General features: G+C 69.3%; 99 protein-coding genes (1 of these 99 running past the window's edge). 51 read left to right on the top strand and 48 right to left on the bottom strand.

Annotated elements, in window-relative coordinates; all coding sequences use genetic code 11:
• From AVR91_RS12170 to AVR91_RS12145, 6 genes are all read right to left on the bottom strand, one after another.
• Nucleotides 1-61: the 5' end (the start) of a bifunctional riboflavin kinase/FAD synthetase gene (locus AVR91_RS12170; protein ID WP_076153369.1), read on the bottom strand. Its footprint begins 902 nt before the window's first position; only the first 61 of its 963 coding nucleotides appear in the window; the start codon lies at nt 59-61; the stop codon falls past the left edge of the window.
• A gap of 39 nt (nt 62-100) precedes the next feature.
• The gene (gene truB / locus AVR91_RS12165; protein ID WP_076153370.1) at nt 101-1,024 is read right to left on the bottom strand and encodes a tRNA pseudouridine(55) synthase TruB; all 924 of its coding nucleotides are present in this window, start codon (nt 1,022-1,024) and stop codon (nt 101-103) included.
• Nucleotides 1,025-1,053: 29 nt separating this feature from the next.
• Entirely contained in the window at nt 1,054-2,364 is a 1,311-nt protein-coding gene (locus tag AVR91_RS12160) for an MFS transporter (RefSeq protein ID WP_063275671.1), read from the bottom strand.
• A 276-nt stretch (nt 2,365-2,640) separates the two neighbouring features.
• Complete coding sequence (locus AVR91_RS12155; protein WP_063275672.1) at nt 2,641-3,966, bottom strand: MATE family efflux transporter; 1,326 nt, start codon at nt 3,964-3,966, stop codon at nt 2,641-2,643.
• A 6-nt stretch (nt 3,967-3,972) separates the two neighbouring features.
• The gene (locus AVR91_RS12150; protein ID WP_063275673.1) at nt 3,973-4,653 is read right to left on the bottom strand and encodes a M15 family metallopeptidase; all 681 of its coding nucleotides are present in this window, start codon (nt 4,651-4,653) and stop codon (nt 3,973-3,975) included.
• Between the two features lie 439 nt (nt 4,654-5,092).
• Nucleotides 5,093-8,104, bottom strand: coding sequence for an AfsR/SARP family transcriptional regulator (locus AVR91_RS12145; protein WP_063275674.1), 3,012 nt, complete (start codon nt 8,102-8,104; stop codon nt 5,093-5,095).
• A gap of 186 nt (nt 8,105-8,290) precedes the next feature.
• Between AVR91_RS12145 and AVR91_RS12140 the strand changes: the two genes are divergently transcribed.
• Both AVR91_RS12140 and AVR91_RS12135 read left to right on the top strand, forming a co-directional pair.
• Nucleotides 8,291-9,535, top strand: a complete 1,245-nt coding sequence (locus AVR91_RS12140; RefSeq protein WP_158077402.1) for an FG-GAP repeat domain-containing protein — start codon at nt 8,291-8,293, stop codon at nt 9,533-9,535.
• Nucleotides 9,536-9,573: 38 nt separating this feature from the next.
• The gene (locus AVR91_RS12135; RefSeq protein WP_076857323.1) at nt 9,574-10,911 is read left to right on the top strand and encodes an FG-GAP repeat domain-containing protein; all 1,338 of its coding nucleotides are present in this window, start codon (nt 9,574-9,576) and stop codon (nt 10,909-10,911) included.
• A gap of 11 nt (nt 10,912-10,922) precedes the next feature.
• Here the strand turns inward: AVR91_RS12135 and AVR91_RS12130 are convergent, their stop codons facing one another.
• Together AVR91_RS12130 and AVR91_RS12125 are read right to left on the bottom strand one after the other, a co-directional pair.
• On the bottom strand, nt 10,923-12,071 hold the full coding sequence (locus tag AVR91_RS12130) for a preprotein translocase subunit SecY (RefSeq protein ID WP_063275678.1): 1,149 nt from the start codon (nt 12,069-12,071) through the stop codon (nt 10,923-10,925).
• A gap of 48 nt (nt 12,072-12,119) precedes the next feature.
• Nucleotides 12,120-13,115 carry a DHH family phosphoesterase gene (locus AVR91_RS12125; protein WP_083737520.1) on the bottom strand — a complete coding sequence of 332 codons (996 nt, stop codon included), beginning with the start codon at nt 13,113-13,115 and terminating at the stop codon, nt 12,120-12,122.
• Nucleotides 13,116-13,155: 40 nt separating this feature from the next.
• On the opposite strand from AVR91_RS12125, the gene AVR91_RS12120 reads away from it, so the two are divergent.
• A complete protein-coding gene (locus AVR91_RS12120; RefSeq protein WP_063275680.1) occupies nt 13,156-14,199 on the top strand; it encodes a TRM11 family SAM-dependent methyltransferase in 1,044 nt (347 codons plus the stop codon).
• An 83-nt stretch (nt 14,200-14,282) separates the two neighbouring features.
• Here AVR91_RS12120 and AVR91_RS12115 read toward each other — a convergent pair whose 3' ends face one another.
• The 7 genes from AVR91_RS12115 to rimP all read right to left on the bottom strand — a co-directional run bounded on the left by AVR91_RS12115 (nt 14,283) and on the right by rimP (nt 21,065).
• Complete coding sequence (locus tag AVR91_RS12115; RefSeq protein ID WP_143253981.1) at nt 14,283-15,113, bottom strand: alpha/beta hydrolase; 831 nt, start codon at nt 15,111-15,113, stop codon at nt 14,283-14,285.
• Nucleotides 15,114-15,129: 16 nt separating this feature from the next.
• Entirely contained in the window at nt 15,130-15,606 is a 477-nt protein-coding gene (gene rbfA / locus AVR91_RS12110) for a 30S ribosome-binding factor RbfA (RefSeq protein ID WP_007029396.1), read from the bottom strand.
• 26 nt (nt 15,607-15,632) lie between these two features.
• A complete protein-coding gene (locus AVR91_RS12105; RefSeq protein WP_016332602.1) occupies nt 15,633-15,926 on the bottom strand; it encodes a DUF503 domain-containing protein in 294 nt (97 codons plus the stop codon).
• Between the two features lie 73 nt (nt 15,927-15,999).
• Nucleotides 16,000-19,017: a translation initiation factor IF-2 gene (gene infB / locus AVR91_RS12100; protein ID WP_063275682.1), complete on the bottom strand. Its 3,018-nt coding sequence runs from the start codon at nt 19,015-19,017 to the stop codon at nt 16,000-16,002.
• 145 nt (nt 19,018-19,162) lie between these two features.
• Nucleotides 19,163-19,378 carry a YlxR family protein gene (locus AVR91_RS12095; RefSeq protein WP_016332600.1) on the bottom strand — a complete coding sequence of 72 codons (216 nt, stop codon included), beginning with the start codon at nt 19,376-19,378 and terminating at the stop codon, nt 19,163-19,165.
• A gap of 110 nt (nt 19,379-19,488) precedes the next feature.
• The gene (gene nusA / locus AVR91_RS12090) at nt 19,489-20,529 is read right to left on the bottom strand and encodes a transcription termination factor NusA (RefSeq protein WP_016332599.1); all 1,041 of its coding nucleotides are present in this window, start codon (nt 20,527-20,529) and stop codon (nt 19,489-19,491) included.
• The gene (gene rimP, locus AVR91_RS12085; RefSeq protein ID WP_016332598.1) at nt 20,526-21,065 is read right to left on the bottom strand and encodes a ribosome maturation factor RimP; all 540 of its coding nucleotides are present in this window, start codon (nt 21,063-21,065) and stop codon (nt 20,526-20,528) included. The genes nusA and rimP overlap by 4 nt, the downstream gene beginning before the upstream one ends.
• 135 nt (nt 21,066-21,200) lie before the next feature.
• Between rimP and AVR91_RS12080 the strand changes: the two genes are divergently transcribed.
• The gene (locus AVR91_RS12080; protein ID WP_063275684.1) at nt 21,201-22,130 is read left to right on the top strand and encodes a ferritin-like domain-containing protein; all 930 of its coding nucleotides are present in this window, start codon (nt 21,201-21,203) and stop codon (nt 22,128-22,130) included.
• 81 nt (nt 22,131-22,211) lie between these two features.
• Here AVR91_RS12080 and AVR91_RS12075 read toward each other — a convergent pair whose 3' ends face one another.
• From AVR91_RS12075 to AVR91_RS12055, 5 genes are all read right to left on the bottom strand, one after another.
• Nucleotides 22,212-22,832 (bottom strand): hypothetical protein, encoded by a 621-nt coding sequence (locus AVR91_RS12075; protein WP_063275685.1) that lies wholly within the window; start codon nt 22,830-22,832, stop codon nt 22,212-22,214.
• 88 nt (nt 22,833-22,920) lie between these two features.
• Nucleotides 22,921-23,940 (bottom strand): aminotransferase class V-fold PLP-dependent enzyme, encoded by a 1,020-nt coding sequence (locus AVR91_RS12070; RefSeq protein ID WP_063275686.1) that lies wholly within the window; start codon nt 23,938-23,940, stop codon nt 22,921-22,923.
• A 10-nt stretch (nt 23,941-23,950) separates the two neighbouring features.
• On the bottom strand, nt 23,951-24,712 hold the full coding sequence (locus AVR91_RS12065) for an isocitrate lyase/PEP mutase family protein (RefSeq protein ID WP_063275687.1): 762 nt from the start codon (nt 24,710-24,712) through the stop codon (nt 23,951-23,953).
• Between the two features lie 188 nt (nt 24,713-24,900).
• A complete protein-coding gene (locus AVR91_RS12060) occupies nt 24,901-26,406 on the bottom strand; it encodes a PH domain-containing protein (RefSeq protein WP_063275688.1) in 1,506 nt (501 codons plus the stop codon).
• Nucleotides 26,403-26,915, bottom strand: a complete 513-nt coding sequence (locus AVR91_RS12055) for a PH domain-containing protein (RefSeq protein WP_063275689.1) — start codon at nt 26,913-26,915, stop codon at nt 26,403-26,405. Before AVR91_RS12055 ends, AVR91_RS12060 begins: the two co-directional genes overlap by 4 nt.
• Before the next feature lie 84 nt (nt 26,916-26,999).
• On the opposite strand from AVR91_RS12055, the gene AVR91_RS12050 reads away from it, so the two are divergent.
• Nucleotides 27,000-27,617, top strand: a complete 618-nt coding sequence (locus AVR91_RS12050) for a TetR/AcrR family transcriptional regulator (protein WP_016332591.1) — start codon at nt 27,000-27,002, stop codon at nt 27,615-27,617.
• Here the strand turns inward: AVR91_RS12050 and AVR91_RS12045 are convergent.
• The 5 genes from AVR91_RS12045 to AVR91_RS12025 are packed head-to-tail and all read right to left on the bottom strand — an operon-like array spanning nt 27,602 to nt 31,577.
• On the bottom strand, nt 27,602-27,964 hold the full coding sequence (locus AVR91_RS12045) for a winged helix-turn-helix transcriptional regulator (RefSeq protein WP_016332590.1): 363 nt from the start codon (nt 27,962-27,964) through the stop codon (nt 27,602-27,604). The genes AVR91_RS12050 and AVR91_RS12045 overlap by 16 nt on opposite strands.
• A 35-nt stretch (nt 27,965-27,999) precedes the next feature.
• The gene (locus AVR91_RS12040; RefSeq protein WP_016332589.1) at nt 28,000-28,581 is read right to left on the bottom strand and encodes a TetR/AcrR family transcriptional regulator; all 582 of its coding nucleotides are present in this window, start codon (nt 28,579-28,581) and stop codon (nt 28,000-28,002) included.
• A gap of 51 nt (nt 28,582-28,632) precedes the next feature.
• Nucleotides 28,633-29,070 carry an SRPBCC family protein gene (locus tag AVR91_RS12035; protein WP_063275690.1) on the bottom strand — a complete coding sequence of 146 codons (438 nt, stop codon included), beginning with the start codon at nt 29,068-29,070 and terminating at the stop codon, nt 28,633-28,635.
• Nucleotides 29,071-29,080: 10 nt separating this feature from the next.
• On the bottom strand, nt 29,081-29,737 hold the full coding sequence (locus AVR91_RS12030; protein WP_063275691.1) for a hypothetical protein: 657 nt from the start codon (nt 29,735-29,737) through the stop codon (nt 29,081-29,083).
• Nucleotides 29,738-29,786: 49 nt separating this feature from the next.
• Nucleotides 29,787-31,577, bottom strand: a complete 1,791-nt coding sequence (locus AVR91_RS12025; RefSeq protein WP_063275692.1) for a CocE/NonD family hydrolase — start codon at nt 31,575-31,577, stop codon at nt 29,787-29,789.
• A 73-nt stretch (nt 31,578-31,650) separates the two neighbouring features.
• On the opposite strand from AVR91_RS12025, the gene AVR91_RS12020 reads away from it, so the two are divergent.
• The 10 genes from AVR91_RS12020 (at nt 31,651) to AVR91_RS11980 (ending at nt 40,029) form a co-directional block, all read left to right on the top strand.
• Nucleotides 31,651-32,019 (top strand): hypothetical protein, encoded by a 369-nt coding sequence (locus AVR91_RS12020; protein ID WP_063275693.1) that lies wholly within the window; start codon nt 31,651-31,653, stop codon nt 32,017-32,019.
• On the top strand, nt 32,016-32,180 hold the full coding sequence (locus tag AVR91_RS43335; RefSeq protein WP_167337766.1) for a hypothetical protein: 165 nt from the start codon (nt 32,016-32,018) through the stop codon (nt 32,178-32,180). The genes AVR91_RS12020 and AVR91_RS43335 overlap by 4 nt, the downstream gene beginning before the upstream one ends.
• Nucleotides 32,181-32,192: 12 nt before the next feature.
• Nucleotides 32,193-32,882, top strand: a complete 690-nt coding sequence (locus AVR91_RS12015) for a response regulator transcription factor (RefSeq protein WP_063275694.1) — start codon at nt 32,193-32,195, stop codon at nt 32,880-32,882.
• A complete protein-coding gene (locus AVR91_RS12010; protein WP_063275695.1) occupies nt 32,879-34,228 on the top strand; it encodes a HAMP domain-containing sensor histidine kinase in 1,350 nt (449 codons plus the stop codon). Before AVR91_RS12015 ends, AVR91_RS12010 begins: the two co-directional genes overlap by 4 nt.
• Before the next feature lie 4 nt (nt 34,229-34,232).
• Nucleotides 34,233-35,141: a LysR family transcriptional regulator gene (locus AVR91_RS12005; protein ID WP_063275696.1), complete on the top strand. Its 909-nt coding sequence runs from the start codon at nt 34,233-34,235 to the stop codon at nt 35,139-35,141.
• Between the two features lie 111 nt (nt 35,142-35,252).
• Nucleotides 35,253-36,410 (top strand): CaiB/BaiF CoA transferase family protein, encoded by a 1,158-nt coding sequence (locus AVR91_RS12000; RefSeq protein WP_063275697.1) that lies wholly within the window; start codon nt 35,253-35,255, stop codon nt 36,408-36,410.
• A 9-nt stretch (nt 36,411-36,419) separates the two neighbouring features.
• Nucleotides 36,420-37,184 (top strand): crotonase/enoyl-CoA hydratase family protein, encoded by a 765-nt coding sequence (locus AVR91_RS11995; protein ID WP_063275698.1) that lies wholly within the window; start codon nt 36,420-36,422, stop codon nt 37,182-37,184.
• Between the two features lies 1 nt (nt 37,185).
• Nucleotides 37,186-37,932 carry an acetoacetate decarboxylase gene (locus AVR91_RS11990; RefSeq protein WP_063275699.1) on the top strand — a complete coding sequence of 249 codons (747 nt, stop codon included), beginning with the start codon at nt 37,186-37,188 and terminating at the stop codon, nt 37,930-37,932.
• Complete coding sequence (locus AVR91_RS11985; RefSeq protein ID WP_063275700.1) at nt 37,929-38,858, top strand: 3-hydroxyacyl-CoA dehydrogenase NAD-binding domain-containing protein; 930 nt, start codon at nt 37,929-37,931, stop codon at nt 38,856-38,858. Before AVR91_RS11990 ends, AVR91_RS11985 begins: the two co-directional genes overlap by 4 nt.
• A 1-nt stretch (nt 38,859) precedes the next feature.
• Nucleotides 38,860-40,029 carry an acyl-CoA dehydrogenase family protein gene (locus tag AVR91_RS11980; protein ID WP_063275701.1) on the top strand — a complete coding sequence of 390 codons (1,170 nt, stop codon included), beginning with the start codon at nt 38,860-38,862 and terminating at the stop codon, nt 40,027-40,029.
• An 8-nt stretch (nt 40,030-40,037) separates the two neighbouring features.
• Here AVR91_RS11980 and AVR91_RS11975 read toward each other — a convergent pair whose 3' ends face one another.
• On the bottom strand, nt 40,038-41,345 hold the full coding sequence (locus tag AVR91_RS11975; protein WP_228709191.1) for a neutral zinc metallopeptidase: 1,308 nt from the start codon (nt 41,343-41,345) through the stop codon (nt 40,038-40,040).
• Between the two features lie 278 nt (nt 41,346-41,623).
• Between AVR91_RS11975 and AVR91_RS11970 the strand changes: the two genes are divergently transcribed.
• Nucleotides 41,624-42,877, top strand: a complete 1,254-nt coding sequence (locus AVR91_RS11970; protein WP_076857321.1) for an HNH endonuclease signature motif containing protein — start codon at nt 41,624-41,626, stop codon at nt 42,875-42,877.
• A 155-nt stretch (nt 42,878-43,032) separates the two neighbouring features.
• On the opposite strand, the gene AVR91_RS11965 is transcribed toward AVR91_RS11970, so the two are convergent.
• Together AVR91_RS11965 and AVR91_RS11960 are read right to left on the bottom strand one after the other, a co-directional pair.
• The gene (locus AVR91_RS11965; RefSeq protein WP_063276070.1) at nt 43,033-44,232 is read right to left on the bottom strand and encodes an LCP family protein; all 1,200 of its coding nucleotides are present in this window, start codon (nt 44,230-44,232) and stop codon (nt 43,033-43,035) included.
• Nucleotides 44,233-44,407: 175 nt separating this feature from the next.
• Complete coding sequence (locus tag AVR91_RS11960) at nt 44,408-45,151, bottom strand: SDR family NAD(P)-dependent oxidoreductase (RefSeq protein ID WP_063276071.1); 744 nt, start codon at nt 45,149-45,151, stop codon at nt 44,408-44,410.
• Nucleotides 45,152-45,251: 100 nt separating this feature from the next.
• Here AVR91_RS11960 and AVR91_RS11955 point away from each other — a divergent pair, with 100 nt between their 5' ends.
• Together AVR91_RS11955 and AVR91_RS11950 are read left to right on the top strand one after the other, a co-directional pair.
• The gene (locus AVR91_RS11955; protein ID WP_063276072.1) at nt 45,252-45,878 is read left to right on the top strand and encodes a TetR/AcrR family transcriptional regulator; all 627 of its coding nucleotides are present in this window, start codon (nt 45,252-45,254) and stop codon (nt 45,876-45,878) included.
• 37 nt (nt 45,879-45,915) lie between these two features.
• Nucleotides 45,916-47,481: an MDR family MFS transporter gene (locus AVR91_RS11950; protein WP_143253980.1), complete on the top strand. Its 1,566-nt coding sequence runs from the start codon at nt 45,916-45,918 to the stop codon at nt 47,479-47,481.
• A gap of 96 nt (nt 47,482-47,577) precedes the next feature.
• Here AVR91_RS11950 and AVR91_RS11945 read toward each other — a convergent pair whose 3' ends face one another.
• The gene (locus tag AVR91_RS11945) at nt 47,578-47,829 is read right to left on the bottom strand and encodes a WhiB family transcriptional regulator (RefSeq protein ID WP_016332571.1); all 252 of its coding nucleotides are present in this window, start codon (nt 47,827-47,829) and stop codon (nt 47,578-47,580) included.
• 177 nt (nt 47,830-48,006) lie between these two features.
• Here AVR91_RS11945 and shbA point away from each other — a divergent pair, with 177 nt between their 5' ends.
• Nucleotides 48,007-49,182, top strand: a complete 1,176-nt coding sequence (gene shbA / locus AVR91_RS44410) for an RNA polymerase sigma factor ShbA (RefSeq protein WP_282449148.1) — start codon at nt 48,007-48,009, stop codon at nt 49,180-49,182.
• A 14-nt stretch (nt 49,183-49,196) separates the two neighbouring features.
• Here the strand turns inward: shbA and AVR91_RS11935 are convergent, their stop codons facing one another.
• Entirely contained in the window at nt 49,197-49,745 is a 549-nt protein-coding gene (locus tag AVR91_RS11935; RefSeq protein WP_063276074.1) for a hypothetical protein, read from the bottom strand.
• Nucleotides 49,746-49,962: 217 nt separating this feature from the next.
• On the opposite strand from AVR91_RS11935, the gene AVR91_RS11930 reads away from it, so the two are divergent.
• The 8 genes from AVR91_RS11930 to AVR91_RS11895 all read left to right on the top strand — a co-directional run bounded on the left by AVR91_RS11930 (nt 49,963) and on the right by AVR91_RS11895 (nt 60,635).
• A complete protein-coding gene (locus tag AVR91_RS11930) occupies nt 49,963-50,241 on the top strand; it encodes a DUF3892 domain-containing protein (protein WP_038516826.1) in 279 nt (92 codons plus the stop codon).
• Nucleotides 50,242-50,558: 317 nt separating this feature from the next.
• Nucleotides 50,559-52,172: a TROVE domain-containing protein gene (locus AVR91_RS11925; protein WP_063276075.1), complete on the top strand. Its 1,614-nt coding sequence runs from the start codon at nt 50,559-50,561 to the stop codon at nt 52,170-52,172.
• A gap of 712 nt (nt 52,173-52,884) precedes the next feature.
• Nucleotides 52,885-55,308, top strand: coding sequence for a helix-turn-helix domain-containing protein (locus tag AVR91_RS11920; protein ID WP_083737518.1), 2,424 nt, complete (start codon nt 52,885-52,887; stop codon nt 55,306-55,308).
• 285 nt (nt 55,309-55,593) lie between these two features.
• Nucleotides 55,594-56,946, top strand: a complete 1,353-nt coding sequence (locus AVR91_RS11915; RefSeq protein WP_063276077.1) for a YcaO-like family protein — start codon at nt 55,594-55,596, stop codon at nt 56,944-56,946.
• 8 nt (nt 56,947-56,954) lie between these two features.
• The gene (locus tag AVR91_RS43170) at nt 56,955-58,295 is read left to right on the top strand and encodes a hypothetical protein (RefSeq protein WP_158077401.1); all 1,341 of its coding nucleotides are present in this window, start codon (nt 56,955-56,957) and stop codon (nt 58,293-58,295) included.
• Nucleotides 58,292-58,810: a hypothetical protein gene (locus tag AVR91_RS43165; protein ID WP_063276079.1), complete on the top strand. Its 519-nt coding sequence runs from the start codon at nt 58,292-58,294 to the stop codon at nt 58,808-58,810. The genes AVR91_RS43170 and AVR91_RS43165 overlap by 4 nt, the downstream gene beginning before the upstream one ends.
• Nucleotides 58,807-59,640, top strand: coding sequence for a lantibiotic dehydratase C-terminal domain-containing protein (locus tag AVR91_RS43160; RefSeq protein ID WP_158077400.1), 834 nt, complete (start codon nt 58,807-58,809; stop codon nt 59,638-59,640). Before AVR91_RS43165 ends, AVR91_RS43160 begins: the two co-directional genes overlap by 4 nt.
• On the top strand, nt 59,637-60,635 hold the full coding sequence (locus AVR91_RS11895; RefSeq protein WP_063276081.1) for a helix-turn-helix domain-containing protein: 999 nt from the start codon (nt 59,637-59,639) through the stop codon (nt 60,633-60,635). Before AVR91_RS43160 ends, AVR91_RS11895 begins: the two co-directional genes overlap by 4 nt.
• Before the next feature lie 5 nt (nt 60,636-60,640).
• Here AVR91_RS11895 and AVR91_RS11890 read toward each other — a convergent pair whose 3' ends face one another.
• Nucleotides 60,641-61,411, bottom strand: a complete 771-nt coding sequence (locus AVR91_RS11890; protein ID WP_063276082.1) for an alpha/beta fold hydrolase — start codon at nt 61,409-61,411, stop codon at nt 60,641-60,643.
• Between the two features lie 303 nt (nt 61,412-61,714).
• Between AVR91_RS11890 and AVR91_RS11885 the strand changes: the two genes are divergently transcribed.
• From AVR91_RS11885 to AVR91_RS11865, 5 genes are all read left to right on the top strand, one after another.
• The gene (locus tag AVR91_RS11885; RefSeq protein ID WP_063276083.1) at nt 61,715-62,803 is read left to right on the top strand and encodes a nucleotide disphospho-sugar-binding domain-containing protein; all 1,089 of its coding nucleotides are present in this window, start codon (nt 61,715-61,717) and stop codon (nt 62,801-62,803) included.
• A 60-nt stretch (nt 62,804-62,863) separates the two neighbouring features.
• Nucleotides 62,864-67,813, top strand: a complete 4,950-nt coding sequence (locus AVR91_RS11880; RefSeq protein ID WP_228709190.1) for a type I polyketide synthase — start codon at nt 62,864-62,866, stop codon at nt 67,811-67,813.
• The gene (locus tag AVR91_RS11875) at nt 67,804-68,838 is read left to right on the top strand and encodes a ketoacyl-ACP synthase III family protein (RefSeq protein WP_063276084.1); all 1,035 of its coding nucleotides are present in this window, start codon (nt 67,804-67,806) and stop codon (nt 68,836-68,838) included. Before AVR91_RS11880 ends, AVR91_RS11875 begins: the two co-directional genes overlap by 10 nt.
• Nucleotides 68,839-68,935: 97 nt before the next feature.
• Nucleotides 68,936-70,426: an FAD-binding oxidoreductase gene (locus AVR91_RS11870; protein WP_063823192.1), complete on the top strand. Its 1,491-nt coding sequence runs from the start codon at nt 68,936-68,938 to the stop codon at nt 70,424-70,426.
• A gap of 26 nt (nt 70,427-70,452) precedes the next feature.
• Nucleotides 70,453-71,460: an aldose 1-epimerase family protein gene (locus tag AVR91_RS11865; protein ID WP_063276086.1), complete on the top strand. Its 1,008-nt coding sequence runs from the start codon at nt 70,453-70,455 to the stop codon at nt 71,458-71,460.
• Between the two features lie 202 nt (nt 71,461-71,662).
• On the opposite strand, the gene AVR91_RS11860 is transcribed toward AVR91_RS11865, so the two are convergent.
• Both AVR91_RS11860 and AVR91_RS11855 read right to left on the bottom strand, forming a co-directional pair.
• On the bottom strand, nt 71,663-72,010 hold the full coding sequence (locus AVR91_RS11860; RefSeq protein ID WP_143253979.1) for a hypothetical protein: 348 nt from the start codon (nt 72,008-72,010) through the stop codon (nt 71,663-71,665).
• A gap of 232 nt (nt 72,011-72,242) precedes the next feature.
• On the bottom strand, nt 72,243-72,620 hold the full coding sequence (locus AVR91_RS11855) for a hypothetical protein (protein ID WP_063276088.1): 378 nt from the start codon (nt 72,618-72,620) through the stop codon (nt 72,243-72,245).
• Between the two features lie 163 nt (nt 72,621-72,783).
• On the opposite strand from AVR91_RS11855, the gene AVR91_RS11850 reads away from it, so the two are divergent.
• The 4 genes from AVR91_RS11850 (at nt 72,784) to AVR91_RS11835 (ending at nt 78,168) form a co-directional block, all read left to right on the top strand.
• Nucleotides 72,784-73,407, top strand: coding sequence for an RNA polymerase sigma factor (locus AVR91_RS11850; RefSeq protein ID WP_083737514.1), 624 nt, complete (start codon nt 72,784-72,786; stop codon nt 73,405-73,407).
• A gap of 257 nt (nt 73,408-73,664) precedes the next feature.
• A complete protein-coding gene (locus tag AVR91_RS11845; RefSeq protein WP_063823194.1) occupies nt 73,665-75,035 on the top strand; it encodes a YcaO-like family protein in 1,371 nt (456 codons plus the stop codon).
• A gap of 35 nt (nt 75,036-75,070) precedes the next feature.
• Nucleotides 75,071-75,745: a hypothetical protein gene (locus AVR91_RS11840; RefSeq protein WP_143253978.1), complete on the top strand. Its 675-nt coding sequence runs from the start codon at nt 75,071-75,073 to the stop codon at nt 75,743-75,745.
• On the top strand, nt 75,742-78,168 hold the full coding sequence (locus tag AVR91_RS11835; RefSeq protein WP_063276091.1) for a nitroreductase family protein: 2,427 nt from the start codon (nt 75,742-75,744) through the stop codon (nt 78,166-78,168). The genes AVR91_RS11840 and AVR91_RS11835 overlap by 4 nt, the downstream gene beginning before the upstream one ends.
• Before the next feature lie 26 nt (nt 78,169-78,194).
• Here AVR91_RS11835 and AVR91_RS43155 read toward each other — a convergent pair whose 3' ends face one another.
• On the bottom strand, nt 78,195-78,722 hold the full coding sequence (locus AVR91_RS43155) for a hypothetical protein (protein WP_158077399.1): 528 nt from the start codon (nt 78,720-78,722) through the stop codon (nt 78,195-78,197).
• A 77-nt stretch (nt 78,723-78,799) separates the two neighbouring features.
• On the opposite strand from AVR91_RS43155, the gene AVR91_RS43150 reads away from it, so the two are divergent.
• The 12 genes from AVR91_RS43150 (at nt 78,800) to AVR91_RS11775 (ending at nt 91,861) form a co-directional block, all read left to right on the top strand.
• The gene (locus AVR91_RS43150) at nt 78,800-78,988 is read left to right on the top strand and encodes a thiocillin family RiPP (RefSeq protein WP_063276092.1); all 189 of its coding nucleotides are present in this window, start codon (nt 78,800-78,802) and stop codon (nt 78,986-78,988) included.
• A 67-nt stretch (nt 78,989-79,055) separates the two neighbouring features.
• Nucleotides 79,056-79,247 carry a hypothetical protein gene (locus AVR91_RS11825; protein WP_063276093.1) on the top strand — a complete coding sequence of 64 codons (192 nt, stop codon included), beginning with the start codon at nt 79,056-79,058 and terminating at the stop codon, nt 79,245-79,247.
• Between the two features lie 114 nt (nt 79,248-79,361).
• Nucleotides 79,362-80,525: a zinc metalloprotease gene (locus tag AVR91_RS11820; protein ID WP_063276094.1), complete on the top strand. Its 1,164-nt coding sequence runs from the start codon at nt 79,362-79,364 to the stop codon at nt 80,523-80,525.
• Nucleotides 80,526-80,596: 71 nt separating this feature from the next.
• Nucleotides 80,597-81,304 (top strand): DsbA family protein, encoded by a 708-nt coding sequence (locus tag AVR91_RS11815; protein WP_063276095.1) that lies wholly within the window; start codon nt 80,597-80,599, stop codon nt 81,302-81,304.
• Nucleotides 81,301-82,632, top strand: a complete 1,332-nt coding sequence (locus tag AVR91_RS11810) for a YcaO-like family protein (RefSeq protein WP_063276096.1) — start codon at nt 81,301-81,303, stop codon at nt 82,630-82,632. The genes AVR91_RS11815 and AVR91_RS11810 overlap by 4 nt, the downstream gene beginning before the upstream one ends.
• A 25-nt stretch (nt 82,633-82,657) precedes the next feature.
• Nucleotides 82,658-83,290 (top strand): hypothetical protein, encoded by a 633-nt coding sequence (locus AVR91_RS11805; RefSeq protein ID WP_063276097.1) that lies wholly within the window; start codon nt 82,658-82,660, stop codon nt 83,288-83,290.
• On the top strand, nt 83,287-84,717 hold the full coding sequence (locus tag AVR91_RS11800) for a hypothetical protein (RefSeq protein WP_063276098.1): 1,431 nt from the start codon (nt 83,287-83,289) through the stop codon (nt 84,715-84,717). The genes AVR91_RS11805 and AVR91_RS11800 overlap by 4 nt, the downstream gene beginning before the upstream one ends.
• A complete protein-coding gene (locus AVR91_RS11795; RefSeq protein WP_063276099.1) occupies nt 84,714-85,253 on the top strand; it encodes a hypothetical protein in 540 nt (179 codons plus the stop codon). Before AVR91_RS11800 ends, AVR91_RS11795 begins: the two co-directional genes overlap by 4 nt.
• Nucleotides 85,250-85,840, top strand: coding sequence for a TOMM precursor leader peptide-binding protein (locus AVR91_RS11790; protein WP_063276100.1), 591 nt, complete (start codon nt 85,250-85,252; stop codon nt 85,838-85,840). The genes AVR91_RS11795 and AVR91_RS11790 overlap by 4 nt, the downstream gene beginning before the upstream one ends.
• Nucleotides 85,837-88,260: a hypothetical protein gene (locus AVR91_RS11785; RefSeq protein WP_063276101.1), complete on the top strand. Its 2,424-nt coding sequence runs from the start codon at nt 85,837-85,839 to the stop codon at nt 88,258-88,260. The genes AVR91_RS11790 and AVR91_RS11785 overlap by 4 nt, the downstream gene beginning before the upstream one ends.
• A gap of 117 nt (nt 88,261-88,377) precedes the next feature.
• Nucleotides 88,378-89,760, top strand: coding sequence for an amino acid permease (locus AVR91_RS11780; RefSeq protein WP_063276102.1), 1,383 nt, complete (start codon nt 88,378-88,380; stop codon nt 89,758-89,760).
• Between the two features lie 250 nt (nt 89,761-90,010).
• Complete coding sequence (locus tag AVR91_RS11775; protein WP_063276103.1) at nt 90,011-91,861, top strand: AfsR/SARP family transcriptional regulator; 1,851 nt, start codon at nt 90,011-90,013, stop codon at nt 91,859-91,861.
• On the opposite strand, the gene AVR91_RS11770 is transcribed toward AVR91_RS11775, so the two are convergent.
• Both AVR91_RS11770 and AVR91_RS42785 read right to left on the bottom strand, forming a co-directional pair.
• Nucleotides 91,858-93,447, bottom strand: a complete 1,590-nt coding sequence (locus tag AVR91_RS11770; protein WP_083737534.1) for a PucR family transcriptional regulator — start codon at nt 93,445-93,447, stop codon at nt 91,858-91,860. The two genes, AVR91_RS11775 and AVR91_RS11770, sit on opposite strands and share 4 nt — an antisense overlap.
• 204 nt (nt 93,448-93,651) lie before the next feature.
• Nucleotides 93,652-94,026 (bottom strand): hypothetical protein, encoded by a 375-nt coding sequence (locus tag AVR91_RS42785; RefSeq protein ID WP_143253976.1) that lies wholly within the window; start codon nt 94,024-94,026, stop codon nt 93,652-93,654.
• Between the two features lie 224 nt (nt 94,027-94,250).
• Here AVR91_RS42785 and AVR91_RS11760 point away from each other — a divergent pair, with 224 nt between their 5' ends.
• Nucleotides 94,251-95,441: an acyltransferase family protein gene (locus AVR91_RS11760; protein WP_063276106.1), complete on the top strand. Its 1,191-nt coding sequence runs from the start codon at nt 94,251-94,253 to the stop codon at nt 95,439-95,441.
• Nucleotides 95,442-95,456: 15 nt separating this feature from the next.
• On the opposite strand, the gene AVR91_RS11755 is transcribed toward AVR91_RS11760, so the two are convergent.
• The 3 genes from AVR91_RS11755 to AVR91_RS11745 are packed head-to-tail and all read right to left on the bottom strand — an operon-like array spanning nt 95,457 to nt 98,022.
• Nucleotides 95,457-95,939, bottom strand: coding sequence for a hypothetical protein (locus tag AVR91_RS11755; RefSeq protein WP_143253975.1), 483 nt, complete (start codon nt 95,937-95,939; stop codon nt 95,457-95,459).
• On the bottom strand, nt 95,936-97,321 hold the full coding sequence (locus tag AVR91_RS11750) for a sensor histidine kinase (RefSeq protein ID WP_228709189.1): 1,386 nt from the start codon (nt 97,319-97,321) through the stop codon (nt 95,936-95,938). The genes AVR91_RS11755 and AVR91_RS11750 overlap by 4 nt, the downstream gene beginning before the upstream one ends.
• Nucleotides 97,322-97,347: 26 nt before the next feature.
• On the bottom strand, nt 97,348-98,022 hold the full coding sequence (locus tag AVR91_RS11745; protein WP_063276108.1) for a response regulator transcription factor: 675 nt from the start codon (nt 98,020-98,022) through the stop codon (nt 97,348-97,350).
• A gap of 112 nt (nt 98,023-98,134) precedes the next feature.
• Here AVR91_RS11745 and AVR91_RS11740 point away from each other — a divergent pair, with 112 nt between their 5' ends.
• Nucleotides 98,135-98,881, top strand: a complete 747-nt coding sequence (locus AVR91_RS11740) for an SGNH/GDSL hydrolase family protein (RefSeq protein WP_143253974.1) — start codon at nt 98,135-98,137, stop codon at nt 98,879-98,881.
• A 113-nt stretch (nt 98,882-98,994) separates the two neighbouring features.
• On the opposite strand, the gene AVR91_RS11735 is transcribed toward AVR91_RS11740, so the two are convergent.
• From AVR91_RS11735 to AVR91_RS43765, 7 genes are all read right to left on the bottom strand, one after another.
• Nucleotides 98,995-99,699, bottom strand: coding sequence for a DUF3558 family protein (locus AVR91_RS11735; RefSeq protein ID WP_211282702.1), 705 nt, complete (start codon nt 99,697-99,699; stop codon nt 98,995-98,997).
• 428 nt (nt 99,700-100,127) lie between these two features.
• A complete protein-coding gene (locus AVR91_RS11730; RefSeq protein ID WP_228709188.1) occupies nt 100,128-100,673 on the bottom strand; it encodes a hypothetical protein in 546 nt (181 codons plus the stop codon).
• Between the two features lie 319 nt (nt 100,674-100,992).
• Complete coding sequence (locus tag AVR91_RS11725; protein ID WP_143253973.1) at nt 100,993-101,835, bottom strand: hypothetical protein; 843 nt, start codon at nt 101,833-101,835, stop codon at nt 100,993-100,995.
• A 379-nt stretch (nt 101,836-102,214) separates the two neighbouring features.
• Nucleotides 102,215-102,634, bottom strand: coding sequence for a hypothetical protein (locus tag AVR91_RS11720; RefSeq protein ID WP_076857329.1), 420 nt, complete (start codon nt 102,632-102,634; stop codon nt 102,215-102,217).
• A gap of 487 nt (nt 102,635-103,121) precedes the next feature.
• Complete coding sequence (locus AVR91_RS11715) at nt 103,122-103,673, bottom strand: SMI1/KNR4 family protein (protein ID WP_158077398.1); 552 nt, start codon at nt 103,671-103,673, stop codon at nt 103,122-103,124.
• A 107-nt stretch (nt 103,674-103,780) separates the two neighbouring features.
• Nucleotides 103,781-108,037, bottom strand: coding sequence for a DNA/RNA non-specific endonuclease (locus tag AVR91_RS11710; RefSeq protein ID WP_143253971.1), 4,257 nt, complete (start codon nt 108,035-108,037; stop codon nt 103,781-103,783).
• A gap of 154 nt (nt 108,038-108,191) precedes the next feature.
• On the bottom strand, nt 108,192-108,779 hold the full coding sequence (locus AVR91_RS43765; protein WP_228709187.1) for a hypothetical protein: 588 nt from the start codon (nt 108,777-108,779) through the stop codon (nt 108,192-108,194).
• Between the two features lie 828 nt (nt 108,780-109,607).
• Between AVR91_RS43765 and AVR91_RS11700 the strand changes: the two genes are divergently transcribed.
• A complete protein-coding gene (locus AVR91_RS11700; RefSeq protein ID WP_158077397.1) occupies nt 109,608-112,640 on the top strand; it encodes an RICIN domain-containing protein in 3,033 nt (1,010 codons plus the stop codon).
• A 368-nt stretch (nt 112,641-113,008) separates the two neighbouring features.
• On the opposite strand, the gene AVR91_RS11695 is transcribed toward AVR91_RS11700, so the two are convergent.
• Nucleotides 113,009-113,269: a hypothetical protein gene (locus AVR91_RS11695; RefSeq protein ID WP_063276116.1), complete on the bottom strand. Its 261-nt coding sequence runs from the start codon at nt 113,267-113,269 to the stop codon at nt 113,009-113,011.
• Between the two features lie 764 nt (nt 113,270-114,033).
• The coding region (locus tag AVR91_RS11690) for a tetratricopeptide repeat protein (RefSeq protein WP_211282700.1) at nt 114,034-115,343 on the bottom strand (1,310 nt) is incomplete at its 5' end.

Below are 115,343 nucleotides of genomic sequence, written 5' to 3'. Positions count from 1 at the left end.
TCGTCACCACGCACCGTCCCCAGCTCCCGGGGAGGTCACCCAAACCACGCCAACGCTGCACTTCTAGCCCCGTCTCCTCAGGCCCGCTCCGCGCACCAGCCTAGGCGGGCAGCAACACGACGACCGACCGGGCCAGTTCGCCTTCGTCCGCCGCGAGGGCGAGCACCCGGCCGTCCGGCCCGAACATCCCGTACGTGCCCTTCATCCCGGCCGCGGGCACCCTCTGTCCATATCGGACCGCCTGCGCCGTGCGAGCGTCCAGATCGCGGCGCGGGAACGCGGCGGCGACGGCGGCGTCGAGGTCCAGCGACAGCTCCGGCTTGTCTTCGAGCTGGTCGAGGGTGCGGGCCTTGGCGAGGGTGAACGGGCCGACCGTGGTGCGCCGCAACGCGAGCAGATGTCCACCGGCACCGAGCCCGGCGCCGAGGTCACGGGCCAGCGCCCGGACGTAGGTCCCCGACGAACATTCGACTATCGCGTCGAGTTCGATCCGGCCGGCCTCGCGGCGGGTGGCGAGCAGATCGAACCGGTGCACGGTGACCGGACGCGCCGGGATCACGACCTCTTCGCCCGCACGGACGCGGGCGTACGCGCGTTTGCCGTCGATCTTGACCGCGCTGACCGCGCTCGGCACCTGCTGGATGTCGCCGGTCAGCGCGGCGATCCCGGCGGCGATCGCTTCGTCGGTGATCTTCTCGACGACGTCCGGGGCGGCTTCGGCGATCGGTTCGCCTTCGGCGTCGTCGGTCGTGGTGGACAGTCCCAAGGAGAGGGTCGCGAGATAGGTCTTGCGGTCCAGGGCCAAGTGGCCGAGGAGTTTCGTCGCGCGTTCGATGCCGAGCACGAGGACGCCGGTGGCCATCGGGTCGAGGGTGCCGGCGTGCCCGACCTTGCGGGTGCCCATGAAACGGCGCGCCCTGGCGACGACGTCGTGGGAGGTCATTCCGGACGGTTTGTCGACGATGACGAGACCGGGCGGCGGGGCTGGACGTTTCTTGGCAGGAGCCTGATTGGGGCGCGACACGGGCCGAACCCTATCTTTCGGGCCTTCGCCTAGGACGAGACGGGCAGCGGCGCTTCGGCGTCCCAGCGGCGGCGCCGGATCTGCACCGGGATCGCCTCGCCACGGGCTTCGGCCTCGAACAGCAGAGCGCGGGTGCGCCGCCACCACACGAGCATCCGGAAGGTGCCGAACCCGAGCACCGCGATGACCGACAGCAGCGCCAGGCGGAACGTGCCGCCCGTCCACTCCAGCAGCACACCGACCGCGAGCGCCGAGATCGTCGTGGCCACGAAGCCGCCGACGTTCACCACCCCGGTCGCGGTGCCGACACGCGCGAGCGGGTTGTAGTCCCGTGCCAGCGCGAAACCGATCATCGACGCCGGGCCGCCGAGGGAAAGGAAGGCGAACACGGGGACCAGGACCGCGACGGGGATCGTGCCACCCCAGCCGAGCAGGACCGCCCACATCACCGCGGCGCCGCCGATGTACCCGCCGACGAGCGGCATCCGCAGCGAAGGGCGCCGTCCGATCAGCCCGCCGATCACCGGGCCGCCGAGCATCGAGCCGAACACGAACACGATCAGCAGCGAACTCGCGGTGGCCTTCGGATAGCCCTGCCCCTGCACCAGGAACGGGACACCCCACAGCATGGTCAGCACGTTGGGGGCGAACATCGTGCTGAAGTGGACCCAGAAACCCAGCCGGGTACCCGGGGTGCGCCACGCGGCGGCGACCTGGCGGCCCAGCAGCTTCGGGTGCACCCGTTCGCGCACGGGCGCCGGCCGGCCGGGCGGGGAGTCCTTGACGCGAAGGGCGACGACGGCGGCGTACAGCGCGGTCACCAGGCCGACGGCGAGGAACGTCGGGGTCCAGCCGGGACCGTCGAGCAGCAGGCCGAGCGGGACCGTCGCGGCGAGGTTGCCGACGTACCCGATGGCCCCGGTCAGTGCGGCGAGCAGGGCGTACTGGCGGCCGGGGAAATGCGCGGCGATCAGCCGCATGATGCTCACGAAGGTCAGGGCGTCGCCGAAGCCGACGACGGCGCGGGCGATCAGGCCGAGCGGGTAGGAGCCGGCGACCGCGAGCAGGATCTGGCCGAGGCCGAGGAAGAACACGGCGGCGGTGAGCACGCGGCGGGGGCCGTAGCGGTCGACGAGGACGCCGGTGGGGATCTGCATCGCGGCGTAGACGCCGACCTGCAGGACGGTGAACGTGCCGAGCGCGGCCGCCCCGACCCCGAACCGGTCGGCGGCCTGGAGCCCGGCGACGCCGAACGAGGTGCGGTGGAAGACGGCGAGGAGATAGACGGTGACGGCGGCGAACCAGATGAACCAGGACCGGCGGGTGGCTCGGCCTGTCACGGTGTTTCCTCCTCGGAACGGTTTCGGTCGGAAGACGCCCGCGCTGCCGCCTCATATAGTTGTAGCTCCTAAGCAACGGTGAAACATAGCCGTTACCCGGGTGCTTTTCGCCACAACGCCGCAGATCACCCGGCTGCCGGTATGGGGTTCACCGGGCCGCGTGGATGTCATGAAAGGGTCGTNNNGACCCTTTCATGACACTTGGACGAGACCGCCACCACCGCGTTTCGTCCTCTGGATGCGGTAGTTGCACGCGCAAGGACCGCATCCAGAGGACTAAACGCGGACGGCGCCTTCCACGGCCCACCGGCCCGAGCGCCACCGCACCAGCAGGGTCGCCAGCCGCAGCAGCATGAACAGCGAGAGCCCGGTCCAGATCCCGGCCAGCCCCCAGCCGAAGGCGAGCGAAAGCCAGATCAGCGGCAGGAACCCCACCGCCGCGCTCAGCAGGGTCGCGTTGCGCAGGAAGGCGGCGTCGCCCGCGCCGAGCAGGACACCGTCGAGCGCGAACACCACCCCGGCGATCGGTTGCAGCGCGACGAAGAACCACCAGGCGTGGGGGATCTGGCCGAGGACGGCCGCGTCCGAAGTGAACACTCGCGGCAGCACGCCTGCCACCGACGCGAACACGACGCCGAGGAAGCACCCGAACACCAGGCCGTAGCCGGTGATCTGGTTCGACACGCCGCGTGCCCGTTTGCTCGCCCCGGCGCCGAGCGCGGCGCCCACGAGCGACTGCGCGGCGATGGCGAGCGAGTCCAGCACCAGCGCGAGGAACGTCCAGAGCTGCAGTACGACCTGGTGCGCGCCGACGGCCTCGGTCGACGTCCGCGCGGCGACCGCGGCGGCGGACACGAAGCACGCCTGGAACGCGAGACTGCGCAGCACCAGATCGCGGCCGAGGCCGAGCTGGGCACGCATCACCTTCGGCTCCGGGCGCAGCGGGACCCGCTCCCGCACCAGGGCCGCGATGAACAGCGACGCCGAGATCACCTGCGCGACGACGTTCGCGATCGCCGAACCTTCCAGCCCCCAGTCCGCGCCGTACACCAGCACCGGGCACAGCACGGCCGAGATCCCGTTGCCCGCCAGCACATAGCGCAACGGTTTCGCGGAGTCCTGCACGCCGCGCATCCAGCCGTTGCCCGCCATCGTGATCAGGATGAACGGCGTGCCGAACAGCGCGATCCGCAGCCAGGAGACGGCGGCGTCGGTGATCGCGGCGTCCCCCGACAGGACGCGGGCGATCGGGGCGGCCAGCAACTGCCCGGCGACGATCACCACCAGCCCGACGATCACCGCCAGCCAGGTCGCCTGGACGCCTTCGCGCACGGCGTCGCCCCGGCGTCCGGCGCCATGCAGCCGCGCCGTCCGGGAAGTGGTGCCGTACGACAGGAACGTCAGCTGGCTCGAAACCTGCGACAGCACGACACCGCCGACGGCGAGGCCCGCCAGCGGCAGCGCGCCGAGATGCCCGACGACGGCCGTGTCCACCAGGACGTACAGCGGCTCGGCGGCGAGGACGCCGAGCGCGGGCACGGCGAGGCCTAGGACGCGTTTCGGCGGGACGCGCTCGTCGGGTTCGGAAGCTTCAGGCACCACCGCAGACTAGACGTCTGGTACGACAGTCCCAGTCGCCGGGAAACCCGCCGGGCCGAAGCGGGCGTGCTTCACCCCGGTGGTGAACGCCCAGTACCGGTCCCCGTAGGACCAGTGCCACCATTCGCTCGGGTAGTTGACGAATCCGGTCGCGGTCATCGCGTCGATGAGAGTTTCCCGGTTGGCCCGCGCTTCGGGATCGATCAGCGCGGACCCGGTGAAGCATTCCGTCCCGTACTCCGGCGGTGTCGCGTTCACGTCGGTCCCCATCGGCAGTTCGACGCCGTCGACGGTGCACAGCGTGAGGTCCACCGCTCCCCCGGCGACATGCGGCGCGACTTCCGGCGGCGAGACGTAGGTGGCGGCTTCGGCGGCCACCTGTGCGGACGGCCATTCCGGGTTGGCGCGCGCGATCCGGGCCATGCTGTCCTCGAAGTACCGCTCCTGCACCTCCCTCGGCCGGAAGCCCTCGACGACGAGCAGCCGGAGCCCGCGCGGGAGCTGGCATTGCGCCGCGACGAGCCGGTCGGCGACGCTGAGCCGCACGTGTGCGAAGGCACCCCGATCGTCGGCGAGCCTGGGGTCGATCCGGATGGCGCCGGTTTCCCGCAGGTCCACCAGGGGTTCCGCGCACTCCCGGACGGGCACGGCGGCGATGCGGGGATCCGACAACGACACGAACGAAGACATGGGCCCCACTGTCCACGAGCGTCCTTCAGGAACGCTGTAACCCAGTTACAGCGGAGGTAAGGCAAAGGTTGGAGCGCTGCCCCTCGGCTGGTGCTTCGCGAGGCTTTGCGAGGGAGTCGCGGGTGGCGATTCGGGTTATCGAGGGGTGAGGCATGGGTGTCATACCTCGCCCGTCGGCGTGCCGGCTCCGGATGTTGTGAAAGCCACTTTCGCAACACCTCCCGGGACTCCGCCACTCACAAGGACCGCAAGACCGGGGTGAAGGGGACTTTCCGCTCGTGCAATGAGGGAAAAGTCGCCTTCACCCTGCTGATCGCCACCGAGAGCCGGTCCGTGAAGGCCTCCTTGAGGGACTCTGGGTCCCTCAAGGAGGCCTTCACGGACTTGCCACCCGACAAGACACCTTTGCCTTACCCCTCAATAGAACGACCCAAATCACTCACGACTCGGTTACAGCGGAGAGTTCCCGATACTCGCGGGCACCGTAGGTCCGGAAGATCTCGCACGCCTCCGCGGTCATCCGCTCCCCCGCCCGCACGTCGCCGAGCGCGTCGTGGACCTCCGCGAGCGTGCGCAGGGTCCGCGCCCGGAACAGTTCGGCGCGCAGATCGGTCCACCGCCGGAGCGAGTCCTCCAAGCAGTCCTTCGCTTGGTACAACCGGCCTTCCGCGAGATACACCTCCCCGACGACGCGCAGGGTGCACGCATGGCCGAAAGCGTCGCCGAGTTCACGGCAGACCTCCAGCGCGTTCTCCGCCAGCCGCCGCGCCGCGACCGAATCCCCGCGCCGCAGCAACGCCTTGGCCAGCGCGCGTTCGGAATACGCGGCCAGCATCCGGTCCTCGGTGCCCTCGAACACCGCGAGCGCGGCACGTGCGCACTCTTCGGCTTCGGCCCACTCGCCGCGGGCGCGGTGATACAGCGAGAGGCTGCGCAGGGTCAGCCCTTCACCGCGCCGGGACCCGGCCGCCGCGAACGACGCCCGCGCCTCGGTCAGCGCGGTCAGCGCTCCCGGGTATTCGCCCAGCTCCAGCCGCACCGTGCCGGCCAGCCGGTGGACGTGGCCCATCGCCCCCGGATCGTCCAGCCCGGACCACATCCGCCCGGCCCGGTCCAGGAAGTGCACCGCTTCGGGCAGGTAGCCCTGCTCACGGCAGGCGGCGCCGAGCGCGGCGAGGGTGGCGGCCTCGCCGCGGACGTCACCGGCGGCGCGGAACATCGACAGCGCCTGGCTCAGATGCGCGCGGGACCGCGGGAAGTCGTCGTGCTCGTAGTACAGCTGCCCGAGCCCGGCCAGCAATGTCGCCTCGCCCAAGGCGTTTTCGGTGCGGCGGGCCGCGGTGAGCGCCGCGTCGTGGGTACGGCGCCAGGAGCCGAGCGAATCGTCGAGTACCCGGTTGTGCCCGCCGAACGCGGTGCCGCACAGGGCCGACGAGAGCCCGACCGCGATGTCGACCAGATCCAGTGCCGCCGCCAGCTCGACGGCGGTGGTCATCGCCTCCTCCTCGGTGCGGAACCATTCGTACGGCCTGGCCACGACCCGCCGGGCGATCTCCTCCCCGACCGGACGGCCCAGCCGGGAGGTGCCCTGGATCGACGGCACGACCGGCGGCAGGGTCTCGTTGATCCGTTCCACCAGCCAGATCCAGCCACCGAGCACCCGCTCGACGGCGGCGGCCCGGTCCGCGGCGGACTCCTCCTCGACGGCACGTTCGAGCGCGAACAGGCGGACGAGGTCGTGCAGCCGGTAACGCATGAGCCCCAAGGGATCCACGCCGTCGACTTCGAGCAGCGACACGTCGACGAGGTCTTCGAGAACCTGCTCCGCGTCGTCCGGATCGGACTCCAGCGCCGCCGCGGCGACCCACGCCGGGAACTGCGCGAGACCGAGCAAACCCAGCCGTCGCAACGCGGTCCGCGCCGCCTTGGGCAGGAGCGTGTAACTCAGGTTGATGCTGGCCCGCACCTCCTGGTCGCCGACCACCAGTTCGTCGAGGCGGCGCTGCTCCTGGGCCAGGCGGTTCGCCAGCCGGGACAGCGACCATTGCCGCCGGGACACCAGCCGTGCGCCGGCGACGCGGATCGCGAGCGGCAACTGCCCGCACAGCTCGGTGATCTCGGCGGCCGAAGCGGGCTCGGTGCTCGCCCGCTCGGCCCCGACGATGCGGGTGAGCAGGTCGAGGGCGGCGTCCGCGGGCAGCACCCCCAGCTCGCAGAAGGTCGCGCCCGCCAGCGCGGGAAGCCGGTTGCGCGAAGTGACGATCACCGCGCACCCCGGCCCGCCGGGCAGCAACGGGCGGACCTGTGCCTCGTTCGCGGCGTCGTCGAGCACGACGAGCGTGCGGGTGCCGGCGAGCACCGTCCGGTAGCGGGCGACGCGTTCGTCGAGCGAGCCGGGCGGCGTCGTCGCGGGATCGAAGTCGCGCAGGACGCGGCCGAGCACTTCTTCGGCGGTCGCGGGGCTGCCGGTGGAGCCGTGGAGTTCCAGATGCAGCTGCCCGCCGGGGAAGTGCTCGGCGATCTCGTGCGCGATCCGGTGCACCAAAGTGGACTTGCCCACGCCTCCCGCGCCGGACACGACCGCGACCGGCATCTCGCCGGGCCGCACCAGGGTCGCGCGCAGCGCCGCGAGTTCGGGCGCGCGGCCGGTGAAATCGGGTGGCGGCGACGGCAGCTGACGCGGGGTGCGGGAGGTGACCGCCGGGAGCAGCGCGGTGTCGGACCGCAGGATCGACTCGTGTACCTGGCGCAGCTCCGGGCCGGGATCGATACCCAGCTCGTCGGCCAGCACCTTCCGGCCGCGTTCGTAGGCCTCCAGCGCTTCGGCCTGCCGTCCGGACCGGTACAGCGCGACCATGAGGCCGCCGCGCAACCGCTCCCGCGTGGGATGCAGGGCGACCAGTTCGGTGAGTTCCGCGAGCAGCCGAGGCCCTTGCCCCGCCGCCAGATCCGCGTCGACCCGCTCCTCGGTGACGGTCAGCCGGAGCTCGTCCAGCCTGGTCGCTTCGGCACGCAGGAACGACTCCCCGATCCCGCCGAGCGCGGGGCCCCGCCACAGGGCGAGGCCGGAGCGGAAGAGGTCCGCGGCCTCGGTGTGGTCACCGCCCTGCGCGGCCTGCCGTCCCCGTTCCACCAGCCGCTCGAACATCCGCACGTCGAGGGCGTCCTCGGCGACGTCGGCGCGGTAGCCGTTCCGATCGGACACGATGACCTGCGGCAATCCCGCCGCGTCGAACGCACGGCGCAGCGTCGCGACATACGTCTGCACCACCGCGCGGGCGGTCGTGGGCGGCTCCTCGCCCCAGACCACGCCGATCAGCCGTTCGGCGGGCACCGTCCGGCCGTAGCCGAGCAGCAGCGCGGCGAGCAGCGTGCGCGGTTTGACCCCCGGGAGCGCGATCGGCCCCGACGGGCCCGCCACCTCCATCGGCCCGAGCAGAGAAAACCTCATCCGTCCCTCCCCCAGAGCGGATCCACCTACAGCGCGCCGCCTCGCTGTAGCCCGCGTTGAAGCGTGGCTACAGCGGCCTCCCGCAGCCTCTGTGTCGTCCACTCCACATCATGCTCAGGAAAGGTCGTCATGAACAGCTCCGGTTCTCCCAGAGCGGTCCGGTTCGCCGCCGCCCTCATGGCCCTCGTGACAGTCGTCGCAGGCTTGCTCACGTTCGGCACGCGAAACGAGGCGAGCGCGGCGTCCACGGTGGGAGGCGCGATCACCCGCGCCGAGATCATCGCCCGTGCCAAGTACTGGTACGACCGGGGTGACACCTGGTACAGCCAGGACCAGGCGGACGCGATCTCCGACGGCACCGGCGGGAAGTACCGGCCGGACTGCTCCGGCCTCGTCGCGATGGCCTGGCACCTGCCCAAGAAATCCGACGGCTGGGATCTCAATACCGGCGACTTCGAGTCCTATTCGCACAAGTCCTGGCTGCCGAGCCTGCACGACCTGCTGCCCGGTGACGCGCTGCTCAAGAACGGTCACATCGAGTTGTTCGAGAAGTGGGTCGACCCCAAGGACCACTCGGCGGGCGCCTGGGTCTACTCGGAGAACACCTACGGCCAGAAGACCAACCACAACACCAACTCCTGGTCGGAGATGACCACCTACCGCGGCATCCGCTACGACAAGGTCATCGAGAAGTCCCTCGACGGCGGGGACTTCGACGGCAACGGCGCGGGCGACATCTACGCGACCGGGACCGGCACGCTGACGATCTGGAACGGCAAGGGCAACAACAACTTCGGCACCGCGGATCCCGTGGGTGGCGGCTGGGAAGGCTTCACCCGGCCCGCGGCCGGTGACTTCAACAAGGACGGCAAAACCGACCTCGCCGCGGTGAAGAACGGCACGCTCTACGTCTGGAACGGCAAGGGCGGCAACAAGTTCGGCGCCGCCGACGCCGTCGGAAGCGGATGGGAACCCTTCACCGCACCCGTCGCGGGCGACTTCAACAACGACGGCATCAGCGACCTCTCCGCGGTCAAGGACGGCACGCTCTACATCTGGAACGGCAAGGGCGGCAACCACTTCACCCCCGCCGACCCCGTCGGTGGCGGCTGGGAACCCTTCACCGCCCCCATCGCCGGCGACTTCAACAACGACGGGAAAACCGACCTCGCCGCCGTCCGCGACGGCAACACCCTCCACATCTGGAACGGCAAGGGAAGCAACAAATTCGGCGCCGCCGACGCCATCGGAAGCGGCTGGGGTGACTACCACACCACCCTGATGTCCCTCGGCGACGTCAACAAGGACGGCCACTCCGACATCGCCGCCGTCAACAAGAACACCGGCACCCTTTACCTGTGGAACGGCAAGGGCGGCAACAAGTTCGGCCCCGCCGACGCCCTCGGTGGCGGCTGGCTCCCCCACTTCTGATCGGTTCCGTCCCCACCACGACCTTGGAGGGTCGACCAGTGTCGAAGAACTTCACCCGCCGGGTGACCACCGCAGCCCTGACCGTCTTCGCGATCACCGCCCTGTCCCCCGCCGCGCACGCCGAAGAAGAACCGGCAGGCTTGGTGACCGCCGCCTACGCGACCGCCCCGTGCGACCGCGCGGGCACGACCAGCGGGGACGCCGCCCTGGCCACGCAGCTGAACGGCACCCTGACCGCGAAGATGCGGGGATACCTGACCGCGTACCGGATGTCGTGCGCCCGCATGGTCGTCGAAGCCGTCCGCGATCGCGGGCTGAGCCAGAGAGCCGCGGCCATCGCCATCGCCACGGTGATCGTGGAGACGAGTCTCCAGAACATCAGCGAGGAGGTCGATCACGACAGCCTCGGCCTGTTCCAGCAGCGCGCGTCCTGGGGCAGCGCGACGAACCGGCTCAACCCCGTCTGGGCCACCAACGCCTTCCTCGACAAGATGGTGCGCGTGTACCCGAACGGGTCCTGGAGCTCGGCGCCGATCGGCGAGGTGTGCCAGGCGGTGCAGGTCTCGGCCTATCCGGACCGCTACCAGACCGAGGCCGGGGACGCGCAGAAGATCGTCAGCGCGCTGTGGCAGCGGTCGACCGCGGACGGCGGGGACTTCGACGGCAACGGTGTCGGTGACATCTACGCGACCGGCACGGGCACGCTGACGATCTGGAACGGCAAGGGCAACAACAACTTCGGCACCGCGGATCCCGTGGGTGGCGGCTGGGAAGGCTTCACCCGGCCCGCGGCCGGTGACTTCAACAAGGACGGCAAAACCGACCTCGCCGCGGTGAAGAACGGCACGCTCTACGTCTGGAACGGCAAGGGCGGCAACAAGTTCGGCGCCGCCGACGCCGTCGGAAGCGGATGGGAACCCTTCACCGCACCCGTCGCGGGCGACTTCAACAACGACGGCATCAGCGACCTCTCCGCGGTCAAGGACGGCACGCTCTACATCTGGAACGGCAAGGGAAGCAACCACTTCACCCCCGCCGACCCCGTCGGTGGCGGCTGGGAACCCTTCACCGCCCCCATCGCCGGCGACTTCGACAATGACGGGAAGACCGATCTGGCCGCGGTGCGCGACGGCAACACTCTCTACATCTGGAACGGCAAGGGAAGCAACAAGTTCGGCGCCGCCGACGCGATCGGAAGCGGCTGGGGTAACTATCACGCCACCCTGATGTCCCTCGGTGATGTCGACAAGGACGGCCACAGCGACATCGGTGCCATCGACAAGAACACCGGCACGCTGTACCTGTGGAACGGTAAGGGAGGCAACAAGTTCAGTCCTGCCGACGCCCTAGGCGGCGGGTGGCTCCCGCACTTCTGAAGCGGTCACGGTCAGCGGAGGAACGGTTCGTAGCGTCGCTGCTGCCGCAGTGACTCGATCTGCCGCGTGGTGTCGAGCGAGACACCGACCAGGAAGACGAGCACCACCTGCAGGGTCACCCCGGCGACGAACAGTGTCGCCGGGGTGACGCCGAGCAGGGCCAGACCGGCGACCGGGATCAGCGCCACCACTCCCAAGCCGAACGCTCCGAAGGCGATGATCCGGCGGTTCACGTATTCGAGGTACTCGGCGGTCCAGTTCCCCGGCCGGATCCCGGGGACGAAACCGCCCACCCGCACCAGCTCGTCCGCCACCTTGTCCATGTTCCGCGCCACAGCGGCCCTGGCGAAGGCGAAAAGGCAGACCAGTACGAAGTAGACCGCGATCCACCAGGGACCCAGACCGAAGGGAAGCACCCACAGCAGGACCGCGGCGAGGACGGCCGGGGTGTTCGCTTGGGGGAAGCGAAGGGGAATGTAGGTGGGTGTCCCACCGAAAGCGCGTCTGCCGATCATCCGCTTGGCGTACTGCACCGGGACGCGGCGCTGTCCCTGCGCGACGACGATCGTGATCACGATGACCGACAGCGTCACCACGGCCATGACCACGACGGCGGCCCAGCCCGTCCTTTCGTACAGGCGCAGGAACTCCGGCGGCAGCACCGCAAGGACCTGCGCGAGCAGCAGGATCCGGACACCGTCGCCGAAACCCCGCTCGGTGATCAGCTCGGTCAGCCACAGCACCACCGCGGTGCCCGCGGTCAGGCACGCCACCGTGACGGCTCCGTCCAGGACGTCCTGCCCTCGGGACACGGCCAAGCCGACGGCACCGAGCAGGCCGAGCACGACGACGATCCGTCGCCGGTACCGCGTCAGCACCCGGGCTCCGGCTTCACCTTCCGCCCGGAGCGCCGCCAGCCGCGGGATCAGGACGATCAGCGCGCGCAGGACGAACGGGGCGACCAGGCAGGGAAGGACACCGAACCCGAACACCGTGGCCAGGCGACCACCGGTGAGGAGGTCGACGATCCAACGCCACGAATGATCGCTCAGCGGCAGGCGGCCCGTCTGGGGCGTGGGCAGGCTCTGGCCCAGCCGGAACAGCACGATCACGCCCAGCGTGACCAGGATCCGGCGGCGGAGGGGGTTTCGTTCGTTCATCGTGGCTCACGTTAGGAACCGCCGATGAAATTACGATGACACCGTTCGTCAGAGCAGCGGCGCCCTCGAGAGGGCCTCCCGGATCTTGCCGAGTACCTCGTCGGCCGTGCCCTCGGCGGTGCACCCGGCCGCCTGGCGATGTCCTCCGCCGCCCAGCTCGCCGGCCGCGGCCGAGACGTCGACACCGCCCGCCGAACGGAGCGAGACCGTCCACCGTCGGCGCGGCCCGATCGGCGCGGCTTCCTTGAGCACCACGGCGACCCCGGCCTCGCGAACGGAGCGGACGACGTCGACGACCGCTTCGACCTCCTCGGCACGGACGGACCGCGCGGCGTCGAGCGTCACGACCGCGTGCGCGAGGCCGAAGCCGCGGGCCTCGTCCGGCTCGAGCCGGGCCCCCACGAGGACGTCCGAAAGCATCGGCAGCCATGCGAACGGGTGGTCGTCGACGATCTCGCGGACCACCTTGTCCGGGTCGACCCCGGCTTCGAGCAGCTTCGCGGCCATCTGATGGGTGGAGGGCCGGGCCCGGCGGAACCCGCTCGTGTCGGTGACCAGTCCCGCGTACAGGCAGCGCGCGATCGGCTCGTCGATCTCGGTGCCGAGTTCCTCCAGCAACGCGAAGACGAGGACCGCGGTGGCTTCGGCGGTGTCGTCGACCACGTGGTGTGTGCCGTAGAAGACGTTCGACGCGTGGTGGTCGATCACCAGGACGTCTCGGCCCGCCGCGCGGACGGCGTCCACCCGCGGTGCGAGTTTCCCGAGCCTGCCCGGGGTGGGCGTGTCGAGCGCGACCAGCAGCCCTTCGCTCTCCGGCAGCTCGCTCGCGGGGACGTAGAGCCCGCCGACGTCCAGGCTCCGCAGCGTTTCGGGCATCTCTTCGGGCTCGCCCACGGAGACGCGGACCTCGGCGCCGCGCAGCCGCAGTGCCCGGCCCAGCGCCAGCGCGCTGCCGAGCGCGTCGGCGTCCGGGCGGACATGGCCGAGCAAGGTCACGTCGGTGGCGCGCGCCAGGAGGGCGGCGGCTTCCTTCAGGTTCGGCACTGGAGTGGCTGTCACAATCAGTCAAGCTACGCTCTACCGGATGTCCGAGTACGCGATCCTGGTCTACCCGTCCGCCAACCGGGTCTACACCGACTCCACCCCGGCCCTTCTGCGCGCGGAACTGGCGGTGTTCGGTCTGTCCGCTCTTGCGACCGAGATCTCCGAAATCGGCGAGACGGAACTCGGCGGCGTCAGCTACCTCACCTTCACCACGCCCGCCCCGCTGAGCGAACGCGATCTCGCGCTCCTCTCGAACCTTTCGGCGCTGTACGCGCTGTTCGAACGCGGCGACGGCGTCCTGAAGCCGGTGACGATCAGCCCGCTCGCGAACTTCGACTCGGATCTGCTGACCATCCAGAAGTACCCGGGCAAGACGAACGAGCTGTTCACCAAACTCCTCGTCAACGTCACCTTGCTGTCGATGGCGGACCCGGCGGCGATGCTGGACAAGCCGCTGCACCTGCTCGACCCGCTCTGCGGCCGAGGCACCACGCTGAACCAGGCGATGATGTACGGCTTCGACGCCACCGGTCTCGACGTCGACGGCAAGGATTTCGATTCCTACGAGATGTTCATCAAGACCTGGCTGAAGCAGAAGCGGATCAAGCACAGCGCCGAATCCGGTCAGGTGCGCCGCAACAAGGTCCGGCTCGGCAGGCGGCTCGACATCGGTTTCGGGATCACCAAGGAGCGGTACAAGGCGGGCGAGGTGCGCCGGCTGAGCTACCTCAACTGCGACACGCTCACCACCGACGAACTGCTGCGGCCGAACTCGGTGGACCTCATCGTCACCGACGCCCCGTACGGCGTGCAGCACGGCAGCCACCGTACCCAGGACGCGTCGCTCGCGCGCAGCCCGCGCGACCTGCTCGCGGCCGCCGTTCCCGTGTGGACGAGGGTGCTGCGCCCGGGTGGGGCGCTCGGCATCTCGTGGAACACCAACGTCGCGCCGCGCGAGGAACTCGCCGCGATCCTGGACAAGGCGGGCCTTGTTGTCCGCGAGGACGGCCCGTACGCCGGTTTCGCCCACCGGGTGGACCAGGCGATCGTGCGGGACCTGATCGTCGCCGCGAAACCCGCCTGACGCCCCCTCCTCCCGCGTTTCGTCCTCTGAATGCGATGGTTCGCGATGCCAACTACCGCATTCAGAGGACGAAATGCGGGGGGTCAGGCGATGCGGTCCCCCACGAACTTCAGCACGTCGGGCATGATCTCGCGCCAGTAGTCGTCGTTGTGCGCGCCCGGCGTCATCTTCGCGACGGCGGGGTCCAGTGCCTTGATGAGTTTGCGGTCGGCGCGGGCGAAGGGATCCGAATTCCCGCACCACACCCCCGTCACCGCGGCGGAAAGGTCGCCGGTGTGCAGCAGCGGCTCGTGCGATTCCCACTGCGCGCGATCCGCGAACACCTTGCGGGACTTGGCATCGGGCCAGCTCACGAACAATGCCGCGCTGGCGACGGCGACCGCCTTGAGGTCCTTGTGGTCACGGGCGTAGCGCAGGGCGCCGAACCCGCCCATCGAGATCCCGAACATCGCCGACGGCGGCCGCAGCTGCCGCTGGGCGAGCCAGCCGGGCAGTTCGTCTGACAGCATCCGCTGCGGGTCGTCGGCCTTGCCGACGTCCACCCAGTAGTTGTCCCCGTCGACGGCGGCCACCGCGAATCCGGGCAGCCCGGCCGCGACGGCCCGGTTCAGCGCGTCCTGCACACCCAGGTTCAGGAACGTGCGGGCGTCCGCGCCGCGTCCGTGCAGGGCGACGCAGACCGGCATCCCGACCCGGGACACACCGTCCGGCGCGATGATGACGAGGTTGACGTCGCGATTCCGCGCCGCCGACCGCATCTTCTGCACCGTGACCGCCTCGGTGAGCGGGGTCGGCGTGGACGGTGGGGCCACCGGCGGCGGCCCCACCAGGGGTGGTTTCTCGGCGCCGCAAGCGGAAAGCAGCGCCGAGCCGCCGAGAGCCGCGGCCCCCAGCAGGAGACCACGCCTGCTCACGGCGTGGTCCGGTCGCTCAGCGACGGGTCTCCTCGTCGGCGAACTCATCGTCTTCGGCCTCTTCCCGCGGCGGCTTGTACGGGTCGGCTTCGCCGGCGTGCTGCGCCCCAGTGGCCCGCCGGGCCACCTCCGCATCGGCTTCCCGCGCCTTCGCGAGAAGGTCTTCGATGCGCTTGGCGTCCTCAGGAATACTGTCGGCCACGAAGGCCAGCGTCGGAGTGTAGCGGACTCCGGTGCCCTGGCCGACCTTCGTGCGCAGCACACCGCGGGCGGATTCGAGCGCCGCCGCGGCACCGGCGTGGTCGGGCGTGGACTCCAGGTTCTCGCCGAGCACCGTGTAGTAGACCGTGGCGTCGTGCAGATCCGCCGTGATCTTCGTGTCGGTGATCGTCACGTGGTTGAGCCGCGGATCCTTGATGTCGTGCTCGATCGCGTGCGCGACGATCTGTGAGATCCGCTTGGCGAGCTTACGAGCCCGAGCGGGGTCGGCCATGGGGATTCGTCTCCTCGAAAGATTCTTTAGTCATCCGGGCCGAGCAGCCGGCGGTGGCTGGAGAGCAGTTCGAACTCCGGCCTCCCGGCCACGAGGCGCTCACACGAGTCGAGCACGTCACGAACGTGCTCGCCACTCGCCGCGACCACGGCCACACCGATCAGCGCGCGCCGGTGCAGATCTTGATGGCCCGCTTCGGCGACGGAGACGTCGAAACGCCTGCGCACCTCGGCCAGCACCGGCTTGATCACGGATCGCTTCTGCTTGAGCGAGTGGACGTCGCCCAGCAGGATGTCGAGCTCAAGAGCTCCTACGAACATGTGGGGTTCTGGGTTGATTCGAAGGTGAAGCGGCGCTCCCCCGCCCAGATGCGGAGGAGCGCCGCTTTGTCACTTACGCACGCGGCTTTTCGCGCTGCTCGTAGGTCTCGATGATGTCGCCGACCTTGAGGTCGCTGTACGACCCCAGCGTCAGACCACACTCGTAACCGTCGCGGACCTCGACCACGTCGTCCTTGAACCGCCGCAGCGAGCTGATCGGCAGGTTCTCGGCGACCACGGTCGCGTCGCGGAGCAGGCGGGCCCGCGCGTTGCGGCGGATCTCGCCCGAGGTGACGAGGCAACCGGCGATGGTGCCGATCTTCGAGGACTTGAAGACCTCGCGGACCTCGGCCTTGCCGAGCTCCACCTCTTCGTACTCCGGCTTGAGCATGCCCTTCAGAGCCTGCTCGATCTCCTCGATCGCCTGGTAGATGACCGTGTAGTACCGGACGTCGACGCCTTCGCGGGTGGCCCGCTCGGTCGCCTTGCCCTGCGCACGGACGTTGAAGCCCAGGACGATCGCGTCCGACGCGGTCGCCAGGTCGATGTCGGACTCCGTGACGCCACCGACACCGCGGTGCACGACGTTGAGTTCGACGTCGTCGCCGACCTCGAGCTGCACCAGCGAGGCTTCGAGCGCCTCGACGGTACCGGAGTTGTCACCCTTGATGATCAGGTTGAGGCTGTTCGTCTCCTTCAAGGCGGAGTCGAGGTCCTCGAGGCTGACCCGCTTGCGACGCGACGCGTTGAGGGCGTTGCGCGTCCGGGCGGAGCGGCGCTCGGCGATCTGCCGGGCGACGCGGTCCTCGTCGACCACCAGGAAGGTATCGCCCGCACCCGGCACCGAGGTGAACCCGATGACCTGGACGGGACGCGACGGGTACGCCTCGGTGACGTCGACGTTGTGCTCGTCGACCATCCGGCGGACGCGGCCGTAGGCGTCACCCGCCACGACCGAGTCACCGACGCGCAGCGTGCCTCGCTGGACCAGCACCGTGGCCACCGGACCGCGGCCGCGGTCGAGGTGGGCCTCGATCGCGACACCCTGGGCCTCCATGTCCGGGTTGGCCCGGAGGTCCAGCGCGGCGTCGGCGGTCAGCAGGATCGCCTCGAGCAGGCCGTCGATGTTGATGTTCTGCCGCGCGGAGATCTCGACGAACATCGTGTCGCCGCCGTACTCCTCGGCGACCAGGCCGTACTCGGTCAGCTGCTGCCGGATCTTGTCCGGGTTCGCGCCTTCCTTGTCGATCTTGTTGATCGCGACCACGATCGGCGCCTTGGCGGCCTGCGCGTGGTTGATCGCCTCGACCGTCTGCGGCATCACACCGTCGTCGGCCGCCACCACGATCACCGCGATGTCGGTCGAGTTGGCACCACGGGCACGCATGGCGGTGAACGCCTCGTGACCCGGGGTGTCGATGAAGGTGATCAGGCGCGGGGTGCCTTCGAGCTCGGTCTCGATCTGGTAGGCGCCGATGTGCTGGGTGATGCCACCGGCTTCACCTTCGCGCACCTTCGTCTTGCGGATCGTGTCGAGCAGGCGGGTCTTACCGTGGTCGACGTGACCCATGATGGTCACGACCGGCGGGCGGACCTGCAGATCCTCTTCCTCACCCGCGTCTTCGCCGTAGGTGATGTCGAAGGTCTCGAGCAGCTCCCGGTCCTCTTCCTCGGGACTGACGACCTGAACGTTGTAGTTCATTTCGCCGCCGAGCAGTTCCAGGATGTCGTCGGACACCGACTGCGTCGCCGTGACCATCTCGCCGAGGTGGAAGAGCACCTGCACCAGCGAAGCCGGGTTGGCGTCGATCTTCTCGGCGAAGTCGGTCAGCGAGGCACCGCGCGGCAGCCGGATCGTCTCGCCACTGCCCTTGGGCAGGCGGACGCCGCCGACGCTGGGCGCCTGCATGTTGTCCATGTACTCCTGGCGCTTCTGCCGCTTCGACTTGCGGCCCTTGCGCGAGGGACCACCGGGACGCCCGAAGGCACCCGCGGTACCGCCACGGCCACCGGGGCCGCCACGACCGCCGCCGCCACCGCGGAAGCCGCCGCCACCGGCCGGGGCGCCGCCCCCACCGGGACCGCCGCCACCGGGACGGAAACCGCCGCCACCGCCGCCGGGACGGAAACCGCCACCGCCGCCGCCACCGGGACCGCCGCGGAAACCTCCGCCGCCGCCACCGGGACCGCCACGAGCGCCGCCGCCAGGGCCACCACGGGCCCCGCCGCCGGGACCACCACGGCCGCCACCGGGACCACCGGCCGGACGGGCCGGGCGGCCCGGCATCATGCCGGGGTTCGGGCGCGGGGGCATGTTGCCCGGGCTCGGCCGGTTACCACCGGGCGCGCCGCCACCGGGACGGGGAGCCGGACGGTCGCCGCCGCCCTGGCCGCCACCGGGACGCGGCGGACGGTTGTCGCCGCCCTGCTGGCCGCCTCCGGGACGGGGGCCGGACGGACGCGGGGCCGGGGCACCGGAACCCACACCGAACGGGTTGTTGCCGACACGCGGGGTGCGCGGGCCGGGCTTCGGACCGCCGGGCTTGGGGCCCTGCGGCTTCGGCGGCACGACCGAACCCTGCGACGGCGTCTGGGACGACGGCGGGGTGGCCGGTGCTGCCGGGGTCTCCTTCTTCGGCTCGGCCGGAGCGGCCTTCGCCGCCGGAGCGACCTCTTCCTTGGGCGCCGGCGGCCGGGGGCCGGGGCGCGGACCCGGGCGGGCGCCCGGGGTGGGACGGGACGGCTGCTGGGCCGGGGCCGACGGTGCGGACGCCGCCGGAGCGGGCGCCGCGGGGGCGGCCGGGGCCTCGGACTTCGCCGCGGGCGCGGGCTGAGCGGGCTTCGCGGCCGGAGCCGGGGCAGCGGGCTTCGCGGGAGGCGCGGGCGAAGGGCGCGGGCCGGGGGTCGGAACCGGCTTCTTCTTGCCGTCCTTGGACGGGTACGCGTCACGGAGACGGCGGGCGACCGGCGCCTCGACGGTGGACGACGCGGACTTCACGAACTCGCCCTGTTCCTTCAACTTGGCGAGAACTTCCTTGCTGGTGATGCCGAGCTCTTTCGCGAGCTCATGTACTCGGGCCTTGCCTGGCACAGCTCTCCTCATCTGGGGAGGCCGGCGGCAGACCCGCAGACCTCGTCCTATTGTCGCGCGTTCATTGATTCAGCTTCACGGCTGACTCATGACGGGTCGACCTGCTTCCTGATTCCATCCGGCACCGGGGATGTCCCGGCGCCCTTTAGCCTTCGGCGTGCCGCTCCAGGCGTTCGTGGACACCCTGGGCGTCGAGCGACCCGGGAACACGAAGTGCTCGGGGGAACGCCCTGCGCCGCTCGGCCTTGGCCAGACAGTCCGGCACGGGGTGCAACCAGGCACCCCGGCCCGGCAGCCGCCGACGTTCGTCGACGACCAACCGACCGTCCGCCGCGACCACTCGCAGCAACTCGCCGATCAAGGCCCGCTTACGGCAACCGACACAAGTGCGAACCGGGGTTTCCCGGTCATGCTGGAGGTCGGTTCCCGGCGGCGGACTCTGAACCACTCGTAAGTCTAGCGCTTCGACCTTCACTCAGCCGAACCGGTTGCCGCGGCGGGCCGCGCCTGCCCGGCGTGTGCTTCGTCACCCTGCTCGGGAGCGGCGTCGCTGCGGATGTCGATCCGCCAGCCGGTGAGCCGGGCGGCGAGACGGGCGTTCTGCCCCTCCTTGCCGATCGCGAGCGAAAGCTGGAAGTCCGGGACGACGACGCGAGCGGTCTTGGCCCGCTCGTCGACGACCTTCACCGACACAACCTTCGCGGGCGACAGCGCATTCCCGACGAACTTCGCCGGGTCGTCGGAGTAGTCGATGATGTCGATCTTCTCGCCGGCCAGCTCGCTCATCACGTTGCGCACACGCGCGCCGACCGGGCCGATGCAGGCGCCCTTGGCGTTGACGCCGGGCACCGTCGAGCGGACCGCGATCTTGGTCCGGTGTCCCGGTTCCCGTGCGACGGCGGCGATCTCGACCGTGCCGTCGGCGATCTCGGGGACTTCCAGGGCGAACAGCTTGTGGACCAGCTTCGGGTGTGAACGCGACAGCGTGATCTGCGGGCCGCGATTGCCGCGCGAGACGGTGACGACGTAGGCCTTGATCCGGTCGCCGTGCTCGTAGGTCTCGCCGGGCACCTGCTCGATCGCGGGCAGCACGCCTTCGATGTCGCCGACCTGGATGACGACCATGCCGCGGGCGTTGGCGCGGGCGTCGCGCTGCACCACGCCGGCGACGAGCTCGTTCTCCTTGGCGGAGAACTCGCCGAAGGTCTTCTCGTGCTCGGCGTCGCGCAGGCGCTGCAGGATGACCTGCCGCGCGGTGGTCGCGGCGATCCGCCCGAAGCCTTCGGGGGTGTCGTCCCATTCCTCGTCGGTCTGGCCGTCCGGGGTGAGGGTGTGCGCGAGGACGCGGACCAGCCCGCTCTTGCGATCGATGTCGATCCTGGCGTGCGGCTGGTGGCCCTCGGTGTGCTTGTACGCGGTGAGCAGCGCGGTTTCGATCGCTTCGATCACCGTCTCGAAGGGGATGTCCTTGTCCCGTTCGATCGCGCGCAGCGCGGCGATGTCGACGTTCACTTCGGCTCCTCCTTCGGCTCCGTGGTGGCGGCGTTCAGGGCCGACGCATCGGTTTCCAACAGTTTCAGGTCCTCGGCAGGTGGTTGCTTGAACTCGATCTCGATGACCGCCTTGGCCACCGAGGCGTACGGGACGTCCCGGATCTCGCCGTCCACGAGCACGCGCGCGGACTTCTCCCCCGCGTGCCCGACCCGGCCGATGAACGCCGCGCCTTCGGCCGGGGTGACCTTGACGAGACGGAACTTCGCGCGCCGCCAGTGCCGCCGCACGGTCAGTGGCCGGTCGAGACCCGGCGAGGTGACTTCGAGCGTGTACGCGCTCGCGATCACGTGCTCGTTCTCGTCGAGCGCGGCGGAGACCGCGCGGCTGACGCCCGCCACCTCGTCCAGCCCGACGCCGTCGTCCCCGTCGACGACGACCTTGACCAGCTGACGGCGGCCTGCCTGCTGGACCTCGAAGGAATCGAGGTCGAAACCCGCGGCCTTGACGGCTTCGGCCACGATGGGCTCCAGCCTGCTGGCGAGGTCGTTGGGCACGGTGGAGCGCTCCTGTTCGGCTGTGGGCGACCCGGCGGCGTGGATCCGGGTTCGGTAGTGGACCAGCTTATCCGGTCACCCCCGCGTGACGCGCGAGCGGCGGCCCCGCACGGGGTACTGGCAGGATGGGGCGGCGTGACCGGAAGATCGACAGAGCCGAGCCGTCGCACTTTCCTGCGGATGGGGGCGCTGGCCGCGCTGGCCGTGCCGCTGGCGTCCGCCTGCTCCCCCGGCTTCGACGAAAGCCCCGACCCGCTGGGCCCGTTGCTGCGCGCGGCGGAGACCGACGCGGCCGGGGCGAAGGCGCTGGGCGCCGAGGGCGAAGCGGTCGCCACCGCGCGGACCGCGCACGCGGCGGCGCTCAAGACCGAGGTGGACCGGCTCAACCGGCCGAAGCCGGATCAGCCGGGCCCGGCGGCGACTCCGCCTCCGTCGTCGCTGGACGGCCTCAAGGAACGGCTCGCCGCAGCCCGTGAACAGGCCGAAGGCCTCGTGCCGACACTGCCCCGCTATCGCGCCGGGATGGTCGCCTCGGTGGCGGCGGGCTGCGCGGCGCTGCAGCAGAGTTCGGAGAAGCTGGGCCGCGGCGACGAAGCCGGGGCCGTCGAGGTGCCCGCCGGGGTCCAGCTCGGCGGGGAGGCGGCGGAGGCCGTCCAGCAGGCGCTGGCCGCCGAACACGCGGCGATCTGGGTGTACGGGCTGGTCAGCGCATACCTGCCGGCGGCGTTCGGCGGCGCGGTGTCGCGGGGTACGGCCGAGCACGTGAAACGACGGGACGTCTGCGAACGGATGCTGTCCGCGGCGGGCCAGACGCCCACCGGACCGGAGGCCGCGTACGTGCCGCCGAGGCCGGTGACCGAGGCGAACTCGGCGATGGAACTGGTGGCGACCGCGGAGTCGGACGCGTCGGCGGCCTGGCTCGGCGTGGTCGACCGGACCGACGACGCGGCTTTGCGGACGACCGCGCTGAACGCGCTGATCGGGTCGGCGCGGCGGGGGACGGCTTGGCGGGCGGAGTTCGGCGCGAAGCCGGTGGCGATCGCGATGCCGGGCCAGTCGGTCTGACCTCATGTCATGAAAGGGTCGTTCAGGACATCTTTTGTCCTGAACGACCCTTTCATGACACTTCGGAGGCGGGGATTCCGGTCAGCGGCGCAGGTCGCCCGAGAGCCGCAGCGCGTCGGTCGCGATCCGCTCCAGCACCGGCTTGTCCTTCTGTTTGTCGTAGAAGCCCGCCAGCACGATGGCCACCTCGGCCCCGCTGACGTGGGAGTCGTAGGCCGCGTCCTGCCCCGAGATCTTCGGCGCCCCCTGCGCCTTGAAGGTCCCGTCGCGCACCAGGTCGGACACGTTGCCCGTGCCGTCCTTGTCGGTCAGAGTCTTGAGCTGGGTCGCGGTGACCTCGCCGGGCATGGTGACCAGGACGACCGACACCAGCGCCTTCTTGCCACCGGTCTCCGTCGTGTACAGCGCCCGCGACAGGCGCGTGCACGGCGTGTCGGTGAAGAACTTCTTGGTGTCGCCGTAGGCCTTGCTCGCGCAGTCGGTGGTGACCTGCGGCCCTTCGACCAGCGTGAACTGGAACTGGCCGCTCTTCGACGGCGTGTCCGCGACCGGCGTCGGCTCCGGTTCGTGCCGGATCAGCCACCAGAGCAGCGCCGAGACGACCGCGATGGCGACCAGCGCGCCGCCTTTGAGCGCCAGTGCCTTGGTGTCCCTCGGCGGCTTCGGCGCGGGCGGCGGCCCGCCCGGCCCTGCCGGTCGCACCGGCTGAAGCCGGGCCGTTTCCGTCGCTCCCGGGGTAAATTGCGCACCAACCACGGGAACATACGGTAGTTCACGCCCGTCCGGCGGTTCACCTGAACGTGCTTATCACCCGTTCGACGTCGTCAGCCGTGTTGTAGAGGTGGAAGCCGAATCGCTGCCTCCCGGCCCGAGTACCGGCCACGATGCCCGCGTCCGCCAGCCGGCCGGCGTCGGCGTCGAGCGAGACGATCGCGCTCCCCTGACCGGGTGAACCGACCGCTTCGAGGAGCGAGTCGGCGAGGCCCACGCAGTGCGCTCGGACGGCTTCGAGGTCCAACGACGCGAGGTAGTCGAGCGAGGCGGCGGCGCCGACGAACGCGAGCCACGCCGGGGACAGGTCGAGCGACCGGGCGCCCTCCGCCAGGCGCAGCGGGAGCCCGTAGACGGTCTGCCAGCGGTCTTCGCCCGCGTACCAGTTCGCGGCGACCGGCACGGCCCGCTCCAGCACCCGCGGATGCGCGGCCAGCCACGCCGCCCCACGCGGCGCGAGCAGCCATTTGTAACCCGCGGCGACCACCCAGTCGGCCCAGCCGAGGTCCAGCGGCCGCCACCCGGCGGCCTGGGTGGCGTCGAGCAGGACCGCCGCGCCCGCCGCCTCGGACGCGGCCCGGAGCGCGGCGAGGTCGACCTGGGCGCCATCCGCCGACTGGACGACGCTGACCGCGACGAGGTCGTGCCCTTCGACACGCTCGGTCAGCTCGGCAAGCGGGACTTCGGTGACCTTCACCCCGCGATGCGCCTGGGCGGCGAACGGGAAGGTGACGCTCGTGAAGTCGTTCGCGGCGACCAGGACACTGGCGCCGTCGGGCAGCCCGGCGGCCACGTTCGCGATCAGCTGCGAGACGGACGCCCCGATCGCGACGCGCTCGGCGGGGGCGCCGATCAGCGCGCCGAAGCCCGCCCTGGTCCGCGCGACGGGCTCGTCGAAGTCGGCAGGCCGGGCCTCGCCGCGCCGCCACCGCTCGACCGCCTCCGCCACCGCGTCGGCCACGTGCGACGGCGGGATGCCGATGCTGGGGGTGTTCAGATATCCGGGCGGGACGGCGAATTCGGCTCCGAAGGTCTGCATGCCCCCGAGGTTAATGAGATTCCGGCAGCAGGGCCGCGACGTCGGCGTAGGACGGCGGGGTCAGCGGGAGTTCCCCGCCGTCGCGCACCGCCTCCACCGTGCGCAGCGTGGCGGCGAGCGCCATCCGGTACGGCAGCGACCCGAGGCTGATCCGGGCGACGCCGAGCCCGGCGAGCCCCGCGACGGTGACCTTGCCGGGCAGGAAAAGCAGGTTCACCGGCACCCCGACGGCCTTCACCAGCTTTTCGACGTCCGCGGCTTCGGCGAGCCCCGGCACGAACACGCCGTCGGCACCCGCGTCCACATAGGACAGAGAGCGGCCGATCGCGGCGCCGATGTCGGGGTTTCCGAGCCAATGCGTGTCCGTGCGGGCGTTGACGAACAGATCGGGGGCACGGTCCTTCACGGCCGCGATCTTGGCCGCGTGCCGCACGGGGTCGCCGAGGGCGTCTTCGAGATTGATGCCCGCGACACCGGCTTCGGCGAGCTCCGCCGCCAGCGCGCCGACCTCACCCGGGTCTTCGCTGAACCCGTCGGCGAGGTCGACGCTGATCAGCGCGTCGAGCCCGGTGAGCCGCCGCGCCAGCCGGACGGTGGCGTCCTTCGAGGAAGGGGCACCGTCCGGCTCGCCCTCGGCGGCCGAGACCCCGAGGCTGGTCGTGCCGAGCGCCGGGAAGCCTTGCGCGGTCAGGAAGGCGGCGGTGCCGAACTCCCAGACGTTCGGCAGGAGCAGCGGGGAACCGGGGACGTGCAAAGCGGCGAATGCGGTCATGCCACGACGGTAGTCAGCGGACGTTTCGGTGACGGCCGAAGCGTCGGTCCAGTGGGTCGTTAGTGGCGGTTCGGGTTAGGGCGAAGGGTTCCGCGGCTGATCGCGGGTCGGGTCCGTGAAGGCCTCCTTGCCTACCCTGAAGGTAGTGAAGGAGGCCTTCACGTACTTCAGGGACCCAAACCGTGTGGTCAGGCCCGTTCGAGGAAGGGCGTCAGCAGCTCCGGCACCGACTCCTCCGCGAACAGCAGCCCCTGCTCCTCCCCCGCGTCGTACACCGAATACGCCCCGGCCCCGGCGGCCGTGGTCGCCACGACGGTCAGCAAACCCTTGCGCCGCTGGAAGATCGACTGCTTCACCGTCCAGCCGATCACGCCGTCGCGCTCCAGGGCGAACGTGCTCCGCCGCACGGTCCCGTGCCGCCCGACGAGGTATCGCCCGGTGATCCCGTGTCCGAGGTTGCGATAGGCGTCCAGCGCCAGCAGCACCGACGCGGGCAGCAACACGATGCCGAGCGCGGCGCCGATCACCAGCAGGACGTCGGTCAGCAGGAAGCCGAGGAGCGCGAAGATCGCCAGCAGCACCACCACCGAGCCGATCCACCAGCGCAGCAGCCGTCCCCGCGCGGCGCGCGGATGCCCGGTGAGCCGCACGGCCTCGGTCGGCGAGACCGGTTCGCGCAGCACCGCCGCGGCGACGCGGTTGGCCGTCGCGACCGGCGCGGCCGGCAGCAGCGTGTGGTAGTCGGTCTTGTCCTTGTCGTCGCTTTGGCGCATGCCGGTGGCGATCGCGTCCACCCGCGCCGCGCCGGAGATCCGGTTCCCGAGCGGCTCGACGAGGTCGATCCCGCGCATCCGGCGTTCCTCGATCGAGATCGAGCGCGTGGTGAACAGGCCCCGGCGCACCCGGAGCGTCCCGCCCGCCTCACGGTCGAGCCGGTAGTTCCACCACATCTCGACCCACAGGCCCAGCGCGCCGACCAGGCCGACGAGCATCGCGATCGCCAGCAGGATCAGGATCGCCACCACCAGCGGGATACCGCGGAACAGGCCGATCACCCAATCGATCAGCCCCTTCTGCAGCCCCGCCCATTCCGAGACCTGCATGAGCCCGCCGCCCGCGGCGAGCCCCAGTGCCGGTGTGAGGAACGACATCGGCGCGTAGCGGATCCAGCCCCGGTCGAGTTCGGCGAGCGGCGCGTCCTCGTCGGTCTCCGCGATTTCCGTGCGGCGCAACAATTCCGCGCGAAGCCGCTCGGCTTCGGGGCGCGAGACCGGGTTGAGCTTGATCCGGCCCTGCCCGCCCGACTCGTGCGAGCCGGTGCCGATGGTCACCACCGCCACGCCGAACAGCCGGTGCAGTGGGTTCGCCGTCAGGTCGACGTTGCGGATCCGCTCGCGCTGCAGGGATTTCCGCGAACGGAAGACCAGCGTGAACGCCGTCTCCAGGCGTTCCGGCGTGACCCGGTAGCGCACCCCCTTCCAGTAGAAGAGGTCCGCCAGCACAGCGCCGGCGACGAGGACCACCCCGCCGGCCACGACCCAGGCGAGCGCGACCCAGAATCTCGCGCCGCCGCCCACGATCGCGGCCGTGGTCGGGATCGCGGCACCGACGGCCGCGCCGGTCATCATCACCGCGGTGACGGCGAGCGTCCGCTTGTCGAGCGTGTTCCAGCCCTCGAATTCGCCCGAGGTCATGTCGCGTCCCCTGGCGTCGCCTGCGTCGTTTCGGTGAGCTGCTCCGCCAGGCTCGCGGCCAGTTCGTGGTCGAGGCCGCGGATCTTGACCGCGCCGCGCGCCGACGCCGTGGTGACCGTGACGGTCGCGAGCTTGAACACCTGCTGCAGCGGCCCGCGCAGGGTGTCCACGGTCTGGATCCGTGACATCGGCGCGACGCGCCACTCCTGCCAGAAGAACCCGGAGCGCGCGTACACCGCCGTCTCCGTCACCTCCCAGCGATGCACCTTGAACCACCACAGCGGCATCGCGATCACCCAGACGAGGCCCAGCACCGCGAACACCACCGCCGGCGTCAGCAGCCAGAACCTCGCGGGCGTGATGAGCAGCCCGAGCAACACCAGCACCAGCACCGGAGCGCCCCAGAAAAGCGTTCCCTGCAGCCGCCACCAGCCGACGACCCGCTGATCCAGCGCGTTCCGCGGCGGCCGCAGCCGCACCTTCCCCCGTTCGGCTTCCACCGAGTTCACCCCCGAATGCGTTTACAATGCGATCGCATCGTAATAGCGTGGGACAGTAGTGGCAATGCGATCGCATTGCAAACGGCGGAACGGATGGTGAAGGTGCCGAAACAGGTGGATCACGCCGCGAGACGCGCGGAGATCGCCGAGGCGCTGACGCGGCTGACGGCCACGAGAGGCCTCGAAGGAGTCAGCCTCCGGCATGTCGCCGCCGAAGCGGGCATGTCGATGGGCTTGGTACAGCACTACTTCAAGACCAAGGACGAGATGCTGCTGTTCGCCGTCGAACGCCGCTCGCAGGTGTACGAAGAGCGAATCAAGGCCCAGCTGGAGGCCGGCGAACTGCCGTCGACACCCAAGGCCATCATCCGCGCGATCATGGTCGAGATCCTGCCGCTCGACGAGCGCCGCCGCGGCGACTGGCTGATGGGCGTCGCGTTTTTCATCCGCGCGATCTCCGACCCGTCCTTCGCGGCCGCGTTCACCGACGGCGTGCCCCAGCTGTTCGAACTGTTCGCCCTCCTGATCCGCCAGAGCCAGGAAGCGGGCGATGTCGACAAATCGGCCGACCCGATGCACGAGTCCGCGATCCTCTGGGCGCTCGCGGATTCCCAGGGCACCAACATCGTGATGAAGCACCGCACGCCGGAGGAGGCACTGTCCACAGTGGACTATCACCTCGACCGGCTGTTCGGTCAGGCGGTGAGCTGACCGTCGTAGTTCTTGCGCGCGTCGAGCACTTCGCCCATGTGGACACGGGCCCATTTGTCGAGCATCTCGAGCGGTTCGGCGAGGTTGCGGCCGAGCGCGGTCAGCTCGTACTCCACGTGCGGGGGGATCTCCGGATACGCCGTGCGCGTCAGGATCCCGTCGCGGACGAGGCTGCGCAGCGTCTGGGTGAGGACCTTCTGCGAGATGCCGCGCACGCGTTTGCCGATCTCGGTGAACCGGAGCGGGCCGTCGCCGAGCACGCCGACGATCAGCACGGTCCACTGGTCGCCGATGCGGTCGAGCAGCGCGCGGGTCGGACAGTCGGGGTCGTACGGGTTTCCGAGCACGTGACCTCCTCACTCTCCCGGGGAGAGTAACACGCCTAGCGGGAGGGAGCGGGCTGCATCAACGCCTCGAACAGGAGGATCAGATGACGACGGCCGCGCTCCCAGCGCGCCTCCAGTTCGGTCTGGTCGCGAGTCGCCCAGCTGGCGATGAGGATGCCGCGGACGACGTCCATCGCCGTGTACACCGCGTGCAGGAATTCCGGATGCGCCGAATGGTCCGGCAGCAGGGCCTTGCCGAACTCGACCAGGCTGCTCGTCGCGATCGGCTCGACCACCGCCATCTGGGCGCGCAGCTCCGCGTCGGTCCGCGACGCCACCCACAGCTCGACGGTCGCCGAGAAGACCGGCCCCTGGTGCATCTCCCACAGCAGCTGCAACGCGTCCCCGACCGGGTCGGCCGAGGCCTTGAGCCGGTCGATCTCCGCCATCGCGACCTCCGTGCGCTTGGCCGCGAGATGCCGGATCGCCGAGGTGACGAGGTCGGTCTTGGTCGGGAAGTGGTGCACCTGCGCGCCGCGGGTCACCCCGGCGCGGTCCGCGACGCGGGTGGTCGTGGTGCCCGCGTAGCCGTACTCGACGAGACAGTCGATCGTGGCGTCGAGCAGCCTGACGCGCATCGCGGCGCTGCGTTCCTCCTGCGTGCGTCGTGGGGCTGCCATGCGCCTACTTTATGGTGCGCCGCGCGAGGCGCGCGCCACGAGGCTCTCGACCATGCGCCCGATGAAGTGGCCGAGGAAGCGGCGATACACCCAGCCGGTGCCCGGGATCTTGGCGGTGAACGTGGAATGCCAGTGGATCGCGGTGCCGCCCCGCTCGGGGGTGAGGTCGACGTAAGCGCGGTAGTCCCGCACCGGGAGCCCCTTCTTCAGCGAGTAGCCGAAGCGTTTGCCGGGTTCGAGCGCGATGACCTCTTCGCAGCTGTTGACGCCGTTGGTGCTGAAGACGCCGATGGCGCCGAGACCGTTGTCGTCCCCCTTGTCGAGCAGGCGGAACGCGCCCATGGGCGACCAGTCGGGCCAATGCTCGCGGTCCACGAGGAGCGCGTAGACGTCTTCGGGGCTCGCGCTCGTGTGGCCGTGGACGGAAATGCGCTGGATCTTCGCCATACGTTCTCCTTCACCGGGGTTCGTGCCAGGGGAAGCCGTCCGGGGCCGCGGCCGCTCTGGCGAACAGTTCCGCGTCGTCGTGGCCGTGGACGTCGTGCAGGAAGGGGAAGTCCTCCGGCCCGACGGTGAGTTTGGCGACCGGCCGGACCGGTACCGGGCTGGCGGCCTGGGCCGGCCGGATGTCCCCGTCCGCCGGTTCCAGGCCGAAGGTCGCGGATGGCAGCAGGTACACCGTGCCCGGCCGCCAGGGCCGTCGCGCCAAGGCTGGCGCGCTGATCGAGAAGTGATAGCGGGCCTCGCCACCGGCCCGCACGCACGCGTTGCACATCGACACCGGCGCGCTGTCGCGGTCGAGGATCGCGTAGAACATCGGCCAGATGCCGTCGGCCGCCGCGAACACCGCGTGCCTGCTGCCGAACTCGGTGATGTCCGGCGGACGGCGCGGGACGAATTCGGTGATGTCCGGATCACCCGAGCCGTGCAGGACGAAGTCCGCGCGGTCGGCGACGTGGCACAGGAACTGCCATTTCGGCGCGTCGACGTGATAGCCGACGGGCCTGCCGGGGCCGACCGCGATCGCTTCGGCCAGCATCGCGTCGAACCGCTCGCGCAGCGCGGCCGACGTCGGAAGGGCGGGACGGCGCAGCCAATAGCCGGGCAGGCTCATGGTTCCGACCTTAGCCAGGCGACGCCCCTCCCCTCTCGCATTCAGAGGACTAAACGCGGGCGATGGGCACCGAGAGCGAAGTCCCGCCCAGCTCGAACGTCACCCGCGAGCCGAGCGCGGGCAGCGCCGGATCGAACATGTCCCCATCGGTCCCGCCCAGGACGAGCGCCAGCCGGTGCCCCGCCGGGACGACGTGGTCGAGGCTGCTCAGCCGGAACGTCATCGTGTACGCCTTGCCCGGAACGAGCGGCTCACCCCGCCACAGTGACCGGTGGTGGCCGAGATCCGCCCAGCCGGTCGCCACGATCCGTTTGTCCACAGTGGTCAGATCGGCGACGGTGTCGAGGAAACAACCGGTGTCCGCGGCGGTTCCCGCGCCCCAGCAGGAACGGGTCGTCAGGTTCTTCGTGCCCAGCGCCGGCCACGTCGTGTTCCGCACGGTCGCGGGCCCGTAGTCGACCAGCACCGCCCCGAGCCGAGCGCTCGGCTTGTCCGAACGGGCGGTCACCGTCACGGTGGCGGTCCCGGCCACGCGCGTGTCCTCCCGCACGGGTTCACCGGCGAAGACGACCCGATCCGGGCTGGGCTGCGCCGGGTTCTCCACCCACCGCGACGCCCCGCGCGCCGGGTCGTCGGTCACCGAAGCCGTCCCCTGCGATGGGCGATTCCCCAGCCCGCCCGACACCGACGGCCACATCACGCGCGTCCCCGTGACAGGCGGCCAGCGGCGTTCGTCGGTCCAGCGGTCCGGTGTGTGCTCGACGCGGATCGCGGGTTCGGTCTCGACGCCGTTGCGGACGCCGAGCAGCCAGCGGTCGAACCACCGGTGCAGTGTCCGCACGAACAGCGACCGGTCGAGGTCGAACGGATCGACGTGTGCCGCTTGGTGCAGCCACGCCTTGCGCGGCACACCGTGGGCGTTCAACGCCTCCCACCACGGCCCGAACTGGATCGGGTTGACGTTGAGATCGTGGAAGCCCATGGACGCGAAAACGCTCGCGCGCACCTTGCCGGTCTTCGCGACGTAGTCGAGGCCGCGCCAGTACTCGCTGAAGTTCCCGTCCGTCCCCGCGCGCCGCGCGTTGTCCTCCTCGAACGGACGGCACAGTTTCTCGGCGCGCTCGTTGTAGAACCCGGGCCCGCCCGCCCAGCCGAAGTAGGCGCCGTGGGAATTGTGGACCTCGTAGTACGAACTGACCCCCGCGATCGGCACGATCGTCTTCAAACCCTCGATCCCGGACGCCGCCATGCCGATCGCCGTCGCCCCGTCCTGCGACTTCCCGATCGCGCCGACCGACCCGTTCGCCCAGCCCGCGCGGACCCGCTCGGGCCCGAACGGCGTGCGGAAGGCCTGAGCGCGCCCGTTGAGCCAGTTCACGACGCCGTTGCCGGACGCGACGTCGTCGAAGCAGCCGGACGAGCGATTGGTGCCGCCGACGTCGACCAGCACCACCGCGTACCCGCGCGGGACGAAGTAGTTGTCGTAGAAGAGCGGGAATTGCGACGGCGTGCCGTCGGGAAGGTACGTCTTCGGCTGCCGCTCGTTGCCGCGCCCGACCTTCTCGTAGTACGGGCTGACATCCATGATCACCGGAACGCGCTGCCCGCGGGCCGCCGGTTCCGCCGGGCGGATGATGTCGGCGGCGACGCGGTCGACCTGACCGTCGCGGTCGAGGTCCTGGCCGGTCTCCACCCAGGCGGTCTCCCGGATGGCCTTCTCGTAGGAGAACACCGGCGCGGTGACGCCGTCACGCAGGACGAGCCCTGGTGACGCGACGGCGGGCGCGGCGGTGAACAGCAGTGTCGCCACGACGGTGGCGGTCAAGCTCTTGAGCCCCATCGTCCGAGTATCGCTTACAAAACCCGAACATTTCCCCCACATTCCTCGTATCCGGCCGCGCCACGCTCTTCGCATGCTGAAACACACCATCGCCGTCTGCCTCACCGCCGCCGGCCTCGTCGCCCTCGCCCCCGCCGCCTCGGCCCAGGCACCGATCACCCTGAGCCCCGAAGAGTCCCAGACACTGTGCGCCGAATGGCTGCCCAAACTCACCCAGCGCACCGCGAAGCTCACCGAACGCATCAACGGCGGCGCCGAGGTCCGCGGCTCGGTCGCGAACCTCAAGGCCCGGGCCGAGGGCCAGCGCAAGAAGGGCCACAACGACACCGCCGACAGGCTCCAGAAGCGTGCCGACAAGCGCAGCGGACGGCTTCCCGAACTCACCGCGGCGAAGCAGAAGCTCGACGCGTTCGCCGGCGCGCACTGCAAGGCGGGCAAGTGAAACGCCTCCTGGCCGCGGGGTTGACCGCGCTCGCGCTATTCGGCACGGCCGCGTGCGGCGACGACGAGCCCGCGTCGAGCCCGGCGCCGGGCGAGCTGAGCGACGTCCAGCACACCCTCGACTCGATCGAGCAGGACATGGCCGGCGATCCGGCCCCGTGACAGGATCGGCCGGTGACGACACAACCGGGACGCGGGCTGGTGCTGGTCGTCGAGGACGACCCCGCGATCGCCGAACTCGCCTCGCTGTACCTGCGGCGGGACGGGTTCGGCGTGCACGTGGAGGCGGACGGCGGCGCGGCACTGGCCACGATCCGGCGGATGCGCCCGGTCGCGATCGTGCTCGACATCGGACTGTCCGGAATGGACGGTATCGAGATCTGCCGGACCCTGCGCGCGGACGGCGACTGGACGCCCGTGCTGTTCGTGACCGCGCGCGACGACGAACTGGACCGCTTACTGGGCTTGGAGATCGGCGCGGACGACTACCTGACGAAACCGTTCAGCCCGCGTGAACTCGCGGCGCGGGTCCGGACCGTGCTGCGCCGGGCCGCCGGGGCGCCGTCGCCCTCCGAGACCTACACCGCGGGCGCCGTCCGGGTCGACGTCACCCAGCGTCGGGTCTGGACGGGCGGCACCGAGATCGCGCTGACGTCGACCGAGTTCGATCTGCTGACCCATCTGGCGCGACGGCCCGGCCAGGTGTTCAGCCGCGAACAGCTGCTCAGTTCCGTCTGGGGGTACGCGGCTTCGGCTGGCACGCGGACCGTCGACGTCCACATCGCCCAGCTGCGCGGGAAACTGGGCGAGCACAGTCCGATCAGGACGGTCCGCGGCATCGGTTACGCGGCGGACGCCGGATGAACCGGACGTCGCTCGCGCTGCGGATCACCGTGGTGTGCCTCGCGATCGCCGCGGTCGCGGTGGTGGTCGCCGGGCTGGTCGCGGCCCGGCTCATCCGCACCACCGGCACCGACGTGCTCCGGCAGTCGCTTTCGGCGCAGGCCGACGTGGTCGCGAGCCAGCTCGACGAGACCGGCATCGGGAACCGGCTCAGCGTCGGCAAGGTCGCCGAAGTCGTGCGCGGGCAAGGGATCGACGTCGTCGTCCGTCGTCCGAACGGGACACTCGGCGGCGCCGGGACGGAGGCGGCGATCGCCGCCGCCCGAACGGGATTCACGCGCTCGGGCACGGTGTCGGTGGAGGGCGAGCAGTACCTCGTCGAAGTCCGCGCCGTGGGCACCAAGGGGGCCGCGTTCGCGCTCGTCCAAGCGACGGAGATCGGCGAGGCACGCGGCCGGACCTTGGTGCGCAACACCGTGCTCGCGCTCGGCGCCGGGCTGGCGGTCGCCGCGATCGCCGGGCTGGTGCTGAGCCGGATGCTGTCGCGGCCGCTGCGCCGGGTCGCGTCGGTGGCGAGCGGGATGCGCGCCGGGCGGCGTGACCTGCGCGTTCCGGTGGAAGGTCCGTCCGAGGTCGCGGACGTGGCGAAATCGGTCAACGAACTGGCCGACGCCCTGCAGTACAGCGAGGCGCGGCAGCGCGAGTTCCTGCTTTCGGTGTCGCACGAACTGCGGACGCCGCTGACCGCCGTCACCGGATTCGCCGAGGCGATCGGGGACGGCGTGGCCGAAGGCGAGGACGCGCGCCGCGCCGGGCAGACCATCCATCGTGAGGCGGAACGGCTGGAACGCCTGGTCAGCGATCTGCTGGAGCTGGCACGGCTGGGCGCGGACGAATTCCGCCTCGACCCGGCCCGGCTCGATCTCGCCGCGCTGGTGGACGAATGCGCGGACGTCTGGCGGCTGCGGTGCACGCGGCAGGACGTCACGCTGGTGGTCGAGCGGCCGCCCGGCGAGGTGCCGGTGATCGCCGATCCGCGGCGGCTCCGCCAGGTCGTCGACGGACTGGCCGAGAACGCTCTGCGCGTGACTCCGGCGGGCGCGCCGATGGTGTTCTCCCTGGTCGCGGCCGACGGCCAAGCCCGGCTGGCGGTACGCGACGGCGGGCCCGGCCTGGCGCCGGAGGACTACCCGGTCGCGTTCGAACGCGGAGTGCTGAACCGGCGCTACCGCGACAGCCGCCCGGTCGGTTCGGGTATCGGGCTCGCGCTGGCACACGGCCTGGTCACCCGGATGGGCGGCACGCTGACGGCGGGCCCGGCGCCGGAAGGCGGAGCCGCCTTCACGGTGGCGCTCCGGTTAGGGTGATCGGGTGGAGATGTTGCACCTGCGGTATTTCGTGGCCGTCGCCGAGGAACTGAACTTCTCCCAGGCGGCCCGCAAACTGCATATGGCCGCCTCCCCGCTGAGCCAGCGCATCAAGGACCTCGAACACGAACTGGGCCACAAGCTGTTCGACCGCAGCACGCACCACGTCACGCTCACCGCGGCGGGTTCCGCGCTGCTGCCCATCGCGCGGGACGTCCTCGAACAGGTCAACGCGATCCCCTGGCGGTTGCAGGAAGCAGTGAAACCCCGGCGGAGCACGGTGTTCGTCGGCATCCCCGCCGGTGTGCACCCGGCCCTGCGCGAGCGGGTCAAACGGCTCGAAGAACGCTGTCACGACCGCTTCGAGCTCAAGCGCTGGCCGGGGACGACTCCGGACCTGGTCGCCGCGGTGCACGAAGGCAAGCTGGCGTTGTCACTGGTCCGGATGCCGGTCGTCGATCCCGCACTGGAGATCGTCCCGGTGCAGGTGGAGCGGCTCGGCGCGGTCGTCCCGGCCGCCCGGTTCGCCGGACGGGAAACGGTGGACCTCGCCGAATTGCGTGATCTGTCCTATATCCCGTCGGCGTCGGAGAGCATTCCGGCCTATTCGGACGATATGGACCACACCCTGTCGAAAGCGGGTATCAAGAAACGGCTCAAGGTCGGCGGAACCGAATATTCGGGCATTTCCGAATTGGTGGCGAACGGTTCGTCGTTCTCGATCACGATGCTCGATCCGGCGAGCCCGATGCATCTGTTCCTTGTCGACGGCGCGACCATCCTGCCGTTCGCCGATTTCCGGCCCCAGCTGGAGACCGCACTGGTCTGGCGGCGCGACCGCGGCGAGGAGGGCGACCTCGCCGGACTCGTCGCCGGGGTACGCGAGATCTTCGCCGAACCGCTTTCGACCTGAAGAATGGTATGACCGCCGCGGTCATACCATTCTGCTTTTCTTGATCATTCCCTTTCCCGCAATTCGCGCCTAACTTCGGCGGTAGAGCGAACAACGGCGAAGGGAAGCAAAATGACTCACACCGCCACCGGACCACTGGACGGCGTTCGCGTGATCGACCTCTCGACGGTCGTCATGGGCCCGTACGCCGCACAGATCCTCGGCGACCTGGGCGCCGACGTGATCAAGATCGAGTCCCCCGCCGACACCGTGCGAGTGGGCAAGTTCCGTACGACGCCGGGCATGACCGCGCTCAATCTGAACGTGAACCGCAACAAGCGCAGCGTCGCCCTCAACCTCAAGGACGAAGAGGAACGCGAGCAGGCGCTCAAGCTGATCGACACCGCCGACGTGCTGATCACCAACATGCGCCCCGGCGCGCTGAGCAGGCTCGGCATGGACTACGCCGACCTCGCCGCGCGCAACCCCGGCCTGGTCTACGCCCACGCGCAGGGCTTCCGCGGCGACTCCGGCCGTGCGGGTCACGCCGCCTACGACGAGACGGTGCAGGCGTCGTCCGGGCTGGTCGACGTCGCGAACCGCGCGCTGGGCAAGCCGGTCTACCTGCCGACGATCATCGGCGACAAGGTCTCCTCCCTGACCATCGCCTACACCGTGCTCGCCGCACTGGTGCACCGCGACCGGACCGGCGAGGGCCAGCGGGTCGAGATCCCGATGACGGACACGCTGATCGCGTTCAACCTCGTCGAGCATCTCGCCGGGCACGTCTTCGAGCCGGCCGAGGGGCCGACCGGTTTCGGTCCGTCGATGAACCCCGGCCACCAGGCGGTGCACACCAAGGACGGCATGGCCTGCGTGATCCCGTACAACCCGCAGAACTTCCGCGACTTCTTCCACGCCGCCGGGCGGCCGGAACTGGCCGAGGACCCGCGGGTCAACGGCGACGCGATCGACGGCGCCGACCACGAGGCACTGGCCGCGATGATCGCCGAATGCGCCCCGGCGCTGACCACCGCGGAATGGACCGAGGTCTGCGCGAAGCACAGCATCCCGATGGCACCCGTCCTCGAACTCGACCACGCGCAGGACGACGAGTACGTCCGCGACGGCCACCTGCTCGACGTCGTCGAGCACCCGAGCGAGGGCTCGATCCGCACCATCGGCATCCCGGTGAAGTTCTCCGCGACCCCCGGTTCGGTCCGGCGCCTGGCTCCCCTGCCGGGCCAGGACACCGAAGAGGTCCTGCGTGAACTCGCCACCACTCGCTGAGGAATGACCATGAGCAACGAAGTACGCACGGAACGGGTCGGCGGCACGCTGCTGATCACGATCGACCGGCCCCAGGCCCGCAACGCGGTGAACGCCGCCGTCGCGGCCGGTCTGGCCGAAGCACTGGACCTGCTGGAATCCGATCCCGCGTTGCGGGCCGGGGTCCTGACCGGCGCGGACGGCTCGTTCAGCGCCGGGATGGACCTCAAGGCGGCGCTGAAGGGCGAATCGCCCGAGATCCCCGGCCGCGGATTCGGCGGGTTGACCGAGGCCGAACTGTCGAAGCCCCTGATCGCGGCCGTCGAAGGCTGGGCGATGGGCGGCGGATTCGAACTGGCGCTGGGCTGCGACCTGATCGTCGCCGCCGAGGACGCGAAGTTCGGGCTCCCCGAGGTGAAACGCGGGTTGATCGCCGCCGGGGGCGGCGTGATCCGGCTGCCGAAACGGATCCCGCATCACCTGGCGATGGAGTTCCTGCTCACCGGCGAACCGATCGACGCGGCACGCGCCGGAAGCCTTGGCCTGGTGAACCGGGTCGTCCCGAGCGGTGAGGCCGCCGCGGTCGCCCTGCAACTGGCCGAGCGGATCGCCGCGAACGCTCCCCTCGCGCTGGCACTGGTCAAGAAGATCGTCCGCGCGGCGGACGGCGTCCCCGACGCGCAAGCGTTTGCCACCCAGCGTTCGGAGCTTCCGGCGCTGATGAAATCGGCCGACGTCCGCGAAGGCATGCAGGCCTTCGCCGAGCGCCGCGCTCCACAGTGGACTGGAGAGTGAGATGAACCAGCAAGACGTTCTCCGGCATGTGACCACGCCGCTCACGAACCCCGCGTACGCACCGGTGGTGCCCCGGTTCACGAACCGCGAGTACCTGAACATCGTCTACCGCACCGACGCCGACGCCCTGCGCGCCGTCGTGCCGGAGCCACTGGAGATCGACGAACCGCTGGTGCGGTTCGAAGTGATGAAGATGGGCGACGTCAGCGGTTACGGGCCGTACACCGAGTCCGGGCAAGCGATCCCCGTGAGCTTCGAGGGCGAGCGCGGCGAGTACCTGCACGCGATGTACCTCGACAACTTCCCGGCCACCGCGTCCGGCCGCGAGATCAGCGCCTACCCGAAGACCGTCGGCTCGCCGAAGCTGTTCGCCGAGAACGGCGCGCTCGTCGGCACCCTCGACTACGGCAGCCAACGCGTCGCGACCGCGACGATGGGCTACAAGCACCACCGGCTGGACGTGGCCGAGGCCGAAGCGCAGATCACCGTGCCGACGTTCATGCTCAAGACCATCCCGGACTACGACGGTTCGCCCCGGGTGTTCGAGCTGGTCCGCACCGAGATCACCGACGTGGTGGTCATCCAAGCCTGGACCGGGCCGGCGCGGCTGCAACTGTTCCAGCACGTGCTGGCCCCGCTCGCCGATCTCCCGGTGCTGGAGGTCGTTTCCGCGAGCCACATCCTCACCGACCTGACGCTCGCCCCGGTCAAGCCGGTCTTCGACTACTTGAAGGGAGCACGGTCATGACTTTCCGTACCGCCGCGGTGATCGGCGCCGGCACCATCGGCCTGTCGTGGACGGCGTTGTTCGCCGCGCACGACATGGAGGTCCACGTCTCGGATCCGCGTCCCGACCTCGCCGAGGCCGTCGCGGACGCGCTGGAGGCGTTCGCCCCGCATCTCGGCCGGACCGCCGCGGACCTCGCCCCTCGCGTCCACCTCGCCGCCGACGTCGCGGAGGCCGTCCGCGACGCGGACGTGGTGCAGGAGAACGGACCCGAGAACGTCGAGTTCAAGAAGGACCTGTTCGCGAGGTTGGTCCGCGAAGCACCGGCGCACGCGCTGTTGCTCAGCTCGTCGTCCGCGATCCCCTCGACGGCGTTCGCCGCGGAGCTGGACGACGCGTCGCGAGTCCTCATTGGACATCCATTCAACCCGCCGCATCTGATCCCGCTGGTCGAGGTCGTCCCCGGTGAGCGCACCAGTGCCGAGTCGGTCGAGCGGGCCGTGGAGTTCTACCGGTTCGTCGGCCGCACTCCGGTGGTGGAACGCAAGGAGATCCCGGGCTTCGTCGGCAACCGGCTGCAGAACGCGCTGAGCCGCGAGGCGATCTACCTGGTGGAACAGGGTGTGGTGTCACCGTCCGAACTGGACACGGTGATGACGAACTCGCTCGGTATCCGCTGGTCGACCGTCGGGCCGTTCCTCGGCTCGCATCTGGGCGGCGGTCCCGGCGGCTACCGGCACATGGCCGAGCACATCGGCAAGTCGATGAAGAAGATGTGGGCGGGCCTCGGCACGCCCTCCCAGGACCCCGAAGAACAGGAACGGCTGATCGAAGCCGTGGAATCCGCTTACGGCTCATCCACGTACTCGGAACTCGCCGAGACGCGCGACCGCAAGCAGCTCGCCGTGCTGTCCGCTTTGGACAGTGCCGCCAGGGAGGAGAACTGAAATGACCGCCGACTTCTACGCCTACGAGGACCTGCTGTCCGAGGAAGAGCGCAAGCTGCTGCTCAAGACGCGTGACTTCATGCGTACCGAGGTCAAGCCGCTGGTGAACGAGTACTGGGCCAAGGGCGAGTTCCCGCACGAACTCGTCGGCAAGTTCCGCGAACTCGGCCTCGCCGGGCTGCCCTACGAGGGCTACGGCGAACACCTTCCGGCCACCAGTCACCTGCTCAGCGGCATGATGGCGATGGAGATGACCCGCACGGACCCGTCGGTGGCGACGTTCTTCGGTGTCCACAACGGACTCGCGATGTACAGCATCTACTCGGGCGGCGACCAGGAACAGCGCGATCGCTGGCTCCCGTCGATGGCCGCGATGGACAAGATCGGCGCCTTCGCGATGACCGAGCCGCTCGGTGGTTCCGATGTCGCGGGCGGCATGCGCACCACGGCGCGACGCGAGGGCGACACCTGGATCCTCAACGGCGCCAAGAAATGGATCGGCAACGCGACCTTCGCCGATCTGGTCGTCGTGTGGGCCCGGGACGAGGAAGACAACCACGTCAAGGGTTTCGTGGTCGAGAAGGATTCGCCGGGATTCGTACCGGTCAAGATCGAGAACAAATTCGCGTTCCGGATCGTGGAGAACGCCGAGATCACCTTGACCGACGTCCGGGTGCCGGAGGCGAACCGGTTGCAGGGCATCGACTCGTTCCGCGACGTCGCCGAGATCCTGCGCGCGACGCGGGGCGGGGTGGCCTGGCAGGCGCTGGGCGTGATGATCGGCGCGTACGAACTCGCGCTGGACTACGCCAAGGAGCGCGAGCAGTTCGGCCGCCCGATCGCGCGGTTCCAGCTGGTGCAGGACCTGCTGGTGAAGAGCCTCGGCAACATCACCGCGTCGTGGGGCATGCTGGTGCAATTGGCGAGGCTGCAGGACGCCGGGATCTTCAAGGACGAACACTCGTCGCTGGCGAAGGCGTTCGTGACCTCGCGGATGCGGGAGGTCGTCGCCTGGGGCCGTGAGATCTTCGGCGGCAACGGGATCGTGCTGGACAACGACATCATGCGGTTCTTCACCGACGCCGAGGCGATCTACTCGTTCGAAGGCACCCGGGAGATGAACACGCTGATCGTCGGGAAGGCGATCACCGGCCAGAGCGCCTTCGTGTAAGCGCGAAGTCACCGGTACTTCTTGCCGCAGATGTCCTGGGCGCCGGAGGAGAAACCGTCACGGAAGGCGGCGACTCTCGCGAAACCCGCCGGAAGCGTCCGGCCCCGGACATCCGCGGCGATCAGGCTGTTCCGGGTCAGCATCTCGGCGATCGCCTCGTCGAGGTCCCCCGGCGACAACGTGAGCGCGCCGCCGTCCGTGAGGGTCGACGCCCAGAAGCCGGTGAGGCACGCGGTGCGCTGCGCGGCCACCGGACCGTCGAGCCGGAACCCGCCTTCCTGCTGGACCGCGAGCGTGTAGCGCGACGCGACCTCGGCGAACGCGGCGAAGTCACCGATGCCGCCCTGCCGCCCCCTGCGCGGCGGAGTCCCGATGCGGACGAGACCGTCGAGGTCGAGGTTGATCTGGTTGGACTCCGAGCAGTACGACGCGAGCGCGTCCTCCGCCGTCACACCGCAAGCCGCTCCGGTGGTGAGCGTCGGCGGGGTGGCCGCGAGCCGGAAGGCCTGCCGCAGGCTGGTGGTGAGGTCGGCCAGGGCCTGCCGGTCGTCGAGGCGGACGTTCGCCGCCGCCGAACCGAATCCGCCTTGTGTGCTCCGGCCCTCGATTTCGCGCTCGTCGATCTTCGCGCACCGCGCGGGCCCGTCGGTGAAGCCGAACTGGAACGCGGAAACCCGGTCGAACGCGTTGCCGTGCGCCCCGTCGTCGTCGAAGGCGACCCCCGCCGAGTCCCGGATCTGGAACAGGGCGGTGAGCACCTCGTTGAGCCCGCGGCCGGTGGAAACCTGGAACATGGGCGACCTGCCCTCGGCGACCCAGCGGAGGTACGCCCCGGTGTAGCAGTCGGCCTGCTGCTCCTTGACGATCGACGGTGCCGTGCCCGGCAGGCCCAGCCGGAACTGGACGGCGTGGCCGATCTCGTGGGCGAGCACGGTCATCACCGCCGCCGGGCCGAGGGAATCGTTGAGCATCGGCAACAACTCCCCGCGGTCCCAGGCGACGACGTCTTCTCCCGAGCAATAGAAGGCGTTCACCAGCCCCGCGGTCGAGGCGCCGCAGACCTCGCGGCCGCGGCCACCCGAGTCGTAGGAGACGAGGGTGGCCAGCGGCCGGAAGTCTCTCTTGAAGGTCGCGGGCAGATGCTCGCGCCAATACCGCTGGACGTCGGCGACGGCGTTGGCCGCGAGCCGGTCGATCTCACCGCCGTCACCGCCGACGACCGGGAGACCGGCGTCGAGCACGCCGGGTTTGAGACCGCTGGGGCCGTCGGTGATCTCGAGCCCCGCTACGCGGGTCGGGTCCACCGGTTGTGCCACACCCCCGACGGTCGCGGCGCACCCGGTGAGGCAGAGGGAAAGGCTCACCAGAATCGTCCAGCGCTTCATCACACCATCCCGTGTCCGTGACTTCCCCGGCTCCAGGGACACGGACGGCGGCGCGATGCGGTTCAAAAGAATCTTGGCTTGTTACCCGGCCGGCTGCTTCAGGTAGTCGCCATTCTGCGACCGATTCACTCTTCAGCGTTGTTCGCGCATTTCGTTTGTCGCTTAAAATTACGAACACGTGTTCGACGGATTTGCGGTATTATCGAGGGGTGTCCGAGACCTTCCTCCCCGAACTGCCGCAAGAGTTGTGGCGCGCCGGCAAGCTGGAGCTTGCCCATGGCGTGCAGCAGTTCTTGCAGGTGATTCGCATGGCCACTGCCGGGTTGGGGCAGTTTCTGGCGGAGATCGAGAATCGGGGCGTCAAAGACCTGTACGGGCATGGCAGCACGGCGAGCTGGTTCGCGGAGATGGCCGGGTTGTCGCGCAGCGAAGCGGGCGCGGTGGTGAAGCGGGCTCTTGCCCTGAATCCCACCCGGGCCTTGGACGGAACCGAGGTTCCGCCTGTCGCCCCCGCCACTGCGGCTGTCGCCGCTCAGGGGTTGGTCGGAGATGAGCGGATCGATCAGATCCTGGAGATCTTGAAGAACCTCCCCGCCGACACCACCGCTGAGGATCGGGCGGTCGCGGAGAAGATCCTGGCCGAGCTTGCCCCGAACGCCGGGCCGCGGCAACTCGTCGAGGCTGAGGCGAAACTGCTGGGCTGGCTCGACCCCGACGGCAACGAACCCAAAGACCCTGAACCCAAAGAGCCGCGCCGCGAGATCACGCTGGAGCGCCGGAAAGACGGGTTCTGGAAACTGACCGGCCTCCTCGACGATGAGACCGGCGCCCGCACCGCCGCCGCGTTGGAAGCACACGCCAATCCACGGCCGGTCGACGAGTTCGGCCAGGCGGACTTGCGGATGAAGTGCGAACGCATGGGGGACGCCTGGGCTGAGCTTCTGGACCTGGCGATCGCCTGCCCGGATCAGCCGGGCACCAGCGGCTACCGGACCTTGGTGCACGTCACCATCGGGCTTGAGGAACTGAAGTCCGGCCTCGGGACCGCCTGCCTGGACTTCGTGGGCACGATGACCGCGCGGGAAGCGCGGCTCGCCGCCTGCGACTGCCTCATGCTGCCGGTCGTCATGGGCACCTCGGGCGAGCCCCTGGACATGGGACGCCTCCGAAGATTCGTCACCCCGGGCCAACGCCGGGCGTTGAACATCCGCGACGGCGGCTGCGCCTTCCCGGGCTGCCACCGGAAACCCAAGAACTGCCACGCCCACCATATTGAGCACTGGGCAGATGGCGGGCCCACCGACCTCCGGAACCTGGTGCTGCTCTGCGGTTTTCATCACCGGCTGATCCACCACGGTGACTGGGAAGTACGGATGGCAGCCGACGGGTTACCGGAGTTCATTCCACCTCAATACCGGGATCCGCTCCGACATCCCCGGCGTAACACTCTGCATCACGTCTAGGCCCGAGGAGCCCGTTAGCCACCCGGCGACGGGCCCCTCGGCATGCCCGGCCCCGGTGACCGTGTGGATTTCGGGACATCCAACGCCCCAAAAGCCACACAGTCCATCGCCACCGGACCGATCATGATCGAGGGCCGAGCCGAGATCCGCCGAGCTCAGTTCACGCAGCCGGCCATCGCGGGCGGCGTGGCAGCACCGGACGACGAAGGCGGAGCGGCGATCGAAGAAGTGGCCGCCACCGGCTTGATCCCGACCCCGTCGGCCGGGTCCCCCACCGCGGCGACGGTCGTCGCGTTCAGCGCGGTTTTCACGAACGCCTTCACCTCGGCCGGATCGACCTTCACCGCGTCGCCGTCGGACGGCGTCGGCAGGGAGAGGCTCTGCACCGGGATCGTCTGGAACTTCAGCGCTCCCGAGCTCATCCCCCGCAGCTGCTGCGCGAAGCCGAGCACGTCCCAGCCGCGGTCGAGTACGACCGAGCCCTGGATCGCGCCGATCAGGGAGCTCAGCCTGGTGGGGTCGGTGAAGGTCCCGGCGTCGAGAACGGTTTTGGCCATGCTCGACAGGAAAGCCTGCTGCCGCGCGATGCGGTCCAGGTCGCTGGGCAGGCCGTGCCGCTGCCGCACGAAGGCCAGCGCCTGCGGGCCCGAAAGCAACTGCTTGCCCGCCGGGAACGACGCACCGGAGAACTTGTCTTGCACGGGGTTGTTGAGACAGACCTCGACACCGCCGACGGCTTCGCTCAGCGCGGAGAACCCGGCGAGGTTGACGGCTGCGTAGTGGTTGATGGACAGGCCGGTGAACTGCTCGATCGTCTGGATCGTGAGTTTGGCGCCCGCCTCGTTGGCCTTGACCTCGAGCTGCGGACCGGACAGCCCCTGGGCGCGCAGCGTGTTCATCGCGGCGTTCTTGCCGCGGCTGTACGCCGAATTGATCTTGTGCTTGCCGAATCCGCCCGCGATGTCCACATAGGAATCGCGCGGGATGGAGATGGCCGTCGCGCCCGTGCCGCCCGCCGGGATGTGGACCACGATCATGGTGTCGGTGGTGTCGCCACCGTCGTCGCCGCTTCCGGCGTGCAACGCGTCGAGGACGTTCTGCGGCAACGGGTTCCCGTTGGTGTCGGTCCGGGAGTCGATTCCGACGAGCAGGATGTTCTGCGCCACCTTCAGCGGTTCGCCCGCCGGGCCGTCGGGCACCTGCGCGGAGGGCGCGATCACGTCGGCGGTGACGATCGCTTCGTCCAAACGGCTCAACTGGGTCCACGCGAAACCCGTGACCCCCAGTACGGCCGTCGACACCAGGCCCAGTGCGACGCGGCCGCCGATCCGCCGTCCTCGCGACGTGAGCAGCACGACCTTCTCCCCGCTTCCGTGAATGATCCCCCTTATTCGAGGATCACCGCGTTAGCTGGGAATTACCTGAGAAACGTGTCATAACCGGGTCTTAAAGCCCGTTCGGACCATTCGAAGTGATCAAGCAGACAGCCGGTCGCGACACCGAGTGCCGGACCGACCGCGCAGCGCTTCCCTAGCGGGGCATCCGGCGCCAGATCGCGCGTGGCACCACGCGCATCACCGCGAACATCGGCCTCAGGAGTCCCGGCACCCACACCGTTCCCCGGCCCTTCCGGAGCGCGGCGACCGTCGCGTCGGCGACCTGATCGGGAGTGCTCGAGAACGGGGCCGGCGACATGCCCTCGGTCATCCGGCCGATCACGAACCCGGGCCGGACGAGCAGCAGCCGCACCCCGGTGCCGTGCAGGGCGTCGGCCAGCCCGCTCGCGAAACCGTCGAGGCCCGCCTTCGCCGATCCATAGACGTAGTTCGCCCGCCGGACCCGCACCCCGGCGACCGAGGAGAAGACGACGAGGCTGCCGTTTCCTTGCTCACGAAGCACATTGGCCACATGCGTCAGCACACTCACATGTGCCACATAGTCGGTGTGGACGATCGCGACGGCGTGTCCGGCGTCCGCTTCCGCCCGCGCTTGGTCACCGAGAATCCCGAAAGCGGTGACGACGACGTCGAGCGGCCCGTGTTCCGCGACGACCTTCTCCAGGAGCGGACCGTGCCCGGCGAGGTCGTCGGCGTCGAACTCGACGGCGTCGACGGTCTCCGCGCCCGCGGCCAGCAGCCGCTCGGACTCCGCGCCGAGGTCCGCGCTCCGTCGCGCGGCCAGCACGATCCGGCGCGCCCCGCCCTTGGCGAGCCGTTCCGCGACCGCGAGGCCGATCTCGCTGCGTCCGCCCAGTACCAGCACCGTCCCGCTCACGCGCCGCAGTCTGCCATCCGGCCCGGCGCCACCCGGCAGTGGCACGGTTCACAAACTGCAATTTTGCAGTATCTGCATCTTTGCGCGTATCGTGGTGGTCATGCCCGAACCCGTCAAAGGTCTCCGCGAGCGCAAACGGCTGGAAACCCACCGCGCGCTGGCGACCACCGCCGTCCGGCTCGTCGCCGAACGCGGCCTGGACCAGGTGACGGTCGAGGACATCAGCGCGGCGGCGGGGGTTTCCCCGCGCACCTTCTTCAACTACTTCGCGTCCAAAGAGGACGCTGTCGTCATCGCGTACGCCGACACTGCCGAGCGAACCCAGCGCACCATCGAGAAGTTCCTTGCCACGCCGAAGGAAGTCAGCACGCCCCGCGCTTTCGTGGACGCGCTGAAGGAAGACTTCGCCCAGGTCGACGAGAACCGCGAAGAGTGGCTCGGCCGGATGAAGGCCATCCAGGAGAACGCCACCCTGCATTCGCGCGCGGTGGCCATGAACCACGACACCATCGCGCCGATGATCGAGGCGATCGCCCGCCGCACGGGTGTGGATCCGAAGGCCGATCTGTATCCGACGCTGCTGCTGTCCACGCTCGGCGGCGCGGTCAACGCCGTGCTGATGCTCTGGTACCAGCACGACGGCCGGATCTCCGCGCTCGACCTGCTGGACGACGCCGTCGAACTGCTTCTCGCCGGGCTCCCGGAGCCCGGCGGCCGCGCGCGCTGACGCGCCCGGCACCACAGGAACACGAAGGGGGACCACCATGTCCGTATCCATGACCGAACCACGAGAACCGGAGGCCCCGGCGGGCTCGATGGGCCGCAAACAGGTCCTCGAAGCGATGTCGGGGCTGATGATGGGCATGTTCGTCGCCATCCTCGCCTCGACGGTGGTCGCGAACGCGTTGCCCCGTATCGTCTCCGAGCTCGGCGGCTCGCAGGCCTCCTACACCTGGGTGGTCACCACCGAACTGCTCGCGATGACCGCGACGGTGCCGCTCTGGGGCAAGCTTTCCGATCTGTACAACAAGAAGCTGCTGATCCAGCTCTCGCTCGGGTTGTTCGTGGTCGGTTCGCTGGTCGCCGGGTTCGCCGGCAACATCGAGCTCCTGATCGGCAGCCGGGTCGCCCAGGGCATCGGCGCGGGCGGGCTCACCGCGCTCGCGCAGGTGATCATGGCGGCCATCGTCTCGCCGCGTGAACTCGGGAAGTACTCGGGGATCTTCGGTGCCGTGTTCGCCGTCGGGACCATCGCGGGCCCGCTGATCGGCGGGGTCATGGTGGACACGTCGTGGCTCGGCTGGCGCTGGTGCTTCTTCCTCGGGGTCCCGTTCGCGATCGCGGCGATCCTGCTGCTGCAGCGCACGCTGAACCTGCCGACGATCCGGCGTGACGTGAAGGTCGACTACCTCGGCGCGTTCCTGATCATGGCCGGTGTCTCGACACTGCTGGTCTGGTCGTCGCTGGCCGGGCACCAGTTCGCGTGGGGCTCATGGTGGACGGTCGGCCTGGTGACCGCGGGCGTGGTCATCCTCGCCCTCGCCGTCTACGTCGAGTCGAAGGTGGCCGAGCCGATCCTGCCGCTGACCCTGTTCCGCAACCACACGGTCACCCTGACCACTCTCGCGAGCTTCCTCGTCGGTGTCGCGATGTTCGGCGGGACGGTATTCCTGTCGCAGTACTTCCAGCTGTCGCTCGGCAAGTCGCCGACGGTGGCCGGATTGCTGAGCCTGCCGATGATCTTCGGCATCCTCGTGTCGTCCACGGTCTCGGGTCAGCTGATCAGCCGCACCGGCAAGTGGAAGAGCCACCTGCTGCTCGGCGCGGCGCTGATGACCGCGGGCCTGGCACTGCTGGGCACCATCGACGCGAAGACGAACTTGGTCGTCCTGGGCGCGTACATGGTGCTGCTGGGGGTCGGCGTCGGCATGCTGATGCAGAACCTGGTCCTGGTGTCGCAGAACGACGTCGAGGCACACGACCTCGGCACGGCGACGTCGACGCTGTCGTTCTTCCGCAGCCTCGGCGGCTCGATCGGCGTGAGCGCGCTGGGCGCGGTGCTCGCGAACCGGGTCCTCGCGCTGATGAGCGAAAAGCTCGGGCCGCTGCCCGGCGGTGGCGAAGGCGGTGCGGTGCCGAACATCGCCACGCTGCCCGAGCCGGTCGCGAACGTCGTCCGCGAGGCCTACGGGGAGGCGACCAGCGAGTTGTTCCTGATCAGCGCGCCGATCGCGCTGCTGGTGATCGTCGCCGTCGCCTTCCTCAAGCACAAGCCGCTCAAGACCCAGTCGGGCAACGAGCGGCTGGCCGAGGAGACCGCCGCCGCCTGATCGCCACGACGGAGGGGCCCGGTTCGCGGAACCGGGCCCCTCTTTTCGCGCGCACGAAGAACACGGTGGAAATTCGATGAACGCGAGCACGTGGTTTCAGGCAGCGTTGCCGACGCGAATCAAGTGGCGTCGTTCGCTACCGGTCAGCCCGCCGAAAACGCCGTGGGCCAATCCGTTGTCCACGGCGTAGGCCAGACAGGCCGATACGACCGGGCACCGCGCGCAAACGGCCTTCGCCCTGGCCGCTTGACGTGCGCCGGGGCCGGTTTCGGTGACCGGGAAGAACAGTTCGGGATCCTCACCGCGGCAAGCGGCCTCGCTCAGGTCACCCGCCATCCTCATTTCCATTTTCCTATCACCTCCTTTTTCCGATTTTCCCTTCCCCGTCAAACGACTTCCGGGTATCCGTCCTCGTACGCACCGCAAACATCACCTTGACCGAATCGTTACACTCAGCGGCCCGCTCACTGCACCTGTCCTGTGAGGGCATTCGCGTCAGGCGGCTGAGAGCGGTGAGTGCGGGTGATGGGCCACGAAGGGTTCGACGAGTTCTTCCACGCCGAATTTCCGCTGCTCACCGGCTTTCTGTGCAAGGCGGGCTTCGCGCTGGACCCGGCGCGCGACGCGGCCGCGGAGGCGATGCTCAACGCCTACGAAGACTGGCGGGGCATCACCCAGCCGGAGGCGTGGGTCCGCCGCGTCGGGCTTCGACGGGCGAAGGAGCAGACCGCGGTCCGGGCCGATTGGGCGTCCGCCGACGCCGGCCGGGAGGACAAGCTCACGGCTCTCGCCGAAGAGGCGTCGGCCGTGGTGACGATCCTGGGGAGCCTGCCGAAACGCCAGCAACTGGCCATGGCCTGGACGATGGACGGCTACTCGGCGCGAGAGATCGCCGGGGTGCTCGGGATCGCCGGTGAGGCGGTCGGCGCGACCCTGCGCCACGCGCGGGGACGGCTGGCGGAGCACGACCCCGGGTTCGCCGACCGGCTGGACGGCGCCAACGACGCCTTCCTCGACGCCCTGCGGATGGGACTCGACACCGAAGACATCCTCGCCCGGATCAAGAACCGCGCGATGGTCAGGGAACTCGCCCTGGTCGCGCCCGGAACCCCGGCGGAGTCGGAACCCGAACAGGTGACGCCGTCGCAGTGGTACACCCTCGACGAACCCGTCGCGGCCGCCGGGAAAGGTGACCCGCGCGCGCTGAACCAGCTGCTGACCACCGTGCGGCCGCTCGTGATCCGGTACTGCCGGTCACGGATCGGCAGACAGGAACGGACGTACGCCTCGGCGGACGACGTCGCGCAGGAGGTCTGCGTGGCGATCCTCCGCGCGCTGCCGACCTATCGCGAACGGGGACGCCCGTTCCTCGCTTTCGTCTACGGGATCGCCCAGCACAAGGTCGCCGACGCCCGCCGTGCCGCCGCCCGCAACCGCACCGAGCCCGTCGCCGAAGTCCCCGACGGGATCTCGGAATCCGTGGGCCCGGAACAACGGGCGCTGCACAACGAATTGAGCGACCGGATGGGCGAACTGCTGCGGATCCTGCCGGACAAGCAGCGGGAGATCGTCGTGTTGCGGATCGTCGTGGGCTTGTCCGCCGAGGAGACCGCCGCCGTGGTCGGCTCGACGGCCGGTGCCGTGCGGGTGGCGCAGCACCGCGCTTTGACCCGCCTGCGGAAGATCCTCGCCGATGAGTGAGGTGGCAGCCCGAGTCAGGGGCGGCAGCGTTCCGCGGTCGCCGCCGCCGTCTTCAGCTCCGGTGCGCCCAGGACGGCCGCGACCGGGTCGAGCGCGCCATGCGTGTCCTTCTGAGCGGCGAGGAGTCCTTCCACGGCACGGCTCTGCGCCGCGGTGTCGTTCGTCCCCGCCGCGTCCAGACCCGCCTTCGCTTTCACCGTCTTGTCGCGCGCCGAGGTGTACTTCGCGAGGAACTCCCGCTTCGCCGCGTCTCCGGCCGGAACCGGAGCGGCCGGCAGCGCGCCGAGGCCGTCGACCGTCTTGGCCAGAATCGCCGCGTAATGCCCGAGCTGGTCGCTCGTGCTCTTCTTGACGGCCTCCAGGGTCTCGCCACTCGCCGACGACATCTTGTTGTTGCCGTCGATGAAGTCCTTGACCGCGCCGCAGAAGCCGTTCATCCAGGCCACCGCCGCGGACGGCGAAGGCGCCGCTTCCTGGGCCGCCGGTGCCGGCGTGCAGCCGGCCGAGACCGCCGCCGCCAGTGCGACTCCCGCCAGGGCCGATGTCTTGTGGGCAGCGCACATGTCCGTTCCCCTTTCCGCCGTCCGGTGTTCCCGGCGGCGTGAGGACGGTGACATGGCGGAACGCGCGCGGTCTGCGTCATCTGACTCAGAACGACACCCCGCGCTCGAACTCGTAACGTTCGAGGCACGGCGACCGGACGGCGTAACGGGGTGCGGGCAGGTGGCGAGTACCGCTTTACCCCTCGCGTCGAGGGCACCCAGCCGAAGAGGTAGCACCATGGCCATCAAGATCATCGCAGCACGGCTAGAAGGCGGGAAGTTCCACGAAAGCATCACGAAGCTGCGCTGGATCAACCCCGGCAGCGGCGAGACCGGCGAGAGTTTCGTTTCGGCGATCGTGGCGTGGCTCGAGGACGACGACGGGAAGGCCTACGTCGACGAGGGGATCCACCGGGTGGCCGTGGAGATCATCAAGCCGACCTTCGGCCCGAAATTCCTCCGCACGCGCGCGGACGGGATCTGGAAGAACAACCTGCTGGAGCTTCCCCGCTTCTGAGGCGGCGGGCCGGTAAATCCGGAGACGGGCACACGAGCGCTCTGTTAGGTTGAGCGAGCACTCCCGGTGCGCGGGTGACGGTTACTTCCTCTTTCACAGGCACCGTTACCGACTTTTCTCGGGAGCCACGATTCCGGATGTGCCCGGTGCGCAGGCGACGGTTACTTCCATTATCCAAGGGTGGCGGGTTCGAGCCCCGCCCGGCGGTCGACCCGCCGGTAGCTCAGTCGGTAGAGCATTGGACCATCACCGTCACCGAATTTTTCTCGGGCCACCTCCGGAATCGCGGCTTCCCTCGAACGAAACGAGAGTCGAGGGTGTCGAAGTTCAACACCACCGGTACACGGCAGGCGACGAGCTCACCGATCGTCGGTGAGCGACGCCCCGGCGGCGTCACCCACCAAGGCGGAGACGGCTACGCGCGGGACGCCAAGTCCGAGCTGTTCCTGCTCGCCGTCACCAACATGGTCGGCGAGAACACCTTCTACGAGACCGGCGACCAGCGCGACACGCGGTATGCGGACCGCGTCCGGGAGACGGCGCTGGCCGACCCCGAGTGGACCGCGCGGTTCCTGCGCTGGCTCCGCACGGAGGCGAACATGCGGACCGCCGCGATCGTCGGCGCCGCCGAATACGTCCGCGCCCGGCTCGCCGGTGACCCGTCGTATGTCGCCCCCATCGCCAACCGTGCCGTCGTCGGCTCGGTGCTCCAGCGCGCCGACGAACCCGGCGAACTGCTCGCGTACTGGACCTCCCTGTACGGCAAGAGGATCCCGAAGCCGCTCAAGCGTGGCATCGCCGACGCGGCCGTCCGGCTCTTCACCGAGAAGTCGTTCCTCAAGTGGGACTCCGGCGCGCGCGCCTTCCGGTTCGCGGACGTCCTCGGTCTGGCCCACCCGGATCCCAAGGACCCGGTGCAGGACGCGCTGTTCGAGCACATCGTCGACGTCCGGTTCAACCCCGGCCGCGAGATCCCCGCCGAACTGGAAGTCCTCGGCGCCCGCGCGGAGCTCATGGCGTGGGACACGGAGAAGCGGCGCGCGCTCTTCAGCCGCCCCGAACTCGACACCGCGCGGTCCGTCCTCCGGCAGGCGGGGATGACGTGGGAGTCCCTGGCCGGCTGGCTGCGGGGTCCGATGGACGCGCGCGCTTGGGAAGCCGTGATCCCTTCCATGGGCTACATGGCGCTGCTTCGGAACCTCCGGAACTTCGACGAGGCCGGTGTGTCCGACGAGGTCGCCGAGGGGGTCGCGGCGCGATTGGCCGATCCGGAGCAGGTCGCGAAGTCGCGGCAGTTCCCGATGAGGTTCCTCTCCGCGTACCGGGCGGCGCCGTCGCTTCGCTGGTCGTACGCGCTGGAAAAGGCGATCGCCCAGTCGCTGGCGAACGTGCCGCGGCTCGCCGGGAGGACACTGATCCTGGTCGACACCTCGGGTTCGATGAACGCGGGTTTCAGCAAGGACGGCACGCTGATGCGCTGGGACGCGGCCGCGATCTTCGGGATCGCGCTCGGCGCCCGCTGCGAGACGGCGGACATCGTGTCGTTCTCGAACGGCTACTACGGCGGCACCGGCTCGAAGGCGTTCGACGTGCCCGCCGGTGAGTCGCTGCTGCGCGGGCTCGACCGGTGGAAGAACGGCGGCTACTTCATCGGCGCGGGCACCGACACCGTCGGCGCGATCCAGCGTCACCTGCGTCCCGGCTACCACGACCGGGTCGTGATCCTGACCGACGAACAGCACTCGGCGGGCAACGTCGGCCAGGCCGTGCCGAAGGACACGGCGCTGTACACGTGGAACCTCGCGGGCTACGAGCGCGGCCACTCGACGTCCGGGCGGGGTAACCGGCACACCTTCGGCGGCCTCACGGACGCGGCTTTCACGATGATCCCGCTCCTCGAAGCGGGACGGAGCGCGGACTGGCCGTTCTGACGAGGCGGGGGGCTCGAAAGCCGCACTGATTCGACGTAACTGTGCCCGGGCTCGATCGGGTCCTCCGCCGCCGCCTCGCCACCCACGAACAGAAAACCGGCCATGACCGCGAGCACGGAGACCGTCCTGTACCACTTCACCGCCATCACGAGATGCTCCTTCGGTCGATGCGCACTCTCCACTGTGGACCTCACAACCCTTACTTGGCCGCACGACGGGACAGCGTTACACGCGACCTGGCCGATGACGCTGTGATACGCGATTTCGACATCGGCATTTCGGCCGTTTCGAAGGGCACGGTTTCGGACAGCTCCGATACGTGAATACCATTCCGGAGTTCTCACTGAGCGGGAAGGTGAGGGCAGCCGGCCGGGCAGACCACCAACCTTGCCCGCGACCCCGCGATCGCGACCTCGAAGTGCGATCATCAAGACATGCGGCCAAGATTCGACGTATTCGAAGAACACGATACAAGCACGTCAGCCGCGGCGATCCTCGCGGAATCCCAGATCGTGAAACCTGAATTTTATTCAACCTCCATTGTGACGTAACGTAACCCGACGGCAAGCCCGAAGAACCGAATTTACATCCGATAGGGTCCATTGATCGCCCTTACGGGTATCACGAAACCCTTGCCAAGGGATCATGCGAACGTGGACCTTATAGCGTCGATGCCACTCTTCGAGGCATGACAGTGGAGGAGTGTGGTCGCGTGGGCACGAGGGCGTTCGGTGAGTTCCTGCGGCTCTACCGGCTGCGTTCGTCGATGACACAGGAAGAACTCGCCGAGCGGACCGGGATCAGCGTCCGGGCGATCAGCTACATGGAACGCGGCCGGGTCCGCACGCCGCAGCGCCGGACCGTGGAACTCCTGTCCGAAGGCCTCGGGCTGACGCACGACGAACACCGGGAGTTCGCGGACGCCGGTCGCGCCGGGCGGCGCACATCGGCCGATACGGACAACCCCGACCTCGCCGGCCCGCTGACGAGCAGCTGCGCGCTGCCACCGGAGCTGACCGAGCTGACCGGCCGGGACGCCGACCTGGAGGCCTTGGAGCGGTACGCGCTCGAAAGCGTCGCGTCCTGCCGCCTGCAACTCGCGGTCGTTCACGGGCTCCCTGGCTCCGGCAAGACCGCGCTGGTCGTGAAGGCGGCGCACCGCTTGAAGGAAAGCTTCGCCGACGGCTGCCTCTACCTGGACCTTCGCGGCACGGACCGCGTCCCGCTCACCACCGATCGGGCGGTCCGGCAACTGCTGCACGCGTTCGGTCTGGACGAGCGCGTGGTCCCCAACGATCCCGACAACCGGCTGTCTCTCTACCGCTCGCTGCTCCGCGACCGCACAGTGCTGCTGGTGCTCGACAACGCCGCCGACGAGGCACAGGTGCGGCCGTTGCTGGCGACCAGCAACGGCACGCTCGTCCTGGTCAGCAGCCGCAACACGCTGACCGGGCTGGACGTCCGGCACCGGATCGGCCTGGACCGCCTCACCCCGGACGACGCGGTCGAACTGCTGGGCCTGGTCGCCGGGCAATACCGCGTCGCCGCCGAACCGGAGGAAGCGAGACGGGTCGCCGCCCTGTGCGGCGGCATCCCGCTCGCGCTCATCATCGCGGGCAACCGGCTGGCCAGCCGCACCCAGTGGCCGATCTCCTACCTCGCCGACCGGCTGGAGGACGAGAGGCGACGGCTGTCCGTGCTCACCGCCGGGGATCTACAGGTGCGCACTGCCTTCGAAATCTCCTACCACCACCTCGATCCCGATGCCGCGAGCATGTTCCGGCGCCTCGCCCTGGTACCCGGCTCCGAGGTCTCGATCGAGCTGGCCGCGGTCGTCTCGGGACAGCCGGAGGAAACGGCCGAGCTCAGCCTGGAGAAACTCGCGGACGCCAGCCTGCTCACCGCCAGCGGGACCTGCGGGCGGTACACCTGCCACGACCTGTTGCGCGTCTTCGCGCGAGAGCGCCTGGAACGCGAAGAAAACGTCGAGGCGACACAGGACGCCCTGGTCCGGACAAGGCACTGGCTCCTCGATGTCGCCACCAAGGCCGCCCTGTACTTCGACCACGACCGGACGGGCGTCGGCGCCGTCGACGGGCCGGACCCCGTCTACGACCGCCAGTCCGCGACCGGCTGGCTGGAAGCGGAACGGTCCAGTTGGCGCTGCTCGCTGCGCACCGCCGCCGCACAGGGGGAACATCGCCGGGTCTTGGACCTGGCGGCCGCCATGCACTGGTACTCCGACCTGCGCGGAGACGGGGAGCTTTGGTGCGAGGTGTTCGGCGCGGGGGCGACGGCGGCGCGCGCGCTGGGTGACCGCCGGGCCGAAGCGGAACAGTCCAACTTCCTGTGCTGGGCTCTCAGCGTCCTGTGCGGTAAGCCTTACGAAGCGCTGGAAGTGCACGATCGCGCGGTCGCCGCCGCGACCGAGGTCGGGGATCTCGTCCTGGAGGCATGGGCCTACTACTACCGCTCGGCGATCGACTCACGCCTGACCTTGCCCGCGGACGCCGTCCGTCACAACCGGCGCGCCGTCGCCTTGTTCGAGCAGGCCGACTACCCGACCGGGCAGTATCTGTCGATGTCGTGGCTGGGCAAACAGCTGCACATGACCGGCGAATTCGACGAAGCCGTGACGCTGCACCGCCGGTGTGTCGCCCACTATCGAGATCAGGCCAGCACTCCTGGCAACGACGAACTGCTGTCCATGGTGCTGACGCGATACGCCGAGACCCTCGCCGCCCTCGGTGACCTGTCCGCTGCCCTGCCGGTTCTCGACGAGGCCGAAGCGTTGTTCAGGAAGCATGGGGCGGTGGTCGGTGTCGCCCGCGTGCAGCACCGGCGTGGCCAGGCCCTGCTTCATTCTCGCCGCCTCGCCGAAGCGACGGATCAGCTGCTGTCCGCTTTCCGGCTCCTGGCCGACAACCGCTGGTCCGACGACCGGGTCCGCATCCTGGAACAGCTTTCGGAAATCTACGAACAGCGGGACGAGCCCGGCCTCGCCAGAGAATACCGCATCCAGGCACTGACCGAATGCACCCGCTATGAGACGCCCGCGAACCGGGAGACCGCGCGTAAACTCGCCGGACTGCTCGGTGTCGGCGAAGCCGAGCAGCAGGTCGCGGGCACCGGCTGAGGCCGTCCGGGCATTTACTTCCGGTCAAACGCGATACTCATTCATATTATTGACACCGCAAAAGTACCGGCAAAACCCCGAATTCCAGGTTTTGCCGGTACTTCTTCATGACGAAACCCGGCGGCGCGATGTTCAATCGGCCCAAAGCGGTGACAGCGAGTAAAAACGAATGGTCTTCACGTCCGTCGAGAAAGCGCTTACTGATCGTCTGCAGACTTTTCACAGACGTACCGGCGACAGTCGACGGACATGGTGTGACGCCGGAACGGAGCCGGAGGACGGGCGATGACCCCACGGACGGGAAACCACACCGACGCGACGGCAAGGCGGCCGGATTCGCTGGCCGCCATGCGCGCCTTGGTCTCGCCGTACGGTCTGGTCGGCAGGACGGGGAGCACGCTCGGAGAGCCGCGGATCCCGATCGGGGTGAGCTTCCTCGGCGAGCTCGGCGAGGTCTTCCCCCGGCTGAGTGGCTGGCGCCGATCGGTGGCCACGGACGGGAATTTCGACGGTGCGGGCGGCGACCTCGATCCCGAGCGGGCCGAACTCCTGAGTGCCGCGGAGTCGCTCGAGCGTTATGCGGCGCTCGCCGTCCGGGAAGACCTCCTGATCACGGCGAGCGCCGACGAACTCGGCCCGGACGCCGTGGCCCCGAGCGAGTGGCCCCGGCCCTCGGCGGCCGAGTTCGCCACGCCGCGCTTCCCGTTGACCCGGCCGGACGACCGGGGACGGCTCCAGTGGGTCAGGGCCTGGTCGCTCACCAGGGAGCGACCGCGATACGTACCCGCCAGGATGGTGTGGCTGCGCCTGGCCCCCGGCGGTCCCGCCGAATCCTTCACCCTCGGAAACTCCAGCGGCAGCGCGGCCCACGTCGACTACCCGCGCGCGGTACTCGGCGGCCTGCTCGAGGTCATCGAACGTGACGCCCTCATGCTGACCTGGCTGCACCGCCTCCGTCTGCCCAGGCTCGCGGCCCCGGCCCGCGATCTCCCGCCTTCCCTGCGCCCTTATGCCGAGCGGAGCCACGAGGCCGGACTGGAGACCTTGATCTTCGACGCCACCACGGACTTCGGCGTTCCCGCGTTCTTCGGCCTGCAACTCGCGGACGACGACCGGCTGCTCGCCCAGGTGGTCGCCACCACCGCGGGGCTGGATCCGGCGGCCGCCACCGCCAAGATCCACCGGGAGCTGGCCATGCTGAGGACGGCGTTGCGTGCCGGCGCGCCGCCGGACGGCGCGGACCCGATCCTCGATGGTGCCTGCGGCGGCGCGCTCGTCAACGGCGCACCGGCCGCCAGGAAGAACTTCGACTTCTTGCTGGAGGGACCGCGCCCGATCCGGTCCTTCGCCGACCTCCCCGGCCCCGGCACCGACGACCCGGTCCGGCAGCTGGAGTGGGTGGTCTCCCGGCTCCGCGACGCCGGCGCGGAGGTCCTCGCCGTCGACATCACCCCGGTCGAGGCCCGCGCGACGGGCACGGTCGTGGTGAAGGTGCTGGTGCCCCAAGCCATGCCGATCACCTTCGGCACCACGGTGCGCATGCTCGGCACGCCGAGGCTGGCCACGGCGCCGGCCGCGATGAACCACCCCGTGCGGCCGGAACACCGGCTCAACCCCCTCCCCCAACCCATGGCATGAGGAACACCATGAACCCCGCATCCCCCAGCCCGCCGCCACGTCTTCTCCGCCGCCGCCGCGGCCTGCGCTCCGTCGTGGTCGGCGACACGCTCGTGCTCGGCGGTTCGGTGGCACCGGTGCGGCTGTCCGGCAAGTCGGCCACGACCTGCCTGCCCGCTCTGCTCGGAGCCCTCGACGGCAGCCGTGGCGTCCGCGAACTCTCCGAAGCGATCGGTGTGCTGGAACACGACGTCGAACTCATGCTGTCCTTGCTCGGCAGGCACGGCGCGGTGGAATCCGTCGCGACCGCGTCGGCGCCGGACTTCACCGAGGGCGGCTTCTTCGCTTCCGTGGCCGGGCATCGCGCGGATTCACGCAGCGGGGACGAGCTACGAGACGGCTTCGCGGCGATCACCGTCGAAGTGGCGGGCGAGGACGCGTTCGCGGCGAAGGTGCGCGAGGCGGCGGCCACCCGTGGACCGCGGCGGCCGTCGAGCGGGACTCTCGTGGTAGGCGGCAGCACCGCCGAACTGGCCGCCCGGCGGCTTGCCGGTAGCGCCGTCCTCCCGGTCCGGGCGGCGGGCGACGACCTGGTGATCGGGCCTGTCGTCCGGCCCGGCGCGACCCCTTGCCCGCACTGCGTCACCGAAGACACCGATGAGCCCTCCGCGCTTCCGGACAGGTACCGGGAGCTCGCCGCGGCGTTCGTCGCCGCACGGATCCCGGTACTGGCCGTCGCCCGTCACGACGACGTCGCCTGGTCGGAGCACATCGATTTCGCCTCCGGCCGGACCCGGCTCGTGGCCAGGGTCTCCCGCCCCGGCTGCCCGGACTGCTCCGTACTGCGCGGGATCGCTCCCCGGCCCGCGAGCGCGGCCGTCCGGTACGAGGCCACCCTCGGCCGGGTCGCGCCGTCGCCGGGACCGAAGGCCCATGCGGTCGAATGGCCGCTCGCCCGTCGCGTCCCGGCCGTGGGCGTCGGCGCGCCGGTGCAACGGGTGTGGGCGGGAAACCCGGTCACGTCCCTGCGCTGCCATGTGCTGGCCCCGGGCGAAGCCGGCGCCCCCCGGGCGGTGTTCGGCGTCGTCCGGGACGCTCCCGAACTGGCGTTACTGTCCACCGTCACCTCGTCCGCCCCCGCGATGGTCGTGCTGACCGGAACGGTCGAAGCCGCGATGCGGTGGTCCGGGAACGCGGCGCTGCATGAACTCCTCGTCGAAGCGGGCTGGGCGATCGAAGTGCTCCGGGAAGCACTCGGTGACCGGGCGGCGGTGCTCGACGGCTGGTCCGGCGATCAGGTCGCCTGGCTGCCCGCCGTCCCGGAACGCGAGCCGGTGCTCGCCGTACTGGAAATCGAGGAGGTCCGATGATCATCCCACCGGAGATGGCCGAAGTGCTCGTCTCGTTCGGGACGGCGAACCGGGCGACCGCGCCGGTGTCACGTCTGCCCATGCCACCCGGCGCACCCGTGTCACCGCCGCCGGTGCTGCGCGACGTCGTCGCCCGGCGCGGCCGGGGCATCGAGCTGGTGATCTCCACCAATTCGATCCCGGGAATGCCCGACGGCGTGACCGTGGCGCACGAGGACGGTACGTTCGGCCACCTCGGCCCCGGACATCACGACCTCCTGCCCGGGACGGCGGTCCTCTCCCTGCTGGGCGACGTCGAAACCGCCGTCGCCGTCCACGGTGGGCATGGCTACCGGCTGCTGCTTTCCGCGGCGGGGAGGCATTGTGCCGCGATGGCAGGCGCCGCCAGAAGAGCCGGCCTGAGTGCCGAGCGCTGCCGCCCGATTTCGTTCGGAGAGCTGAGTACGCTGGTCCCGGCCGACGGCGCCGGGCGGGCGATCCTTTGTGGACTGTCACTGCGGTGGGCCGCGGCGTGAACGGAGACGAATGGTGGTACGCCCGGCTGTATCCGGGCGCGGCCTCCGGGATGGACACCGTCGCGGCGGGAGCGAGCCGCTGGGCGAAGCGGACCGCCGGAGAGATCGACGCGAGGTGCTGGTATTTCATCCGCTACGTCGACGCGACCGGTGTCCACATCAGACTCCGCGTACGGGCGGCCCCGGACGCGCTGGACACGCTGGACGGGCGATGCGGCCCGCTGCGTGAGCTCGTCGCCGCGACCGGCGGCTCGCGATCCCCCGCGCACCGGCGGCTCATTCCCGAAGCGGGCACGCTCGACACCCCGGGACCGCCCGGTGTCCGGCTCGGCGCCTACGAGCCGGAAGTCGACAAGTACGGCCGTGACCACCTGCGCGACGCCGAAGCCGCCTTCCAGGACTCGAGCGAACTGATGCTCGACCTCGACGCGACGGGCAAACCACAGCCCGGTGCCCGCGCCGGACTCGCCGCCCACCTGATGCGCGAGGCCGCGACCGCTGTGCTCACCGAAGCGGAGTGCCGCGAATTCTGGCCGTTCCACCGCGGCTACTGGGGCGAGCATCTGCGTCTGCTCAGGCTGTCCAAGACGACCCTGCAGAAACGGCTCGACACCGTGGTCGCCACCATCGCGGGCCACCCGCCCACCGAGGCCGAGCTCGACCTCTTGCGCGGTTGGAGCGACCGGCTGGCGCGCCGTCTGCACACGACCGAGCCGTCGCGGCGGCCACGGCTGTTCTTCCACCACCTGCACATGAGCATGAACCGGCTCGGCTATCTGCCCGCCGAGGAGGCCATGATCGGGCTGGCCATGATCGGAGGCGGAAAGTGACCACCGAAGTCGAACCGACGGCATCCCTCGCCGGGGCATCGGGGTTGAGCCCCGAAGCGATCCGGCTCTACCACCGGATCGTGCTCAACCCCGGCATTCTCGGGGCCGACACGACGGGCGGCCGGGATGAGGACATGAGCGAGGCCATCACCCAGCTCGCCGAAACCGGGCTGGTCCGGCCCGCCCCCGGAAACGGCTGGGAGGCGGTGGATCCGGGTATCGCCGTGGACGCGCTCGCCCGCCGGGCCCAGCATGTCTTCGTCGACCAGCTGCTCCGGATCTCCGCGCTCGGGCGGAACTTCACCCTTCTGCACGGTGCCGGCGCGCACCGCGGGAACGGTCAGGCCGCCTTGTTCGAACCGGTCGCCACCGAACACGAGGCCCACGCGTTCCTCGCCGAGTGTCTCCGGACAGATCCTCAGGACGTCGTGGCGTGTTCGGGAGGTCCGGGTCCGGCCTTCGCCGATTGCTGGGTGGGCGGCTTGCTCAGTCCGGCGCTGATCCCGCCCGGCCGCCGGACGCGTCTGGTGATACCGCACGGGAGCACCCTTCGCCCGCCGTTCGCCGAACACGGGGCCATCCAGGTCCGGAGCTGCCCTCAGATCCCCCTCACGGCCGTAGCGGTGGGCTCTTCGGCCGGCGCGCTGGCGCTGCCCTCCACCGCCCCGTCCTCCCCCACACGGCGGTTCTTCGTCTATCGGCATCCGGCCGCCCACACGGTGGTCAAAACGCTGTTGGACTCCCTGTGGTCGTTTTCGGTGCCTCTGCGTGCGCGGATTCCACCGCCCGCCGGGGTACACCGGCAAATCGTCGGTTTGCTCGCGATGGGCAAGAAGGACGAGAACATCGCCCGCCATCTCGGTCTCGGGCTCCGCACCACGCGTAAGCACATCGCCGACATCCTCAAGACGCTGGGCGCGCGCAGCCGTCTCGAGGCCGGTGTGCTGGCCGAGCGGAACGGCTGGCTGGACCCGTGCGCCGAAACTCCTCGCTGAGCCCTTCAGCCGGGCAAGGCGAGGACGTCCAGCAGACACGCGGCGAACTCCTCGGGCATTCCCAGCATCCCGCCGTGATCACCGGGAAACACCACGGGCCGCAGGCCAAGGCGTCCGGCGAGCGAGAGCGCGGTCCGGTACGCGAATTGGCCTTCCGACGTGGTGCCGACGCCGACCACCACCCGGCCCTGTACGGCGCGCAGCGCGTCCAGATCCGGGACGTAGCCTGCCAGCGGGCGCCACATGGGGCCGAAGAAGACCTTGAGGTTCGCCGGGGTGAAGAACTCCTCCAGATGGTCCCGCATCGCCACGATCGCGACGAGTTCGTCCGGATCCGGGGACTCCGGCACGTCGAAACCCGCGGAGGGCAGGAATTTGCCCAAGGCCGCGCTCACCCCGGCGGTTCCGGCGGTCTCGTAGATGTCGGCGTTGTGCGCTCGGCGCTCCTCGTGACCGGGCAGCAGTTCGGCGATCGACGGTTCGTGCGCGATCAGGGTCCGCACCCGTTCCGGATCCGTCGCGGTCAATTCGAGCGCGGTGGCGCAGCCACCACTGGTGGCGAACACGAAAGCGGGCTGGTGGGTGACCGCGCGCAGCAGCCGGCGCGCGTCGTCGGCCTGGGTCTCGACCGTGATGTCCCGGTCCGGATCGTCCACTGTGGACTCGGACAGACCGCGTGGGTCATAGGTGATCACGGTGTGGTGTTTCGCGAGCAGCGGCGCGATGTCGTCGTACATCGACGCGCCGGCCGGTCCGCCGGGAATCAGAAGCAGCACCGGCCCGCTTCCGCGCACCTGATAACTCAACCGAGCCCCGGGAACGTCCATCGTGCCCGCGCGCTCCGTATCCCACGGCTCTTCCACTTCGACGGCTCCCTTCCGCGTCCCGAACTCGTCGTGGTGCGAATAAACGGTAAACCCTCGCACGCCGACAATGGGAAAGAATAGTTTGCACGGGCACCATCCACGTGGTGCATGATGCTGCACGATCGAGGCGGCAATTCGCGGACGATTCGCTGATATGGTCGTTTCATGCGCGTTTTGATCAGTACCTGGGGATGGCGATCCCATTATTTTCCGATGGTCCCGTTCGCGTGGGGTCTCCGCGCGGCCGGACACGAGGTCCGCGTCGCCGGTCATCCGTCGCTGGCGCCCGCCATCACCGGTTCCGGCCTCACCGCGGTCGAGGTCGGCGACGACCCGGATTTCGTCGATCTCTTCACCGTCGGAATCAACAGAAAAGCCGCATCGGCGGACGAATCCGTCACCGTCGACGGCGCGATCGCGGGCTGCGCGGACATGATGGTCGACGACCTCGTCACGTTCGCCCGCGACTGGCGCCCGCAGATACTGGTGCACGATCCGCTGAACCTGGCAGCCCCGATCGCGGCGCGGGTTCTGGGCATCCCCGCCGTCAAACACCTGTGGGGCCCCGACTTCTCGGCGACCATGCCGGTCGCCGAGGAGGTCGCCACCGGAGATCTGGTACGCCGGTTCGGGATCGACCGGCTTCCTGACATCCCGGACCTGATCATCGACCCTTGCCCGGCGGCGATGCAGGTTCCCGCACCGGGCGACGTCCCCCGTCAGCCGATCCGTTTCGTCCCCTACAACGGCCCCGCGGATCATCCGGGGTGGCTGTGGCCGCGATTGCCGCGGCCACGGGTCTGTGTCACCTGGGGGACCCTGATGTCCGAAGTGGACGGTGACGGACTCTTCCGCGCACCGCGGGTCGCGAAGGCGCTGGCCGCGTCCGGTTTCGAGGTCGTGGTCGCCATCGATCCCAAGACCCGCCCGCGATTCGGGACCCTGCCCGACCATGTCCGGCTGGCCGACAGCCATATCGCCCTGCACGTGGTGCTGGCGAGCTGTCAGGCCATCGTCCATCAGGGCGGGGCGGGCTCGACGATGACCGCGCTCGCCGCCGGAGTGCCACAGGTGATCCTGCCCGCCGTCGTCGATCAGCGGTTCAACGCCACTCAGCTCGCGCTGACCGGCGCCGGCGTCACCGGGGATCTCGAGACGGTGGCCGATCAGGTACACGCGCTGCTGACCGAACCGCACTGGCGGGAAGCGGCCGCAACGCTCGCCGAGGAGAACGCCGGTCGCCCCAGCCCCGCGGAGGCGGCGATCGGGCTGGCCCGGCGACTCGAGATGCAGTCCGTTTGAGCCGACACAGTCCTTTACCGGAAATCGCCGTCATACAATGCTGCCCGAAGGGACCGTTTAGTGAGCGTCGACGCACGAGGAACCGAACCGGTCGCCGTGATCGGGATCGGCTGCCGATTCCCGGGGGAAGCGGAAAGCCCGGACGCTTTTTGGGATTTGCTGCTGGCGGGGGCCGAGACCAGTTCCGACGTCCCCGCCGATCGGTGGCGGCCCTACGCGGAATTGGGTCATCGGCACGCCTCGGTACTGCGCGGCACCGTCGGACGGGGGAACTTCCTGTCCCGGATCGACGGGTTCGACGCCGATTTCTTCGGGATCACCCCGCGCGAGGCGGAGCTGATGGATCCGCAGCAGCGGATCCTGCTCGAAGTGGCCTGGCAGGCACTGGAGCACGCGGGGATCCCGCCGTATTCCCTCGCCGGCGGTGAGACCGGCGTGTTCGTCGGTTCGTGCACCGACGACTATCGGCGGCATCTGCTCGAAGACATCGTGCACATGGACGCGTGGAGCGGCATCGGAGCGGCCCGGTGCGCGGTGGCGAACCGGCTGTCGCACGTGCTGGACCTCCGGGGGCCGAGCCTCGTCGTCGACACGGCTTGCTCGGCGTCCTTGGTCGCGTTGCACCTGGCCTGCCGGAGTCTGCGTTCGGCCGAAAGCGACCTTGCGCTCGTGGCGGGGGTGAACCTCCTGGTCTCGCCGGGCGAAACGGTGACGCTCGACCTCGCGGGCGCGCTGGCGGCCGACGGCCGGTCGAAGGCGTTCGACGCGACCGCCGACGGGTACGGACGCGGAGAAGGCTGCGGTGTCCTGGTCCTCAAACGTCTCTCCGACGCCCGGCGCGACGGAGATCGGGTGCTGGCACTCGTCCGCGGCAGCGCGGTGAGCCAGGACGGCTACACCAGCGGGATCATGGCGCCCAATCCGGTCGCTCAGGAGCACGTCATGGTGCGGGCCTGCCGGGACGCCGGTGTCGACCCGCGGACGGTCGGATTCGTCGAGGCGCACGGAACGGGCACCCTGCTGGGCGATCCGCTGGAGGCCGAGGCGATCAGCGCGGTGTACGGCGTGGACCGCGCGGACGACGGCTGCTTCATCGGTTCGGTGAAGGCCAACATCGGCCATCTGGAAGGCGCCGCCGGCGTCGCGGGCGTGATCAAGGCCGTGCTCGCGCTCGGCAAGGCGGAGATCCCCGCCACGCCGATGGCGTCCGGTCCGAATCCGGCCGTCCCGTGGCACGACAACGGTCTGCGGCTCGTGACCGAACGCGTGCCGTGGCCGTCGGCGGACCGGCCGCGGCGAGCGGGTGTGTCCGGGTTCGGTTACGGCGGCACGGTCGCGCACGTCGTGCTGGAGGAAGCGCCGGGCAAACCGGCGGACCACCAGGACAACGGCCCGCGCGAACGGTTGTTCGCGCTGTCCGCCGCGTCGGAGGAGGCGCTCGGCCGCCGGGCGGGCGACCTCGCGGACTGGCTGTCGAAACAGGGCGACGAGGTCTCGCTCGACTCGCTCGCGCACACGCTGACACTGCGGCGGTCTCACCTCGGGCACCGCGCGACCGTCACCGCTTCGAACCGTAGTGAGCTGATCGGGCGGCTGCGCGATCTGGTCCAGGACGAACCGGTGGACGCCGTCGTCACCGGTAGCCCACTCGCCGACCGCGGGACCGGCCTGGTGTGGGTGTTCTCCGGGCACGGTTCGCAGTGGGCCGGTATGGGCCGCGAACTGCTGGCGACCTCTCCGGCCTTCGCCGCCGTGCTCGACGAGCTGGCGCCGGTGTTCGCCGACGAGCTCGGGTTCACCCCGCGGCAGGTTCTGGAGGACGGCACCCTCGACGACGTTTGCCGCATCCAGTCGATGATCTTCGCCATGCAGGTCGGCTTGGCCGCGGTGTGGCGTGATCGCGGGCTCGTCCCGGCCGCGGTGATCGGGCATTCGGTCGGCGAGATCGCCGCCGCCGTCTGCGCGGGCGCACTGGACCTCGAGGCAGGCGCCAAGCTGAGCTGCCGTCGTTCGAGCTTGCTGCGCCAGGAGGCGGGCAAGGGCGCGATGGCCATGGTCGGCCTCCCGTTCGCCGAGGTGGAGCGACGGCTCGCCGGTCGTCCCGGGATCGTCGCGGGTATCCAGTCCTCGCCGGTGTCCACTGTGGTCTCCGGTGAACCCGGCGCGGTCGAGGCCGCGATCCAGGAGTTCCAGGAGGCGGGGCTGGTCGTCCGGCGGGTCGCCTCGGACGTGGCGTTCCACAGCCCCAGAATGGACCCGCTCGCGACGGAACTGGCCGGTGCCGTCGCCGACCTGCGTCCGGCGCCGGCGGAGATTCCGCTTTACAGCACCGCTTTGGCCGATCCGCGCGCGCTCCCCACCTTCGACGGGACCTACTGGTCCGTCAACCTGCGCGAGCCGGTGCGGCTCGCCGGTGCCGTCGCCGCGGCGGCCGAGGACGGCCATCGGGCGTTCCTGGAGATCTCGCCGCATCCGGTGGTGACGCACTCGATCAGCGAAACCCTTTCCCACCACGGGATCGAAGAGGCCTTCGTCGGCGGGACCCTGCGCCGCGGCCAGTCCGAGGAACGCAGCCTCCTGACCGCGCTCGGCTCGCTGTACTGCCACGGCCTCGATGTCGACTGGTCCCGACTGTATCCGGAGGGCGAGCTGGTGGCGGCCCCCGCGAACCCGTGGCGGCACCGGTCGCTCTGGTGGCGGCCTCGGCTCGGTGGCGAGGGTTCCGCCCCCACGCACGACCCGGACGACCAGACCCTGCTCGGCGCGGAGACACCGGTCGCGGGCAGCGCCGTCCGGATCTGGCAGAGCGATCTCGACGACGGGAACCGGCCCTATCCGGGGAGCCACAGCATCAACGGCGTCGAGATCGTTCCCGCCGCGGTGTTCCTCACGACGTTCTTCGCGGCCGCCGCACCGGGGTCCCCACCGCCGACGCTGCGGAAGATCGTCATGCGCAGCCCGCTGATGACCGCCGAGCTCAGGAAGATCCAGGTCGTCCTGGACGGCGACACCCTCCGGATCGCCTCCCGCGCCGCGGGCTCCGGGTCCGGACAGGGATGGGACGTCCACACCTACGCGACCGTCGGCGGCCCGGGCGAGCTTTCCGGCCCGCCCACACCGGACGTTCCCCTCGAACCGGTGTCCCCCACCCTCGTCCACGACCGGCTCAGCGCCGTGGGAGTGCCGTCCACGGGTTTCGACTGGACGGTGCGGGAACTCCTGCGCGGCAGCGGCGCGCTACGCGGAACTGTCGCGTTAGGACAGTCCGCCACCTGGGCACCGTTGCTGGACGCGGTCATGACGCTCGCACCGGTCGCCTATCCCGGGGATCCCGTGCTGCGGATGGCCGTCGGGGTGGACGAGGTCACGGTCCAGGGCGATCCGCCCGGATCGGCGGTGATCGACATCGCCGTGCGCTCGGACGCTCCGGACGCGGTGGACGTCACGGTCACGACACCCGAGGGTCTGGTGATCGCCCGGTTGAGCGGCCTGCGGTACGCGACCATCGGTGCCGAGGACGCCGTCTCCGCCGATCCCCGCGCACTGGTGCACGAGATCGTCTGGCGACCGTACGAGCAGGTGGTGGCCCCGGACCGAGCCCTCGTGATCGTCGGCCCGCACGACGAACTGGCCGGGCGGCTGGTCGCGCAGGCCCGCGCGGCGGGACGCGATTGCCGGCTGCTCGACGACCTCGCGGAGGGGGGCGACCTCTCCGGCGTCGATGTCTGCCTGGTCCTGCCGACGGCCACTTCGGACGAGGCCGAGGACTTCCTCCGGTCGTTCGCCACGATCACCTCGGGCCGGGTCGGCAGACTGTGGTGCCTCACGACGGGCGCGGTGCGGACGGGAACGGGCGTCGAGCCGCCCCGACGTCCGGCCGCCGCGGCCGTCACCGGTTTCGGCCGCACCCTGGTGGGAACCCGGCCGGAAGCGTGGGGCGCGGTCATCGATCTGGACGATCCCGGCGCGGAGGGAACCGCGAAGACCGTGCTCGGCCTGATCGGGGCGGCGCCGGAGGAGGCCGTGATCGCGGTGCGGGATGGCCGCCCGTTCGTGGCCAGGGCGTCCCGGGTGGCGGCTCAGCCGGGCCGTCCGGGGACGCCGTGCCGTCCGGAAGGCACCTATCTCATCAGCGGTGGTCTCGGTGAACTCGGCTTCGCGGCCGCGGATCGTCTGGTGGATCTGGGCGCGAAACGCCTTCTTTTCCTTACGCCGGAGGAGTTCCCTCCGCGATCCCGGTGGGAGTCCACCCCGGACGCCGATGCTCTGCTGGCGTTGGAAGGGCGGGGTGTCACGGTGCGTGTCGTCACCGCCGGGCTGACCGATCCGGACAGCTCCGGGCTCCCTCCCGTCCGGGGCGTGCTCAGCATCACCGAACCCGGTGTTCCGGGCGGGAGGACGCGGATCGGCGGCACGCAGGCACTTCACGACCTCTTCCCGCCGGGCACCCTGGACTTCTTCACCGTCTTCTCCTCCGGCGACCAGCTGCTGAACCAGCCCGGATCGGAGCTGGACGGAGCGGCCTGCGCCCTGCTGGACGCGGTGGTGCTCCAGCGCGCGGAGGCCGGGGAACACGCGGTGTGTCTCGATGTCGTGTCCGGGCACGACTTCCCCGCGTCCGTGGTCGTCGCGGCCTGGGATGTGGCGGATCGTCGCGGGCCCGGGGTCTACCCGGTGTTCCGGGACGACCGGCCGGAACTCACGGCCGACGTCGGCGAACCTGACGATCCTCAGGAGACGCCCGCCACCCTTCCCGAGGAAATCCGGTCACTGATCGCGAAAGAGATGAAACTCGCCCCCGAGGATCTCGCGCCCACACGCTCCCTCGCGGATCAGGGCATGGACTCGATCCTGACCGTCATGGTCCGGCGGCGCCTGGAGAAGCGGTTCGGCTGCAAACTCCCGTCCACCCTGCTGTGGCAGACGCCGACGGTGTCCGCGATCGCGGACCACATCGCGGAACTGTCGGCGACGCCCGCGGTCCCGAGGGGAGAAACGTCATGCGCGTGAGGGACGTGCACCTGAGCGGGATCGGCTCGGTCGTCCCTCCGGTGTTCCCGGTGGAGCGCGCCGTCGCGGAAGGGTTGTACCCGGCGCTGGAAGCCGAGGCGCACGAATTCCTCGGGGTGGCCGTCGCGGGTGAACGCCCCGCGCCGGACATGGCGCTGGAGGCCGCCCAGTCGGCGGTCAAACGCGCCCTCGTCGAGCCGACCGAGCTCTCCCTGCTGCTCTACACCAACACCTGGCATCAGGGACCCGACGGCTGGCCGCCGCAGGCATACCTGCAACGCCACCTCGTCGGCGGTCGCGTGCCCGCGATGTCGGTCCGGCAAGGGTGCAACGGCATGTTCGACGCGCTGGAGCTCGCGACCTGCTACCTGCGCGCGGTGCCGGACCGGGAAAGCGCGCTTCTGGTGACGGCCGACAACTACGGCACACCGATGATCGACCGGTGGCGGGTCTCCTCGGGCATGATCGGCGGTGACGCCGCCGTGGCCGTGGTGCTGACGAAGAACCCCGGCTTCGCCCGGCTGCTGTCGGTCACCTCGATCTGCCTGCCCGAGGGCGAGGAACTGCATCGCAGCGGGGAACCGCTTTTCCCGCCGACCGTGACCACCCGCCGTCCCCAGGACTTCCCCGCGCGCTACGAGCACTACCGCACCAACCCTCCCGGCGGGGCCGGCGTTCTCAGCCGGATCCCGGCGGTCATGCTCGAACTCGTCGAGACCGCGGTGTCGGAAGCGGGCATCGGGATCAAGGACGTGGCCAAAGTCGCTTTCGAAACGCATTCCCGGGAAGTCGTCGAGCAGCGGGTGATGGCCCCGCTCGGTTTGGACATGACGAAATCGACCTGGGAGTTCGGACGGCGCATCGGCCATTGCGGTGCCGCCGACCAGTTCCTTGCCCTCGAACACCTTCTCACGACAGGCGGGCTGAATCCGGGCGACCACATGCTTCTCCTCGGCCAGGCACCGGGCCTGGTCCTGTCCGCCGCGGTGGTGCGGGTCCTGGAAATTCCCGAGTGGACAGTGTGACCGCGCAGAATCACCGGCAAAAGTGAATTGTGCGTGGAAAAGGTTTCCGCCCGGCTGAATACTGATCCAGCCAGACCCCGGCGACGGAAGGAGAACCGTGACGGACGCGGGATTCAGCAGGCGCAGATTTCTGACCACGACCGCTGCTTTGACCGGCACCGCGTTGCTCGCCGGCGCGGGCGGCAGCGCGTTCGCGACCGGTGGCCGTGAACGCGCGGGCGGCATCGACCTCGACGGGCTCGGCAAGGCGATGTCCGGACGGCTGCTGCGGCCAGGCGACGCGGGATACGAACTCGCCGCGCGGCCGTGGAACCAGGCGCTGTCCGCACGCAGACCGGCCGCGATCGCCCTGGCCGGAGACCGCGACGACGTCGCCGAGTGCGTACGGCGGGCGGGTGGCCGAGGGGTTCCGCTCGCGGCGCGCTCGGGCGGGCACAATTACGCCGGATTCTCGACGCCCGATTCCGGTGTCGTCGTCGACGTCACGGCACTCGACAAGATCTCCGTGCACGACGACGGCACCGCGGTGGTCGGGTCGGGCGCGCGCTTGATGGACGTGTACACCGCGCTGGCCGCCCGTGGCCGGGCGCTGCCGGGCGGGACCTGCGCGTCGGTCGGCATCGCCGGTCTCACCCTCGGCGGCGGGATCGGACCGCTCACCCGCGCCTACGGCCTGACCTGCGACAGGCTGAAGGCCGCGACGGTCGTGCTGGCCGACGGCTCGGTGCACAAAGTGAACTCCCGCCGGGACGCGGATTTGTTCTGGGCGTTGCGCGGCGGCGGCGGTGGCCACGCGGGCATCGTCACCGAGTTCACCTTCAGCACCGTTCCGGCGCCGTCCCCGGTGATCTTCACCCTGGAGTTCCCGGCCGAGCACACCGCGAAGGTCCTCACCTCATGGTCGGCCTGGCAAGCCGCCGCTCCCAAGGAACTCACGTCGACCTGTGCGGTCGAAGCCCGCAAGCGGCCGACCGCGTCGATCGAAGGCGCCTGGCTCGGCGGCGACGCCGCGTTGGACGCCCAGCTGGCCTCGCTGATCGCGGAAGTGGGTGTCGCGCCCACCGAACGCACCGCGAGCCGCAAGTCCTACCTCGACGCCATGCTGCACTACGCCGGCTGCGACGACGCCAAGACCTGCCGTCTCGACACCGAACCCGGCGGGACGGTGGAGCGCGAGAGCTTCCACGCCGCGTCCCGGATGCTGCCGCACAGGCTGAACGCCGCCGACGCGGACCGCGTCGTCGAGATCTTGAGCGGCTTCGGCGACATGGTGCTCCTGTTCGACGGGGTCGGTGGCGAGGTCGACAGCATCGGCGCCCGCGACACCGCGTACCCGCATCGCGGCGCCACCGCGTCGATGCAGATCTACGGCTGGAGCGAGACCGACCAGGGCGAAGTCGTCACCCAGGCGCAACAGGCGCTGACCCGGGTCATCGGGACCGGTTCGTACGTCAACTACATCAACCCGATGCAGCCCGACTGGGCGGCTTCGTACTGGGGCGCCAACAGAACACGGTTGCGCCGCATCGTCTCGGCCTACGACCCGGGCAAGGTGTTCGACTTCCCTCAATCAGTGCTTCGCGGCTGACCCCAAGAAATCGGAGCGACAGAACCATGGGTACCTTCTCTCGCCGCGCGGCGCTCACCGCCGCGGCCGGAACCACCGCCGCGCTGGCGCTCGGCGGCCCGGCCGCCGCGACGGAAACCGGAACGCTCCTGCCCACCGGACGGCAATACCGCGTCACCTCCGGGAAGCAGACCCTGGTGGTGGCCGAGGTGGGCGCCGAACTGCGGTCGTGGACCGTGGACGGTCACGCCGTCCTGGCCGGTCACCCGGACACCGGCATGGGCGACAGCCATATGGGCAAGATCCTGCTGCCCTGGTCCGACCGGATCGCCGGCGGCAAGTACAGATTCGACGGGACCGACTACGAAACCCCGATCACCGAACACTGGAGCGGCTGCGCCATCCACGGGCTCGCGGCCTTCCTGCCGTGGACCCCGGTCAAGCAGGGCGGTAACCGCCTGCGGCTCGGTGCCGTGCTGTACCCGCAATACGGCTACCCGTTCCTGCTCGAGTTCCAGACCGAGTACGTGCTCGAAAAGGCCGGGCTCCGGGTCACGCTCACCGCCACCAACGCAGGTGACAGACCGGCCCCGTTCGGCAGCGGATACCACCCGTACTTCAAGACCGCACCGCGGATCGAAGACGCCAAACTGACCGTGGCCGCGTCGACGTACCTGATCAACGACGACAACGGCATCCCGGTCGGCCGCGCGGCCGTCACCGGCACCGTGAACGACTTCCGCACCCCCGCCCTCATCGGCCCGGCGAAGCTCGACCTCGCCTACACCGACCTCATCCGCACCTCGGCCGAAAGCACGCTGGCCGAACTCGAAACACCCGACGGGCACAAGATCCAGCTCTGGGCCGACGCCAAGCACAAGTACCTGCTGGTGTATTCCGACGACTACGCCGAAGGCAGGCCCGCCCGTCAGGCCATCGCCATCGAACCCGTCACCGGCCCCGGGAACTCCTTCAACAGCGGCGAGAACCTGATCGTCCTCAATCCCGGTGAGACCTTCCGAAGCAGCTGGGGAGTGCGGACGAACTCGCTCTGACCTCGACACGCGTGTCGTCGTCATCGGCGGCGCTCCGGCGCTCCGATGCGCCCAATGTGGCATTGGGGACCCTCACCGTCCCCAATGCCACATTGGGCGCACACAACTCGCCAACACGGCGCCACCAGCAAGACGCGAAGGGGCCTTTCCCCGCATCAGATGCGAGGAAAGGCCCCTTCAGCCTAGCGGCTCGCCCGGCGCGCTACTGTTTCCAGTCGCTGCAAGCGATGTTGCAAATGCGGAACTGCACGGTCCGCTTCTGCCGGTAGACGTGCCCGACCCGCGGGTCGAACATGTCGGGCTTTCCGTCAAGGCTGACCCAGAACGAGGGCCTCCCGGTGTAGGACGCGACGATGTAGCGGCCGTCGAAGGTGCCGTCGCCCTTGCCGGAATCCTGCCAGCTCCAGCAGATCTTCGCGGTGTTGTCGCGGTATCGGTGGTCTCCGCACTGATAGTTGTCCGCCTCGGTCGCGGCGTTCGCCACGCCGGTGCCGCCGAATACGAGCGCGGCGGCCACGCCCAAGGCAACCCGGGCAGTCCTGTTGATCACCGTTTTCCATCCTCCGTTCAATGGTTTCCCCGACCGCACCAGCAAACTGGATTCGATTCGTCGCCACCAGGAAAAACCGGCGGCAGATTCGCCGGACGAAAAGTGCGGGTCCGGCCTTTCCCCTGCTCCGCCACGATTCCCTTCAACTCCGTCAGAAGCCGCAGTTCGAATTCGGTCAGCGGCCGCGGGTCCGTCCGAGCGCGGAAACGACGAGCCCACCGGGGCCCGCGCATCAGTTCCAGCTGCCACAGGCTTCGTTGAAGCAGGCGCGGTGCTTCACACTCTTGCGCGCGACTTGGTGTCCTTCCCAGACGTTGTCGACGAGCTTGCCGTCGATCTGGGTCTGGATCCGGGTGACGTTGTGCAGCCGTTCCGCTTTCCAGCGGTACTCGTCGCTGCCGAGATAGTCGTGCGACCAGACACTCACCACCCTGACGACCTCTCCCTGGCCGGGGACCGTGAGGGTGAAGTCGTAGGTTTGGGCGGTGCCAGACGCCGGCCTGGTGAGCGTGACGGCTTCGGCGGTGGCAGTACCGCCGAACACCGACGCGAGAACCATGGCGGCGACGGCCAGTACGGACGCGGGCTTACCCTTCGAGACAGCGGACATGGTCTTCTCCTCATCTCCTGAACTTGACACCCACACTTGGCCACGGCACACGATGGCGTTACATCGACTTCGGGAGACGGCGAACGACCCGCAAGAGATCCGGCGTGATTCTGCGGGTCGTTCCGCATGGCGACGACGAGGTCACCTGTGTTGTCCTGCAGCAATGCATCAATGCGGGCGACGAAGCCACGCCGGGCGGGGCCGGGACACGGGAGCCTTCGGGACGGATCCGGTGGCCTTCGAAGCCTTTTACCGGGCGCATTTGGACATGGTTCACGGATTCGTGGCGCGACGAGTGCCCGATCCCTGGCTCGCCGCGGATCTGACCGCGGACGTGTTCGTGGCCGTCATCGAATCGGCGCACACCTTCCGGGAAGACCGCGGCACCCCGACCGGCTGGTTGTTCGGGATCGCCCGCAACGTGGTCAACTCCGAACGCAGAAGGACGGCGCGCGCGTCGACGGCGGACCGGGAGAACACCGGCCGGCGGCTGCTCGATTCCGCCGAGATCTGCCGGCTGGAGGACAGGATCGGCGCCGAAGCCGAAGCCAGGCGGGTGTACCGGGCGATGGACCGGCTGCCGGAATCGGAGCGCTCGGTGCTCGAACTGGCCGCGCTGGACGGGCTTTCGCTGTCGGACGTCGCCGGCGTGCTGGGCATTTCGGCGGTGACGGCGAGGGTGCGGCTGCATCGGGCGCGGCGCCGGATACGGGATCTGCTGGACCGGACCGGACATGCCGAAAAGACGGGCGGCGTTCTCGGTTCCCCGCTCCCGAACACACCCTAGCCTCGCAGCTTCCTGCCGTCCGAAACACGCGAATGCACCTTCCTGCACGACACGCGCGATGCCGGACCGGAACCAGCAGAAGTTACCGAAATTCCTGTCTTTCAGGTAATTCTTCCTCGCTCCAACGGGGCAATGAGATGTTCAATGACCGAATCATAGTGACCCTGAGTGATCAGATGTGAATTCTCTTCGCATTACTGAAAGCGCTTACTCGAATTCCAGGTTTCTCACAGGTGTGACGGAAAGAGTTGGTCGACATGCTGAACCTCGCACCGGCCGATGCCACGGCACCGGCCATCGCGGCCGCCGCGCTACGCGAACGATTGTCCCCGCTCGCCGGCCTCTTCGGGCCGATCTCGCCGCCGGTGCGCTTGCCGGTTCCGGAAGGGATCCCCGGGCTGCCGATCGCCAGTTCGACCACCGGCGACCTGGGCTGGGTATTGCCGGAGGTCGCCGCGTTCGCGCAGCGGGCCGGCCGGACGACGACCGGCCTCGACGGCGCCGGCGGTGGTTTCGACGCCACTCTCGCCGAGTGGGTGGCCGCGGCCGAGGCACTGGAGCGGTACTGCTCGGCGGTGTACAGCCGGGATCAGTTGATCACCGCGACCGCCGGGGAACTGGGGGCCGAAGCCCTCGATCTGGACGATCTGCCCCGGCTTTCGGACCGGGAACTGGCCGACGACCGGCATCCGGTCAGGCCGGCGCGCAAGGATCGGTCCCGCGCGTGGGTGCGCGGAGTGCGGCTGGCCGACGCCCGGCTCACCTGGATCCCCGCCGAGCTGGTCTGGCTCTATTTCGACGAACCCGGCGATCAGCGGCTCTCCGCGCCCAACAGCACCGGCTGCGCCATCCACACCGACCCGTGGCAGGCGCTGCTCAACGGGCTGCTCGAGGTGATCGAACGCGACGCCATCGCCATCGTCTGGCGTCAGCGGCTTCCCCTGCCCGAAATCGAGGTCGACGAAGCCCCGCCGGGGCTGAAGCGGCTGCTGGCGCGGTTCGACGCCGCCCCCGGCGTCTCGATGCGGCTGTTCGACGCGACCCTCGACCTCGGCGTTCCGACGGTCTACGCGGTCTACCAGGAACATCACTCGGCACGGCTTCGCCATGTGCTGGGCTGCGGGATCAACCCCGACCCCGGCAAGGCCGCGGCCAACGCGGTCCGGGAAGCCATCAGCTGCCGCCTCGCGCTCGACCACCATGGCGCGGCGCCCGCCGAGGCAGGCACGATCCGCAGCACCTTCGACGGCGCGCTGTACATGGGTCTGCCCGAACACGCCGAGGCCTTCGACTTCCTCGTCGGCCCGGGCCGGGCGGGCGGCACCGTCCCGCTGTCCGAGATCCGCTCCTCGATCCCGGACGGCCCGCCGAAGCGGTACCTGACCGACCTGCTCACCCGGATGCGGGATTCCGGGCTGGACGTCTTCGCCGTCGATATCGGTTGCGACGAATCACAGGAAGCGGGATTCACCGCCGTCAAGGCCATCGTTCCCGGTCTGCAGCCGCTCTCCTTCACTCATCGCGCCCAGTTCCTCGCCAGCCCCCGCCTCTACGCCGCGCCCGCGGCGTGCGGGTATCCGGTCCGGCGGCTCGAAGACCTCAATCCCTGGCCCCAGCCCTTCGCCTGAGCGCCCGTCATCCCCTCCCGAAAGGAGAAACCCCTATGCCAGGCTCACGTGAAGTGCTCGTTCTGCACGACGACGGCTTCGGTACCGCGGTGGCCGAACGACTCGGCGCCCTGCCGTCGGTGACGACCCGGGCCACCCCCGGCCTTCCTTCTCCCGGCGAAGTTCCCGCCCGAGGCGTCCTGGTGCTCGCGCTCAATCAGCCCGCACCCCGGTTCGAACGGGAAGCGGACCGGCTCGCCTTGGCCCGCGACGCGTTCCTGATCCCGGTGATCGCGAGCCACCAGGCGATCCGGCTCGGGCCGGTACTCGGCCCCGGCGCGCACGCGACCATGGACTGCCACTACCGCCGCACCCTGCAGCACCACACCTCCACCGGTTCGCCCGAGCTGCACGCGGCCTACGACGAGGTCGAGCATCGCCCCTCGGCCGGGTTCCTGCCGTCGCTCGCCGCTTCGGCGGCGTCGTGGACCGCCGCCGTGATCCATCGGCTCGCCGAAGGGGATCCGAGCGACCTGCAACAGGTGACCTACTTCAGCGGCACCTCGGCCCGGATCGGCCGTCACCGGCTCACCGGCGTGCACGGCAACGCCCGATCCGAGGCCACGGTCCCCGTCGAAGACCGGTCGTGGCAGGCCTTGCTCCCACTGGCCCGCGAACTCGCACAGGACATCCCCGCACCGGACGCCGTCGCCGAAGGAGCAGCCAGGTGAGCCCAGCCACGACCACCGCGGACCGGATCGCCGCCACGCGCATGGGACTGGCGGTCGCGAACGACCCCCAGTTCACTCTTCCCACGAAGGCACGGAAACTCCCCGGCCTGGTCGAGGTCCCGCTGCCGTCGGGATACCTCGTCGAAGGCGCCGCCGCCCGGCAGGTCTTCTCCGGCAAGGCCAGTGTCACCCTCCTGCCCCGGGTTCTCGGGCTGCTGGACGGGAACCGGACCTACGCCGAGATCGCCGCCACCCTGGGCATCAAGAAAGCCGACGTGGTGACCATCGTTTCCCTGCTCTACACCCGCGGACTCGTCGAGGAGGGCCTCGACCCGGCCGTTCCCGACGAACCCGTGCCACTGTGGCTGGCCCGCCACATCGACTCGTCCCGGGTGCACCGGAGCGGCCACCAGGCCTGGCAGGAGCTGCGATCGGCACGGGTCGCGGTGGTGGCACCCCCGGACCTCGCCACGGAACTCACCGAACTGCTCATCGCGAACTCGGTCACGACCGTGGCCGTTCACGTACGGCCGGACGACCGCCTCGTCTCCGGTTCCATCCCCGACGACCTCACGCTCGTCATCGGCCTGACCGGCGACGTGCAGACCCCCACCTGGCTGAGCGACCTCGACCGGCTGGTCGACAGACGCGGCGGAACGTGGCTCCGGGCCGCCCTGACCGGCGGTGTGCTGGAGCTGGGCCCGCGGTTCGACGCCAGGATCGGGCTCACCCTCGCCCGGTGGGAACTCGGCGCGCGTTCCGCGCCTGGGTCCGCCGATACCTCCGACGCCGTCCGCTCGGCCGCACTGGGGGTGCTCGCCACGGAGATCACCAACGTGGTCTCGAGGCTGGGCGACGGCGGGACCCTCAACACGGTGCTGCGCATCGACCTGACCACCGGTGAAACGACCGAACTGGCGGCCGCGCCGGGGCCGATCGCGACGCTGCCCCAGCCCGGCGGCCGGACCCATTCGCTCGCCGTCACCTTCGACGAGATGGTCCGCTTCCCGCCGAAGGACCAGGCCTCGCCCAAGGGCCACCTCATGCACTACGTACCCGCGAACACCGCCAAACAGTACGACCACAAGGTCTACCCGCCGGCGGCCCGGCTCCCGCTGCCCAAGGTCAACGTCATCGATTTCGCCGCCTTGGCCACGGCGGCGGCACCGGTGGAGGTCGACCGGATCGCACTGGCCGTCCGCACGGCCTTCGGCCTGCAGCCCGGTGGCGCCGACCGTGGTGACCGGCATGTGCACCGCTACCACGCGACCGGCGGCAACCTGGGCTCGCCTCAGGCGTACCTGGCCATCCGCGACGTCGGCGGACTGCCGCCCGGCTGGTGGCACTACGACCCGTTCACGCACGAACTCGTCGCGGTGGCACCGTTCGACGAGGAAAGCACGAACTGGCTCGACAGCACCGCCCCCGGGGCGCCCGCCGTCGTCGTCAGCGCGGGCGCGTTGAGCCGGGTCGCCTCGAAGTACGGTCCGTTCGCCGCCCGCGTCATCCACATGGACGCCGGGGTCTCCCTGCACCAGCTCGGGGAAACCTGCCGCATCGTAGGCCTGTCCGCCCGGCGGGTCGGCAAGGTCCGTTTCGAGGACGCGGCCCGGCTGCTCGGGCTCGACCCGGCGAACGACCCGGTGACCGAGATCGTCCGGATCGACCCGGCGAACGACGCCCCTGCCGCACCGGCGGGCCCGGGATCCGCGTTCACGACGGACGCCACTGTGGACAGTGGACCCGAATTCCTGGTCTCCAGGCCCATCGGGTCGCGAAACGACGTGATGACGGAGTTCGTCCGGGAGCTGCAGGAGCAGCAGACCCCGACCGCGCTCGGCAGGCTGGGCGGCGCGTCCTGGTCGCCGGCGGCCTATGCCATGGCCTTGGCCAACCGGCATGGCGGCCGCGTCTACGGGCCCGGCGAGATCGACGGCGAGGAACTCGCGGAGCTGCTGCGCCGGGCGGACCGGGCGGGCAGCCTCGGCTGGAGCGAACCCGGTACCGGAAGGCTCGGCTACCTCGTCCTCGCGCAGCGGGTGACCGGGCTGGCACCGGGTTTCCACCGCTTCGATCCGGTGAGCGGCTTCAGCGAGGTCGCCGCGCTGCCCGTGGATCATCCGGTCGAGAAGATGGTGCTGCAGGCGGAATTCGCGGGCGCGGCGGCGATCGGGGTCGTCGTCGGGCGCACTCCGCACGCCGTGCACGAACTCGGTGCACACGGCTACCGGATCCTGCTGGCGAGGGGATCCGCCGCGGTCAACGAGGTCTGGCTCGGCGCACTCGCCGCCGGCCGGGAAGCCTGCGGGTTCGCCGGGCTGATCCCGCACGCACTCACCGAGCACGGCCGCCTCGATCTTCGCGAGGAGGTGCCTTTGTTCACGTTCGCCATCGGCACCGCACCGAATTCCGCATTCCACTGAATCGGCATTTAAATGCATTTTCCCCATCAGCCGACGCAGGAAGCTGCATGGTTTACCGGCGAACAATCGTTGATTGCGACCGAGGCCACACTTACAATAATTTCAGCGCCCGAGCGGAATTTCCACTCTTCGTGGCGGGAATCACCGGACTTCCGGCCCGATGGCGCAGCCTTCACTGAAATCCAAGAACAGACAAGGAGTGCCATCGTGGAAGAAACCACTGGCAGCGCCCTCGACCTGTGGGCCGAGGAAAGCGCGGACAACGTCGCGGCCGACTGCTGCAAGGGAACCGCTTCCAGCCTCAGCTCACCTGTCCTCTGCGCGGGAACCGCCAGCAGCGAGTGCCCGTAGCGATTCTCGCCGAAACCGTTCATTTCCCAGGAGAGAACAATGCATCTCGACCCTGACGACCAAGAAGCACAGCTGGATCTGTGGGCCGACGAGCCCGCCGTCGGCATGGCCGCGTCGGCTTGTTGCGCCAGCTCCGGTAGCAGCATCAGCACCGTCAGCACACCGGCAAGCACCAGCGGCACGGCCGGCAGCGCCGGCAGCACTTGCTGAGAATTCCGCCGCCTCGATTTCACCACGACCACTGAAAGCCTCCGGCTTTCGGTCAACCCATGGAGGAAAAATGGAGATCACCACGACCGAGCACGATCTGCCACTCGATTTGTGGGCAGAAGAAAGCGGAGCGAACATCGCCGCGGAGGGTTGCACCATCGGGTGCGCGGGTTCCGCCGGCAGCGCGGGCACGTTCGGCTGCCCCGTGGGCACCTTCAGCAGCGGCGGCAGCAGCAGCACCGCCGGCACCGGTTGCTGAACAAAACCCCGAATCCCATCCCGAACCCGAAGCCGTCCCCGGGCTTCGTCACGCAAAGGAAAGAATCATGGAAACGAATCTGAACCTCGACGCCACCCTGGACCTCTGGGTCGAGGAGAACGTGGCCACGGTGGCCGCGGATTGCTGCGCCGGCTCCGCCAGCACGGGCGGGTCCTTCGGCTCCGCGGGCACGGTCGGCAGCACGGTTTCGACCGGCGGGTCCATGGCCTCCGCCGGATCGGCTTCGAGCCGCTGCTGACCGGGCTCAGCCGCCGACCTCGGTGAAACGGGTGGGTGGCCCGCGCGGCCCACATCCCCACCGGCCACCCACCCTTTCCCGTTCCCGTCCATCCCGAACCTCGGAGGGTCCACCATGTCCACCACCGTCGAACCGCCCGGCTCCGGCGCGCGGACCGCCGACACGGCGTCCGTGGTCGCCGGCGCGCGGTGGCCCGCCGAAGACGACGTCCTCCGGCTCAACCCCGGAGTCGAACTGCTCACCGGCGCGGACGGCCGCTCGATGCTGTTCGACGAAACGAGCGGCAAGTACACCTTCGTCAGCGACGGCACCTGCCGGCTGGTCCCCCAGCTCACCGCGGGCGTCCGCTACGGCAAACTGCTGGACGGGCTGGCCCGCCGCAGCGGCGCCCCGCTCGACAAGGTCGACAAGGCGCTACGTCCTCTGGTCCACGACCTCGCCAGGCTCGAACTGCTCGACGGAGTGGTGGCGGCCACCGACGGGATCACCAACCGGGTGGCCCGTTCGCAGATCAAGATGCCGCACGCGCGGCTGCCTGTCTCCACCGAACGCGCCGATCGCGTGTTCGCCGCCATCGCCCGGCCCTTCCGCGGCCGTGCGGGCGGGATGGCGCTCGGCGCGATCGGGTTGCTCGGGGCGGCCGGCCTGCTGACCGCGGTGCTGACGCTGATCTTCCACCCGGTCGTCCCCGACCTTTCGGCGCTCTGGCTGGTGTACCTGGTCATGATCCCGCAGACCCTGCTGCACGAGACGAGCCACGGCGTGCTGTGCCGCTACTACGGCGTGCCCGCCCGCGAAGTCGGTGTCGCACTGTGGCTTTACGTCATGCCGATCGGTTACGTCGACCGGTCCGACGCCGTACGCCTGCAACGGCGCTGGCCGCGGATCGCGATCCTGCTCGCCGGCCCGGTCTTCGACGGAATCGTGCTCGGCACGACCGCCACCCTGCTGCTCACCGGAACCGGCGACCCCGGGTCGCTGGGCACCCTGCTGGCGTTCCAGACCGTGATGATGGTGATGAACTTCAACCCCATGCTGCCGACGGACGGGCAACAGGTACTGGAGAACGCGGTCGGCAAGCTGAACCTGCGCAGCCGCGCGATGACCTACGTGCTGCACCGGGTGTTGCGCAGGCCGCTGCCCAGCGCCCTGCGCCGGGTCACTCGTGGCGAACGGACGTTGTTCTGGGGATACGGCATCGCCTGCCTCGTCTACCTGGTGCTGATCTTCGGTCTCGTCGGCACGACCCTCTACAACCTCGCCGTCGCACTCTTCTGACCCCCTCACTTCGCGGGCCCGCGTCGAGTCGCCCCTCCGACGCGGGCCCGCGAGCCCATACCGGAGACGACATGCCCCAGACCAAACCATCGCCGCCGCGAACGCGGAAGACCACACCCACGGTCAAGGCGATCATCATCGTGGTCATCGCGGTCCTCCTCGGCGGAGGTCTGTACCTCCAGCTGCGGAACACCAGCCCCGAAGCCGACGGCTACGGCCCGCCGCGGACAGCGGCCCGGATCAGCTCCCCCGGTGTCATCTCGCTGGGCGCGGCCGGCGCACCGAACAAAGTGGACGTTTACGAAGACCCACTGTGCCCGTACTGCGCCGGTTTCGAGCACCGCTTCGGTCAGCTGCTCGCCAAGGCGATCGACGAAGGCAAGGCGAAGGTCGACTACCACGTGCTGACCTTCCTCGACGACAAGTCGAAATCCGGTGACTACTCCACCCGGGCCGCCTCGGCCATGCTGTGCGCCACCCAAGCCGACGGCGCCTCCTTCGGGCGGCTGCACGGACACCTGATGTCGCCGGACAATCAGCCCAAGGAACACGGCGACGGCGACCACACCGACGACGAGCTGATCAGGTTCGCGGCGGAGGCGGGCGCCACGAACGGCGTCGCGGAGTGCCTGCGCGGAGGCGTGTTCGCGGCCCCGTTGCGGGAGACCACGGCCGCCGTCCGCCCCACCCTCGCGGGCACACCCTCGGTGCGGATCAACGGCACGCTCATCGCGCCGGGCGACCTCAACGACGGCGACTGGGCGGAGCCGTTGCGATGACAGCCGGGAACATCCCTCTGCCCGACCGGCTCGCGCCGCTCGTGGACGACTCGCTCGGCCTCGTCGCCGAGCCCGTGTTGCTGCCCTTTCCGCCCGGCTCGGGAGTGATGCCGATCGCGTCCGCCCACCTGGGTGACGGAAAGGCCGCCGTGCCCGCGATCCGCCGCTATGCCCAGTGGTCCCGCTCGGCGCCCGACGCGATGGACGGCAGCGGCGGCGGTTTCGACGTCGAGCTCGCCAAGGCGGTCGCGGTGGCCGAGACGCTGGAACGCTACTGCTCGACCGTCCAGGACCCGGCGGACATGCGCTGGGCGACCGCGCTCGAACTCGGTGACGAAGCACTGGACCTGGACACCCTGCCCCGGCTGTCGGAGACCGAACTGGCGCTCCCCGGACAGCACACCCGGCTCGCCGCGAAGGACGTTCCCCGTAACTGGGTACGCGGTGTCCGGCTGCGTGACGGGAAACCCTCGTGGATACCGGCTCAGCTGATCTACCTGTTCTACGTCGCGGACACCGAGGAGAACATCGCCAACCCGATCTCCACCGGCTGCGCCGTGCACTCCGACCCGGCACTGTCGATCGTCAAAGGGATCGTCGAGGTGATCGAGCGGGACGCCACCGCGCTCACCTGGCACCAGCGCCTGCCGCTGCCGGAGATCGACGTCGACATCGGCGACCCGGAGCTGCACGAGCTCGTCGCGGCCTACGAGCGGCATCCGTACGTCGACGTCCGGCTGTTCGACGCGACCACGGACGTGGGCGTGCCGTCGATCTTCGCGGTCCGGATCGACCGGCGCAGCACGGCCGTGCGGCACGTGGCGATCTGCGCCTCCAACCTGGACCCGGTGCAGGCGGCCGTGAACGCGTTCCGGGAGGTCCTCTCCTGTCACATCGCCTTCCTGCCCCGGATCGGCAGCACCCCCGAACGCGCCGAAGACTGCTATCGCACGATGGACGGCGCGCTGTTCACCGCGCACGCCGACCGTTCGGAAGCCTTCGAGTTCCTGCTCTCCGGTACGCGCAAGCGGCCGCTGTCGGCGCTGCCTGCCCCGCCCGCCGGGACCTCGGCGGAGTCGTTGCGCTGGCTGTCGGGCCGGCTGACGGCGGTGGGCACGGACGCGTACGTGGTGGACCTGACCACCGACGAGGCGGCCGCGGTCGGGATGACGGCGGTCAAGGCGATCGTGCCGGGGCTGCAGCCGATGTCGTTCGTCCGCAAGGCCCAGTTCCTCGCGCATCCCCGGCTCTACACCGCCCCGGCGGCGATGGGTTACCCGGTCCGCGACGAAGCCGACCTGAACCCCTGGCCGCAACCCGTCGCTTGAGACGGGCTCGAAGAGAGGAAACACCGTGAGCGTCCTCGTGCTGCATGACGACGATTTCGGCGCGGCGGTGGCCGCCAGGCTGCGTTCGGTGCGGCCGGGCACGGTCGCGCACCGGCTCGGCGGATGGCCCGACCTCGAGTCGCTGGACGAGCTGATCACCGGGTACGAACAGATTCTCTTCGCCTGGAGCCGTCCGGTCCGGCGGCTCGAGTCCGCTGTGGACAGTGCGGTACTCCGGCACGGCAAGACGCTGCTGCCCGTCGTCGCCGAGGGCTTGACGGCGCGGGTCGGTCCACTGCTCGGCCCGCGTGCCGGGGCGACCGTCGACTGCTACTACCGCAGGCGTGCCCAGCGGATGGGTGCGCATACCGACCTCGGCCTGGTGCACGACCATTTCGACGACCATCCCGCGGGCGAACCGGCCGGCTATCTCGGCGCGACGGTCGCCGTGGTGTGCGGGCTGGCCGGACGGTTGCTCGACGGGGACCCGGCCGAGCCCAGAGTGGTGCTGGTCCAGCCGCATCTCGGCGAAGCGACGAGCTCGGTCCTGCTCGGGGTGCACGGCAACGCGCGGGCACGGTTCCCCGTTCCTTCCGAGCAGCGGACTTTCGCGCGCCTGCGCGGGATCATCCTGGACGCGATGGAGGCGACGGCATGACCACCACCGTCCAGCGGACCACCGCCGCCGAAGCGCTGCGCGATGCGGAAGCCGCGCCGGGCACCGGGTTTCCCTGCTTGCTGCCCGGTATCTCCCTCATCCCGACACGCACCGGCATGGTGGCCTTCGGCGCCGCCCAGCCGCAGGTGTTCGGCGGCAAGGCGGCGCACACCGTCCTGCCCACCGTGTTACGGGCGATGGACGGGACGCGCGGCACGTCCGCGATAGCCGAACTGCTCGGCCTGCCGGTGAAGACCGTGGACGCGGTGCACGCGCTCGCTCGCTCTCGCGACCTTCTCTGTTCCGGGCCGGTCCCCGGCGACCACTCCGGACGCTGGCTGGCCCGGTCCGGCACGGCGACCGCGAAGGTCCGAGACGCGGATTCCGGTGACCGCCGGGGAGCCCGGGTGAAACTCACCGGCGATCCAGTCCTCACCGCCGAGCTCGGCGAACTGCTCGCCCTCGACGGGGTGCGGGCCGAAGTCGTGGACCGGGCCGGATGCACGGATTCCGATCTCGTCCTCGTCGTGCTGAACGGCGAGGAGCCCACGGCCGAACTCGCCGCGCTCGATCGTGAGCTCACCGCCGCGGGCGTCCCGTGGCTCCGGGTGCTCGTCCACGAGGGCGGCGCGGAGGTCGGTCCGCGGTTCGCCCCGCGCGACGAACTGCGCTACGCCGGCTGGTGGCCGGTCAACCCGCCCCCGGCCGCCGCTGCCCCCGCCTCGCCGGGACGGGACGCCGCCCTCGGTTTCGCCGCGCTCGAGATCGTCAATCTGCTGAGCGGCGCCGGACGTCCGGTCTCCATGTCGGCGGTCGCCGAATTCGACGTGGCCGACGGCTCCTGCCGCCGTCGCCCACGCGCGCCCCGGCCGGGCGACGGCGAATCCCTCTGCCTCGCGCTGGATCACGTCGCCCGTCAGTCCATTCCGGACGGTCGGCTGCCGCGGTTCCTTCTCGCCCCCGAACCCGATCCGGCGGCGATCGAACCGGTGGACGGCCAGGAGCTGACGCGGCTGCTGGGCGCGGCCTTCCCCGGTGGCACCGACCGATCGCTCAACGCCTATGTGCTGGGTGAGAAGGACCGGGCGCACCTTTACCTCCCGGAGAAGGCGGGGCTCATCGACCTCGCCGGGGTCGCGGACGTGACCCGGTGGCGCCGGGAGCACGCCGACGACGCATTCGCCGTGATCGCGGTATCGGTGACGGTGCCCGCCCATTCGAACGGGACGACGGTCCGCGATGGCCTCCTGCACACCGGCGCCGCCGTACAGCGGCTGCTCGCGGCCGCCGCCGGCCTGGGCCTGCGCACGCGGGACGGGCTCAGCGGATCCCTCGGTGACCTCGGTGACGCGCTCGGCCTGCTCCCGCACGCCGAGACCCTGCTCGAAATCGTGGTACTGGACCGGGAACCGGGAGACGAACGATGAGCACGCACCCGTACGCACCGGAAAGCCAGGCCGCGCTCTCGGATCTGCTGCGCGCCGAACTCGCCGCCGCCCCGCTGCCGCGCGCTACCGGCCCGCGGCCGCGCGGCCGCGGTATGCGGGAAGTCCGGCCTGCCGACGGCGGGCTGACCGCGGACGCGATGGGGTGGATCCTCGGCGCCGCCACGCCGGACTCGGACGTGCTCCGGTTCACCGTCGCCGCCCGCGACGTCGACGGGCTCGACACCGGTTGGTACGAATTCCGCGAAGGCGCCTTCCACCCTGTGAAGATCGCCGACGAGTTGCCGGCCCCACCCGCGACGGTGTTGGTCTCCGGTGGCCTGGAAGCGATCCGTGAGGGCGGCGTCCATCTGTGGCGTCGCGCGCTGCTCGCGACCGGGGCGGCCGGTGAGGTGGCCGGAATCCACGCCGGCACCGTCGGCTACGCCTTCCGGACGATCGCCGCCGACCGGATCGTGAGCGACGCGGATTTCCGTATCCAGGCCTGGGCTTTCGCCCCGGCGGACGGAACATCGTGAACCCCGTCCTCCACACCACCCCCCACGGTGCCGGCCTGTGGCTGTACGGCGCGGGCGCGTTCGGCGAGCGGGTGCTCGGCGGGCTCGACGATCGCCGCACCGGGAGGTTGCGGTTGCTGGCAGGCGTGACCCAGACCGCGCGCCTCGGCCTTTTCGAGACGGTCGCGGCACGAGCCGGAGCCCTCCGCCTGCCGTGGCTGCCTCTCGTGCTGGACGGAACGACGTTGTACTGCGGGCCGGTGACGGGAGCGGGCACCGGCCCCTGCCCGGACTGCACCGGCAAACGGCGCCGTCAGCATTCCCGGCGTGCCCGGCTTTCCGCTTTGCCCGCCCCGGCCGAAGAACACGCGTTCCTGCCCGAACACGGCAAGCTCGCGATCGCCTTGCTCCACGCTGTCACGCGGGCCTTCACCGACGACGGCGAGACGACCGACATCCACGAGATCGACCTGGTGCACGGCACCTACGGCAAGCACCGGGTGATTCCCGTCCACGGCTGTCCCGGCTGCGACCCGCCGGGGCCGGCGGACCGGTCATGGGAGCGGCTGGCCGCGGGCCTTGGCATACGTACGGAGGTAGCCGGATGACCACGCACCAGCACTCCGCCGTCACGATGGCACCGGACACTTCCGCCGCCTTCTCCCCGTGGACGCTCGCCCGGGTCGGCGGCCTGCCGACGCGGACGTGCGCGCTGGTCGGCGCCCGGACCGAGAAACTGTTGCGGCGTGCGGAAAAGCTGGCCGAGGAGCAGGCATCGATCGGCGCGTCGCTGGCGGAGGTCTGTTACACGCTGGTGCCGGCGCTCGACGACACTCCGGCGTTGCGCCGGGTGGCGCTGGCCGTGAAACGGGCCGCGTTCCGGAGCGCCACGCTGCCCGCGGACGCCGACGACCTCTCCGACCACCTGCCACCGGACGCCCGCAAGCTGCTCGCGGCCTACCACCGGACGACCGAGGAAACCGCGGAGTCGCTGCGGGAGCTGGCTTCATCCGTCGCCCTCGACAGTGCACGGGCGCGCGCGACGCTGGTCGCGCAACTGGACCACGAGCCGTTCGTCCGCTCGCTCGCCCTGGCCGCGCCGGAATGGACGCGACACGGCCTGAGCAAGGCGTGGGAAGGCGAACTGGACAACCGCAACCTTCGCACGCTGTACTCCTACGTCACCCGGACCGCCGTCAAGACCAGCCCCTACTCCCGGCTGACGACCGTGTCGATGCCAGGCGTCGCCGGCACGGGATCCCGCAGCTACTCCGGGGCGGCGCTGGCCCAGCTGGCCTTGCGGGCCGCCGCCCGGGACCGGGAGCTCGCGCCACTGCTGCGGTACCGCGTGGCCGCGCACACGAGCACCCGTCCCGGTGGCTTCGTCCTGCTCACCGAGGCCGAAGGCCAAGGACCGATGTCATGGTCGTCGCCGTCCACCGGCCACGACGCCGCCGCGCCCGCCTGGCTGTTCCAGGCGGACAACGAGCGGGACCACACCTTCGCCGAACTCCGCGAGCTGATGGGCGGACGTGACTCCTGGGCGAGGTACCTGCGCATGCTCGACAGCGGCTGGGTCCACCCGGTCGTCTGCCCGCCGGGCACCGGTGATCCGCTCCAAGGGCTGACCGAAACGCTGTCGGCCGCCGAAGGCCACCCGATGCCCGTCCGCCTGCACCGCCTGCACCGGTCCATCACCAGGCTGGCCGATGCCGCGCTGCCCGAGCGAACGGCGACGATCACCGCCGCGAAGGAGGCGCAGGCGGAATGGCGGGCGGCGAGCGGCATCCGGATGTGGACACCCGACCTCGTCTACGAAGACGCCGCGACCGGATTCGGCGTGCCGGAGCCGGTCGACGCCGAACCGGGCGGGGAATTGAGCGCTTACGCCTCGGAACTGCGGCCGCACCTGTTCCGCAGCCACCTCTACGACTTCCTGCTCGAAGCGTTCGTCTCCCGGTTCGGCCGCGGTGGCCGTTGCACCGACGTGTTCGGCTTCCTCGCCGCGCTCACCGTCGAAGACCGCGCTTCCCTGCCGCTGTCCCAAGCCTTTTCACGCGACAGGAGCCGGGCGGACGCCACCCGCCGGGCAGACCTCCCGGTCGGCCGGACCAGTGCTCCGCCGTCGGTCGCCGTGCTCTTCCAGGAGGCGGACACCGAAGCGGGCCGGGTGCCGGTGGTGAACCAGCTCTGCGACGGCGTCGGCGGGATGGTCAGCAGGTTCACCGGCGTACTCGGCGACCCGCTTTCCGATGCCCTGGTTGAGTGGTTTTCCGCTCTGTGGCCGGGAATCGCCCGCTACGAACTGGTCAACAGCCGCGCGTGCACGACGGCCCAGTACACCGCCGCGGGCCGTCTGCCCGCGTTGATCGTCCCCGGCGAAGGGATGCCCGCCAGGCCCGGGGATCTCCCGCTGGAACGCACCACGCTGATCCACGACGCGGACCGCGGCGTGCTGGAACTGCTCGGCCCCGACGGCGGACCGTTCGGCCTCGCCTACCTCGGCCTGATCCCGCCGCATCTGAGCAGTGGGCTCCCCCGGCTGCTGACCGTCCTCGCCAACCCCTGGGTGGCACCGCACGAGTTCGGGGACCGGCAGCAGGCCGGTCTGCGGCCCGGAGAGCCGGAGCTCGTCGCGCGGCCGCGGAAAACCGTGGGCCGCACGGTCGTCGAACGAGCGAACTGGCTATGCCACGCGGACCGGCTTCCGTTGCCGGTCAAGGGAGAACCCGAGAGCGAGACGGTGCTGCGAGCCCATCGCTGGCGGCGCGAACACGGTATCCCGGCGGAAGTGTTCTGCCGCCGGATCGACGACTTCACCGCGAAACCGCTGTGGGCCGATCTCCGCAGCGCGGTCTCGCTCGCGGTCCTGCGGCAGGAACTGACCGGTTCCGTACCGGTCAGGATCACCGAGGCACTACCGGGACTCGGACAGCACCGGCTGTGCGGGCCGTCCGGCGAAAGCCTTGCGTGCGAATACGTCGTAGGCCTGCGTTGGCCGCGGCCGGAGGCCCGCCGAGCGGGCTGATCGGCTGCAGGTTCTTTGCAGGCTCCGTGAGCAAAATGACTTCTCGCGATGTGACATCCGTCGCAGCGGAAGCCGCCATCCGCGCTTCCCGAGCCATCGAACCCACAGGACTGACATATGAGTTCTTCCTCGGACCGCGACTACACCAAGGCATTGAGCGGCCGCCAGGTACAGATGATCGCCATCGGCGGCGCGATCGGCGTCGGGCTTTTCCTCGGCGCCGGCGGAAAACTCCAGCAGGCCGGCCCATCACTGCTCCTTTCGTACGCGCTGTGCGGGGTCGCGGGCTACTTCGTCATGCGCGCGCTCGGCGAACTCGTGCTGTACCAACCGAGTTCAGGCAGTTTCGTCACCTACGCGCGCAAGTTCATCGGCCCGTGGGCCGGTTTCGCCTCCGGCTGGATGTACTGGCTCTACTGGGCGACGACCGGGATCGCGGAGATCACGGCGGTGGCCATCTACGTGCACAAGTGGCTGCCCGACATCCCGCAATGGGTCACCGCGCTGGCCGCACTCGGTGTGCTGCTGCTGGTGAACCTGTTGAGTGTCAAGCTGTTCGGCGAACTGGAGTTCTGGTTTTCGCTGGTGAAGGTCCTGGCGATCGTCGTGTTCCTCGTCGTGGGTCTCGGCCTCGTGCTCACGAGCGCGCAGATCGGGGAAACGACGGCAGGAGCGCACAATCTGATCGCCCATGACGGGTTCTTCCCCTCGGGCTTCGGGATCACCTTGATGACCTTGCAGGCGGTCATCTTCGCCTACGCCGGCATCGAACTCGTGGGCATCACCGCCGGGGAGACCCAGGACCCCGGGAAGGTCGTTCCCAAGGCGGTCAACAGTGTCGTCTGGCGGATCGGCGTGTTCTACGTCGGTTCGGTCCTGCTGCTGGCGATGCTCGTGCCGTGGCCGTTCTACAGTTCGGGCGAGAGCCCGTTCGTCACGGTCTTCACCAGGCTCGGCATCCCGGCCGTCGGTGACGTCATGAACGCGATCGTGCTGACCGCCGCGCTGTCCTCCTGCAACTCCGGTCTCTACTCCACCGGCCGGATCCTGCGGGCGCTCTCCGAAAAGGGCGAAGCACCCGAATTCGCCGGACGGATGAACAAACACCACGTCCCCTACGGCGGGATCCTCTTCACCTGCTCCGCCTACGTCCTCGGTGTCGTTCTCAACTATCTGGTGCCGAAACAGGCGTTCGACATCACCACCGCGATCGCCTCGTTCGGCGTGGTGTCCACTTGGGCCACCCTCATCGTCTGCCAGATGCGGCTACGGCAAGCCTCACTTCGCGGAGAACTGGAACGCCCGCGGTTCAGGATGCCGGGAGCGCCCTACACCGGCTGGGCGACCTTGGGTTTCCTGGCACTGGTGATCGTGCTGATGGGTTTCTCCGACGGTGCGGAGAAGATCGCCTTCTACTCGATGCCCGCCATCGTCATCGTGCTGGTGGCCGGCTGGCGCGTGGTCGGCCGTCGTCGCGATCGGCTCTCCGTTCCCGGCTGACCTCCCAGGTTTCTTCCAGACCTCTCGGGCACACTAGGTTCACCTGCGGCCACCCCCGCCGCAGGGCGAAACGGCACGCGAGACATTCCGGGCACCCAGGTGCCGCCGCCGCGGATGTCTCGCGTGTCTTCGTTTCCGGGCACCAAACGCACTTGCCCGATTCGGCTCCCGCCACAACGCCTTCGCTCAGGTCGGCACTGAAGAATACGAAGACGAAGCGACAAGCGTGTGACGACAGGGATGAGCACCGATGAAATTCCGTCTGCTGGGAGCGATCGAGGCCTGGAAGGAAGACACGGCGCTGCCACTGGGCGGCGCGAAGCCGAGGACCGTGCTGGCCGCGTTGCTCCTCTCCGGCGGGCAACCGCTGTCGGTTTCCCGGATCATCGACGCGCTGTGGCCGGAAGAACCCCCGAAAACGGCACAGGCACTGGTGCATTCCTATGTCGCGACGCTGCGGAAGGTGCTCAGATGCGACGGGCACCAGGAAGTCCTGCAGACGAGAGCCCGGGGCTATGTCATCGAACCGAAGACGATCTGGCTCGATCTGACCGAGTTCGAGCGGCTCGTCGCGCTGGGGCGGGCGGCCAACGCCGGGGAACGATACGAGCAAGGAGCACGGCTGCTGCGTGAATCGCTCGGGCTTTGGCGCGGCACCCCGCTCGACAACACCTGCGCGGGCTTCGCCGAGCCGGAACGGGTGCGGCTCGATGAGTTGCGGCTGGCCGTCCTGGCCGAACGGTTCGAAGCGGAGCTGGCGATCGGCGCCGAAGCGTCGGTGGTCGGCGAGCTCGCGAAGCTGGTGGCGGAGCATCCGCTGCAGGATCGCTTCATCGCTCTGCTGATGACCGCGCACTACCGGCTCGGACGCCAGGTCGAGGCACTGGAGGTCTATCAGGGCTATCGCCGTCACCTTCTCGCCCTCCACGGTCTGGAACCCGCCGCCCGGTTGCGAGACCTGCACGGGGCGATTCTGCGCTCCAGCGAGGAACTGCTCACCCCGAAACACGCCAAGGCCGGGTCACGGCCGTCGCCCGCCCAGCTTCCCCCGGACGTCCCGCATTTCACCGGCCGCTCCTCCGAACTGGCACGGGTCATCGACGCGGTGGCACGCCCCGGACTCGCGAGGCCTTCGCTCGTGGTGCTGACGGGGCAGCGCGGGATCGGCAAGACCGCCTTGGCCGTGCACGCGTGCCACCGGGTCGCCGAAGCGTTCCCTGACGGCCAGGTCTACCTCGATCTCGCCGGGCTGTCGGCGAAGGAAGCGATCATGCGCGTGCTGCGCGCGCTCGACGTCGGCACCTCCGTGGCACCACACTCGGCCGACGAGGCCGCCGCGCACTACCGGTCGTCGCTGCGCGACCGCCGGGTGCTGCTGCTCGTGGACAACGCCTCCGACAAAGAACAGCTGAGGGCGTTGCTGCCGGCGGCGCCGGGTTGCGCCATGGTCGTCACCACCGGCGAACGCCTGCACGGCATGCCGGATGCAATGGTCCACATCGGACCATTGCGCCCTGAAGATTCCGCCGAGTTGTTGCACAAGCTGATCGGCACGCGGGACGAGGCACTCGACGAGCTGGCGGCGTTGTGCGATCACCACCCCCTCGCCCTGCAGGCGGCGGCCGCCCGCTTGTCGAGCAGGCCACAATGGACGGTCGACCGGCTGGTCGCCCGCCTGCGCGACCCTCGCTGCCGCCTCGCGGAACTGTCGGCAGGCGACCCGCAGGTGCGGAACGGACCGGTGTCCGCGTACCGGGCACTCGGCGAACGGGACGGACGGCTCCTCGCCGCGCTCGCGATCGCGGACGCGCCGTCCTATGTGCCCTGGATGGTGGCGGCGCTGGGCGGACTCTCCGACGACGAAGCGGAAGACGTGCTCGATCGCCTGGCGGACGCCCATCTGCTCGAGCGTGACGGCGACGCGTACCGGATGGCGGGCCTGGTCCGGCTGGCGGTCGCGGCGGAAGCCTGCTCCGACGACCTGTCCAGGACCCGAGCGGCGATGCGCCTCGGTCTCCGCCTCCGGCCGGGCGACGGCGGATGCCGGCGTAGCACCTTCGAACGAGACTCGATGCCGGTGGCGACCCCTTCGCTCCGCTAGCGCGTGTGCCGCCACAAGCGCAGCTGGAGCATCGCGGCGAACCGCGCCTCCGGATCGGCGATGTCGAGCCCGCTGATCTCCGCCAGCCTGCGCAGCCGGTATCGGAAAGTATTGGGATGCACGAAGATCTCGTTGGCCGCCGCCGGGATGTCGCCGAACGCGTCGAGCCAGGCGTCGAGCGTCTCCACGAGATGCGTGTTGTGCGCACCGTCGTAGGCACGCAGCCGCGCGACCGGCCCCGCGGGAGCGTCGTCATGCTCCTCGATCAGATCGGCCATCTCCAGCAGCAGAATCTCGGCGAGCACGTCGCAGGTACGCGCGACCGTCCGGCCGCCGCCCCCTTCACGGAGCGCACGCAGCGCGCGATCGGCCCCCGTGCGTGACCTGGCCAGTGAGATGCCGCCGAGCGTGCTGGGCCCGACGCCGACGAGCACGCTCAACCGCTCACCGAGCCGGTTGCGGAAATCCGCCGCGATCCGCACCGCGCGGTCCTCCGCCGCCTCGTCATCGCCGGGAACGGGCAGGACGGCGTAGATGACATCGCCGACCAAAGCCGTGGCCGCCCGGGGATGCACCGCCCCCAGATGCAGCGCGAGCGCGTCGACGACCTGCTGCCTTTCCGCGATGTACTGCGCCTCGTCGCCGGGGACGGCGGCGAGCGCGAAGGCGAGCACCACGCACGGGTGCGCCGCCAGCCCCAGCCTGCGCGCCGCCTCGGCCGCCCCGGAACCGCCTTCCAGCGCGGTGCCGACGAGTCCGGTCCGCAAGCGGCGTTCGACGTCACTTCCGGTCCGCAGCCACATCATGTGCAGTGCCACGAGTTTCGCCGCGTCACGGAGCGCGGCGCCCTGCTCCTCCGACAGTGGTGCGCGCACGGCCGCCCAGATCGACCCGAGCACCTCGTCCCCCGCCCGGACCACCATCGCGACCCGCGGCGAGGAGAGCACCGACTCGTCGACCGGCAGGGCCTGGATGTACACCGGCCGGCTGCTGCGATAGACCTCTTGGAGAATGCCGCCCTCCTCGAGGCTTCTCGCGAGCCGTGCCGGCACCTTCCTGCCGAGGATGGTCGCGATACGCGAGGTGTCGGTCTCCTCCTGCCCGCAGGAGAAGGCCAGGACGCGGCAACCCCGGTCCTCGATGGTGACCGGGGCGCCGACCAGCGCGGAAACCGCGTTGGCGAGGGCGAACAAATCACCCGAAGGCAGCCCGCCGAGGGTTTCCCGCTCGATCTCCCCTCGATCACCGTCGTCGACCAGCGACCGGATCATCGCGGCCAGCTGGTCCCAGGACGCTCCCGGTGCCAGTCCGAGCAGCGCGACACCGGACCGTCGTGACGCTTCCTTGATCACCGAGTCGGCCCGTACCGGGGACCGCACCAGAAGCGCCGACGCGCCGTGTTCACCCAGCTGGGCGAGCAGACCGGCGATCTGGGCGCGATCGTGCACGCCGACGCCCAGCACCAGGGCGCTGTCCGGAAGCGCTAGCTCGTCACGCGGGTCGTAGATGACGACGCCGCCGATCCCGGGGGAACCCGCCGGGTCGCCGCAAACGAGTTCCACCAGCGTGCTGCCCAAATCCTCCAGTATGCGACCGAGACCGGCCCGTGGCCGAGTGGGCGCCAAACTCGTCTCCCTGCTGTGCGACCGGAATCCGGTTCTCCCTGACGACGATGATCGCCATCGACGGCCACCGTTTCCCGTTCGCCTCCGGCCGGACGACGGGGGAATTCCTTGATCCGCAACGCCATGGCAACTCCTCCGCGCGAACGCGCGATGTGCGCTCGCCCCTCAATGGCCATTCCTCCAGATGTCCACCCAGGTGCCGCACTCGTTGTTCACACAAGCGCCGACCGTGACGACCTTGTCGAACGTCCACCACGAATAGCTCGTACTGAGATTGATCAGCTTGTCGTCGAAATAGCCCAGCACCTTGGTGTTGGCCTTCGCGCCCGTGACCGTCCAATGGGCCGCATACTTGGCGGTGTCGCGGTAAGGACTGATCCTCATGCACAGAACGGCGACCTGGCCCGACTGCCTCGGGCCAGGCAAACTGTAGTGCCGACAGTCATCCGCGGATACGGCAGCGGCTGTCCCGGTTCCGGTGAACGGAAGTGACAGGAAGAGCCCCATCACGGCAAGCACACGAGCGAACTTGTTCTGCACAGCTGCCACCCTCTTTCCGAGAGTCTTCGTGAACACGGAACCCCGCCAGATCACGCTAACAATCGGATTCGCCGTCGAACACGCAGAAGTACACGCAAGAGCTCCAGCAGTACCCGGAGCAGGTTCACCGCGAGCCCCCGTCGCATCGGCCGGCCACCGCTTTGCGACCGGATCGCGACCCTGCGAGTGCCTCGGGCCGACATCACGACGGCAGGGTCGGCGGCATGACGGATACTCAACCGGTCGCTCGGCGCAGACCGCATCTGCCCGCGCTGGACGGTTTGCGCGGGGTCGCGGTCGTTGCGGTGCTGCTGTTCCACACTGGCCGATTGCCCGGCGGCTTCCTCGGTGTGGACCTGTTTTTCGCCTTGTCCGGCTACCTCATCACCGGCCTGCTGCTGCGTGAGGTCGAGGCTCGCGGCGGGATTTCGCTGCCTGCCTTCTGGGGCCGGCGGCTCCGTCGCCTGCAACCGGCGTTGGCCGTGGTACTCGTCGTGGTCACCGCGGTGGTCTGGTCGGCCGGAGCGCCGGACCTCGTACGGACGACGCTGTCGGACGGCCCGTGGGTGCAGCTGAACGTGGTCAACTGGCATCTGCTCGCCGATTCGGCGGGTTACTGGGATCGGTTCGGTGCGAGCCGGGTGTTCGAGCACTTGTGGAGCATCGCCGTCGAGGAGCAGTTCTACCTGGTGTGGCCGGTGCTGGTGCTCGTCGTCGCGCGTGGTGTCGAGGCGGAGCGCCGGGTGATGGTGACCGCGCTGGCCGGGTCGGTGTTGTCGGTGGCGTTGATGGTGGCGCTGTTCGATCCGGCGGATCCGAGCCGTGTCTACACCGGCACGGACACCCGGGCGTTTTCCCTGCTGCTGGGCGCCGTGGTGGTGACGGAGCCGGTGCGGGCCATGCTGGCCCGGACGTCCCGTGCGGTCGCGGGCCGCCTGTCGGTGGCTGTGGTCGCGGCGTTGGGGGTGTTGTGGTCGCTGGCCGACGGGGCGAATTCCCCGTGGCTGTTCACCGGCGGACTGTTCGCGCATTCGCTGCTGGCGGCGGTGCTGATCGGACTGTGCGTCCACAACGGACGAAGCGCGGTCGCCCGTGTCCTGTCGTGGCGGCCGGTTCGGTGGCTGGGCGGGGTTTCCTACAGTCTTTATCTCTGGCACTGGCCGGTGTGCGTGTTGCTTTCCCCGGCGATGACGGGACTGCGCGGCTGGTGGTGGACGGCGCTGGTGTTCGCCGTGTCGACCGGTTTGGCGGCACTGTCGAAGTATCTCGTCGAAGACCCGATCCGATTCCGTGTGCGGTGGGTGACGGGCCGCCGCGGCGGGTGGGCGTTCGGTGCGCTGATGGCCGGGCTCGCGGTGCTGTGGCTGGGATTGCCCGCACCGGCGCCGGTGACCGTCGACCTCACCGGGTTGTGAGCCTGGCCGTCATGCTCACTTGATGAGCGGGCACGACCGCGGCGGCGCCGGTTCCTCCGTCCCCACGGTGAACCGGAGCCGCACCTTGGTCGTCCGTTGACCGCCGCCCTGCACGTGGACGCCGAGTGCGGTGCACACGATCTGGTCGATGCCTCGCCGGGTGACCTCGTAGTGGGCCAGCGGCAGGATCAGCTCCACCACGCCAGGCCCGGTTTTCGCGGTGACCGAGGTGACCGTGAGCTGCTCGATCTCGCTGTGCAGGCCCGAGCCTGCCGGACTGGCCAGCAGCAGCGAAACCGCCTCGGCGACCGAACCCAGCCGACCGGTGGCACGCCGGTCCGGCCGTAACTGTCCCTGATGGTCGACGAAATAGAGCGTCACGTCGGGAGAGACCCCGGTCGGCGCGTCGCCCGCGGGTGCGGGCCCGTCCGGGCTCACCCCGCATCCCGCGGCGAGCAGGACGATCACGGCGACGACCAGGGCACGGATGGGGTTCACTCCTCCTCCAGGTTCCGCGGCAGCTCCAGCACGAATCGCGCACCCCCGCCGGGAACATCGCCCGCGGTGAGCTCGCCGCCGTGCAACCGGGCGTTCTCCCGCGCGATCGCCAGGCCGAGTCCGCTGCCAGGGGTACGGGCGCGCGCGGCGTCGGCCTTGTAGAAACGGTCGAACACGTGCGGGAGCACGTCTTCGGGCAGGCCGGGGCCGCGGTCGGTCACTTCGATCCTCACCACCGCGAGGGTGGCGGACACGCGCACGCGGACCGGCGGCGCGCCGTGGCGCAAGGCGTTGCCGACGAGGTTGGCCACGATGACGTCGAGCCGGCGCCGGTCGGCCCGCAGCCGGATTCCCTCCGCCGCCACCAGCTCGACTTCGTCCAGCCAGCCCCTGGCCCGCAGGCAATACCGCAGCGCCTCGGCGAGATCGACGTCCTCCGGCCGCAGCGATGTCGTGCCCGCGTCGAACCGCGAGATCTCCATGAGTTCCTCGACAAGACGGACGAGCCGGTGGGTTTCGGTGATCGCCAGCTGCGCGGACTCCCGCGCGTCGGGTTCCATCCCGTCCGCGGTGACGGCGAGCACCTCGACCACGGCGGTGAGCGTGCTGAGCGGGGTGCGCAGCTCGTGCGAGACGTCGGCGGCGAAGCGTTTGGCGTCGTTCCGCATCTGCTCCATCGCGAGCATCGATGTCTGCACGGATTCGGCCATCTCGTTGACCGTCACGGTGAGCTGGGCCAGTTCGTCGACGCCCTTCGGGGTGGTACGCGCGGTCAGGTCGCCACGGGCCAGCCGCCGCGCGGTGTCCCGGAGCTGCCGGACCGGCCGCAGCACCCCGCCGGCCAGCAGCAGGGCCAGCAGGATCGACAGCGGGATCACGATCGCGGCGGCGATCGCGGCGGACCCGGTCAGCGCGCCGGTCTGCTCCACCACCCCGGCGAGATCGTGGGCCGAGTAGACCTCGATCCCCGACGGCGTCCGGTTGCCGTCCACCGAGGTGATCACCATCGGCGTGCCGAGCACCAACCACGGCACTCCGTCGGCGGTCAGCCGCTGCGCGATGAGCTGCTGCCGCGCGCGCACTTCGGCGCGCAGCTCGCCGGTGACCAGCCGGGACCCGGCCCCGTCCGCCGACAGGAGCGCCCCGTAGGTCACCACCGTGTTCGTCCCGACGACCGCGCGCAGCCGGTCGAGCGCGTCCTGGTCCGGCGGATAGGTCAGTTGCGGGGCGAACGCGGCGACCTGGGCGGCGAAGGTCTCGCTGTACCGCTGCTGAGCGGCCTCGACCAGCGACGCACTCGCCGAGCCTGCCGCGGCGGCGGCGGCCGCCGCGGCCCCGAGGACCGTCGCCAGCACGAACGCGACGATCAGCCGGGGGCGCAAGGCGCGAGGCCACGGCCGCCAGGCCATCACAGCGGCCCGAACCGGTATCCGAACCCGCGAACCGTCTGGATGTACACCGGCGTCGCCGGATCCGCCTCGATCTTCGCCCGCAGCCGTTGCACGCAGTTGTCGACCAGCCGCGAATCGCCGAGATAGTCGTGCTCCCACACTTCTTCCAGCAGCTGGTTGCGGGTGAAGACGCGACCGGGGGACCGCGACACCGTCAGCAGCAGCCGCAATTCGGTCGGGGTGAGCTGCACCGGCGCGCCGCGGACCGTCACCACCAGCGCGGCGGTGTCGATCCGGAGCTCGCCGTGCACGCGAACGTCCTCCGCCGAGCCCGCGGTGCGTCGCAGCACCGCGCGGATCCGCGCGTCGAGCACCGTGGGTTGAACCGGTTTGACGACATAATCGTCCGCGCCCGCGGCCAGCCCCGTGACGATGTCGAAGTCGTCGCCCCGGGCAGTGAGCATGATGACCGGCACCGGACCGGCCGCCCGCACCCGGCGGCACACCTCGAATCCGTCGATGCCGGGAAGCATCAGGTCGAGCACGACGAGGTCGGACGGGGCCGTGTGGAACTCGGTCAGCCCGTCCTCGCCGGTTTCCGCGACGCGCACCTCGTGTCCGTGCCGGTTCAGCGCGAGCTGCAAACCGCGGCGCACGAGGGGGTCGTCTTCGATGAGCAGGATCGACGCCACGCGTCCAGTATGGACACTCCGCCGCCACGGCGCCCGGCTCGGCCGGCCCCTGCGACACGATCGCGACACAGCGGCGCGGTCGCCGGGACATCGCGGCGGCAGAGTCGGAGACATGATCAAGAAATCGAAGATCGTTGTCAGTCTGGCCGCCGTGGCGCTTGCGACCGCGGCGTGTTCGGGCGAATCCGCGCCGGGCCCGGCCGGAGGGACCGTCGCGGCGCGGTCGAAGGTGGTCCTGCTCGGGGATTCCATCGCGGAGGGTCAATCGCTGCCGCTCGGTGCGGCGTTCGCCGCGGGCGGCGCCGGCTTCGAATCGCTCGCCGCGGCCGGAGGCGGGAACGTCGTGGGCCCGTTCTCCGAAAAGAACTGGGAAGAGCTGCCCGGTCAGCTCGCCAAGGCCGAGCCGACGGTGGTGATCTACCAGATCACCACTTACGACTGGGGGACCCAGGCCGAGCAGAAAGCCGCCTACGGCAAGCTCGCCGACACCGTATCCGGCGCCGGGGCCAAGCTCGCCTTCGTCTCCATGCCGCCGATCAAGGTGGACGATTTCTACCAGCCGCATATGGCCGATCTGCAGCGCACTGCCGAGGTCGCGAAGACGGTCGCAGACGGCTCCGGGGGCAAAGCCGTGTTCCTCGACGCCACCGCGGTGTGGGGAGAGACCTACCAACAGAGCAAGGACGGCAAGGCCGACCGCAGCGTGGACGGCATCCACACCTGCCCGCAAGGCGCCGCGCGCTTCACCAGCTGGCTGCTCGGCAAGCTGACCGCCCTGCTCCCCGGTTTCACCCAGCCCGATCCGGGAGCGTGGGCAAACACCGGGTGGTCCGGCGACAAACGCTTCCAAGGCTGCTGACCGGACTCACCCTGCTCGGCGTCGCCGCGGATGGATTCCTGAGAAACAGAGCTCAGGCTGCCGACCGGACGTCGCGAATGCACACACGACTCGACAAAACCGGTTGAAAGTACTCAGCCGCGGTTGCGTTCGTGTGCGCTGGTCAGCACGCTCGACAGTCTCGAGACCTCATCGTCGGAGCCGCTCAGGTTCGGAGCGACGAGCTGGACGGACGTGAATCTCCCTCCACTGCAGGCTTGTCCGTTGATGGCTTTGGGGTTCTCCCGAGTGGGAATCAGATTCACGGTGCGTGAGCTGCCGACCGGTTGCCCTTGAATCTCCAGCAACGTGGAGAACAGCTCACAAGCACGATCCGGCGCGATCTCCTTGCCTGAGGCGATCAGGTCGCGAGCCGCTTCCAGTTTGCGAGCCGTCTCCGGATCGTCGAGCAGTCCCGACTTCTTCAGCTGCTCTATTGCCGCGGGCAATTGCGTTGCCCACTTTTCCGCTGACGTACCGATCACCTGGACGCGACCCCCGGCAGGCGTCTCCCAGTGACACGCGGGCAGTCCGCCGACAGCCGACGTCTTCGGATCGGACACCTCTCCGGTAAGCGTCGACAGCTCGGCCGGTGTGAGAAGTTCACACAAAGCGTCCGGAGTGGACGTCTTGGCATCCGGGTCAGCGGACGACTGGGCCACGCTCGCGGCGACCTGGCCTTGCGGCGCCGAACCGGACTTGTCCGACGAACACCCGACTAGCCCTAGCATTGCCGACGCGGCGACAAACACTGCGACTCGACCGGCTCTCAGCCGGCCGAAGCACTCCACGTTTGGCATCTTGCGCTCATCTCCCCCATCCGAAGTGAAAAGAACTTACCCGTCTCGGCGTCGGTCGCCAAACTTGCTCACCGAGCTTCAGCGGCCGAGTCACGGAACCGGGCCGGACCTGGCAACGCCGCGCCGCTCCCGCCCGCTCAGGCGAGGCGCCTTCGTTCGCCGCCTTGAGCAGGGAAGACCATGTTGGTCCAGCCACCATTCGCGTTACCCACCCGGCGGCCCGCTCCGGCTGCTGCGAAAGTCAGAGGACGCAGGTCAGCTCATCGGCACACCGATTCGTCCCTGATCTTCATGGTCAGGTCGACGTACGGACCGCCTGCGCGCATGCGGGGAGCACGTCGTTATCTACGTTGGAACCGAATCGACCATCGGATCACCCCAGCGCATGCAGATCAGCGCGTGCTCGGACCTGACTGGCTGGACGTGTGTCAGGAGCTCGAGTCTCGTTGATGTCCGCTGTGGTGGGTCTCGCAGTCAGGGTTCGGGCATTCAGCAGCGTTCCGCGCGCTCCAGGCTGCGCGCATCGAGTCATGACGCCGGGTGAACTGAGCATCCCGTCGCACGCTCCACACCGACGGGGCCACTCTGCGGGTGACCAGGAGTTCGTGAGGTGCGTAGTCGTTGTCAGTGCCGGATACCTCAAGACCAGCAGCAGTGAGGATCTTCCGGATCGCCTCGGCCATCGCCTCGCCGATCGCAGACATCAACTGCGAGAACGCGGCGCACTCCTCGCCTTCCCGATGCGGGTCGTCGGCCCAAGCCTCCTGCCCCGCGTCAAGAAGGATCGCGTGCTCCCGCCAGTCGATAAGCACTCCTCGCAGATCGGGCAAGTCGACCGACACGACCGCACCGGTTGAAAGGCCGCCAGTGGCCACCGGCAACCCGGCGGCCGCCAGCTCGGCTTGGACGACATCGCACAGCGTCTCCAACCGGAACCGGCGATCCGAGTCAACCTCAGAGGGTTCTTCCGTCATGCCGCCATCCTCGCAGGCGCCCCCGACAAGTCCGGAGACCGCGAAGTCAGCATGTGGGACCCGAAATCTCATGACAACGGCACAGTCAAGTCAACCTATTCGGAGACGTGCGCAGTGGTTCAGACCCCTCCCAGCTCCGGCACGACGATGAGCTCGACGGGGTAGACCCGTCCGGTGTGCGCGCCGCACGCGCGCGACGAACGACGCCGACTTCCGAGCGCTGGAGGTCATGCTGACCGGCTTGCTACCGACGCGTCTAGCCGCAGAAGCCGCTGGCGCGGATCGCCGCGAGGGTCTTCCGCCTTGCCGGCGTCCACGCTCACTGTGCCGCCGTCGAACTCCTGCCGTACTCGCACACGCTTTTCGACCGTCGCACCGCACGTTCAGTGTTCTTGGTCAACCCGGCGTCGACCTGCCGCAAGGCTTCGATGACCGCCTGGTCGGCGCCGCCCTTCGCGACTGGTGCCGGCTGGGTCGCAGGTACAGGCGTGGGCCCGGAGGAGGGCGCGATCGCGGCGAAGTAGTCACCGAGGGGCTCACGATAGTCAGCGAGGAGCTGAAGCGCCTTATCGCGGCAGTTGGCCGCGTGCCCGGCCGCCATCCCGGGCGTCAGCGAGCGCGGGCGAGACGAGCCGCTGGCCCGCCTTCTGTACCAGGACCACGAACCCCGGTGGCTGATCCAGGCCGCCCTCCTCGCGTTGTTGACCGATCGTAGTAGGCCAACCGGCCCGCACCGGGCGTCGGGAAATCCGGTCAAGATGCCCCGGAGCAACCGGTAGAGCCCTGACGCGAGCAGCCGCGAAGTCTCGTACTGAGTGAGCCGGGGCAGCTTCCGACCGGAGGCGTCCCGTACGTCGACAGGCGCGGCCGTCCGGGAGATCCGGGCCACGGGAACCCACATCTCGGGGGCGCCGAAGGTCCGACCGGACTCCGCGCCGTCCGTGTGTTCCGCGCTCTCCTTGTGTTCCGCGCCATCACGGCTGTAGCTCGTGATACTCCGGAAAAGTTCAGAGGCTTGGCGCTGCCCTTCGTCGAGCATCCCGAGACGCACATCGACTTCGGTGATCCGCCGCGCGACCTGGTGATCGACCAAGGAAATCCGCTCGGTCAGCCGCCGCACATGGTTGAGCCTCAGCGCAGTGTCCAGGAACGACAGCCCCACGGCGGCTCCGTCGAGTGACAAACGGGGCGGCGCACCTGGCACAGGCATCGACCGAATGGCTTCCTCTAGCTGCGCGAACCCGTCCATATGCCTTCCCTCCCTAAGCCAGTCGGATTTACCGGCTCGAACCAGGTCGGCGAAGCACCTCCAAGGGTTACAGGACCGGGCCCGGATCCGGCGGCGAATGCCCCGTCGTCGAAATGCCGCTTTCGCCCTGGATCGCATACAGGAGTCATGGCGATCGAAGTACGGCGGGCACCAGCGTCTTTTCGAGCGGTCACAACTCGGCGGTGGATTGCCGGCGGCGCCAGACCAGTAGTGCGCGACTCCCCCGTAGCCGATGCCGACGTTCGCCGCGTCGGCCGGCATCGGTGGAAGACTATGGACCGCCCACCAGGTCGTATGTCAGGTAGCAGTCGTCGGAGGCCTCGACGACCACCCTTGTCGCTGTCTCCTCCGGCGGAACGATGCCGACTGTGAAGAGGGGGCGTGACGAGCCGAACAGGATGAAGACGTCATCAACCTTCATCAAGCGTGCGTCTCCTGCGCCTTCGCTCAAGCCCAATCCAGCACGAGGCGTGCAGTAAGGCTTTGCTCGCTCTTCGGGGGTCTTCTCGTCTTCGCACCATTGCGCGCCAGCGCACGTCAGGTGGCTGCGATAGTCCCTGCCGTTGTAGTGAATCCGGTACGGAAGTCCTCTTTCTCTCGGCAGGCCGTAGCCGATGTGGTTCGCTACCTTGGAAGTGAACGCGGCTCCGCCCAGTACACCGAGCGTCAACAGGACGGGGACGAGCACCATCAGCACACGCCGCCAGCCGCGGTGTCGCCGTGCCGGAGACCGGTCATCTCCGCGTCGCGGTGTGGGGACAGGTTCCTGCGCCGGCATGCTGTCTCCCTTCCCGCATTACGAAACATACTCAATCCCGTTGCCACGGCGGCCTACTGTGTCGCACAGTCTCGAAGAGCTAGCGGTCGGCGAAGGGGAGGAGCTGGGTGACCGGCCCGGGATGCTCACGCCATTCGGCCACACTCTGGTCGTGGTAAGTGATCCTCCATCCGTCGGGGTCGCCGGAAATCGGTGATCCAGCAGAAGGTTCCACCTTGGCCGTCGGATCCCCACGGAAGCAGGCTCGACGGGGTGCCCAGGACCTCTCGGGAATGAACGGCCGCTGCCAGCCCGGTAACGTGGCGATCTCGTCGACGCGCGAGGAGGTTTCGGCGCGGACCATCGTTCCCATGGTTCTGGCCATCGTGAGCGATCGCCAACTGTCCAGAAACGCACAAGCCTATAACGCCAACGGGTTGAATGAGTGCTCATACCGGGACATATCCCAGCCAAGGATGTTTCGCTTGCCTTTACTCTTCGCGAGTTCGAGCATCACTGCCGTCATCGTCCGCTTCGTTCGCGTCCACGAGTCCGGACTGTGCCGACTCAGGTACACCACGTGCCATTTGTCGGGGTCGGGCGTCCAGGGGAGCCAGAAAAACGCGCCACCTGTGTCGTCGGATGCGAACGGCACGACTCCGCCAGGTTCTGGAAATGGTGGATACGTGTCGTATTCGTATTCCCAGGCTGTCTTCACGTTGTCCAAAGCCTGGTCGAAGTCGGCCTGAAAGGACCCTAGATGGCCATGACTCTGCATCGGGTTTATGAGCCTGATTACTTGACGGAATATTCCCGACGGAAACCTGGTCATGAATTCTTTGTAATCAGCCGGGAGAGACGTTTTCAGGCGGTGCTCGACGACGTCCCAGCCCACTTCTGGAGCCACGGAGCCGACCCAATCAAGTGTGGCGGCGATACTATCCACTTCACGGCGATGGTCGGCGATAGACAAGGCGAACTCCTTCACAGTATCCGACGCCAGGCCGGACAGTATCATGTCGGACCACCAACCTGGACCCGACATGACACTCTCGCAAACCGTTCACAACGAGGACTAGCCTACTGGCACGCAGTCCGCGGCGGGTTGGGGACATTCTCTACTATTGCGAGACATCGGAATTTCCCTTCCATGCCCCATGCCTTGATGTATAGCCTGGCCGGTAATGCGTCACCCGGACTGTTGTAGTAGGCGCTGACCCGATAGTAGACTCTTTCGCCCTGGCGCACCGCTCGCGCGATCGGCTCTTCAATGTCCCATTGCATGACAGGCGTGTTGGCCAGCCTGTGCAGCGGTACGATGTTCTGCACATTGTGCACTCCGCCGAACATCGAGGCGATGAGGTGCGACCGGTGGGTCACTCCCTCAATGTGTCCGGCTGGAGTGTCCGGGTCGCCGTCCTGTCGGGGCAGTGCCGTGATAATGCACGCTGTTCCACCGGTGGCGCGGCTTGCGGGAACATTGTTGTAGGTGAAGTTCTGCATCCTGTCGTTGACGACCCATCCGGCCGTGCCGTCAGGGCATTTCCTATCGTTGTTCTCCTCACCTGGGCCGGGTTCGGGGAGAGGTCCGGGGAAGGGGTAGGGGTCCCGCCGAGGATCGTTCACCGGTGGTGCGTGGGGGTCGCGCTTGGGTTTCGTCTGCACCTCACAGCCAGGCCCGGCGAGGCTACTCATGGCAGCCGGCTTGCACCTGATCAGCCGCTGGGCCAAGTCCCGGAGCTCGCCGGCCAGCCGTCTCCCCGCGACCTTCAGATCTTTGAAGGTGCGGATTCCCTTGACGATCCGGACGACTGCGGACACGGCGTCAGGGATCTTGCTGAGGACTGAAGCGATCTTGAGGATGGGCAGGGCGTTGATGACCGTCATGACGCAGGCGATGAAGTCGCCCTCGGTGAAGCACCGTTTAGCGTCGGTGAAGCCGACGATGTCGAGGATGATCTGTCCGCCCTCGGCGACGATGAAGTCCAGCAGCGGCTTGTTGGCCTCGGCGCGAGCGCGGTTGTAGTCGTCGACTGCGGCTTGCCCCTTCTCGGTTCGCAGCGCATCGGCTTCCGCCTGCGTCAACTCAGGGATCTCGCTGTCGTCGGTGATGGCCTGCTCTACCTCTGCTCGCTGCCGAGCCTCGTGCTCCAGGCGCAGTTTCTCCTGGAGCTCGGCCAGCTGCTTCTGGATGTCCGCCGAGACGGCTGCGACGTTGTTGGCTCGGGATTCCGTGTCTTTGGCGTAGCCCTCGGCTCTGCTCGCCGCTTGGTCGGCGTCGCGGGCGTGTTCCGCGGCCCGGTTTGCGGCTGTACGGGCGGCGTCGGCGTCACGTTGGGCTTGTTCTGCTGCCTGCTGGGCGGCAGCGGCGTCTTGTTCGGCCCGGGTGGCGGCGGCGCTGGCTTCGTTCGCTGCCCGGGTTGCATTGTCGGCGGCTTGGCGTGCGGCGCGGGCGTCGGCTTCGGCCTGGTCAGCGAGGCGTCCGGCGAGTGCGGCATCTGCGGCCGCCTGGTTCGCTGCCGCGCGGGCCGCTTGGGCGTCGGCTTGGGCGCCGGCGTCGACGACCGCGGCGTCCGCTGCGGCCTTGCGGGCGGCGGCTCCGTGGATGGCGGCGTCGGCCGCGGACTGTTGCGCGGCTGCGGCGGACCGGGCGGCGGCCGCGGCGGAGCTGGCAGCGGCAGAGGCAGCCTGGAAGGCGGGAGCGACGTCGGCGGCGGCGTTACGAGCGGCGTCCGCGGCGCGCTGGGCCTGAGCGGCGGCATCTGTGGCAGCGGCCTGGGCGGCCTCTACCTGGCTGTTGCCGACGTCCTTGGCGCGGTTGGCGACCTGGACGATGAAGTCGGCGTCGATGTCCGTCCCGCTGAAGGGGCTGACGATGGAGATCGCCTGGTCCGCGGGAGCTGCGATGCCCGACGCGGACTGCACCGACGCGGTCGCGGCGCGGGCGGCGATGCCGGCTTGGGTGGCGGCGGTGGCCGCCTCGATACCGGCGGCGTTCGCTTCATCCCCGGTGCGGTGGGCCGCGTCCAGGGTGATGGCTGCTTCCACGGCGGCTTGCTGCGCGAGGTTCGCGGCGTTGCGCGCGTTCTCCGCTGCGCGGGCCTCGGCCGCGGTCGCTTCCTCGGCGGAGGCTCGGGCGCGCAGTGCTTCGGCGTGGACGGCGGCGGCTTCTCGTTCGGCGCGGGTGGCGGCTTCGTTGGCGCGGGCCGCTGCGGCCTGGGCTTCGTTTGCGGCGGTACGGGCCTTCTCGGCGGCGACTTCAGCTTCGCGGGCGGCGGCTCGTGCCTCGGCAGCGGCGGCTTGCGCGGCGTCGGCGTGGGCGCGAGCCCGGCCAGCGGCGGCGTCGGCTTCGATCGCGGCGCCGCGTGCCCGGCCCGCCGCCGCTTGAGCGTTGTTTGCGTGGCCACGGGCGATCAGCGCGGCGTCCTTGGCCTTGTTGGCGTCGGCTCGCGCTGCGTGGGCCGCGGCCCACGCCTTGTCTTTGTCCGCCTGCACGACTTCGGTGGATTGCTGCATCCGCTGCGCCAGGCCTTCCAGAAAGGTGGCCTTCTTGTCCGCGGTGTCCGCGGACTGGGCGATCGCCGCGGCCTCGTCGCGTGCCCGGAACGCGTTGGCTTCCTCGTTACGAGCGCTGGTGTTGGCGTCCTGGGCGATCTTTTCCTGGGCGCGGGCGTCACGGGCGGCGTCGGCGGCGATCTGTTCCTGGGCTTGGGCGTCTCCGCGTTTCCCCGCCGCGATCCGCTGCTGAGCTTCGGCGTCCAGGCGTTTCTGATGGGCGATGGCCGCGTCGCGCTGCGCGGCGTCGCGATGCTGCGCGGCGTCGCGCTGCTTGGCTTCGGCTTCCTGTCGTTTCGCGGCGGCCTGCTGGCGCCAGTGCTCGGCCTCTTGTCGTTTCGCGGCGGCGACGTCGCGTTCGCGTTCGGCGTCCACCCGGGCTTGTTTGACGTTCGCGGCGTGAGCGCGGGCGTTGCGGAGAGCGGTTTCGGCGTCGACCCGGGCCTGGCGCGCCAGCTCCGCTGCCTCGGCGGCCGCGGTGGCCTGCTCTTTGGCTGCCTGTGCGAGCTGGGCGGCCGCGGCGGCGTGGGATTCGGCGTTGAGCCGCCACTGCCGAGCGTTCTCCTCGTGCGCCCTCGCCTTCTCGGCGGCGTCGGTGGCCGCCGCGTCGGCGGAGATCGCGTCGATGGCGTGCGCGGCGGTCTCGGCGGCGCGTTTCGCCGCATCCGCCGCTCCGGCCATGCCTTCCACGACCTTCGCCCATTGCGTGCCGTGCGGCATCCCGTTCTGTAGCAGGATGTCGACCTGGGTCTTCGCACCCGCGGCCGCGGCCTGGGCGGCCTGGGCGTCGGTGACGGCGCGCCCGACTTCGCGGGCGACGTCGTCTTTCGCGCGCTGATACAGCTCCGGGTGGTAGGTGTGCCCGGCCTGATCCGACGCCAGCAGACGGGCGGTCTCGCGGGAGATTCTCGCCGCGGAGGTCATGTCGTTCGCGGTGCGCTCGAGGGCTTTGACCCCGTCGGCGTGCGCGGCGAGCAGGTTGGTCCGAGCACGCATCGCCCGCGCGGTCCGCTGTGCCAGATCCGAGGCCGCGACCGCGTCCTTGCGTTTCTGTTCCAGCTCGGCCAGATACCGCTCCCGCGCGTCGGCGTCGCGCTGAGCCGCGGCCAGGTATCCCGTCTTGAGGAACTCCGCGATCGCCGCGTCCCCGGCGGCGAGCGCTGCCTTCGCCGCCGCGGACACCTCGGGGGTGCCGCGGTCGGCGGCGACCTGGACGTGCATCCGCCGCCGGTTCTTCAGTTCCGTGTCATAGGCGCCCTCGCGGCGGTCCTGTTCGGCGGCGATGTCGCGGCCGAAGGCCAGGAAGTCGGCCCGGTCGTAGGCGTTGCCGGCCAGCGCGCGGGCCACAGCTGCGTTGAACACGGGGCCGCCGGTACCGGCGAGCGGTTCGATCACGGCACGGTTGAAGGCGTCGGCGTCGGCTTTGCGTTTCCTCGCCGCGGCCTTGGCGTCCTGCTGGCCGTGGTCGAAGAACGCGGGGATCGCGGTGGCGTCGCCGGCTTCGGTCTTGCGCAGGGTGTCCCGGGCGGCGGCCCGGACTTCCTCGTCCTCGTCGAACGCGGCGATGTCGGCCAGCAAGTCCAGCTGCAGCTGCCGCAGCACCGCTTCCTGTTCCGGGTCACCTTCCGGCCCGGACGCCGGCAGCGTGGGTTCGCTGGCCGCGGCGGGGCTGGCGGGTGGTTGCCACTCGCTGTGACGGGCGCCTGGTGCGGAGAGGGCGGCGACCGAGCTGCCCGGTCCTGCTCCCCCTGCCACCAGGGCGGCGGCCAGGGTCACCACCACGGTTCGCCGGCACCACCGGCTGGCCAGGATTCCTTGTCTCGCGCGGCGCATCCGTCTCGGCATTCGCACAACACACCCCACCCTCGAAGAACGATTTGTGTTAGAACACCTGGCTCGCGGTCGGGTCGTGGCCAGGCGGAACGCACCTGCCGGGTCAGGGGCGGGTGGTCATCCGGTCATAGCCCTGCTGAGCCTGATCGCGGGCTTCTGCCCACCGTCCGGCCTCGTCGCCGGCGAAAGTCGTTTCCGTCGTCCAGCCGCCGCGCTGTTTCTCTGCCCCCGTCACGATCGTCGCCCAGACCGGGTCGGTTTCCGCGGCCGCGCGGTCTTTCACCGTCTGCCAGTACCGGGCCTGCTCGAGACAGAGCTGCCGCTCGGCCTCCCAGGCCTGCCGTGCTTCCTCGGCCTTCTCCCGCGTGGTGGCCCAGGCCCGGGCGGCGACCAGACGGGCCTGCTCCGCCGCGGCCTCACTCGCGTTGCGGGCCTCGAGCTCGGCCGTCTCGGCCTCTGCCACCAGCCGCGGGATCACCGCGTGATACTGGATCCCCGCGTCCTGCGTGCGGAGCCGGAAGATCTCCACGTCCAGCGCGGCCGCCGCCATCCACCCGGTGGCGAAGAACTCCCGCACATCGGTGTCCGTGCTTCCCGGGCGCAGAGCATGCTGTGCGGCCAGCCGGACCTGCTCACCGGGATCGGAGACGCTCAGCAGGCGGACGAAGTCCCGCTCTTCCGCAGCGATCACCTGCCGATGCTGCTCGTCGGCTTCCCGGGCGGCGGTGTCGAGCGCTTTCGCTTCGGCGAAACCGGTCCGTACGAAACGATCCCGGTCGGCGTCACTACCCTGGGAGGCCTGTTTTGCGGCGGCATGGACCCTCGGGGAGTACGTGGCGGTATACGTCGCTAATACTCGCTGCACGAAATCTCGATTGCGCGCGGAATTCTGCTGAGCACGCTCCCGCGCCTCGCGGAATCCGGATATTACGAATCGCTGGAGTGCGGTTTCGCCTTCGTCTGACCATATTGCCTGCCATGCCGAGGCTCGAACCAGCGTTCCCCGTGATAGAGAGCGATCTGGCGCACCATCGGATACCACGGTGACTGTTCGATCCCCGCCAAGCTCCGACCCGCCGAACCCGCGCCGACAGCAGAAGCGTTACTGGATAAGGAAAGTGTGATCGCCAGCCCGATCACGAGCGCTCGGCAGACGACAGCAACCTTCACCACTATTTCCACTCCCCCCAGTAGCCACGTGATCACGCAGCCGGGAAACTATGGCACATCATCGCAAGCGCTCCCCATCATAAAGTGACGGCGATCACAGCAATTTGGCGCCCGTTGATCACGGCTGCGTTTCGGTTGTCCAGACCTATTGACGGCGTTTTATCATGGGCACTAGTTCTCGTCAGGCTCGCGTTTCTCTTGCCGCCTGTGGGGGCGGTTTCCGCTGAGCGGTAATACGCCATTTGATTCAATCATCATGCCATCAAGAGGGGGAATAGTTGTGAGACGTTCCGGTAGATCGACTGCGGCGTCGCGCTTGCCGCGACAACGTCCAGGACGGTCGGCCGCGGTGTTCACCGCGGCCGTCATGGCGTTCAGCGTCCTCGCTGCCGCACCAGCCACCGCCGCGCCCGACGTCAGCCCCAGCACGACGGCGGCGGCCCCAAACCCCGCCACGCCACCGGCCGCGACGCCGCCGGCTCCGATTCCCCTGACCGTGGGTGCTTTGCCTGGGGCTCCCCAGGAACCGGCGCAGGAAGCGCCGAAGGCCACCTTGGCGCAGTCCACCGATGCCGAGAAAGCCAAGGCCGCCGCCATCCTGGGCATCGTCGCCGGCCCGGAGCTGCTGATCCTCACCGACCGCAACTTCACCGCCGCCATGTACTACGCGGCCGACGATCTGGACAAACAGAAGCCGCTCGAGCCCGAGCACCGGAAAGTCAATGAGGCCGCCGTCGCCGCACTCGGCGAGAGCGACGACGCCTGCACCACGTTCATCAAGACCGGCATGGCCGCGGCCAACGTCCAGGATCAAGCCATCGTGGCCGAGCGCCGCGCCCGGCAGGAAGTGGAACGTACCGCCAAAGCCAAGGCAGCCGGTCTGCTCGGCATCCCGGCCGACAACACCGTCCTGGAGAAGTCGGTCTATGAGTTCATCGTCTACCTCGACCTCAACGCCGACAACCACAAGGACACCGCGGTCAAGGAGGCAGCCCGGGCCGCGCTGCGCGGTACAGCCGAAGCACAGTGGACCTTCCTCACCGTCGGAGTCTTCGACGAGCACAGCAAGGACGTCGACCGGCTGATCCGGGAGGACGAGGCCAAGTCCGAAGCGGAGAAGGCGGCCGAACTCGCGCGCGAGGCCAAGGCCAACGCCGCGTGGCACGCCTTGGGCATCCGCGGCGACACCGCCCTGGTCAACCTCAGCGATCAGGACTTCGTCATCGAGATCTGGAGCCGCGCCCCGCGGGACACCGAGGTCCACGGTGCCGCCGAAGCCGCCGTCCGCAGCCGCAACCCCGCCGACTGGAAGGCCTTCATCGATCACGGCGCCAAAGACGCCCACCTGCGCGACATCGACATCGAGCTCCGCAAACGCGACGAAGAATACATCCGCCAGATCACCGAGATCCGCACCCGCGCGGTCAAAAGCCGTCTGCACACGGCGCTGGTCACCGCCGCCGACGCGGCGCTGGCCGGAACACCCATCGACCGGGAACGGTTCCTGCGCACCGGTCAGGACGAGAACCTCACCCAATCGCTGCGAACCCTCACCCAGACAATGGACGAGGCCTACCTCACCGAATCCAACGGCCGCGCGACCCTGACCCTGTGGCAACCGGGTAATCACCCCGAGCAGGCCTGGAAGATCGAACCCGGACTGGCCGACCCCGCGTGCTTCTCACTGCAGTCGGTCTCCCGCCCCAACAACTACGTCCGCTGGGACAAGAAGAAGACGACGCCGGCCAGCGTCCCCACCGAGGCGTACGTGACCGTCGCCCCCACCGACGGCACCCCCGAGTTCAAAGCCGAAGCCACCTGGTGTCTCCACCCCAACGCGCTCCTGTTCAGCCCGAAGGGATCCGGGCTCTACCTCCACCCTGAAGGCGCGCGCGGCGATACCTGGGAAGTCGACACCCCAGCCCCGCCCACCCCGTTCGACCTGCGCTACACCCGCGACGAGAAGATCCGCGCCAACCTCGGCAAACCGATCGCCGAACCGGTCCTGGACGCCAACAACCTCGGCTACCGTGCCTACGAGAAAGGCCGCCTGTACCTCACCCGCTACACCAACACCCAGGTTCACCCCGTCTACAACGGGCCGATCCTCGACAAGTTCCTCGCCCTCGGCGGACCCGGCACCCTCGGCGGAATGCTCACCGACCAGACCGCCACACCCGACGGTAAAGGACAGATCCTCCAGATCACCAACGCCCAGGGCAGCTACTACCCCCTCTACATCACCTGGAGCCCCGCCAGCGGCGCCCACGAAGTCCACGGCGTCATCGGCGACACCTGGAACAAAGCCGGTGGCGTGACCGGACGTCTCGGCTACCCCACCACCGATGAAACCGCCTTCGGCACCGCGGGCGGTCAGTACAACCGGTTCACCGGCGGATCCATCTACTGGTTGCCCACCATGGGCGCCCGCACCGTCAGCGGCGACATCCACACCAAGTTCGCCGCACTCGGCTATGAAAACGGCCCTCTGGGCTACCCCACCGGCGAAGAAGCCGGCTTCGCCGCTGAAGGCGGTGTCCTCCAGCGGTTCTCCACCGGCTCCATCTACCGCACCACCTTCCACGGAGTCCGAGCCGTCACCGGCGAGATTCACAAGAAGTACGCCGAACTCGGCTACGAAGCCGGATTCGTCACATACCCCGTCGGAGACGAAACATCCACCTCCGACGGAGTCGGCAAATACATCAACTTCAGCACCGGCGTCGCCATCTACTGGCACCCCACCACCGGCGCCCACGCCGTCTACGGCCACATCCGCAGCAAATGGGATGCCCTCGGCTCCGAAAAGTCCTACCTCGGCTACCCCACCACCGACGAACTCCCGCTACCCAAGGGCCGCCGCAGCGTCTTCCAGAACGGAAGAATCGACTGGAGCAACGACGGCGGTGGCACCATCGATTACAAGACCATCACCATGGCACCCGGCTCCATCGAACTCAAGAACGCCAACGGCGGACGATGCATCCAGGTCGCCGGTGTCGGCCAGGACGCACTTCGTGACAGCGCAGGAACAGAACTCTGGGACTGCGTCGCCGGCGCCAAACAGGTCTGGAAACTCACCCACCTCGGCAACAACAAATACACCCTCAAAAACCAGAACTCCGGCAAATGCCTCGACCTGCCCACCAACTACAACAACGGCACCTCGATCGTCCAGTACACCTGCCACAACGGCGTCAACCAGCAATGGGAATTCACCACCGCAGCCAACGGCACCCTCGCCCTGCGCAGCGTCTACTCCGCCAAAGTCGCCGAAGCCCTCGGTAACGGCACCGCCAACGCGACCCTCGTAGGACAGTGGGCCGACCTCGGCAACCCCAGCCAACGCTGGAACATCATCCAGATCAGCACGACTCCGTAAACCCCGCCAGGTGCTGGCTCCACGACTGTGGAGCCAGCACCCGCTTCCCGTACCGATGCCGAACAGCAGTTGGGCCACGCGCAGGCCTGATGTGGTGGTTCAGCCGGGTGCGTAGGAGGCCGACTTACCCTGAGGCCCGTTAGAATTTCCGAACGCACGCCGGTCCATTCCAGGGACAGCGTCTGTGCGTCCCTCGGCCAGTACACCGCCAACACCCGGATATCCACCGCGCAAACCAGCCGATCAAGAATCAGTCAGGATCAGGAAAGTGCCAGGCGCCGGGCCGTTCCGGCGCGGGCACATCCCGGCGGTCGTCGATACCTCTACAAGGTCTGGATCCCGTGTCCCGTGTATCTAGTTGGTGCTTCTCACGCGCCACCGACGTGCAGGGAGGCTCGCATTCGAGACAGGGCCCGCACGACGTCGTCGCGGTTCTTCGCCGACTTGATCCAGGCGGGAAGGCGGCTCGCCAGGCTGCTGTTGCGGTTCGGCGCCTGCTCGCGTAGCCCGGACGCGACATACCGTTCCAAGTAGTCGAGGTGGGCTTCGCGATAAGCCCAGAGGATCTCCCCTTTGCACGGGGCTTGTAGCCACAGCTCCAGACCGCGATACCGGGGAACCGCCGGCACAGACCGAGACCACACCCTCGACACGGGAAGAGCCGTCGCGGTCCGGCAGTGAGGACAGGACACCCGCAGAGTGCGTGGCTGCGCGCGTCGCCATCGCTGTCGCCGCTGCGTAACCGGCCGCCCGCAGTTCCCGCAGCGGCCGGCGGCAGACACCTCGACGCGGTCGATCGCGGCCTCAGGGTGCCCGTCCACGATGGCATACCCGCAGCCCGTGCAACTCACCCTCGTAGCAGTGGCCACCGCCCGGCCAGTACATCGTGGACAGCGCACCAGTACAGCACCCAGACGCAGGTAGCGCAGCGGCTCATCGCGAGCATCGAACCGGCCGGACATTCCGTCATCCTGACACGCCGAGTTCGCCCGGGACCACTGCTTAACTGCCAACCACGACACAACTGCCTCGAAGCTTCAACATTGACTTCGGAGCCGAAGGCGCTTACTTGGGCCAGCGGGACAACAACGTCGGACTGACCAAGGCACACGCCTAAATACGCTTGGACTGCCTCTACCTGTCCGGATTTTCCGGGCGGATAGAGGCAGTCTGCCGATCAGTGAACTCCCGTGTCCTTGGAGGCCACTGGCGAGCATTGGAACCAACGGCGCGGCGGCAATATGCTCTGGCCAGTTGATAGGCCCGCTTCGGAGGAGCAGGCCCTCGCCGTCCGTAGAGGCCGACTTCGTAGCGCCTTCAGAATTCATCAATTGGGCCCATGTCCTCCAACCAACGCAGCTGATCGGCCGGCGCCACACCGTGCAAGGAGGCCTCAGCAGGCTGGGAGATCACGTGTCATTCGTCGGCGCAGCCCTGTGGCATAGGCTCGATCGTTCGCGCGTTCGTATGCCACGATCGCCGCTTGCCAGTGACCGTGAGCCTGCGTGGGGTCCCCCTGGTCTCTAGCCGTCTTGCCGAGTTGTTCCAGAGCGCGTGCCTCTCGGCGGTGGTCTCCGATCTCGCGACTGATCGCCAAAGCTTCGAGGTAGTGGGTGCGAGCTTGGGCATGGTGCTTCTGGCGGCGCGCCATTGTGCCGAGGTTGTGTGCGATGTCGGCTTCACCGTGCCGTTTGCCGAGGCTGCGGTAGAGAGCGAGCGCCTCGTCGTAGTGGACGCGGGCGGTGCCATAGTCACCCTGCAGACGCAGAATCGAGCCGAGGTGGTGGAGCGCGCGGGCTTCGCCGCGGCGGTCGTCGAGCGTGCGGTACACGACCAGCGCTGCGTGATAATGAGCGCGGGCCGTGTCGAAGTCGCGCTGGTGGCGTGCCGCCCTGCCCAGGCCGAGAAGGGCGGTCGCCTCGCCGAACCGGTCATTCAGTTGCTGGGCCGCGTGGAGCGCGAGCTGATAGACGGTGCGCCAAGCCTCCCAGTTTCGCTGGAAGAGCAGATACCCGCTGAGCGCGAAAGCCAACTGCGTGACCTGCTCGTATCGGCCTGACTCGTGAGCCAAAGTGATGGCGTCAACGACATTCGTCCGTTCCGCCCGGAACCAGGCGCGAGCCTCCGGAAGGGCCTCGGGTGACGGCACGAGTTCCTCGTCGACCAACCGCATGGCGTCAACGTAGTAGTCCAATAGGCGGACGACGGCGGCCTCGCACGCATCGGCGGACTCGTCGATGGCCGCGCAGTGCTCCGCGTAGAGCCGTAGCAAGTCGTGGAACCGGAACCAGCCGCGAAGCTCGGCCTGCTCGATCATGTGCGCTCTGCGCAGCCTGCCCAATATCTTCGCGGCATCCCGGTGCGCCAGATCGGCCAACGCCGCGGCGGCTTCGACACTGATCTGCGGACCCCGGTTCAGCGACAACAGGCGGAATAGTCGGGCATCGTCGTGCTCCAGGCGGGCGTAGGACAACGCGAACGCCGCGTGCACAGCGAGATCGCGGTCATAGCTGAGTTCGCTGAGTCGGGTGGTCGAGGACCGCAACGCTGCCGCCATCTCACTGATCGGCTGGTCCGGGTCGCTGACCAGGATCGCGGCGACAATGCTCAACGCCAGCGGTAGGTATCCGCAGAATTTGGCGACCTCACGGGCCGCTTCGGGTTCCTCACGACCCGGAGGTCCGGCCCTGTCATGATTTCCGT

This window comes from Amycolatopsis keratiniphila subsp. keratiniphila, assembly GCF_001620365.2.
In the GTDB taxonomy this organism is placed as follows: Bacteria; Actinomycetota; Actinomycetes; order Mycobacteriales; family Pseudonocardiaceae; genus Amycolatopsis; species Amycolatopsis keratiniphila.
This window is presented reverse-complemented; position numbering and strand designations above follow the sequence as displayed.

Bases quoted from the DNA above. Each gene is read 5' to 3' on its own strand.
- AVR91_RS11810 (WP_063276096.1), top strand. From the start codon at position 81,301: ATGACAGCCGGGAACATCCCTCTGCCCGACCGGCTCGCGCCGCTCGTG.
- AVR91_RS11865 (WP_063276086.1), top strand. From the start codon at position 70,453: ATGGGTACCTTCTCTCGCCGCGCGGCGCTCACCGCCGCGGCCGGAACC.
- AVR91_RS12150 (WP_063275673.1), bottom strand. From the start codon at position 4,653: ATGTCTTCGTTCGTGTCGTTGTCGGATCCCCGCATCGCCGCCGTGCCC.
- AVR91_RS11875 (WP_063276084.1), top strand. From the start codon at position 67,804: ATGCGCGTGAGGGACGTGCACCTGAGCGGGATCGGCTCGGTCGTCCCT.
- AVR91_RS12000 (WP_063275697.1), top strand. From the start codon at position 35,253: ATGACTCACACCGCCACCGGACCACTGGACGGCGTTCGCGTGATCGAC.
- AVR91_RS11720 (WP_076857329.1), bottom strand. From the start codon at position 102,634: ATGGTGCTCGTCCCCGTCCTGTTGACGCTCGGTGTACTGGGCGGAGCC.
- AVR91_RS11800 (WP_063276098.1), top strand. From the start codon at position 83,287: ATGACCACCACCGTCCAGCGGACCACCGCCGCCGAAGCGCTGCGCGAT.
- AVR91_RS11995 (WP_063275698.1), top strand. From the start codon at position 36,420: ATGAGCAACGAAGTACGCACGGAACGGGTCGGCGGCACGCTGCTGATC.
- AVR91_RS11820 (WP_063276094.1), top strand. From the start codon at position 79,362: ATGTCCACCACCGTCGAACCGCCCGGCTCCGGCGCGCGGACCGCCGAC.
- AVR91_RS11985 (WP_063275700.1), top strand. From the start codon at position 37,929: ATGACTTTCCGTACCGCCGCGGTGATCGGCGCCGGCACCATCGGCCTG.
- AVR91_RS11990 (WP_063275699.1), top strand. From the start codon at position 37,186: ATGAACCAGCAAGACGTTCTCCGGCATGTGACCACGCCGCTCACGAAC.
- AVR91_RS11930 (WP_038516826.1), top strand. From the start codon at position 49,963: ATGGCCATCAAGATCATCGCAGCACGGCTAGAAGGCGGGAAGTTCCAC.
- AVR91_RS11730 (WP_228709188.1), bottom strand. From the start codon at position 100,673: ATGACGGAAGAACCCTCTGAGGTTGACTCGGATCGCCGGTTCCGGTTG.
- shbA (WP_282449148.1), top strand. From the start codon at position 48,007: ATGGGCCACGAAGGGTTCGACGAGTTCTTCCACGCCGAATTTCCGCTG.
- AVR91_RS12040 (WP_016332589.1), bottom strand. From the start codon at position 28,581: ATGCGCGTCAGGCTGCTCGACGCCACGATCGACTGTCTCGTCGAGTAC.
- AVR91_RS12020 (WP_063275693.1), top strand. From the start codon at position 31,651: ATGCTGAAACACACCATCGCCGTCTGCCTCACCGCCGCCGGCCTCGTC.
- AVR91_RS12070 (WP_063275686.1), bottom strand. From the start codon at position 23,940: ATGCAGACCTTCGGAGCCGAATTCGCCGTCCCGCCCGGATATCTGAAC.
- AVR91_RS11955 (WP_063276072.1), top strand. From the start codon at position 45,252: ATGCCCGAACCCGTCAAAGGTCTCCGCGAGCGCAAACGGCTGGAAACC.
- AVR91_RS12120 (WP_063275680.1), top strand. From the start codon at position 13,156: ATGTCCGAGTACGCGATCCTGGTCTACCCGTCCGCCAACCGGGTCTAC.
- AVR91_RS11915 (WP_063276077.1), top strand. From the start codon at position 55,594: ATGACCCCACGGACGGGAAACCACACCGACGCGACGGCAAGGCGGCCG.
- AVR91_RS43165 (WP_063276079.1), top strand. From the start codon at position 58,292: ATGATCATCCCACCGGAGATGGCCGAAGTGCTCGTCTCGTTCGGGACG.
- AVR91_RS11840 (WP_143253978.1), top strand. From the start codon at position 75,071: ATGCCAGGCTCACGTGAAGTGCTCGTTCTGCACGACGACGGCTTCGGT.
- AVR91_RS11740 (WP_143253974.1), top strand. From the start codon at position 98,135: ATGATCAAGAAATCGAAGATCGTTGTCAGTCTGGCCGCCGTGGCGCTT.
- AVR91_RS12030 (WP_063275691.1), bottom strand. From the start codon at position 29,737: ATGAGCCTGCCCGGCTATTGGCTGCGCCGTCCCGCCCTTCCGACGTCG.
- AVR91_RS11780 (WP_063276102.1), top strand. From the start codon at position 88,378: ATGAGTTCTTCCTCGGACCGCGACTACACCAAGGCATTGAGCGGCCGC.
- AVR91_RS12065 (WP_063275687.1), bottom strand. From the start codon at position 24,712: ATGACCGCATTCGCCGCTTTGCACGTCCCCGGTTCCCCGCTGCTCCTG.
- AVR91_RS11825 (WP_063276093.1), top strand. From the start codon at position 79,056: ATGGAAACGAATCTGAACCTCGACGCCACCCTGGACCTCTGGGTCGAG.
- AVR91_RS11855 (WP_063276088.1), bottom strand. From the start codon at position 72,620: ATGTCCGCTGTCTCGAAGGGTAAGCCCGCGTCCGTACTGGCCGTCGCC.
- AVR91_RS11775 (WP_063276103.1), top strand. From the start codon at position 90,011: ATGAAATTCCGTCTGCTGGGAGCGATCGAGGCCTGGAAGGAAGACACG.
- AVR91_RS11850 (WP_083737514.1), top strand. From the start codon at position 72,784: ATGCATCAATGCGGGCGACGAAGCCACGCCGGGCGGGGCCGGGACACG.
- AVR91_RS11935 (WP_063276074.1), bottom strand. From the start codon at position 49,745: ATGTGCGCTGCCCACAAGACATCGGCCCTGGCGGGAGTCGCACTGGCG.
- AVR91_RS12025 (WP_063275692.1), bottom strand. From the start codon at position 31,577: ATGGGGCTCAAGAGCTTGACCGCCACCGTCGTGGCGACACTGCTGTTC.
- AVR91_RS11980 (WP_063275701.1), top strand. From the start codon at position 38,860: ATGACCGCCGACTTCTACGCCTACGAGGACCTGCTGTCCGAGGAAGAG.
- AVR91_RS11735 (WP_211282702.1), bottom strand. From the start codon at position 99,699: ATGCCAAACGTGGAGTGCTTCGGCCGGCTGAGAGCCGGTCGAGTCGCA.
- AVR91_RS11815 (WP_063276095.1), top strand. From the start codon at position 80,597: ATGCCCCAGACCAAACCATCGCCGCCGCGAACGCGGAAGACCACACCC.
- AVR91_RS12105 (WP_016332602.1), bottom strand. From the start codon at position 15,926: ATGTTCGTAGGAGCTCTTGAGCTCGACATCCTGCTGGGCGACGTCCAC.
- AVR91_RS11760 (WP_063276106.1), top strand. From the start codon at position 94,251: ATGACGGATACTCAACCGGTCGCTCGGCGCAGACCGCATCTGCCCGCG.
- AVR91_RS12035 (WP_063275690.1), bottom strand. From the start codon at position 29,070: ATGGCGAAGATCCAGCGCATTTCCGTCCACGGCCACACGAGCGCGAGC.
- AVR91_RS43170 (WP_158077401.1), top strand. From the start codon at position 56,955: ATGAACCCCGCATCCCCCAGCCCGCCGCCACGTCTTCTCCGCCGCCGC.
- AVR91_RS11845 (WP_063823194.1), top strand. From the start codon at position 73,665: ATGCTGAACCTCGCACCGGCCGATGCCACGGCACCGGCCATCGCGGCC.
- AVR91_RS12130 (WP_063275678.1), bottom strand. From the start codon at position 12,071: ATGAACGAACGAAACCCCCTCCGCCGCCGGATCCTGGTCACGCTGGGC.
- AVR91_RS11950 (WP_143253980.1), top strand. From the start codon at position 45,916: ATGTCCGTATCCATGACCGAACCACGAGAACCGGAGGCCCCGGCGGGC.
- AVR91_RS11885 (WP_063276083.1), top strand. From the start codon at position 61,715: ATGGTCCCGTTCGCGTGGGGTCTCCGCGCGGCCGGACACGAGGTCCGC.
- rbfA (WP_007029396.1), bottom strand. From the start codon at position 15,606: ATGGCCGACCCCGCTCGGGCTCGTAAGCTCGCCAAGCGGATCTCACAG.
- AVR91_RS12060 (WP_063275688.1), bottom strand. From the start codon at position 26,406: ATGACCTCGGGCGAATTCGAGGGCTGGAACACGCTCGACAAGCGGACG.
- AVR91_RS12050 (WP_016332591.1), top strand. From the start codon at position 27,000: ATGGTGAAGGTGCCGAAACAGGTGGATCACGCCGCGAGACGCGCGGAG.
- AVR91_RS12145 (WP_063275674.1), bottom strand. From the start codon at position 8,104: ATGAGGTTTTCTCTGCTCGGGCCGATGGAGGTGGCGGGCCCGTCGGGG.
- AVR91_RS43150 (WP_063276092.1), top strand. From the start codon at position 78,800: ATGGAGATCACCACGACCGAGCACGATCTGCCACTCGATTTGTGGGCA.
- AVR91_RS11785 (WP_063276101.1), top strand. From the start codon at position 85,837: ATGACCACGCACCAGCACTCCGCCGTCACGATGGCACCGGACACTTCC.
- AVR91_RS12010 (WP_063275695.1), top strand. From the start codon at position 32,879: ATGAACCGGACGTCGCTCGCGCTGCGGATCACCGTGGTGTGCCTCGCG.
- AVR91_RS11945 (WP_016332571.1), bottom strand. From the start codon at position 47,829: ATGGAAATGAGGATGGCGGGTGACCTGAGCGAGGCCGCTTGCCGCGGT.
- AVR91_RS11795 (WP_063276099.1), top strand. From the start codon at position 84,714: ATGAGCACGCACCCGTACGCACCGGAAAGCCAGGCCGCGCTCTCGGAT.